This window comes from Microbacterium sp. S1037, from assembly GCF_048381605.1.
Classification (GTDB): Bacteria; Actinomycetota; Actinomycetes; order Actinomycetales; family Microbacteriaceae; genus Microbacterium; species Microbacterium testaceum_B.
Genome location: NZ_JBLWIG010000001.1, coordinates 1,453,415 through 1,563,007 on the forward strand (window position 1 = coordinate 1,453,415; position 109,593 = coordinate 1,563,007).

General features: G+C 69.5%; 115 protein-coding genes (1 of these 115 running past the window's edge). 66 read left to right on the forward strand and 49 right to left on the reverse strand.

The features are described 5' to 3' along the window. Both truA and ACMW4R_RS06460 read left to right on the forward strand, forming a co-directional pair. Positions 1-297: the 3' end of a tRNA pseudouridine(38-40) synthase TruA gene (gene truA / locus ACMW4R_RS06455; protein ID WP_058596234.1), read on the forward strand. 561 nt of this gene lie to the left of the window's left edge; 297 of the gene's 858 nt are visible here — the last part of the coding sequence; its start codon lies beyond the left edge, outside the window; its stop codon occupies positions 295-297. Positions 298-362: 65 nt separating this feature from the next. Further along, the gene (locus ACMW4R_RS06460; protein WP_058614731.1) at positions 363-1,055 is read left to right on the forward strand and encodes an endonuclease/exonuclease/phosphatase family protein; all 693 of its coding nucleotides are present in this window, start codon (positions 363-365) and stop codon (positions 1,053-1,055) included. Between the two features lie 82 nt (positions 1,056-1,137). On the opposite strand, the gene ACMW4R_RS06465 is transcribed toward ACMW4R_RS06460, so the two are convergent. Both ACMW4R_RS06465 and ACMW4R_RS06470 read right to left on the reverse strand, forming a co-directional pair. Further along, positions 1,138-1,704, reverse strand: coding sequence for a hypothetical protein (locus ACMW4R_RS06465; protein WP_418299464.1), 567 nt, complete (start codon positions 1,702-1,704; stop codon positions 1,138-1,140). A 204-nt stretch (positions 1,705-1,908) separates the two neighbouring features. Continuing rightward, positions 1,909-3,675 carry a DUF4012 domain-containing protein gene (locus ACMW4R_RS06470; protein ID WP_418299465.1) on the reverse strand — a complete coding sequence of 589 codons (1,767 nt, stop codon included), beginning with the start codon at positions 3,673-3,675 and terminating at the stop codon, positions 1,909-1,911. A gap of 87 nt (positions 3,676-3,762) precedes the next feature. On the opposite strand from ACMW4R_RS06470, the gene ACMW4R_RS06475 reads away from it, so the two are divergent. Further along, positions 3,763-4,389 (forward strand): hypothetical protein, encoded by a 627-nt coding sequence (locus ACMW4R_RS06475; protein ID WP_081317306.1) that lies wholly within the window; start codon positions 3,763-3,765, stop codon positions 4,387-4,389. A gap of 1 nt (position 4,390) precedes the next feature. Here the strand turns inward: ACMW4R_RS06475 and ACMW4R_RS06480 are convergent, their stop codons facing one another. Both ACMW4R_RS06480 and ACMW4R_RS06485 read right to left on the reverse strand, forming a co-directional pair. Further along, complete coding sequence (locus ACMW4R_RS06480) at positions 4,391-5,509, reverse strand: GGDEF domain-containing protein (RefSeq protein ID WP_058596230.1); 1,119 nt, start codon at positions 5,507-5,509, stop codon at positions 4,391-4,393. Next, positions 5,506-7,173: an ATP-binding protein gene (locus ACMW4R_RS06485; protein WP_081318599.1), complete on the reverse strand. Its 1,668-nt coding sequence runs from the start codon at positions 7,171-7,173 to the stop codon at positions 5,506-5,508. Before ACMW4R_RS06485 ends, ACMW4R_RS06480 begins: the two co-directional genes overlap by 4 nt. A gap of 174 nt (positions 7,174-7,347) precedes the next feature. Between ACMW4R_RS06485 and ACMW4R_RS06490 the strand changes: the two genes are divergently transcribed. Continuing rightward, positions 7,348-8,148 carry a hypothetical protein gene (locus tag ACMW4R_RS06490; RefSeq protein ID WP_058615171.1) on the forward strand — a complete coding sequence of 267 codons (801 nt, stop codon included), beginning with the start codon at positions 7,348-7,350 and terminating at the stop codon, positions 8,146-8,148. A 55-nt stretch (positions 8,149-8,203) separates the two neighbouring features. Here ACMW4R_RS06490 and ACMW4R_RS06495 read toward each other — a convergent pair whose 3' ends face one another. Further along, entirely contained in the window at positions 8,204-9,277 is a 1,074-nt protein-coding gene (locus tag ACMW4R_RS06495; protein WP_058596228.1) for a hypothetical protein, read from the reverse strand. A gap of 149 nt (positions 9,278-9,426) precedes the next feature. On the opposite strand from ACMW4R_RS06495, the gene ACMW4R_RS06500 reads away from it, so the two are divergent. Then, on the forward strand, positions 9,427-10,902 hold the full coding sequence (locus ACMW4R_RS06500) for a glycosyltransferase family 2 protein (protein WP_058596227.1): 1,476 nt from the start codon (positions 9,427-9,429) through the stop codon (positions 10,900-10,902). A gap of 103 nt (positions 10,903-11,005) precedes the next feature. Here ACMW4R_RS06500 and ACMW4R_RS06505 read toward each other — a convergent pair whose 3' ends face one another. Both ACMW4R_RS06505 and ACMW4R_RS06510 read right to left on the reverse strand, forming a co-directional pair. After that, positions 11,006-11,980 carry a response regulator transcription factor gene (locus ACMW4R_RS06505; protein WP_193751214.1) on the reverse strand — a complete coding sequence of 325 codons (975 nt, stop codon included), beginning with the start codon at positions 11,978-11,980 and terminating at the stop codon, positions 11,006-11,008. Between the two features lie 135 nt (positions 11,981-12,115). Further along, positions 12,116-13,141: a glycoside hydrolase family 6 protein gene (locus tag ACMW4R_RS06510; protein ID WP_418299466.1), complete on the reverse strand. Its 1,026-nt coding sequence runs from the start codon at positions 13,139-13,141 to the stop codon at positions 12,116-12,118. 87 nt (positions 13,142-13,228) lie between these two features. On the opposite strand from ACMW4R_RS06510, the gene ACMW4R_RS06515 reads away from it, so the two are divergent. Further along, positions 13,229-13,549: a hypothetical protein gene (locus tag ACMW4R_RS06515; RefSeq protein ID WP_058595178.1), complete on the forward strand. Its 321-nt coding sequence runs from the start codon at positions 13,229-13,231 to the stop codon at positions 13,547-13,549. A gap of 4 nt (positions 13,550-13,553) precedes the next feature. Here ACMW4R_RS06515 and ACMW4R_RS06520 read toward each other — a convergent pair whose 3' ends face one another. Further along, positions 13,554-14,009 carry a MarR family winged helix-turn-helix transcriptional regulator gene (locus tag ACMW4R_RS06520; RefSeq protein WP_081317196.1) on the reverse strand — a complete coding sequence of 152 codons (456 nt, stop codon included), beginning with the start codon at positions 14,007-14,009 and terminating at the stop codon, positions 13,554-13,556. Positions 14,010-14,199: 190 nt separating this feature from the next. Here ACMW4R_RS06520 and ACMW4R_RS06525 point away from each other — a divergent pair, with 190 nt between their 5' ends. Then, positions 14,200-14,523 (forward strand): hypothetical protein, encoded by a 324-nt coding sequence (locus ACMW4R_RS06525; RefSeq protein WP_058626223.1) that lies wholly within the window; start codon positions 14,200-14,202, stop codon positions 14,521-14,523. 7 nt (positions 14,524-14,530) lie between these two features. Here ACMW4R_RS06525 and ACMW4R_RS06530 read toward each other — a convergent pair whose 3' ends face one another. Then, positions 14,531-14,824, reverse strand: coding sequence for a hypothetical protein (locus ACMW4R_RS06530; protein WP_058626222.1), 294 nt, complete (start codon positions 14,822-14,824; stop codon positions 14,531-14,533). A 167-nt stretch (positions 14,825-14,991) separates the two neighbouring features. Here ACMW4R_RS06530 and ACMW4R_RS06535 point away from each other — a divergent pair, with 167 nt between their 5' ends. From ACMW4R_RS06535 to ACMW4R_RS06570, 8 genes are all read left to right on the forward strand, one after another. Continuing rightward, positions 14,992-15,369, forward strand: a complete 378-nt coding sequence (locus tag ACMW4R_RS06535) for a hypothetical protein (protein WP_058626224.1) — start codon at positions 14,992-14,994, stop codon at positions 15,367-15,369. Between the two features lie 19 nt (positions 15,370-15,388). Next, the gene (locus ACMW4R_RS06540) at positions 15,389-15,919 is read left to right on the forward strand and encodes a 2'-5' RNA ligase family protein (RefSeq protein ID WP_241490356.1); all 531 of its coding nucleotides are present in this window, start codon (positions 15,389-15,391) and stop codon (positions 15,917-15,919) included. Further along, positions 15,913-16,290, forward strand: a complete 378-nt coding sequence (locus tag ACMW4R_RS06545) for a PPOX class F420-dependent oxidoreductase (protein WP_418299467.1) — start codon at positions 15,913-15,915, stop codon at positions 16,288-16,290. Before ACMW4R_RS06540 ends, ACMW4R_RS06545 begins: the two co-directional genes overlap by 7 nt. A 273-nt stretch (positions 16,291-16,563) precedes the next feature. Continuing rightward, on the forward strand, positions 16,564-17,055 hold the full coding sequence (locus ACMW4R_RS06550) for an FBP domain-containing protein (RefSeq protein WP_058595138.1): 492 nt from the start codon (positions 16,564-16,566) through the stop codon (positions 17,053-17,055). A gap of 82 nt (positions 17,056-17,137) precedes the next feature. Beyond that, positions 17,138-18,139 carry a hypothetical protein gene (locus ACMW4R_RS06555; RefSeq protein WP_418299468.1) on the forward strand — a complete coding sequence of 334 codons (1,002 nt, stop codon included), beginning with the start codon at positions 17,138-17,140 and terminating at the stop codon, positions 18,137-18,139. 73 nt (positions 18,140-18,212) lie between these two features. Further along, positions 18,213-19,493, forward strand: a complete 1,281-nt coding sequence (locus tag ACMW4R_RS06560) for a glycosyltransferase (protein ID WP_058613309.1) — start codon at positions 18,213-18,215, stop codon at positions 19,491-19,493. Next, positions 19,483-21,615, forward strand: a complete 2,133-nt coding sequence (locus ACMW4R_RS06565; protein WP_418299469.1) for a right-handed parallel beta-helix repeat-containing protein — start codon at positions 19,483-19,485, stop codon at positions 21,613-21,615. Before ACMW4R_RS06560 ends, ACMW4R_RS06565 begins: the two co-directional genes overlap by 11 nt. Then, complete coding sequence (locus tag ACMW4R_RS06570; protein WP_058613308.1) at positions 21,612-22,499, forward strand: helix-turn-helix domain-containing protein; 888 nt, start codon at positions 21,612-21,614, stop codon at positions 22,497-22,499. The genes ACMW4R_RS06565 and ACMW4R_RS06570 overlap by 4 nt, the downstream gene beginning before the upstream one ends. A 24-nt stretch (positions 22,500-22,523) precedes the next feature. On the opposite strand, the gene ACMW4R_RS06575 is transcribed toward ACMW4R_RS06570, so the two are convergent. From ACMW4R_RS06575 to ACMW4R_RS06590, 4 genes are all read right to left on the reverse strand, one after another. After that, positions 22,524-23,489: an LLM class F420-dependent oxidoreductase gene (locus ACMW4R_RS06575; RefSeq protein WP_058626217.1), complete on the reverse strand. Its 966-nt coding sequence runs from the start codon at positions 23,487-23,489 to the stop codon at positions 22,524-22,526. Positions 23,490-23,595: 106 nt separating this feature from the next. After that, complete coding sequence (locus ACMW4R_RS06580) at positions 23,596-24,618, reverse strand: TerC family protein (protein ID WP_058595144.1); 1,023 nt, start codon at positions 24,616-24,618, stop codon at positions 23,596-23,598. A gap of 197 nt (positions 24,619-24,815) precedes the next feature. Continuing rightward, the gene (locus tag ACMW4R_RS06585; protein WP_418299470.1) at positions 24,816-25,451 is read right to left on the reverse strand and encodes a VOC family protein; all 636 of its coding nucleotides are present in this window, start codon (positions 25,449-25,451) and stop codon (positions 24,816-24,818) included. 88 nt (positions 25,452-25,539) lie between these two features. Next, complete coding sequence (locus ACMW4R_RS06590) at positions 25,540-26,112, reverse strand: TetR/AcrR family transcriptional regulator (RefSeq protein WP_418299471.1); 573 nt, start codon at positions 26,110-26,112, stop codon at positions 25,540-25,542. A gap of 115 nt (positions 26,113-26,227) precedes the next feature. Here ACMW4R_RS06590 and ACMW4R_RS06595 point away from each other — a divergent pair, with 115 nt between their 5' ends. Together ACMW4R_RS06595 and ACMW4R_RS06600 are read left to right on the forward strand one after the other, a co-directional pair. After that, a complete protein-coding gene (locus ACMW4R_RS06595; RefSeq protein WP_418299472.1) occupies positions 26,228-28,816 on the forward strand; it encodes an MMPL family transporter in 2,589 nt (862 codons plus the stop codon). 89 nt (positions 28,817-28,905) lie between these two features. After that, positions 28,906-29,094 (forward strand): hypothetical protein, encoded by a 189-nt coding sequence (locus ACMW4R_RS06600; RefSeq protein ID WP_058595148.1) that lies wholly within the window; start codon positions 28,906-28,908, stop codon positions 29,092-29,094. Positions 29,095-29,257: 163 nt separating this feature from the next. On the opposite strand, the gene ACMW4R_RS06605 is transcribed toward ACMW4R_RS06600, so the two are convergent. Beyond that, positions 29,258-30,700 carry a glycosyltransferase gene (locus ACMW4R_RS06605; protein WP_418299473.1) on the reverse strand — a complete coding sequence of 481 codons (1,443 nt, stop codon included), beginning with the start codon at positions 30,698-30,700 and terminating at the stop codon, positions 29,258-29,260. A gap of 141 nt (positions 30,701-30,841) precedes the next feature. Between ACMW4R_RS06605 and ACMW4R_RS06610 the strand changes: the two genes are divergently transcribed. Next, a complete protein-coding gene (locus tag ACMW4R_RS06610) occupies positions 30,842-31,507 on the forward strand; it encodes an esterase/lipase family protein (RefSeq protein WP_058613302.1) in 666 nt (221 codons plus the stop codon). A gap of 2 nt (positions 31,508-31,509) precedes the next feature. Here ACMW4R_RS06610 and ACMW4R_RS06615 read toward each other — a convergent pair whose 3' ends face one another. The 3 genes from ACMW4R_RS06615 to ACMW4R_RS06625 are packed head-to-tail and all read right to left on the reverse strand — an operon-like array spanning position 31,510 to position 34,739. Continuing rightward, on the reverse strand, positions 31,510-33,357 hold the full coding sequence (locus ACMW4R_RS06615) for a DUF2207 family protein (RefSeq protein WP_418299474.1): 1,848 nt from the start codon (positions 33,355-33,357) through the stop codon (positions 31,510-31,512). Between the two features lie 51 nt (positions 33,358-33,408). Beyond that, complete coding sequence (locus ACMW4R_RS06620; RefSeq protein ID WP_418299475.1) at positions 33,409-34,203, reverse strand: transglutaminase-like domain-containing protein; 795 nt, start codon at positions 34,201-34,203, stop codon at positions 33,409-33,411. Continuing rightward, positions 34,200-34,739 (reverse strand): MarR family winged helix-turn-helix transcriptional regulator, encoded by a 540-nt coding sequence (locus ACMW4R_RS06625; protein WP_418299476.1) that lies wholly within the window; start codon positions 34,737-34,739, stop codon positions 34,200-34,202. The genes ACMW4R_RS06620 and ACMW4R_RS06625 overlap by 4 nt, the downstream gene beginning before the upstream one ends. Before the next feature lie 93 nt (positions 34,740-34,832). On the opposite strand from ACMW4R_RS06625, the gene ACMW4R_RS06630 reads away from it, so the two are divergent. Continuing rightward, positions 34,833-35,204 (forward strand): hypothetical protein, encoded by a 372-nt coding sequence (locus ACMW4R_RS06630; RefSeq protein WP_418299477.1) that lies wholly within the window; start codon positions 34,833-34,835, stop codon positions 35,202-35,204. A gap of 12 nt (positions 35,205-35,216) precedes the next feature. Here ACMW4R_RS06630 and ACMW4R_RS06635 read toward each other — a convergent pair whose 3' ends face one another. Continuing rightward, positions 35,217-35,456 carry a hypothetical protein gene (locus ACMW4R_RS06635; protein ID WP_058595155.1) on the reverse strand — a complete coding sequence of 80 codons (240 nt, stop codon included), beginning with the start codon at positions 35,454-35,456 and terminating at the stop codon, positions 35,217-35,219. Positions 35,457-35,547: 91 nt separating this feature from the next. After that, a complete protein-coding gene (locus ACMW4R_RS06640) occupies positions 35,548-36,915 on the reverse strand; it encodes a cell division initiation protein (RefSeq protein WP_418299478.1) in 1,368 nt (455 codons plus the stop codon). 535 nt (positions 36,916-37,450) lie between these two features. On the opposite strand from ACMW4R_RS06640, the gene ACMW4R_RS06645 reads away from it, so the two are divergent. Further along, a complete protein-coding gene (locus ACMW4R_RS06645; protein ID WP_058626206.1) occupies positions 37,451-38,122 on the forward strand; it encodes a DUF998 domain-containing protein in 672 nt (223 codons plus the stop codon). Positions 38,123-38,124: 2 nt separating this feature from the next. Here the strand turns inward: ACMW4R_RS06645 and ACMW4R_RS06650 are convergent, their stop codons facing one another. Further along, positions 38,125-39,579, reverse strand: coding sequence for an ABC transporter permease (locus ACMW4R_RS06650; protein ID WP_058626205.1), 1,455 nt, complete (start codon positions 39,577-39,579; stop codon positions 38,125-38,127). Then, positions 39,576-40,340 carry an ABC transporter ATP-binding protein gene (locus tag ACMW4R_RS06655; protein WP_058626204.1) on the reverse strand — a complete coding sequence of 255 codons (765 nt, stop codon included), beginning with the start codon at positions 40,338-40,340 and terminating at the stop codon, positions 39,576-39,578. The genes ACMW4R_RS06650 and ACMW4R_RS06655 overlap by 4 nt, the downstream gene beginning before the upstream one ends. Before the next feature lie 137 nt (positions 40,341-40,477). Between ACMW4R_RS06655 and ACMW4R_RS06660 the strand changes: the two genes are divergently transcribed. Continuing rightward, on the forward strand, positions 40,478-40,681 hold the full coding sequence (locus tag ACMW4R_RS06660) for a hypothetical protein (RefSeq protein ID WP_058630064.1): 204 nt from the start codon (positions 40,478-40,480) through the stop codon (positions 40,679-40,681). Between the two features lie 33 nt (positions 40,682-40,714). On the opposite strand, the gene ACMW4R_RS06665 is transcribed toward ACMW4R_RS06660, so the two are convergent. Beyond that, a complete protein-coding gene (locus ACMW4R_RS06665; protein WP_058595161.1) occupies positions 40,715-43,186 on the reverse strand; it encodes a LuxR family transcriptional regulator in 2,472 nt (823 codons plus the stop codon). A gap of 336 nt (positions 43,187-43,522) precedes the next feature. Here ACMW4R_RS06665 and ACMW4R_RS06670 point away from each other — a divergent pair, with 336 nt between their 5' ends. Further along, entirely contained in the window at positions 43,523-45,175 is a 1,653-nt protein-coding gene (locus ACMW4R_RS06670) for a polysaccharide biosynthesis tyrosine autokinase (protein WP_058630065.1), read from the forward strand. Positions 45,176-45,241: 66 nt separating this feature from the next. Here the strand turns inward: ACMW4R_RS06670 and ACMW4R_RS06675 are convergent, their stop codons facing one another. Together ACMW4R_RS06675 and ACMW4R_RS06680 are read right to left on the reverse strand one after the other, a co-directional pair. Continuing rightward, positions 45,242-46,873 carry a sugar transferase gene (locus tag ACMW4R_RS06675; RefSeq protein ID WP_418299479.1) on the reverse strand — a complete coding sequence of 544 codons (1,632 nt, stop codon included), beginning with the start codon at positions 46,871-46,873 and terminating at the stop codon, positions 45,242-45,244. 18 nt (positions 46,874-46,891) lie between these two features. Continuing rightward, a complete protein-coding gene (locus ACMW4R_RS06680; RefSeq protein WP_418299480.1) occupies positions 46,892-47,014 on the reverse strand; it encodes a hypothetical protein in 123 nt (40 codons plus the stop codon). Between the two features lie 45 nt (positions 47,015-47,059). Between ACMW4R_RS06680 and ACMW4R_RS06685 the strand changes: the two genes are divergently transcribed. From ACMW4R_RS06685 to ACMW4R_RS06695, 3 genes are all read left to right on the forward strand, one after another. Further along, entirely contained in the window at positions 47,060-47,335 is a 276-nt protein-coding gene (locus ACMW4R_RS06685) for a helix-turn-helix domain-containing protein (RefSeq protein WP_058595163.1), read from the forward strand. Between the two features lie 92 nt (positions 47,336-47,427). Further along, on the forward strand, positions 47,428-47,772 hold the full coding sequence (locus ACMW4R_RS06690) for a hypothetical protein (RefSeq protein ID WP_418299481.1): 345 nt from the start codon (positions 47,428-47,430) through the stop codon (positions 47,770-47,772). A 219-nt stretch (positions 47,773-47,991) separates the two neighbouring features. Continuing rightward, positions 47,992-48,648 carry a hypothetical protein gene (locus ACMW4R_RS06695; RefSeq protein ID WP_193751334.1) on the forward strand — a complete coding sequence of 219 codons (657 nt, stop codon included), beginning with the start codon at positions 47,992-47,994 and terminating at the stop codon, positions 48,646-48,648. A gap of 191 nt (positions 48,649-48,839) precedes the next feature. On the opposite strand, the gene ACMW4R_RS06700 is transcribed toward ACMW4R_RS06695, so the two are convergent. From ACMW4R_RS06700 to ACMW4R_RS06715, 4 genes are all read right to left on the reverse strand, one after another. Beyond that, positions 48,840-48,998 carry a hypothetical protein gene (locus ACMW4R_RS06700; protein WP_193752611.1) on the reverse strand — a complete coding sequence of 53 codons (159 nt, stop codon included), beginning with the start codon at positions 48,996-48,998 and terminating at the stop codon, positions 48,840-48,842. A 114-nt stretch (positions 48,999-49,112) separates the two neighbouring features. Continuing rightward, positions 49,113-51,107 carry an ABC1 kinase family protein gene (locus tag ACMW4R_RS06705; RefSeq protein ID WP_058627047.1) on the reverse strand — a complete coding sequence of 665 codons (1,995 nt, stop codon included), beginning with the start codon at positions 51,105-51,107 and terminating at the stop codon, positions 49,113-49,115. Positions 51,108-51,445: 338 nt separating this feature from the next. Then, positions 51,446-52,771: a UDP-glucose dehydrogenase family protein gene (locus ACMW4R_RS06710; RefSeq protein ID WP_058630068.1), complete on the reverse strand. Its 1,326-nt coding sequence runs from the start codon at positions 52,769-52,771 to the stop codon at positions 51,446-51,448. A 74-nt stretch (positions 52,772-52,845) separates the two neighbouring features. Then, complete coding sequence (locus ACMW4R_RS06715) at positions 52,846-54,405, reverse strand: sugar transferase (RefSeq protein ID WP_418299482.1); 1,560 nt, start codon at positions 54,403-54,405, stop codon at positions 52,846-52,848. A gap of 242 nt (positions 54,406-54,647) precedes the next feature. Here ACMW4R_RS06715 and ACMW4R_RS06720 point away from each other — a divergent pair, with 242 nt between their 5' ends. Next, positions 54,648-55,733 carry a PIG-L family deacetylase gene (locus tag ACMW4R_RS06720; protein WP_418299483.1) on the forward strand — a complete coding sequence of 362 codons (1,086 nt, stop codon included), beginning with the start codon at positions 54,648-54,650 and terminating at the stop codon, positions 55,731-55,733. A 15-nt stretch (positions 55,734-55,748) separates the two neighbouring features. Here ACMW4R_RS06720 and ACMW4R_RS06725 read toward each other — a convergent pair whose 3' ends face one another. Beyond that, positions 55,749-56,030 (reverse strand): hypothetical protein, encoded by a 282-nt coding sequence (locus ACMW4R_RS06725; protein ID WP_058613850.1) that lies wholly within the window; start codon positions 56,028-56,030, stop codon positions 55,749-55,751. Positions 56,031-56,248: 218 nt separating this feature from the next. On the opposite strand from ACMW4R_RS06725, the gene ACMW4R_RS06730 reads away from it, so the two are divergent. Next, positions 56,249-57,313 (forward strand): PIG-L family deacetylase, encoded by a 1,065-nt coding sequence (locus ACMW4R_RS06730; RefSeq protein ID WP_058595170.1) that lies wholly within the window; start codon positions 56,249-56,251, stop codon positions 57,311-57,313. 29 nt (positions 57,314-57,342) lie between these two features. On the opposite strand, the gene ACMW4R_RS06735 is transcribed toward ACMW4R_RS06730, so the two are convergent. From ACMW4R_RS06735 to ACMW4R_RS06755, 5 genes are all read right to left on the reverse strand, one after another. Beyond that, positions 57,343-58,473 (reverse strand): sensor histidine kinase, encoded by a 1,131-nt coding sequence (locus tag ACMW4R_RS06735; protein ID WP_418299484.1) that lies wholly within the window; start codon positions 58,471-58,473, stop codon positions 57,343-57,345. Next, positions 58,470-59,117 carry a response regulator gene (locus ACMW4R_RS06740; protein WP_058595172.1) on the reverse strand — a complete coding sequence of 216 codons (648 nt, stop codon included), beginning with the start codon at positions 59,115-59,117 and terminating at the stop codon, positions 58,470-58,472. Before ACMW4R_RS06740 ends, ACMW4R_RS06735 begins: the two co-directional genes overlap by 4 nt. 84 nt (positions 59,118-59,201) lie before the next feature. After that, positions 59,202-59,621, reverse strand: a complete 420-nt coding sequence (locus ACMW4R_RS06745) for an organic hydroperoxide resistance protein (protein WP_058595173.1) — start codon at positions 59,619-59,621, stop codon at positions 59,202-59,204. A 41-nt stretch (positions 59,622-59,662) separates the two neighbouring features. After that, on the reverse strand, positions 59,663-60,142 hold the full coding sequence (locus ACMW4R_RS06750) for a MarR family winged helix-turn-helix transcriptional regulator (RefSeq protein ID WP_418299485.1): 480 nt from the start codon (positions 60,140-60,142) through the stop codon (positions 59,663-59,665). A 51-nt stretch (positions 60,143-60,193) separates the two neighbouring features. After that, on the reverse strand, positions 60,194-60,682 hold the full coding sequence (locus tag ACMW4R_RS06755) for a hypothetical protein (protein ID WP_418299486.1): 489 nt from the start codon (positions 60,680-60,682) through the stop codon (positions 60,194-60,196). Between the two features lie 157 nt (positions 60,683-60,839). Between ACMW4R_RS06755 and ACMW4R_RS06760 the strand changes: the two genes are divergently transcribed. The 5 genes from ACMW4R_RS06760 to glmM all read left to right on the forward strand — a co-directional run bounded on the left by ACMW4R_RS06760 (position 60,840) and on the right by glmM (position 65,117). Next, the gene (locus ACMW4R_RS06760; protein ID WP_418299487.1) at positions 60,840-61,676 is read left to right on the forward strand and encodes an alpha/beta fold hydrolase; all 837 of its coding nucleotides are present in this window, start codon (positions 60,840-60,842) and stop codon (positions 61,674-61,676) included. A gap of 147 nt (positions 61,677-61,823) precedes the next feature. Beyond that, positions 61,824-62,594: a lysostaphin resistance A-like protein gene (locus tag ACMW4R_RS06765; protein WP_418299488.1), complete on the forward strand. Its 771-nt coding sequence runs from the start codon at positions 61,824-61,826 to the stop codon at positions 62,592-62,594. Between the two features lie 211 nt (positions 62,595-62,805). Continuing rightward, on the forward strand, positions 62,806-63,252 hold the full coding sequence (gene rplM / locus ACMW4R_RS06770) for a 50S ribosomal protein L13 (RefSeq protein ID WP_058597861.1): 447 nt from the start codon (positions 62,806-62,808) through the stop codon (positions 63,250-63,252). Between the two features lie 24 nt (positions 63,253-63,276). Then, the gene (gene rpsI / locus ACMW4R_RS06775) at positions 63,277-63,747 is read left to right on the forward strand and encodes a 30S ribosomal protein S9 (protein ID WP_058597862.1); all 471 of its coding nucleotides are present in this window, start codon (positions 63,277-63,279) and stop codon (positions 63,745-63,747) included. Between the two features lie 14 nt (positions 63,748-63,761). Further along, positions 63,762-65,117, forward strand: a complete 1,356-nt coding sequence (glmM, locus tag ACMW4R_RS06780) for a phosphoglucosamine mutase (protein ID WP_418299489.1) — start codon at positions 63,762-63,764, stop codon at positions 65,115-65,117. Positions 65,118-65,217: 100 nt separating this feature from the next. Here the strand turns inward: glmM and ACMW4R_RS06785 are convergent, their stop codons facing one another. Then, on the reverse strand, positions 65,218-66,147 hold the full coding sequence (locus tag ACMW4R_RS06785; RefSeq protein ID WP_058597864.1) for a Ppx/GppA phosphatase family protein: 930 nt from the start codon (positions 66,145-66,147) through the stop codon (positions 65,218-65,220). Between the two features lie 51 nt (positions 66,148-66,198). Here ACMW4R_RS06785 and coaA point away from each other — a divergent pair, with 51 nt between their 5' ends. From coaA to ACMW4R_RS06835, 10 genes are all read left to right on the forward strand, one after another. Next, a complete protein-coding gene (coaA, locus tag ACMW4R_RS06790) occupies positions 66,199-67,143 on the forward strand; it encodes a type I pantothenate kinase (RefSeq protein ID WP_058597865.1) in 945 nt (314 codons plus the stop codon). A 54-nt stretch (positions 67,144-67,197) separates the two neighbouring features. Next, positions 67,198-69,048 (forward strand): glutamine--fructose-6-phosphate transaminase (isomerizing), encoded by a 1,851-nt coding sequence (gene glmS / locus ACMW4R_RS06795; RefSeq protein WP_058626481.1) that lies wholly within the window; start codon positions 67,198-67,200, stop codon positions 69,046-69,048. 96 nt (positions 69,049-69,144) lie between these two features. Then, positions 69,145-69,525, forward strand: coding sequence for a holo-ACP synthase (locus ACMW4R_RS06800; protein ID WP_058597867.1), 381 nt, complete (start codon positions 69,145-69,147; stop codon positions 69,523-69,525). Then, positions 69,522-70,643 (forward strand): alanine racemase, encoded by a 1,122-nt coding sequence (alr, locus tag ACMW4R_RS06805; protein ID WP_418299490.1) that lies wholly within the window; start codon positions 69,522-69,524, stop codon positions 70,641-70,643. The genes ACMW4R_RS06800 and alr overlap by 4 nt, the downstream gene beginning before the upstream one ends. Then, positions 70,640-71,143: a tRNA (adenosine(37)-N6)-threonylcarbamoyltransferase complex ATPase subunit type 1 TsaE gene (gene tsaE / locus ACMW4R_RS06810; protein WP_418299491.1), complete on the forward strand. Its 504-nt coding sequence runs from the start codon at positions 70,640-70,642 to the stop codon at positions 71,141-71,143. The genes alr and tsaE overlap by 4 nt, the downstream gene beginning before the upstream one ends. A gap of 79 nt (positions 71,144-71,222) precedes the next feature. Beyond that, positions 71,223-72,428, forward strand: coding sequence for an OmpA family protein (locus tag ACMW4R_RS06815; RefSeq protein WP_418299492.1), 1,206 nt, complete (start codon positions 71,223-71,225; stop codon positions 72,426-72,428). Between the two features lies 1 nt (position 72,429). Next, positions 72,430-72,963: a DUF3060 domain-containing protein gene (locus tag ACMW4R_RS06820; RefSeq protein ID WP_418299493.1), complete on the forward strand. Its 534-nt coding sequence runs from the start codon at positions 72,430-72,432 to the stop codon at positions 72,961-72,963. Continuing rightward, positions 72,960-73,241, forward strand: a complete 282-nt coding sequence (locus tag ACMW4R_RS06825) for a DUF4190 domain-containing protein (RefSeq protein ID WP_058597872.1) — start codon at positions 72,960-72,962, stop codon at positions 73,239-73,241. The genes ACMW4R_RS06820 and ACMW4R_RS06825 overlap by 4 nt, the downstream gene beginning before the upstream one ends. Then, the gene (locus ACMW4R_RS06830; protein ID WP_058597897.1) at positions 73,238-73,954 is read left to right on the forward strand and encodes a response regulator transcription factor; all 717 of its coding nucleotides are present in this window, start codon (positions 73,238-73,240) and stop codon (positions 73,952-73,954) included. Before ACMW4R_RS06825 ends, ACMW4R_RS06830 begins: the two co-directional genes overlap by 4 nt. Next, entirely contained in the window at positions 73,951-74,868 is a 918-nt protein-coding gene (locus ACMW4R_RS06835; RefSeq protein WP_058597873.1) for a sensor histidine kinase, read from the forward strand. The genes ACMW4R_RS06830 and ACMW4R_RS06835 overlap by 4 nt, the downstream gene beginning before the upstream one ends. Here the strand turns inward: ACMW4R_RS06835 and ACMW4R_RS06840 are convergent. Beyond that, positions 74,843-75,766 carry an alpha/beta fold hydrolase gene (locus ACMW4R_RS06840; RefSeq protein WP_418299494.1) on the reverse strand — a complete coding sequence of 308 codons (924 nt, stop codon included), beginning with the start codon at positions 75,764-75,766 and terminating at the stop codon, positions 74,843-74,845. The genes ACMW4R_RS06835 and ACMW4R_RS06840 overlap by 26 nt on opposite strands. A 63-nt stretch (positions 75,767-75,829) precedes the next feature. On the opposite strand from ACMW4R_RS06840, the gene tsaB reads away from it, so the two are divergent. From tsaB to ACMW4R_RS06860, 4 genes are read left to right on the forward strand one after another with little or no spacing between them, the layout of a single operon-like run. Beyond that, positions 75,830-76,465 carry a tRNA (adenosine(37)-N6)-threonylcarbamoyltransferase complex dimerization subunit type 1 TsaB gene (gene tsaB, locus ACMW4R_RS06845; RefSeq protein ID WP_058597875.1) on the forward strand — a complete coding sequence of 212 codons (636 nt, stop codon included), beginning with the start codon at positions 75,830-75,832 and terminating at the stop codon, positions 76,463-76,465. Beyond that, positions 76,462-77,058 carry a ribosomal protein S18-alanine N-acetyltransferase gene (gene rimI / locus ACMW4R_RS06850; protein WP_418299495.1) on the forward strand — a complete coding sequence of 199 codons (597 nt, stop codon included), beginning with the start codon at positions 76,462-76,464 and terminating at the stop codon, positions 77,056-77,058. The genes tsaB and rimI overlap by 4 nt, the downstream gene beginning before the upstream one ends. Further along, the gene (gene tsaD / locus ACMW4R_RS06855) at positions 77,058-78,158 is read left to right on the forward strand and encodes a tRNA (adenosine(37)-N6)-threonylcarbamoyltransferase complex transferase subunit TsaD (RefSeq protein WP_418299496.1); all 1,101 of its coding nucleotides are present in this window, start codon (positions 77,058-77,060) and stop codon (positions 78,156-78,158) included. Before rimI ends, tsaD begins: the two co-directional genes overlap by 1 nt. Next, on the forward strand, positions 78,155-78,577 hold the full coding sequence (locus ACMW4R_RS06860; protein WP_418299497.1) for a hypothetical protein: 423 nt from the start codon (positions 78,155-78,157) through the stop codon (positions 78,575-78,577). Before tsaD ends, ACMW4R_RS06860 begins: the two co-directional genes overlap by 4 nt. Before the next feature lie 5 nt (positions 78,578-78,582). Here ACMW4R_RS06860 and ACMW4R_RS06865 read toward each other — a convergent pair whose 3' ends face one another. After that, on the reverse strand, positions 78,583-79,770 hold the full coding sequence (locus tag ACMW4R_RS06865; RefSeq protein ID WP_418299498.1) for a THUMP-like domain-containing protein: 1,188 nt from the start codon (positions 79,768-79,770) through the stop codon (positions 78,583-78,585). A 132-nt stretch (positions 79,771-79,902) separates the two neighbouring features. Between ACMW4R_RS06865 and groES the strand changes: the two genes are divergently transcribed. The 3 genes from groES to ACMW4R_RS06880 all read left to right on the forward strand — a co-directional run bounded on the left by groES (position 79,903) and on the right by ACMW4R_RS06880 (position 82,766). After that, positions 79,903-80,199 (forward strand): co-chaperone GroES, encoded by a 297-nt coding sequence (groES, locus tag ACMW4R_RS06870; RefSeq protein ID WP_013583903.1) that lies wholly within the window; start codon positions 79,903-79,905, stop codon positions 80,197-80,199. A 133-nt stretch (positions 80,200-80,332) separates the two neighbouring features. Next, entirely contained in the window at positions 80,333-81,274 is a 942-nt protein-coding gene (rarD, locus tag ACMW4R_RS06875) for an EamA family transporter RarD (protein ID WP_058597879.1), read from the forward strand. 205 nt (positions 81,275-81,479) lie between these two features. After that, entirely contained in the window at positions 81,480-82,766 is a 1,287-nt protein-coding gene (locus ACMW4R_RS06880; protein ID WP_058597880.1) for an ABC transporter substrate-binding protein, read from the forward strand. 60 nt (positions 82,767-82,826) lie between these two features. On the opposite strand, the gene ACMW4R_RS06885 is transcribed toward ACMW4R_RS06880, so the two are convergent. Genes ACMW4R_RS06885 through ACMW4R_RS06905 form a run of 5 tightly spaced genes read right to left on the reverse strand, consistent with a single transcriptional unit; the run spans position 82,827 to position 87,657 of the window. Then, positions 82,827-83,621, reverse strand: a complete 795-nt coding sequence (locus ACMW4R_RS06885; RefSeq protein ID WP_418299499.1) for a hypothetical protein — start codon at positions 83,619-83,621, stop codon at positions 82,827-82,829. Between the two features lie 38 nt (positions 83,622-83,659). Next, positions 83,660-84,442, reverse strand: a complete 783-nt coding sequence (locus ACMW4R_RS06890; RefSeq protein ID WP_418299500.1) for an ABC transporter ATP-binding protein — start codon at positions 84,440-84,442, stop codon at positions 83,660-83,662. Further along, positions 84,442-85,374 (reverse strand): ABC transporter ATP-binding protein, encoded by a 933-nt coding sequence (locus ACMW4R_RS06895; protein WP_058614272.1) that lies wholly within the window; start codon positions 85,372-85,374, stop codon positions 84,442-84,444. Before ACMW4R_RS06895 ends, ACMW4R_RS06890 begins: the two co-directional genes overlap by 1 nt. Next, positions 85,367-86,347 (reverse strand): branched-chain amino acid ABC transporter permease, encoded by a 981-nt coding sequence (locus tag ACMW4R_RS06900; protein ID WP_058597884.1) that lies wholly within the window; start codon positions 86,345-86,347, stop codon positions 85,367-85,369. Before ACMW4R_RS06900 ends, ACMW4R_RS06895 begins: the two co-directional genes overlap by 8 nt. Before the next feature lie 11 nt (positions 86,348-86,358). Beyond that, complete coding sequence (locus ACMW4R_RS06905) at positions 86,359-87,657, reverse strand: branched-chain amino acid ABC transporter permease (protein ID WP_058597885.1); 1,299 nt, start codon at positions 87,655-87,657, stop codon at positions 86,359-86,361. A gap of 273 nt (positions 87,658-87,930) precedes the next feature. On the opposite strand from ACMW4R_RS06905, the gene guaB reads away from it, so the two are divergent. From guaB to ACMW4R_RS06945, 8 genes are all read left to right on the forward strand, one after another. After that, positions 87,931-89,433 (forward strand): IMP dehydrogenase, encoded by a 1,503-nt coding sequence (gene guaB, locus ACMW4R_RS06910; RefSeq protein ID WP_058597886.1) that lies wholly within the window; start codon positions 87,931-87,933, stop codon positions 89,431-89,433. A 177-nt stretch (positions 89,434-89,610) separates the two neighbouring features. Next, positions 89,611-91,299, forward strand: a complete 1,689-nt coding sequence (locus tag ACMW4R_RS06915; protein ID WP_058614270.1) for an ABC-F family ATP-binding cassette domain-containing protein — start codon at positions 89,611-89,613, stop codon at positions 91,297-91,299. Between the two features lie 37 nt (positions 91,300-91,336). After that, positions 91,337-92,008 (forward strand): TMEM175 family protein, encoded by a 672-nt coding sequence (locus ACMW4R_RS06920; protein ID WP_418299501.1) that lies wholly within the window; start codon positions 91,337-91,339, stop codon positions 92,006-92,008. A gap of 15 nt (positions 92,009-92,023) precedes the next feature. Continuing rightward, entirely contained in the window at positions 92,024-93,139 is a 1,116-nt protein-coding gene (locus ACMW4R_RS06925) for a GuaB3 family IMP dehydrogenase-related protein (RefSeq protein WP_058597889.1), read from the forward strand. Positions 93,140-93,152: 13 nt separating this feature from the next. Next, a complete protein-coding gene (locus ACMW4R_RS06930) occupies positions 93,153-94,022 on the forward strand; it encodes an SURF1 family protein (protein ID WP_418299502.1) in 870 nt (289 codons plus the stop codon). A gap of 9 nt (positions 94,023-94,031) precedes the next feature. Next, positions 94,032-94,553 carry a DUF3817 domain-containing protein gene (locus ACMW4R_RS06935; protein WP_058614267.1) on the forward strand — a complete coding sequence of 174 codons (522 nt, stop codon included), beginning with the start codon at positions 94,032-94,034 and terminating at the stop codon, positions 94,551-94,553. After that, on the forward strand, positions 94,550-96,130 hold the full coding sequence (gene guaA / locus ACMW4R_RS06940; RefSeq protein ID WP_058597892.1) for a glutamine-hydrolyzing GMP synthase: 1,581 nt from the start codon (positions 94,550-94,552) through the stop codon (positions 96,128-96,130). The genes ACMW4R_RS06935 and guaA overlap by 4 nt, the downstream gene beginning before the upstream one ends. Before the next feature lie 193 nt (positions 96,131-96,323). Continuing rightward, on the forward strand, positions 96,324-97,682 hold the full coding sequence (locus tag ACMW4R_RS06945; RefSeq protein ID WP_418299891.1) for a glycosyltransferase: 1,359 nt from the start codon (positions 96,324-96,326) through the stop codon (positions 97,680-97,682). A 2-nt stretch (positions 97,683-97,684) separates the two neighbouring features. Here ACMW4R_RS06945 and ACMW4R_RS06950 read toward each other — a convergent pair whose 3' ends face one another. Beyond that, the gene (locus tag ACMW4R_RS06950) at positions 97,685-98,410 is read right to left on the reverse strand and encodes an MBL fold metallo-hydrolase (RefSeq protein ID WP_418299503.1); all 726 of its coding nucleotides are present in this window, start codon (positions 98,408-98,410) and stop codon (positions 97,685-97,687) included. Positions 98,411-98,483: 73 nt separating this feature from the next. On the opposite strand from ACMW4R_RS06950, the gene ACMW4R_RS06955 reads away from it, so the two are divergent. Next, on the forward strand, positions 98,484-99,041 hold the full coding sequence (locus ACMW4R_RS06955) for a TetR-like C-terminal domain-containing protein (protein WP_058628719.1): 558 nt from the start codon (positions 98,484-98,486) through the stop codon (positions 99,039-99,041). Here the strand turns inward: ACMW4R_RS06955 and ligD are convergent. Together ligD and ACMW4R_RS06965 are read right to left on the reverse strand one after the other, a co-directional pair. Then, on the reverse strand, positions 99,008-100,237 hold the full coding sequence (ligD, locus tag ACMW4R_RS06960) for a non-homologous end-joining DNA ligase (RefSeq protein WP_418299504.1): 1,230 nt from the start codon (positions 100,235-100,237) through the stop codon (positions 99,008-99,010). The genes ACMW4R_RS06955 and ligD overlap by 34 nt on opposite strands. Before the next feature lie 396 nt (positions 100,238-100,633). Further along, positions 100,634-101,518, reverse strand: a complete 885-nt coding sequence (locus tag ACMW4R_RS06965) for a Bax inhibitor-1/YccA family membrane protein (protein ID WP_058598218.1) — start codon at positions 101,516-101,518, stop codon at positions 100,634-100,636. Between the two features lie 143 nt (positions 101,519-101,661). On the opposite strand from ACMW4R_RS06965, the gene ACMW4R_RS06970 reads away from it, so the two are divergent. Genes ACMW4R_RS06970 through ACMW4R_RS06985 form a run of 4 tightly spaced genes read left to right on the forward strand, consistent with a single transcriptional unit; the run spans position 101,662 to position 105,716 of the window. Continuing rightward, positions 101,662-102,651, forward strand: a complete 990-nt coding sequence (locus tag ACMW4R_RS06970; protein ID WP_418299505.1) for a glycerophosphodiester phosphodiesterase family protein — start codon at positions 101,662-101,664, stop codon at positions 102,649-102,651. Positions 102,652-102,703: 52 nt separating this feature from the next. Continuing rightward, positions 102,704-103,633 carry an NAD(P)/FAD-dependent oxidoreductase gene (locus tag ACMW4R_RS06975; protein ID WP_418299506.1) on the forward strand — a complete coding sequence of 310 codons (930 nt, stop codon included), beginning with the start codon at positions 102,704-102,706 and terminating at the stop codon, positions 103,631-103,633. A 47-nt stretch (positions 103,634-103,680) separates the two neighbouring features. Next, complete coding sequence (locus ACMW4R_RS06980; RefSeq protein ID WP_418299507.1) at positions 103,681-104,637, forward strand: ABC transporter ATP-binding protein; 957 nt, start codon at positions 103,681-103,683, stop codon at positions 104,635-104,637. After that, positions 104,634-105,716: an ABC transporter permease gene (locus ACMW4R_RS06985; protein WP_418299508.1), complete on the forward strand. Its 1,083-nt coding sequence runs from the start codon at positions 104,634-104,636 to the stop codon at positions 105,714-105,716. The genes ACMW4R_RS06980 and ACMW4R_RS06985 overlap by 4 nt, the downstream gene beginning before the upstream one ends. A 129-nt stretch (positions 105,717-105,845) precedes the next feature. Here the strand turns inward: ACMW4R_RS06985 and ACMW4R_RS06990 are convergent, their stop codons facing one another. The 3 genes from ACMW4R_RS06990 to ACMW4R_RS07000 form a co-directional block, all read right to left on the reverse strand. Next, on the reverse strand, positions 105,846-106,682 hold the full coding sequence (locus ACMW4R_RS06990) for a DUF72 domain-containing protein (RefSeq protein WP_418299892.1): 837 nt from the start codon (positions 106,680-106,682) through the stop codon (positions 105,846-105,848). Continuing rightward, positions 106,679-106,864 carry a hypothetical protein gene (locus ACMW4R_RS06995; protein ID WP_418299509.1) on the reverse strand — a complete coding sequence of 62 codons (186 nt, stop codon included), beginning with the start codon at positions 106,862-106,864 and terminating at the stop codon, positions 106,679-106,681. Before ACMW4R_RS06995 ends, ACMW4R_RS06990 begins: the two co-directional genes overlap by 4 nt. 212 nt (positions 106,865-107,076) lie before the next feature. Continuing rightward, the gene (locus ACMW4R_RS07000; RefSeq protein ID WP_418299510.1) at positions 107,077-108,072 is read right to left on the reverse strand and encodes a GTP-binding protein; all 996 of its coding nucleotides are present in this window, start codon (positions 108,070-108,072) and stop codon (positions 107,077-107,079) included. A gap of 79 nt (positions 108,073-108,151) precedes the next feature. On the opposite strand from ACMW4R_RS07000, the gene ykgO reads away from it, so the two are divergent. Genes ykgO through ACMW4R_RS07020 form a run of 4 tightly spaced genes read left to right on the forward strand, consistent with a single transcriptional unit; the run spans position 108,152 to position 109,138 of the window. Then, positions 108,152-108,274, forward strand: a complete 123-nt coding sequence (gene ykgO / locus ACMW4R_RS07005; RefSeq protein WP_056226526.1) for a type B 50S ribosomal protein L36 — start codon at positions 108,152-108,154, stop codon at positions 108,272-108,274. 20 nt (positions 108,275-108,294) lie between these two features. Continuing rightward, positions 108,295-108,489: a hypothetical protein gene (locus tag ACMW4R_RS07010; RefSeq protein WP_418299511.1), complete on the forward strand. Its 195-nt coding sequence runs from the start codon at positions 108,295-108,297 to the stop codon at positions 108,487-108,489. A gap of 48 nt (positions 108,490-108,537) precedes the next feature. Next, positions 108,538-108,855, forward strand: a complete 318-nt coding sequence (locus ACMW4R_RS07015) for an ArsR/SmtB family transcription factor (RefSeq protein WP_058597124.1) — start codon at positions 108,538-108,540, stop codon at positions 108,853-108,855. Next, on the forward strand, positions 108,842-109,138 hold the full coding sequence (locus ACMW4R_RS07020) for a hypothetical protein (RefSeq protein WP_418299512.1): 297 nt from the start codon (positions 108,842-108,844) through the stop codon (positions 109,136-109,138). Before ACMW4R_RS07015 ends, ACMW4R_RS07020 begins: the two co-directional genes overlap by 14 nt. Positions 109,139-109,230: 92 nt before the next feature. Here ACMW4R_RS07020 and ACMW4R_RS07025 read toward each other — a convergent pair whose 3' ends face one another. Then, the gene (locus tag ACMW4R_RS07025) at positions 109,231-109,455 is read right to left on the reverse strand and encodes an RNA-binding S4 domain-containing protein (protein WP_418299513.1); all 225 of its coding nucleotides are present in this window, start codon (positions 109,453-109,455) and stop codon (positions 109,231-109,233) included. Positions 109,456-109,593 lie beyond the last annotated feature (138 nt).

Genomic DNA, 109,593 nt, shown 5'->3' on the forward strand with positions numbered 1-109,593 from the left:
GAGTACGACTGGCGGCGCGGGGATGACGGCATCCTGGTCGCGAACGTGCGAGCGGATGCGTTCTGTCACAGCATGGTCCGCGCGCTCGTGGGCGCGTGCGTGGCGGTGGGGGAGGGGCGCCTCGACGTGGAGGACGTGGTCCGCATCCGAGACGACGGGCGCCGGACCCCCGACACCAAGGTGCTGGCAGCACGGGGGCTGGTGCTCGCGCAGGTGGGATACCCTGCCGACGATCTGCTGGCCTCTCGCGCCGAACAGACGCGGAACCGGAGGGATGCCGACGACATCGGCGCATGAATCGTCCAAGAGTGCATCCGCAACCCCCGTTGCGCGAGAGAGCGCGGCTCTAGGCTGGTGCCGTCATGAAGGTCATCTCGTACAACCTCCGCAAGCACCGCGCCGCCGGTGAGCTGTCGAAACTCGTCGACGAGCACGCGGTCGACGTGTTGTGCCTGCAAGAGTGCGACACGCGAGACATTCCCCTCGAAATCTCAGGTCTCCGGCTCGCCGAGGCGACCCAGCGCAATCGCCTCGGCCTGGCCGTCTACTACCGGGAGAACACGTTCCGGGCCGTGGAGGTGCGCGCGATCGCGCTGAAGAAGTCGCTGCACGACTACGTTCTGAAGCCGGCCGAGGAACGAATGCTGGGTGTGCGGCTGCGTGATATCGACGACGGCCGCGAGATCATCGTGGCGTCGTTCCACGCGGCGCCACTGACGGCGCTGAACTCTCTTCGACGGCACCAGATCCGCACGGCCCTCAACGAGCTGCAGAACCTCGGACCGGGGCTTCCCGCTCTCATGGTCGGCGACTACAACTACCCGGTCTTCAAGGAGAACCTGGGACAGAAGGTGCGCGATCAGGGGTACGAGCTCACTTTGAGTGACGCACGGACGTACACCCGGTACCGCTTCTTCCGCGGGCACTACGACTTCGCCACCTCGGTGGGTTTCGACATCGCTCACATCCGCACGTTGCCGCAGGGGCTGAGCGATCACTTACCGATTCTCATCACCGCCGAGGTATCGACGTCGCCCACGTCCGCTGGTTCCTGATCGACGAGCGCCAGCCGTCGGGACGCGAAAGGTGGGATCGCCCGAAGGGGCGATCCCACCTTTTCTCTCTCGCGTGTGAGCGTCAGGCGGCCGTCTGACGACGACGGCGCACGACGGCGCCGATACCTACCGCGGCGCCCGTGGCGACGAGCGCGCCACCGGCGATCCACAGACCCGTGGTGGCGCCGCCGTCGATGCCGGTCTTGGCCAGCCCCGCTGAGGCCGGCGGCGTCGTCGGGGTCGGGCTCGCCTTCACAACGAGCACCTGGGCGTGCAGGACGGTGCCGCTCGTCGCGCCCGTGAAGGTCAGATTGTAGGTTCCGTTGGCGTTCGAGGGGAACGTGATCCGGACGTTGAGCTTGCCGGCGTTCGCGCTCGTGTGCAGGTTGGAGTTGGTCTCGATCGCCGTCTTCACCATGCCGAGGGTTGCGCCCGAGGCGCTTTCTCCGGTGATGGAGATCAGCACGTCTTCGTTACCCGTGAACGGGGTGCCGGGCGTGGTGAAGGTCGAGGACTCGCCCGGAGCGATCGTGCTCGGCGTCGCGGTGATGGCGGACGGATCGACGTAGGCGTTGGCGGCGGTCGGTGCCAACAACACGGCTGCGGCCAGCGAGACCGCAGCAGCAGCGCGGAGGATCGTGTTCTTCATGGTGGGTCCCATCTCGGTGGCACGGTGGCCGGGTGGAAGTCGAAGAGCGACCCGCTCGACCTCTGCCGGTGAGGATCGCCCCAGACGGCAGTCTTTCGAAGGAGTCCGCCGGGGTGCCGTCATATCGCGGCGTATTCACGAGCTGAGGCTGTGGACTTCACCAGGGCCGGGCGGTGTGCCCGTGGTGACCCGTCTGTTCCTCGATCAGTTCCCGCCGCAGCCGGTGGCTCCGCGGCCGATCGCCGGACTCACGATCGTCGGCGTCACAACGGCACCGAGATGCGGCGTCCACGGCGTGGACACGCGCACGTCCAGATGCGCTTGTTCGCCGGGCGCAAGCTGAACGGACCACTTCAACACGGGTCGTCCCTCGAGGGTTCCACCCGCGAAGCCCGGCGGTATGCCGTCCGTCGTCGACGCGTACCCCTCCAACCTCCCTTCGGCGGGGAGGACGACGTACACGCCCGTGAGCGCTTCGCCGACGGGGACTCCGTACTCGCCGCCTCCGGTCACATAAGAGGGCAGGGAGGCCGGATCCGGGGCGTCGTTGCGCAGCGTGACGCCCAACACCGCCGAGTCCTGCCCGCACCACGCGACGTCGACGCTCGGGCGCAGGTAGGAGTCCATTTTCGACCCGGTACCGTCGTTGAGGTAGACCCCGAACGTGGACCGATCCGTGCCGTCATCGGGCAGCGTGCCCTGCAGCGTCGTTCCGTCGAGGATCGCCTGCTCGTCGGCATCCGCGCTCCAGAGCATCAGCCGGCCCTCGGAACCGGCCCTCATGAGGGCGGCGAGAAGGAGCTCGGGATCGGCGCGCCCCTCGGCGAGAGCGGAGAAGACGGCCGCTGTCGCTGCGCGGAAGAACTCGTCCTGACGAGCGGGGTCGGGGTATCGCTGATAGACCTCCTGCAGCAGCAGAGGCACGGCGTTGTCGGGCGTGAGGTGATCGCCGGTCGGCAAGGTGACCGGCCCCGTCGCCTTCAGGACGTAGCCGAGGGTGACGGGGTCAAGGGTGATGACGCCGTCGACGGTCCGCCCGCGGAGGCGCTTCCACATCTCTCGGGCGATCGGTGCACCGAGGGTGAAGTCCGGTACCTGCGTGACGTTCTGGATGTAGCGCGCCGGTCGCGTGTCGAAGAGATCCTGGACCTCGCCGGGGAGATCGACCACCGGCTCGGCTTCGACCGGGAAATCGGACGTCGACGCCTGGTCGACGAGCGCGAATCGCCCGTCCTGCGTGTCGACCTGCGCGACCGCGCCGACGATGCCGCCGAGCGAACGCCATTCCGCATTGTTCTGGAACAGGACGAGGTAGGACCGCTGTCCGTCGGTGCCCAGCATGCGCGGGAGCAGCAGGGTTGCTCGATGGAGAGCGTCCGATGCGGACGCTGCGCCGTCGACGAGCTCTCGCGCGCGCGTGACGCCGTCTCGAAGCGGACCGAGGAGCGGTGCCGTGTCGATGCGGGACAGTTCGTCCGCCGCGGCGCGAAGGTGCGTCGCGGCGGCGTCGGCCTCGGGTTCGAGCGACGCGATGACGGTCGTGTCGAAAGCGCCCTCCCGGGGCCGCAGGACGTCCGTGGAGAGCCCGGATGCCGCGGACGAGAGCGGCCCGAGACCTTCGGAGACGGCGGTGTCCAGCGCCGCGGAGGACACGGCGAGAGCCCGGAGTTGCGGCCCGATCCACGGAAGCGGTTCCGCCCACGACCACACGGGGTCGCTCGTCAGGGAGCGGGCGGCGGAGGTGTCGTCCCGGACGGTCGCGAGCGCCACCGCGATGGTCGGCGGATCGTGCGGGCCGGCCTCTGCGGCCTGGAGCGTCTGGCGTGCGGACGAGAGGTGAGCGACGGCCATGCCCCCGCGCACGCCGATCCACGCGGCCGCGACGAGCCCGACGACGAGAACGGCCCCGAGGCTCCAGGCGAAGACGCGTTCTGCCCGAGCCGCCGGCCGACGATCATGAGTACCGATCACCCACGAACAATAGGACGCCCTCGAGCGGGCGTCAGAGGCCCGGGTGGTGCGCGTCACCCTAGAATTGACCGCGACGGGGGAGGGTGCATGCGGAACCGGGCGCGTGGTGGTCGTGTCGTGCTGGGCGCGGTCGGTGTGGCGATGACGTTCGCCGTCGCCGGGTGCGGAGCGCCGCCGTGGGCGCAGGGCGGCAACGCTGCGCCGGCGTCTCCGTCGCCGACGCAGGTCTCCTCGCCGGCACCCCAGCCGGTGCCCAACGACCTCTCCAGCGGTTCGACGCAGAAGACCGTCACCGCCGGGGCCGTCTCGGCGACAGTGAACTACTGGTCCACGCTGTCGATGGACAAGTGGACTCCCACCGCTCTGAAGCCGGTGAGCCTGTCGATGGTAACGACGGTGACGCCCGACGACGGTCAGAAGGTCTACCTCCAACGCGCGACCATGACCGCGGTCCCGGGGAACGAGACGCAGTCCTTCGCGCCGCTCGCCGCTCAGACCGACCAGTCGAACGCACCCGGTTACCTCGTACTCGCGCCGTACAGCTACTCGCAGACGTTCAACGTCGGCGAAGTCCCCGCCGACGCCACATTTGTCACCCTGCAATTCACCTACGAGTACCTCGTGCAGGCGACGCCCACGTCGGACGAGTACGCCAAGCAGACGGCCAGCGACACGCTCACTGTCGCGATCGCGGGCGGCGGATCCGCCGGCTGATTCAGAGCCGGACGCGTTCCCACCGGTCTCCGCCGAGACGCTGAGCCGTCGACGCCGCCGTGTCCGCCTGCTCGACGAGCGCATCGAAGTCGTAACCTGCGGCTTCCGCGGGTACCCACCCGACGCTGGCCGAGAGCTGGACGGCGATCCACGACGTGGCATCCATCTCGGTGAATCGGCGGAGCACCGTTCGCACGTACTCACGGACCACGGTGTCGGGGCGCGCCACGACGACCACGAGATGACCGCTCGCCTTGCGTCCGATGTCTGCTTCGGCGGGAAACACCTCGGTGATGAGCGACTCGAACGCCGAGATGATGTGCGCCCAGTTGTTGTCGCCCGCCGCGCTGCGCAGGTGAGTCGGATCGTCCACCTGGATCGAGAGCGCCACCCAGCCGGGCTCTGCGGCACGGCCCGCACGTCGCAGACGATCGGATGCCGTGACGGCGAACTGCGGCCACGCGGTCGCCGTGAGCGAGTACCCGGGGGAGACCGACGTGAAGTAGAGCAGGCTGACAGTCGCGCACACGAGGTAGATGAGCATCGCGAGCCCGTTCAGCAGGCGCGGAAGCTGGAGGTCACCGATCGCTGCCGGAGCCACGATCGCCGAGACCACGCTCGCCAGGGCGAGGACGACGAACCCAGCCGAGACGACGAGGAGAGGGAGCATGAGACGCTCCCGTCCGTCGGGGGAGCGCCTCAGCTCGAGGATCGTCAGCCCCGCGAACACGGCGGCGGCGAGGAACGCCAGACGGAACACGAGGCCGTATGCGGCGGCATCCTGTGCGAAAAGGAAAAGCACGGCCGAGCACACTCCCTGCAGCGCACCCACCCACGGCAGGGCCCGCCCGCCCCGCCGCGCCCGGAAGCCCGACCAGATGAGCGCCGGCGCGCCGAGCATCAACCCCAGCCCCACACGGCGGAGTGACTCGTCGCCGACCGCGACGCCGACGACCGATGTCCAGGTGCTGCTCATCGCGAGCAGGAAGGCCAGCGACCAGAGCAAGGCCGCGCGGGAAGGGCGGGGGAGGAAACCCAGGCTGACGATCATGATCGACGCGAGGGTGGTGACCGTCGCCTGCGCGAGGCTGAGATTCGCGAGGGTCTCGACGGCCGTCACTCCTCGCGATCCTTCAGCGGGATCGGGAGGACGACCGTCACCGTGGTGCCGGATCCGAGTTCGCTTTCCAGTGACACGGTGCCCCCGTTCTCTTCGACGATCCCTCGGACGATCCCCATCCCCAGGCCCGTCCCCGGCGTCGAACTGTCTCGGGCCGCGCGTGAGCGGAAATAGGGGTCGAAGATTCGCGGCAGGTCTTCGGCCGGGATGCCGATCCCCGTGTCGGCGAATCGCAGGACGACGCTCTCGTCGCCGACCTCCGCGGAGAGACGCACCGTGCCGCCGCCCGGGGTGTACTTGATCGCGTTGCTCAGGATGTTGTCGAAAGCCTGCCGGAGCCGGAACGCATCGCCGACCACTTCGGCGGTGTCGGGAAGATCGTCGATGATGCTGACTCGGCGCGACGCGGCGGCCGGGCGGAAGGATTCCAGCGACGACGCGATGATTCGCATGGCATCCGCGGTCTTCGGCGTGTCCTTTTCCCGGAAGACACCTCGCGAGTTCGCCAGGATCTCGGAGATCAGCTTCTGCATGCGTTCCCCGGCGCCAGCGATGACCTCGAGCTGCTCCCGCACTTTCGGCGAGAGATCAGGGTCGTCGAGAGCCAGATCGGCGTGACCGATGATCGCGGTCAGCGGGTTGCGCAACTCGTGCGAGACCGTCGCAGCCAGTCGTTCGCGTGCGCGCTCGGCCTCGATGAGAGCGGTGATGTCGTGGACGATCAGTAGCGTGCTCTCCGGCTCGTCGGACGAGACGAGGCGTCGGGTGGAAGCGGACAGGGCGTGCCACGCCCCGTCTGCGTCGAACAGCCACACCCGCTCGTCGTCGAACTGCTCGCCTCGCGCGGCACGGGCGAACGGGCGCTCCGACTCGCTCAGCGGCTCGCCGCGCAGGGTCGCGTACTCCACGGCGCTGCCGGGCCGCTGCGGCTCGTCGCGATCGATGCCATACAGCGACAGGTAGGTGTCGTTGAGGGCGAGGACCTCGCCGTCCGCCGACATGCGCGCGATGCCCGTGTCGAGCCCGTTGAGCACCTGCGAGACGCGCCTCTCCTGACCCGTCACGCGTTGCAGGGTGCCCTGCAACCGACTGGCTTGGCGTCGCAAGAGCTGTTTGAACGCGCGGGTCTGCCTCGACGAGAGATAGGCCGTGATTCCGATGAACGTCAGTGACAGGAGGACGACGATGAGCCGGAGAGCGGTGGCCGGTCCGGACCCGTTCGCGGCGGCGTCGACCACGATGATGACGCCGACGGTCGCGAGAGTCGAGATCAACAGGGTCACGGCGAAATGGGTCGCGATCCACGTGATGGGGAACACCCAGAAGAACCCGAAACGCAGATCCGTGCCGAAGCTCAGCAGCCCGATGCCGATGATGTCGCCGAACGGGATGATGGCCACCGCGCTTCGCGGGAGGCGGTGCCAGGGGACGATGATGGCGACCGCGGTCAGGGCGATGACGACGCCGACGCCCGTCGAGAACGTCCAGACGGCGAAGAGGGACGGCTCCAGCGCCTGAGTGAGCAGCACGGTGATCACCACGCTGGCTCCGAGAACGAGCTGCAGGAGCCAGACGGAACGCGTCCTACTGCTGGGAGTGGACCCCTCGTCGAGCTCCAGCGCCCGGATCGGTGCTGCCGATCCGACGCTCCTTCCCGCTGACATGTCTTCGAGTGTATCGACGGTGGTGTAGTCTTCTGCGCGCCATCCTGTCTCTGCTCGCCGTTTGTGCCCACCGGGGCACGTCGTCCGGTCAGACTCCCCCTGAGGCCTGCATCCCGCAGTGTGATGGTCGTTCATCGACCTTTGCGCGCCAGCGCCCTCCCTCAGGAGACACCCGTGACCTCGACCTCTCGCCGACGCGCTCTGCGCGTGCTCGCGATCACTTCCGCGCTCGTCGTCGGACCGATCACCCTCAGCGGGTGCACTCAGGTCATCGACGCGTTCAACGCCTTCCAGGGCCACTCGTCGACGAATCAGTCGGTGGTCGTGCCGACGACCGCCCCGCAAGCGGCGTCGACCAGCATGCCGTTCGACTCGCGCTTCACCTACGACGGCTCGGTGACCCTGTCGTCCGAGGTTGAAGATGGTCTGGAGCTCCGGCTGGACGTCTGGGCCGTGGACCCCAAGCGCACGATGGAGTGGACACCCACCAACGAGAAGCAGCTCGGCTTCGCGGTCAACGTCTACGATCACCGCGTCGATGAGAAGGCCGTGCTGACGCAGAAGCGCCGGGTCTACCTCTCCTCGGTCTCGATCACGTCGCAGACCGCCCAGACCGGGGGACAGGTGTCGAACCCGTTCCAGTTCAGCGCCGATCCGCGCACCCTCGTGCCGTCGGACACGCTTCGATCCGACCGCGGACTGCTCCTCAACAGCTTCCAGGGCGGGCTGCTGGTGCCCACCACCTCGATCCGCCAACTACCGAACGACACGTACGGGATCACTCTCGAGTTCGCGCTGAGCGTCGCGGTCGAGGGAACGGCCAACACCGACTCGTCGTTCAGCCAGCAGACCGTCTACCAATACCTCCCCATCGCGATCTATCCCGTCGACAGCACCCAGACGACGCCGCAGAGCACCACCACCGACACCAACGGACGCGCGCCCGGATGGGGTCAGACGACCGATCAGGGCTGACCCGGCCTCGACGCTCGTTCGGCACGGCGCCCTCCCTGCCAGGCTCCCACCGATGTCAATGGGGGAGAGGCTGGCGCGGTCGGAGGCGGCGGCTCTCCATGAGCATCGAGACCCCGTCGACATCACCGACCCGGTGATGCTCGAAGAAGAGATCCGGGGTGTCGTCGTACCCGATCAGCGGCATCGCCGTGGCGAACGCGTCGCGGACGGACTGCTCGACCCGAGCGACCTCCGCGCCCGCCGGGAGCAGGAAGAAGACGGTGTCGCGCGCGGGCACCCCCGCGCCGACCGCGGACAGCGTCTCGCGAGCGGCATCCACGAGGGCGGTGAGCATCTGCTCGGCGCGCTCGTTGCTGTGGGCGGCCCGTATGAGGTCGATTTCGGGAATGCGCACGACGACCACGTCGATGGCCGAATGTTCTTCCAACAGATCGTGGGCCTCGCGTCGAAGTGCCCCGCGGTCGTGCGCTCGCGTCCCGGGGGCAGGGTCGTCGTCGAGTTGCCGGCCCATCTGGAGGGTGGCGATGGTGACGGCGCAGATGGTGAGCGCACTCACGACCGAGGTGAGCTCTGCGGAACTGACCTTCTCCCAGAGCGGTGAGTTGATCCCCGTCGCACCGGCGACGACCAGGCGGCTCGCGTTGTACGCGGCGAAGACCGCGAGGGATCCGGCGAGAAGGGATGTCCCGCGGATCGCGCTGACCGGTGCGCGGCGCGCCTCCATCGCGGCCAGAGTACTGAAGGCGGCGATGCCGAAGGTCTTCCAGAGGATGGCGTCGTCGAGGGGCATGACGTACGTCATGCCGAGCATGAGAATGGCGCCGGCGCCCGCGGTGATCGCACCGATCGCCCGTCGCGCGTTGAGGCGCCGAAGCCCCGCCCACGCCAACGCGGGGGCGAAGACGTTCGTGGCGTTGCCGATGGCGGCGGCGAATGTGCCGCCGCCCATCTCTTCGAGGATGTTCAAGAAAGCGCACGCCAGCGCGGCGAGCGCCGCGATCCCGAAGTAGCGGACCAGCTCGGCACGCGGCCCTCCGCGATCGTCACCGTGACGGCCGTGAGCGAGAAAGAGCAGCGTCACGGAGAGAGCGGCGGCGGCGACGGCGGCGATGAGATCGAGGACGGCCATCGGCGGGCGCTTTCTGCTCCTGCTCCCCTGAGCGGATCTTGAGGGAATCTTGCGGGGACGGTGCCGGATCGCGGCGGGCGTCTTGCGGTGAACCTACCAGAGTGGGACATGGCCGACACGCCACCCCTCCGAAAAGGAAAGACACCGCCATGACCGATGCGCGCAGCTTCGCCCCTCACACCAAGGCACTCGCCTACACGTCCGATGACGTGAACGGCGGGGCGGCCTCGGAGCATGGCTTCGCCGACGACTTCGCGGCGGTGCTGGAGAACACCTCGGTCCACCGCTCGACGATCGGCTGTGTCATCCCCGCGTACAACGAGGAGGAGTCGATCGCCGCCGTGATCGAGGCGCTTCTCGGCCAGACCCGCGTGCCCGATGTCATCCACGTCGTGGTGAACAACACGTCCGACAACACCGTCAAGATCGCGTCCGAGTACAGCGGCCCTCACGAGGTCGTCACCGATCTCGGCGAGCAGTTCACCGAAGTCTTCGTCCACGACATCGGCAAGAACCCCGACAAGAAGGTCGGTGCCCTCAACTACGGGTACTCGCTCGTCGAGGGCTACGACTACCTCCTGGGCGTCGACGGCGACACCATCGCCGACAGCAAAGCCGTCGAGTACCTCGAGACCGAGGCCGTCTCCGACTCCCGCATCGGTGGTATCTCGGCGATCTACACGATCGACGACCGCCCCATCAAGGGAGTGGTCGCAAAGTTCCTCACCGCCGGGCAGCGCACGCAGTTCGCGGCCTTCAACCTGCAGAACATGCTCCGTGGACGCAACATGGCCGTGCTCGGCGGGCAGTTCTCGATCTTCTCGACCAACGCGCTCCGCGACGCGATGAAGCAGAACCACCAGGTCACCCCGTGGGTCAAGGACTCGGAGGTCGAGGACTCGCTCCTCTCGCTGCAGATCAAGAGCGCCGGCTACCTGACCAAGATCAGCCCGTACGCCCGCGCCGACGTGGGCGGCATGACGACGCTCTCCGGGTACGACGCCCAGCAGGTGAAGTGGACTTACGGCGCGATCGAGCTGATGTGGCCCGGCCAGCGCGGTGACACCAAGGGGCAGCCCTTCCACCCCAACCTGCGCCTGCGGTGGTTCGAGAACTTCGGCATGCTGACGAACCTCTTCGTCCGCGTGGCGTTCCTCACCCTGCTCGCGGGATCGCTCTCGATCGGTGCGTTCGTCTTCTCGCCGCTGTGGCTCATCCCGCCCGTGATCGCCATGCTGCTGAACCTGCGCATCGCGCGCACGATGAAGGCCGTCAACCGTCGGGACATCCTGTTCGCCGTGCTCTTCTTCCCGGCCGAGATCTTCATGTGGATTCGCATCAGCCACTTCGTCCGCTCGTGGACGCGCTTCCTGTCCCGCAAGAAGGTCGACAACTGGGCGATGCAGGCCAAGGCCGAACGCGGTGGCGGACTCGGCCACTGGGCCCCGATGGTCGTGCTCCTCGCCGTCGCCGTCGCGCTCGCCGTGATCTGGGTCATGGTCGGCCCCATGGTGCAGTCGTCGATCCTGTGGATCGGGTGGCCGATCGTCGGTGTCGTCACCGTTCTGCAGACCCTCCTGATGTTCTCCAAGCTCGTCCGTCGTCACCACGGCTTCAAGGTGTGACGGACACCCGATCTGATCGCGACCCGAACGCGTCAGAAAACACGGATGCCTCGGCCCTGGGGAGGGTCGAGGCATCCGTTGTATCCGCCGGAGGGGCGAAGGATCAGGGAGCGGCCATCAACTCGGACGTGAGGCGATACCCCACCCCGCGGACCGTTTCGATGTAGCGCGGGTTCGCGGGGTTGTCGCCGAGCTTGCGGCGGAGGTTGGTCATGTGTGCCTCGATCGCCCGCTTGTCGGCCTCACCGACGAAGTAGCTGGTCACGTAGGACTCGCCTCGGAGAACCAGCGTGAGGTCGGCCTTGCTCCGCACGCGTCGCTTCGACTCCATGAGCGTCGCCAGGAGGTCGAACTCGGTGCGCGTCAGCTCCAGTTCGTCGCCGCCGACGAGCACGATCCGGCTGTCGGGGTCGAGCTGGAGGTCGCGGTGCACGATCCAGGGGCCGCCGCCAGGGGTGACGGCGTTGTTCGATCGGGCGGCGACGTCGGACGACGGGCGCGTCGCGAGTTCCGCGCCGGCGTGTTCCCGGGGCTCCGGGCCCTGGGATGAGGGAACGACGACGGGGACGCTCGTCGCGGCGGGTGGGGGAGCCGTCGGCGGGACGGCCGCGGGTGCCTGCTGTTCGGCCGGGCGTGCTGCCGGGAAGGACGGGCCCACGCTGTCCTGTCGCGGGGCGGCACCAGCGGTCCCGCCGGCGCGGGGCCGGCGCAGAAGCGCCTCGATGCGCGCGCGCAGCTCGCGCGGTCGGAACGGTTTCACGACGTACTCGTCGGCACCGGCGCCGAGTCCGAGGACGACGTCGGCCTCCTCCTCGAGCCCGGTCAGCATGATGATGTACGTGTCGCTCTGCGCCCGGATCCGTCGCGCGGCTTCGAAGCCGTCGATGCCCGGCATGTTGACGTCGAGAGTGGTGATGAGGGGCTGATAGGCGATGACGGCGCGAACCCCGTCGATGCCGTTGCCGACGGAGACCGTCGAGAAACCGGCCGCTTCCAAGACCTCGACGAGGAGATGACGGATATCCGGATCGTCTTCCACGATCACGGCCGTCTTCAGCATCTCCGTGCTGTCGCTCATCGCACCCACTCTTCTGGTTCGCACGAAAACGTGCCCACGTTCTCCCCCGAGACGCGGCGGCCACACGGACCGAGCCACATCTTTACACACTTTCGCGGGCCCCTGGGTGGCCCGGGGGCCGTTCGATGGGTGGTGTCAGCGGCTCTCACGCGTGAGTTCGACAGCGGCGGCGGGCCACCAGGTGCCCGCTGGAGGTCCTCCGTTGCATTCGCCATCGCTCTCGCCGGGGGGCTTGATCCACAGGGTCGTGTCGACGACTCCGTCGCCGAAGGAGCCGCCCGCCGGCCCGACGAGCCGCCCCGCCGGGTTGCACCACTCGGAACCGGCCGGGCCGGCGCCGTTGCGGGAGGTGTCGATGACCGCGTGGGTTCCCCCGAGGCGCTCGGAGAGGGCATGCGCGTAAGCGAACTCCGCCGCGGTGTCCTGATAGTTCGACACGTTCAGCGCCACCCCGCGTACTTCGCCGATGAGTCCCGTGGCCGAGATCAGCGAGGCCATCTCGTCGACCGGATGCCACGCGGAGTGCCCGCCGTCGAGGTAGATCCAGGTGTTCGTTCCGCGGACGTTCTCCACGGCGGTCCTGAGGTAGCTCGCGCGGTCTCCGGGGGAACCGCACGATGACGACAGAGCGATGCTGTCGGGCTCGAGGATCACGATCTTCTGCACATCGGGTGCGTTGCGAAGCGCATCGCCGATCCGCGCGGTCCAGTCGCGGTAGGAGTCGGGGTCGAGTCCGCCGGCCGAGTGATTGCCGCAGTCGCGGTCCGGCAGTCCGTAGACGGCGACAGAGAGCGCGGCATCCTGATCCCGCGCCTCGGAGGCGAGATGTGCGACGCGGTCCCAGACCTCGTCGACGGGGTCGATCTCGGGGGTCAGCCAGTACGTCGTGGGCTGAGCGGCGAGCCACGTGGCGGCGGCGGATTCCTCGGGCGTGGCCGAGGCATCGCCGGCGGCTTTCGCGGCCTTCGACTCATCCGGGGCGACGATGCGCGTGTCGACGGCGGGTGGACGGGCGGCGAGAGTCTGGAAGAGCGAGGACACGAGGTTCCCGACCACGGCTATCGCGGCGATGAGCGCGACGACGACCACCACGGCACCCACCAGGAAAACGACCCGAGGAATGCGACGGCGCTGCCGGCTCGGACGATGCGCTCTCCCCACGCAGTGGACTCTATCCGAGCATGGGTTCGTCAAGGGCGGCGTTCCATCTCGGGTAATTAATCAACGGTCGACATGTACTCTTTATTCGTGGGAAAACTGGTTTACAACGCGTTGGGTCATTCCTTCGACATCGAGGACCGAACGCTTTCCCACTTGCGCATGGTGTTCATGAACAAGCTGCGCCGCGGGGAGCCTTTCATGTTCCATTTCCCGGTCGGGGACGGAAGCGGGACGCGGACGCTCTGGATTCACCCGTCGATTCCGCTCGTCTTCCACTTCTACGGCAGTCGAGCGCCGCAGCTGAACCGCCGCTGGATCGACGAGCTCATGCATGAAGCGAGCTCGGCGAACGGATTGACGGTGATAGCCGAACCGGAGCCGGATTCGCCCGAGGCTCGCTCGGCCTAACACTTCAGCTGCATTCGGCGTCGACGACCTCGCGCACCTGGTCGAGGAATGTCGCGATGTGGTCGGCCGCGTCCGCCGGGAGAGTGAGAGCGAACTCTCGGATTCGCGCGGTGACGGGATCGATGGCGTCGGCGTCGACGGATCGATCGAAGGGCACGACGAACTTGCTGCGCCGGTCGTCCGGGTTCGCGATGAACCCGATCAGACCGCCGGCGTGGAGCCGGTCGAGCATCCCTGTCACCGATGCGGTCGACACCCCGAGCGCCTGAGCGATCTCCGTCGGCGTCACCGTCTGTCCGTCATCGGCGCGCTCGAGGATCAACCTCATCGCTGCCCGGGCGTTCTCGCTCGGGCCGCAATCGGTCTGGCGTCGACGGGCGAGGCGTGCCTCGGCCAGGCGCAGACGCTCGACGGCGCGGGCGGCAACCGTCGAAGGGTCGTCGTTCTCCACGATTGTCATCGTTCTCCTGTCGCCCAGACCGCCCGATCGCACAGTCTAGTTAGGCAAACGAGAATCACGCATGCCTATGGATCTCGCGGGATAGCGGATAGTTCATTTCGGGACGTGGAAAAGTCACTCTTCGCGCTAGGAGATAGTTAGGGAATCTAGTAAAATTTTTGTTACGACGAACTCCGGAAGGAGGCCCGCGATGGGCTCCTTGTTCTACGGGTCCTCCGCGGACCCCATCCAGATGCCGGACCGCGTGTTGGCGCACGTCAAAGTCGTGATCGCGACGAAGCTCCGACGGGGGGAGAGCTTCACCCTCTCGTGGCGGCATCCCGAAGGCGAGACCGTGGGACGGAGCACGATCTGGCTCCAGCCCTCGATCCCGCTGCGTTTCGTCTTCGGCGAGAGCGAGCCCGAGATGCTCGATCCGTCCCTGCTGCAGATGTACGCCAACTCGGCGAACTCGTCCGGCGGACTGACCGTCGACATCGGCGCGACGGAACGGTCCACCCCACTGCCCGCCTAAGTCCGGCTCAGACCGCGGCGAGGGCGCGACGGCGCGCGATCAGCGACACCCACTCCCACGCCGGGCACCGCGGGACGCCCCGCGCCACGACGTGCTCCCACGCCTCGACGTACACCTCTTCGAGAAGCAGCGCGGACCGTGTCGCATTCCGCGTCAGGACCAGAAGCACGGCATGGATGCGGGGAGCCGTGAGGTCGTAGAACGCGCCGAAGGCGTCACGGTCTCCCGCTGAGGCGCGCGTGAGGAGGGTGTCGGCATCCGCGTCATCGGTCGCCGCCGGCGGCATCTCCGTGATGGTCATGCGCTCCTCCTCCCGCTGGTGGTCACAGTCAAACGCCGTCCTGCGGGCGGAGGCCGGGGGTTGCGCGAACCGACCTCCTCGCGTAGGCGCCGGTGACGGTTCACCCCGCCGCGCGCCCGCCCGTCAAGCCCGCCTTCGACGTGAGCGGCGGAGCCTACGGTGAGGTCATGAAATCGTTCGTACGGTGGACGCTCGCAGCGGCCATGATCTTCGCCGGCGTCTCGCACCTGACGTTCGCGCGTCGCGACTTCCAGGCCCAGGTGCCCGACGCTCTCGTGGAACGGCTTCCCCTCGATCGCGACCTGGTGGTCGTGGCATCCGGAGTCGTCGAAGCGGGCTTCGGTCTCGCCCTGATCGCTCTTCCGCGGGAACGTCGGCGGATCGGCGCGGCTCTTGCGGCCTTCTTCATCGCGATCTTCCCCGGGAACGTCGATCAGTGGCGAAAGCGGCGCTCGGCCTTCGGGCTCGACACGGACCGCAAGCGCTTCACGCGTCTGTTCTTCCAGCCCGCGCTCGTGGCCGCGGCGTGGTGGTCTACGCGCTGACATACGTATGAAGTCCGTCGTGAGCATCGAGCTCACCTTCGACGAATCATCGGATGCCGCGGTGCGACGCGAGTGGGACGCCCTGCTCGCGGCCGGCTTGCCCAGTCAGGCGCAGCACACGGGCGCGAGCAATCGCCCGCACGTGACGATGCTGGTGCGCTCCTCCCTGAACGAGATCGACGGTTCGACGTTCGAGGACGGGCTGCCCCTGGGCCTGACGCTCGGGGCTCCCGTGCTTTTCGGCCTGGGACGGAGCCGAGTGCTCGCCCGTTCGGTCGTTCCGTCGGCGGCCCTGCTGCGCCTGCATGCCGCCGTCCACGCCGAGGCGGGATCGATCGGCGAGGACGATCACACCGCTCCGGGCGCATGGACGCCCCACGTCACTCTCGCGCGCCGCGTTCCTCTCGAGCGTCTCTCCGAGGCGTTGACCGTCGTGGCCGCAGCCGGGGGCGGAGAGCTGTCCGTGCGGGCGACGTGCCTGCGGCGCTGGGATGCCGCTGACCGCACCATCACTCACATAGCCGGACGTGGCACCCTGGAACCGTGCTGACCGACGATGCGCTCTCCTTCCTCCGCGAGTACCACCTCGCGACGCTGTCGACCGTGGGGCGACGGGGGAGGATCCACGCCGTGCCCGTCGGGTTCACCTACGAGGACGGCGTGGTGCGGATCATCGGATCCCGTGGGACGCAGAAGTTCGTCAACGCCGAGCGCAGCGGCCGCGCGGCGGTGTGCTCCGTCGACGGGGCTCGATGGATCAGCTTCGAGGGTCCGACACGCGTCACCGACGACCCCGAGGCGGTCGCACACGCCGTCGAGCTGTACGCGGCGCGTTACCGCCAGCCGCGCGTCAATCCCGAGCGCGTCGTGCTCGAGATGACCGTCGAGCGCGTCCTCGGCTCTCAGCCGTTCCGCGCCTGAGCGGCGTACCCTGGAGACATGTCCCCCGTCTCCTCGTCGATGCCCACCGGGCGTGAGGGGGTCGTCGGCGTGCGAAACGCCGGCGGCAGAGGCGCCGACCGCGCCGTTTCTCTCGCCGGCTGACCGGCGCCGGCGCGGGCCCGACATCTCGGGTCGCGCCCTTCCGCCCACCGCCCCCCTCGGGCGGCCGGGCTCCGCTCGCGCGCAGCACTGCTGCGCGCGGCATTCTGCTGCACGGCCGATGGTCGCGCAGCCCATCGACGGGATTCCTTCATGCACGCTCTCACCCCTGCCTCCGTACGCTCTTCGTTCGTCAATGTCTCGACGCGCGAACGCAGCGCCCTGGTCATCCCCACCGATCTCGACGGGAACGACTGGGACCGCTTGGACTATTTCGGTTGGCGCGACCCCAAGACGCCCCTCCTCGGGTTCGTCGTCGCCGAGATCGACGGAAAGCCGGTCGGTCTGCAGCTGCGCCAGGCCGAGCAGCCCACGCGGTCACGTCCGCAGTGCTCCTGGTGCGCCGACGTGACGCTGCCCAACGACGTCGTCTTCTTCGCCGCTCGGCGCGCGGGCAAGGCGGGCCGCGCGGGAAACACCGTGGGCACCCTGCTCTGCGCGAACTTCGAGTGCTCGCGGAACGTCCGGCGTCTCGATCCTCCGGCGTACCTCGGGCACGATGCCGCGGCCGCACGGGACCGCCGCATCGAGGGTCTGCGCGCGCACGTCGACAGCTTCTTCCGCGACCTGCGCGACGGAGCCTGAGGACACCGATGCCCCTGCCGCCGCACAAGCTCGGCGGCGGGGGCGCGGGCGCATCGACCCGCGGACTGCGATACTCGACGCGATGTCTCGCGCCGTCCCCCGCCCGATCGCGCTCCTCGTCGCGATCGCCGTGGCGGGCGCAGCGGTGACGGCGTGCGCGCCCGCATCGACGGCATCCCTCCCTCCGGCGACCGCCCCCTGCCAGGCCGGGGCCGTCGAGGTCCCTCCGGGAGCAGACGCGCTGCAGAGCGCGCTGGATGCCGCCGTCCCGGGCGATGTGCTCCAGCTGTCGCCCACGACATACTCCGGGCGGTTCGTCGTGTCGAAGGCGGGGACGACGGAGAGTCCGATCGTCCTGTGCGGCTCATCCGGCTCGGTCATCGACGCGGGCGGCACGGAGGACGGGTACGCGCTCCACCTCGACGGCGCGTCGTTCTGGCGCGTGCGGGATCTGAGCGTGCGCGGCGGGCAGAAGGGAGTTGTCCTGGATGCCGCCTCCCACACCGAACTGTCTGGACTGAACATCTCCGACGTCGGACAGGAGGGGCTGCACCTGCGGTCCGCGAGCAGCGACAACCTCGTGCACGACATCGTGGTCGAGCGCACCGGGCTCACCGACCCGAAGTACGGAGAGGGCGTGTACGTCGGCTCGGCGCAGTCGAACTGGTGCCGCTACACCTCGTGCGAGCCTGACCGCAGTGACCGCAACGTGTTCGAGCGGATCGAGGTGCGCGGCACCACCGCGGAGGCGCTCGACGTCAAGGAGGGCACGACCGGGGGAGTCGTCCGCGCCTCCGTCCTGACGGTGGGTCCGGATGCCGTGGTCGACAGCGCGGTCGACCTGAAGGGCAACGGCTGGACGATCGACGACACCACCGTCACGGGGCCGGTGGACGCGGTCTCCGTGCACGTCATCCTTCCGCCGTGGGGCGCGGAGAACACGGTGACGGCGAGCAGCCTGCAGCCGGGAGCGGGCGGATTCGGCGTGCATGTCGTCGGCGACGCCCGGTCGGCGGGCAACATCGTCTCCTGCGACAACAGCGTCACGGCGGGCGCGTCCCTGGCCAACATTCCCTGCCGGTGAGCTTCTCGCGGTACCCTTCAGTGTCTTCCCCCGGACATCCAGTCGCGTTACCCGACGCGCGAGGGGGAGAGTGATGGCCAACGCGTCCTTCGGCGAGCAGCTGATGTGGGTGCTGCCATTCGGCTACCTCGGCATCGTCTCGTGGGGTTTCTGGCTCGTCCGGAAGATCCTCGCCGCGACCGCGCGTCCCGTGAAGAACCTCTACCGGACGACGACCACCGTTGTGGTCCCCTCGTTCCACGAGGATCCCGATGTGCTTCTGCGGTGCCTGCAGACGTGGGTCCGGCAGGGTCCCTCCCGTATCATCATCGTCCTCGACGTGGCCGACGTGGAGGCGCAGACCCGAATCGAGGCACTCGCTCTGCCGACGGTCGATGTCGTGATGTTCCATCACCGGGGGAAGCGTTCGGCGCTGGGGGTCGGCATCCGCATGGTCGACACCGAACTCACCCTCTTCGTCGACTCCGACACCGCGTGGGAGGACGGGATGCTGGATGCCGTCCAGATGCCGTTCATCGACCCCGCGGTCGGAGCGGTGAGCACGCGCCAGAACGTCTACCTGCCGAAGTCCAGCGTATGGCGGCGCGTGGCGGACTGGATCATCGACCTGCGCTACACCGACTACGCCCCCGCGATGGGCCGCTTCGGCGGCATCATCTGCGCGTCCGGTCGGACCGCCGCCTATCGCACCTCGGTGATCCAGCCTCGGGTGGAGGACCTCGAGCACGAGATCTTCTTCGGCAAGGAGTGCGTCGCGGGCGACGACGGTCGCATGACCTGGCTGGTGCTCTCGCAGGGCTTCCGCGTCGCTCACCAGGACAGTGCGCGTGCCCTTTCGATGTTCCCCGGCACGTTCCGCGCGTTCGTCAAGCAACGCGTCCGGTGGAGTCGCAACTCCTTCCGCTGCTATCTCACGGCCATCCGCCACGGCTGGGTCTTCAAGGTGCCGCTGATCTCGCAGATCACGATGATGCAGATCCTGCTGACGCCGTTCACGATGTTCGTCGCTCTGGCGTACGTCGCGCTGGCCGCGCGCGCGGAGCATCCCCTGCTGGGGCTCGGCCTCGCGGTCGTCTGGCTGTTCGTCGGTCGCGGCATCCGCGGGATGTCGCACCTGTGGCGGCGTCCCGAGGACATCGTCCTGCTGCCGCTCGTCACGCTCGTCATCATCTTCATCTCGCTCCCGATCAAGGTCTACGCCCTGTTCACCATGAACAAGCAGGGGTGGCTGACACGATCGGCCGACACCCAGGGTGGCGAGGGGCAGACGGAGGCGAGCCTCGGTGGCGAGGGGCAGTCCGCCGAGAGCCTCGGGCTCGTGCCGCAGACGACGGAGGTGACCCGTGACCGATGAGGGAGGGATCACCGCCCACGAACGCGGGGACAGCCACTTCGCGTTCCGCGGCGTCGCGCGGGTCGTCATGGTGGTCGCCGTGGTCGTCCTCGTGGCGGGGGTCATTCTCGCGGGCAACTTCATCCATACGGGAACGTTCCTGCCCTGGCTGAGCAATGATGCGCGGTCGAGCACCGCCGTGGTGGGACCGGTGCCCGACCCCACCGAGAGCGCCGCGGAAGGTGCCTCCGACGCTGCGGCGCCCCAGACACCGGCTGATCGCGTGGCAGCCGAGGACACGCGTCTGTCCGGCGTCGCCGCGCTCGGGAGTACCGATCCGGCTCTGATCGACACCTGGAACACCGTCGTGCTGGGCGCGAAGAACGGTCAGCCGACGGGATACTCGCTCGCCGACCTCGTCGCCCTCGGCGCGGCACGCCAGGACGACGCGACGACCTTCACCCTGCTACGCAACGTCGTCGTCCGTTCCGGAGCCGAGCTCGACCTCGTCGCCCCGGGCTCGACGCTGCGGATGACGAGCTCCCCGGCGGGCAGTACGAGCATCGTGGGCTGGGGCGGGCATCTGCTGTTCGGCGGTCTCGAAGGATCGCCGTTGCGCATCACGTCGTGGGACGACTCGAACGCCGCCCCCGACACCGACGAGTCGGACGGCCGAGCGTACGTGCGCGTTCGAGACGGCATCCTGGCCTCGTCGTACACCGACTTCTCGGACCTCGGGTATTGGAGCGGGCGCACCGGGGGGCTCGCCATCACGGGCAGCGGGACGGTGGACGCCGGTGCCCGGCTCGAGAACTCGACGATGACCGGACTCCATTACGGTCTGTTCGCATCGGAGAGCACCGGGGTCGGCGTGTTCGACTCCACGATCACCGACTCGACGCTGACGGGCTTGGAATTCACCAACGGCGGTCACGACTTCCGGGTGGACCGCACCACGGTCCGCGATTCCGGTTCGGACGGCATCTCGCTCTCGCGCCAGTCGCGCGCGCTCACCCTGAGCGACGTGACCGTCGAAGGTGCAGCCGGCTGGGGTGTTCGAGTCGATGGGTCCGCCCTCGCGGACGGGCCGACGACGGGTGGCTACGGGCTGACGCCCTCGACCGGATTCACGCTGACCGACTCGCGCGTCCAGGACAACCGCGACGGCGGCGTGCGCGTGATCTCGACGGATGACACCGAGATCCACCAGTCCACCGTCGACGAGACCCGGACCGCCGTCCTCGTCGAAGGACCCTCCACCGGGCTGTCGGTGACGAACGCCGACCTCTCGTCGAGCGAGCTGCGTGGTCTCGACATCAACGGTCGGATCACGGATGCCAAGGTCTCGGACTCGCGCATCGTCGGACGACGGATCGCCACCGAACTTACGGGCGCCTCGGTCGTGATGAGCGGTAACGATCTGAGCGTGACCACCGGCTCCGCGATCGAGCTGGCAGACGGAGCCCGTGCGGACATCACGGGTAACACGTTCCACGGCGTCGGTCAGGACGCCGTCGCGATGTGGTCCGACTCGCGCACGATGCAGGCCGACAACGACGAGAGCGGCTGGACGTTCCAATGGGCGTGGGTCGGCTGGATGAACGAGCACCCGATGATGTGGATGTGGGCGCTCGTCCTCCTCATCCCCGCGATCGGGCTGCCGGTGCTGTGGAGGCGGCGTCGGGAGCACCAGCGGCTGCGCGAGTTGCTCCGCGAAGCGCTGCTCCGGCACGGCGAGGAGCAGGTCGCCGCGTATCGCGCGCTCCCGGCGGCGGAGACCGTCACCGCGCCCGCCGGTGTGCCTGTACCCGTGGCCGCGATGGCCCCCGCCGCGGCCTCCGCGGAATCGGGCGGCGAGAGCGGCGGCCCGATGCGCGATGCCCCGCACGGCGTTCCCCCGCGTCCGCGGGCGCCACGCGCTCCCGCGACGGCGCGACCGCGGTCGTTTGCGGACCTCCGCACGGGGGCCCTCGAGGGACGGACCTTCGCCTCGCTCCGCGAGTTCGCCATCGCTGCCGTGATCGAGGGAGGGTACTCGGTGCCCACCATCTCGCGGCTGTTCCGGATCCAGCAGTGGCGTCTGCAGCAATGGGTGGACGATGCCCTTCTGATGCACGCACCCCCGGTGAAGGAGCAACGATGAGCGATCACCTCGAAGCGGATGACCGGCTCGACGACGTGCTCCGCGCGCTCGCCGATCGAGTCAGGATGCTTCGGCGCGGTCGAGGGATCTCGCTGAGCGACCTGGCGTTCGAGTCGGGCCTGTCGGAGTCGCGTCTTCGCGGAGTGGAGTCCGGTCGGACGGCCCCGTCGTTGGCGACTCTCCTGGCGCTCGCCGAGACCTTCGAGATCGCCCTCGCCGACCTCTTCGCACACGCGACAGAGGTGCGGGATGACGGAGCGGATGCCGAGCCGCTCAGCCCCTACGTCGTGCCGAGCGAGGTCGTCTGGGGAGGGGAGCTTCCTCCGGCCCCCTGGGTGAGCGCCTCGGGTGGCACGGCCGACGACGCCACCGTGCCGGACGTGGAGCACCGCTCTCCCGCGCCGACGGCCGCTCCGACCGCTCCGCCGTTCGCGCCGACCGAGAAAGTCTGGGGCGGTCCGCTTCCGCCGGCGCCGTGGATGACCCAGGCATCCGTGCAGGCCGACGTCGTTGTCCCTCCGGTCGTCGAGCCGGCATCCGAGCCGCTTCCCCCGGAGCCCGTTCCCGCGCCGGCCGTGCTTGCGCACCGAGCGGCCACGTCCGCTGCCACCCGTGCCCACGACTACGCGCTCGCCCACGGCATGCGGGAGAACTCCGCCTACGTCTTCGTGGCTCCCGGCTCCGCGACGAACGCGGCCCCGCGGACCTTCTCGGATCTGCGGACCGGCGCATTGGCCGGACGGGATTTCCGCTCGCTCCAGGAGTTCGCTGTGGCCTCCGTCGTCGAGGGTGGGTACGCGCTCGCCGACGTCGCGCGGGTCTTCCGCATCCCGTCGTGGCGACTGGACCAGTGGGTGCGGGAGACCGGGCACACCCCGCGCTGACGGATGTGCCCGGCGCCGCCGGGCCTAGAGCGCGCGCAGCTTCTCGAGAAGAGGGGCGGCGATCTCGTCGACGAACCGCTGCTGCTGTTCGTCTCCGACCTGCACGATCGCGATATCGGTGAACCCCGCATCGATGAACGGGCGCACGCTCTCCGCGAGCTCGTCGAGGTCGGGACCGCACGCGATCGAGTCGGCGACATCCTCGGGACGCACGAACTGCGAGGCCCCCGCGAAGCCGGCGGGTGTCGGGAGGTCGGCGTTGACAGCCCACCCTCCGGCGAACCAGCGGAACTGGTCGTGAGCGCGGGCGACAGCGGCATCCCGGTCAGGATCCCAGCTGATCGGGATCTGCCCGATCTTGCGGGACTCGCCCTCGTGGTGCTGGTCCCACCCCTTGACGATGTCCCCGTCGGGCTCGGTCGTGATGAGGTGATCGCCCAGCGGCGCGAAGCGCTCGATCGAGTGCTCGCCCGAGACCGCGACCCCGATCGGGACTCCGCCCTCGGGGGCGTCCCACACGCGGGCCGAATCGACGCGGAAGTACTCGCCGTCGTAGGTCACGAGGTCGCCGGTGTGGAGGGCGCGGATGATCTCGATCGCTTCGACGAGCATGTCCTGGCGGGCGTGCACCGCGGGCCAGCCTTCGCCCACGACGTGCTCGTTGAGGTTCTCGCCGGAGCCCAACCCGAGAGTGAACCGCCCCTCCGAGAGCAGCTGCAGCGTCGCCGCCTTCTGTGCCACGACCGCGGGGTGGTATCGCACCGTTGGGCACGTCACGTATGTCATCAGTTCGACGTCCGAGGTGGCATGCGCGACCGCCCCGAGCACCGTCCAGGCGTAGGGCGCGTGACCCTGGCTGGTGAGCCAGGGGGAGTAGTGGTCGCTGGAGACCAGGAAGTCGTAGCCCGCGCGCTCGGCGCCGACGGCGTAATCGACGAGGGCCCGGGGGCCGCTCTGCTCGGTCATGAGGGTGTACCCGAATCGCGTCATGCGGGCCACGGTAGGCCGCACGCGTATCGCGCTCGCCGGGGTTGCGCGTCGGCGTCGGATACGGCAACGGGCCCGCGGCGTAAGCCGCGGGCCCGTTGCCGTAGCGTCAATCCTCCGGCGCGTGGATCACCTTCTCGTCGTCGAATGTCGTTCGATCCGCCTTCTGGGCGTCGTTGCGCGTCTTGCGCAGGCTCAGCCAGGTTGCCACCGCCACCGTCGCGGCGATGAACAGCAGCGAGAACCAGATCGGAATCTCCGGCACCCACAGCAGCGGCTCACCGCCGTTGATGAAGGGCACCTCGTTGACGTGGAGGGCGTGGAAGACGAGCTTGACGCCGATGAACGCGAGGATGACGGCCAGGCCCTGTGCCAGGTAGACCAGACGCTCCAGCAGACCGCCGATCAGGAAGTAGAGCTGACGCAGGCCCATCAAGGCGAAGGCGTTGGCGGTGAAGACGATGTACGCCTCCTTCGTCAGACCGTAGATCGCCGGAATCGAGTCGACGGCGAAGACGAGGTCGATGAAGCCGATGGCGATGATCACCAGCAGCATGGGCGTGACGAACCGCTTGCCGTCCTTGCGCACCGTCATCTTGTCGCCGTTGTACTCCTCGCTGACGGGGAGGATGCGCCGCACGAACTGCATGAACTTGCCGTTGGCGGGGTCGCTGTCGCCGTGGGAGAACGCCTGCTTGTAAGCGAGGAAGAGCAGGAGGGCGCCGAAGAGGTAGAAGATCCACGAGAAGTTCTCGATGAGAGCCGCGCCGACGGCGATGAATCCTCCGCGCATGATGAGCGCGATGACGATGCCGATCATCAGCACCTTCTGCTGGTACTTCTTGGGCACCGCGAACCCGGTCATGATGATCAGGAACACGAAGAGGTTGTCGATCGACAGCGCCTTCTCGGTCAGATACCCGGCAAAGTACTCGCCGCCGTACGTCCAGCCCGAGAACACGCCGATGCCGACGCCGAAGAGCAGGGCGAGGCCGATGTAGAACGCGGACCACCGGGCGGATTCGCCGATCGTCGGCTCGTGCGGCTTACGGACGTGAACGAAGAACTCGAACACGAAGAACGCGATCGTCACGGCGATCGTGATGATCCAGATGAGCGGGGTGACGCCCATGGAGGCCTCCAAGGGAAATAGGTGTACGACAAGACACCAAGGTCTCCTCCACCCGGCGAGATGGGCCGACGTCCCGGGTCCACGATGGTGTGGCCGTATTGACGAGAACGTCGCGGTGGGAGTACTCCCCTTGCTGAGCACGATTCTAGCGGACGCACATGACCGCGCGGGGGCTGGACCCCGATCCGTGCGCTGTGCTAGTCGGTGGAGAGGGTCGCCGCGCGGGTGCCGCGCAGGTCGACATGCAGCGCGGCGGAGCCGGCCGTCGGGTCGAGACCGAGGGCGGTCAACGCGTCGAAGCGCGCGTCACCCGCGGGTGCAGTGACGCGGAGGCCGGTGAGCTCCAGCCGGGGAAGGTCCCCCAGGCCCGGATGAGGGCTGTCCTGCCAGTCGATGAGGAAAGGGAGTCCGTCCCACGCGTTGCCGGCGCGTCGGGTCAAGCGCCACGACAGCTGAACGCCGTCCGGGCGCACGCGCCCGAGCGGCTCCACGTCGCCCGGATCGGCGCCGAGGCTGCGCAGGCGTTCGACGGTGGCATCCAGGTCGTCTGGACGAAGGGCGAAGCCTGCGAGGCGCGGGGCGCTGAGGCTGCTGATCCCGAACGTGGGAATCTCGGATGCCGTGCGGACACCGTCGGGGTCGGGTCCGATGATCTCGAGGTAGCGGCGACCGGGCTGGCCGTCGACGGTGAGCGCGATGAGCGCGTTCGCGGTGCCGGTCGTCGTGTGGCGGCCGCCGGGGGCGCCGCGAACTCCGGTGAGGCGTTCGATCTCGTTGATGGCGTCAGCGAGTGAGGGGCCCGCGAAGACGAGATGGTCGAGGTCGGTCGACATGAGGTGCTCCGATCGGTCGCTTCTTCGACTCTGCCGCTCTCCCACCGCTCGCGCATCCGCGGCGTCATGCGGCGTCACCGTCCTCGCGTCAGAGCGGTGGGTGAGACCCGCCCGTGACGACGTCGACGAGGGCGCGCATGTCGTCGGCGTCGAAGTCTTCGCGGCTGAGCGCTCGGAGGATCACCGCGCCGAGCAGGGCCTCTGCGGCCGCCTCGAGGCGTGCTCCGCTCGTTCCGCCCATCGCCTGCGACAGGCGCTCCATGAGGGGCGCGGCGAGGATGGCCTCGCGCAGGCGTCGCCCGATCTCGGCGTTCTCCGCGGCCGCGGCGACGAACGATCGGAGGAGCCCCTCGCCGTCGGGACTCGCGCGGAGGGCGAACAGGTCGGCCAGCCACGCCGCGAGATCGCCGCGGGCGTCGCCCGTGGCGGGGAGATGGCGCCGACCGTCCAGCAGGTGGCCCTCGAGGATCGCCTCGGCGATGACGTCGCCCTTGCTCGACCACCAGCGGTAGATCGTCTGTTTGCCGACCCCCGCCCGCCGAGCGATCCCTTCGATCGCGAGGTGTTCGTATCCGCCCTCGGCGAAGAGTTCCGCCGCCGCCTCGAGGATCGCCAGACGGGCGGCCTCGCTTCGGACGGGGCCACTGCGCGGAAGAGCCATGACACACATTCTGGACGAGACTCGACAGAAAAGACGAGACGGTCCGTGTTATCTTGGCGTCGACTGGTCGGAGCCGACGGTGCTCTCTCGTGCACCGCACGAGAGGAACCCCTTCATGGCTGAACTCCTGCATCGTCTCGGGACCTTCGCGGCCCGCCGCGCATGGACGATGATCGCCGCGTGGGCCGTCATCCTCGGTCTGGTGGTCGGCGGCTTCCTCATCGGTTTCAGGGGCCTCAGCTCGAGCTTCGACATTCCCGGGACGGCATCCGGAGACGTCGTCGCCCACCTCCAGGACGAGCTGCCGGACTTCAGCGGCGCCTCCGGCACGGTCGTGTTCCGCACCGACGACGGGGCGGCTCTCACCGACGCGCAGAAGGGCGAGATCAGCGCGCTCGTGTCGTCGGCGGGTGACCTTCCCGACGTCGCGCGGGTGACCGATCCCTTCTCGACGCAGCAGCAGCTCGACGATCAGCGGCAGCAGGTCGTCGACGGTCGCCAGCAGCTCGCCGACGCTCGCGCGCAGGCGGAATCGGGACAGCAGCAGCTCGACGCGGGGAAGGCGCAGCTCGACGCCGGACAGGAGCAGCTCGACGCCGGGCGCGCAGAGGTCGAGGCTGCGCCCCTGCCTGCCGTGCAGAAGCAGGCCCAGCTCGACGCTCTGAACGAGCAGCAGGCACAGCTGGACCAGCAGCGCGCTGCCCTCGAACAGCAGCAGACGCAGGTGACCGACGGGCTCACGCAGATCGCGGCGCAGGAGACGCAGCTCGCCGATGGTGCCGAACTTCTGTCTTTCGCGGATGCCATCCGCCTCGTTTCCGACGACGGTTCGACCGCGATCGTCAATGTGTCGTTCGACAAGCCCCGGCTCGAGCTCCCGGAAGCATCGAAGGAAGCGGTCGTCGAGCACTTCTCGACGAGTGTCTCCGGGGTCGACGTCGCCTTCAACACCGAGATCTCGCAGGGCATCCCCGAGATCTTCGGTGTCGGCGAGGTCATCGGCATCGCGGTCGCCGGTGTCGTCCTGCTCGTCGTCCTCGGTTCCCTCCTCGCCGCCTCGTTCCCGATCGTGACGGCGATCGTGGGGGTCGCGATCGGAGCCATGGCCACCCTGTCGTTCTCGGGTGTCGTGCAGATGGCATCCGTCACGCCCTTCCTCGGCGTGATGCTGGGGCTCGCCGTCGGCATCGACTACGCGCTCTTCATCCTCTACCGCCACCGTCGTCAGCTCCTCCAGGGTGCTGACGTCATCGAGTCGATCGGACTGGCCAACGGTACGGCGGGCAATGCCGTCGTGTTCGCCGGATCGACGGTCATCGTCGCCCTCCTGGCTCTCAACATCACCGGCATCCCCTTCCTCGGACTGATGGGTACCGCCGGTGCCGTCAGCGTGCTCGTGGCCGTCCTCATCGCCGTCTCGCTGACCCCGGCTCTGCTCGGGTTGGCGGGAACGCGCATCCTCAGCAGGAGGGCGCGCGCGAAAGCAGCCCTCGCGGGGGAGAACGATCAGCCCCGTCGAATGGCGTCCCTCGATGCCGAGGAACACCCCCGACGCGCCGCCCGCGTCGATACCGCGCCCGTGGCGACAGTCGGGCGCGAGGTGCGGCCGATGTCGACCGTGCGCGCCGTGGTGACCATGGTGGTCGCGACCGCCGCGCTCCTCGTCATCGCCCTTCCCGCGCTGTCGATGCGTCTCGGCCTCCCCGACGGCGGGTCCGAGGCGGAGGACTCCTCCGGCTACAAGGCGTTCACCTGGACCGAGCAGGCCTTCGGCGCGGGATCGAACGCGCCCCTTCTCGTCACGGCCGCCCTCCCGGACGGCACCGCCGAAGCCGACGTGCAAAGCCTGCAGCTCCAGGTCGCCCGGGAGCTGTTCGCGCAGGACGTCGCCGCGGTCGCGCCGGTCGCCGTCTCGGACGATCGCACGCTCGCGGCGTTCCAGGTCATCCCGACGGAGGGGCCGAACGCGGTCTCGACCGAGCAGCTCGTCCGCGACCTGCGCGCGCTGCCGCCGGTGAACGGCGACATCGAGCTCGGCGTCGCGGGCGCCGCCGCCATCAACATCGACATCTCCGAAGGCCTGGCCGACGTCCTGCCGGTCTACTTGATCGTCGTCGTGGGCCTGTCGTTCCTCATCATGGTCATGGTGTTCCGCTCGTTGCTCGTGCCTCTCATCGCCACCGGCGGCTTCGTGCTCTCGCTGTTCGCGACCTTCGGCGCCGTCACCGCGGTGTTCCAGTGGGGATGGCTGGGCGACCTCTTCGGGCTGCACAATCCCGGCCCGATCCTGAGCTTCCTGCCCGTGATCCTCGTCGGCATCCTGTTCGGTCTCGCGATGGACTACCAGCTGTTCCTCACGACCGGCATGCGCGAGGCATGGGCACACGGAGCCAAGCCGCGCCTCGCGGTGGCGCAGGGTTTCCGCGCGGGCCGCACGGTCGTGACCGCGGCGGCGATCATCATGATCGCCGTGTTCTCGGGGTTCATCACCTCCGAGGCGGTCATCATCAAATCGTTCGGTCTCGGCCTCGCGCTCGGGGTCCTGCTCGACGCCTTCCTGGTGCGCATGCTGCTCGTCCCGGCGATCATGCACGTGCTCGGTGGAGCCGCGTGGTGGTTGCCGCGGTGGCTCGACCGTGTGATCCCCAACGTCGACGTGGAGGGGTCCGCGCTTGAGCGTCGTCACCCCGCCCATCACGGCTGAGCAGTCCGTCGTCATCGGCGCAAGCCCCCGACGACCGGGGACGACGGGCGTCAGGATGCCGGTGACCACCGATTCCGAGGAGGACGACGATGACCGATCGCGAAGAGACGCAGGACGCCCCCGTCATGGACGGCGCTACGGACGCGGCGCCCGAGGAGAAGAAGGCCGGCGCACAGGAGCAGCGTTCCGCGGATGCCGCCGTGGAGGACGACGATCTCCCGAGTGAGGACCTGCAGGACGACCTGCGGAGCATTCGCGCTTACGGCGAAGACCGCTGACGACCCGCGTGAAGAGCGGCGGCCCTCGTCCGGAGCCAGGTGGGGGAGAGGCTCGACGGACGAGGGTCGTCGCACGCGCCGGTGAAGGGGCGTCATCCGCGCCGGCGATGCCGGGGCTGGGTGAGAAGAACGCTACGCCGATCCGGAGCGTTTGGGACCGGATTCAGCGAACTCGAAGGCGGCGCCGCAGCACCTCACGGAATCGCCACGTGCGGCGGCGGAGCGCATGCCGACGAGCCGCCCGTCGCAGGGTACGCGCCCACCTGTCGAGGATCGCCCTCTCGTCGTAGAGGCGCGCGCGGGCGATCGCTTCTCGACGCATCCGGGTCAGCGTCGCGTCGTCGAGGTCCGCCGCATGTCGCACGGCGTCGGCAAGTGCGGCCACGTCCCCAGCCGGCACGAGCCAGCCGGTGCGTCCGTCGTCGATCAGCTCGCGGGGGCCGTAGGGCACGTCGTACGCGATGGGCAGACAGCCGGATGCCATCGCCTCGGCCACCACCATCGAGAACGCCTCCGACCTGCTCGTCATCAGCAGCACCGAGGCAGTGGCCAGGGCGGAGACGGCCGCGGGCTGAAAGCCTCGGAAGCGGATGGCGGAGTCGGCGGCGGCGCGCGCCTCCAGGGGCGCGCGGCTCGGACCGTCACCGTAGACGTCGAGCGTGAGACCCGGGTGGTCGCGCCGCGCCACACCCACCGCGTCGACCGCGTCTTCGACCCGCTTGATGGGTGCCAGGCGCGACACGACCACGGCTCCGCGGCGCGGAGAGGCGACGTCGACGTCCGGCGGGATCGTGACGGGATGCGCCACCGCGGACAGGAGGGGGAGGGGTCCCGCATGCCGCCGCGCATCCCGCGCCTGTCGCTCGGTGCAGAACACCACCGCGTCGAACGCACCGAGCCGGCCGAACACCTCGGCGCGGGACGCGCGGATGGCCGTCCCGTCGTCCGTCAGGTGAGAGCCGTGCACGATGTGCAGCACGACGACGTGCGGGCGCCGGTAGTCCGCGGCGAAGCGCGCCATCGCCTTGCTGTCGACGAGGAGGAAAGAGCGCTCGCCGGCGGTCAGGTGGTCCAACCATGAACGGTAGACCTCGCGAACCCCGTTCCACGCGGCCCGCGGCGTGCCGTCCGGGTCGCAGGCGATCACGACGCGTCGCCTCCGGCCCGAAGCGCGGGAGACGTCTCGCCGGTCGCTCACGGCCAGCGTGCCGTCGGCGCGCAGGTGGTCGATCTGCTGCACGGTTCCGTTCGCGTCGACTCGGATGCGACGCCGGGTGAGTCCGCCCGTCGGCTCCTCGACGGCCGACTCCGGCAGGGGATCGAAACCGTCCGCCGCACGAACGCGGCGGCCGGGGAGATCGTTCTCGCGCAACCAGTCCCAAAGATTCGTAACACGAACGCGTTCGGACAGCGCACCGCGACGGGTCAGCTCTGCCGCGGCCTCGGCGGCATCCTCGCGATCATCGCAGGTGAGGACGTGGACGGGGACATCGCCTCGTCGGTCGAACAGGCGCGACCGCTGCAGGAGGGCGGCCGTCAGCCCTCCGAAGTCGCGGGGGATCCCCCATGTGAGCACGAACTGCCGTCCGGTGGGGAGTGCGGTCATGCGTCGTCGGCCTGGATGTCGGGGCTCTCCATGCCCGCGACTCTACGTGCTGACCTCGCGGCTCCGCGCGCCGCCGAGGCTCGTCCGCGGCCGATTCGCAACCCGCCGTCCGGAGCAGCGCCGGTGACGCAGGATGGGCGCATGTCGATGCTGCGCAACGGTCTGTGGTGGGTGCGGGACTACGTCTACGCCATCTCCGCGCAGGCGCGCGCCGTGCGGAGGAGGGGTCTCCCGGAAACGCTCACCGAGGGCGAGGGCGTGCCGATCCTCCTCCTCCCGGGCATCTACGAGACATGGAGGTTCCTGGAGCCCCTCGCTCGCGCCCTCCACGACCGCGGCCACCCTGTCCACGTCGTCACCGAACTCGGCGGCAATCGTCGACCTGTCGCAGAGGCGGCCGAGCGCGTCGCCCGTCTCCTGATCGCCCGCGATCTCCGGGACGTGGTCATCGTCGCCCACAGCAAAGGCGGTCTCATCGGCAAGCACGTCATGGCGTTCGACCCCGCGGGAGAGCGCATCCGCGCGATGGTGGCCGTGGCGACCCCCTTCGGCGGCTCGCGCTACAGCCGACTGATGCCGACGCCGTCGCTGCGCGCCTTCCGATCCGGCGACGCGACCATGCGCGCGCTCGCCGCATCGGCGGACGCGAACACCCGCATCACCTCGATCTACGGCACTTTCGATCCGCACATCCCCGAGGGGAGCGAGCTGGCCGGGGCGAAGAACGTGCGTCTTTCCACGGGAGGTCACTTCCGCGTTCTCGCGGACCCCCGAGTGGTCGCCGAGGTCATCCGCGTCGCCGAGTGAGCTCACCGGCCCCCGACACTGCCTCCACTCATCCCGCCCCCGGAGAAGCCGCCCCCGAAAGATCCGCCCGAGAAGCTCCCGGAGCTGCCGCTCGAGGCGGCGGGAGCGCTCGCCGACTGCAGGGAGCTGAACGTCGAAGCGAAGGCCGCGGTCGAGAAGCCGTGCGACCCGCCGTACCAGCGCAGATCGTCGCCGGTCTCGCGCACGTGCGTGTCCAGCGCCTCCGCCCACTCCTTCTCCACGCCCCAGACCACGGCCCACGGCAGGAGACGCTCGTAGAGGTGCAGCACCTGGGTCGGATCGCCCGCGTCGACCGGTCGACGTTCCGCGCCCTCCGGGCTCTGCAGGACGCGCAGGCGGTCGGCTTCGGCGAGGGCCAGATAGTCGCGCAATCCCCGGAGGTGATCACGGGCAGGTGCTCCGGCATCCGTCACCCGATCCCGGTAGCGGAGGAACACAAAGGTCAGGATGCCGGCCACCACCGTCGCCGGGACGGCGGCGACCTGCCACCAGGCCGGAGAGGTGCCCGCGGCGGCGACGATGAGAGTCGCGATCGCGACGATGAAGGCCCCGATCGAGAGGCCCACGGCGAGCGCCGAGCGGCCGTGCCGTGGTGGTTCCGTCCACCCTCGCCGCCGCAGCTCGGCGGCTGCGGCCTTCGGGAGCGTCTGAAGGGCGATCGCGACGTCCTGGCTCTGAGGGCCGAGTGTCACGCGCGCTCCCGGCTGCGCGTCGGCGCCGAAGACCGCGTTCAGGATGCCACGCCGAAGCGGAGTGGGATCCTCCGCGTCGACGAGTTCGAGGATCAGCTTCTTCGAGTCGACGGGGTCGTCGATGACGCGGAGATGGCCGGCGATCGCGGTGTCGAGGATCGCGGCGGGCACCCCGGCCCGTCCCCGCTGGACGAGTTCGGCGCCCTCGAGGACGTCGACATCGTCCGGAGGGCCGTACTCGGGGACGATCACCCCTCGTCCAGCCGCATCCCGTCCCCGCCGTCGCGCCACGAGAGCCGCAGCGACGCCCGCGGCACCCAGACCGACGGCGCCGAGCGAGACGCCGCCGAGGAGCGGAGCGTTGTCGACCGAGAACTGCTCGAGCGGAGTGCGGTACACCTCGCCGGGGACGAACGTGCCCCGGACGAACCCGACGGCGATGGTCATGTTCTCGCCGGGTCCGAGAGCGGTCGCGCGAGCGGACCAGGTCAGGGGTGCGCCGGCCCCTCCCGAGGCGGCGATGTCGCAGCGCGTCGTGGAGCCCCGCGGGCCCTCGTAGCAGGACGCGGCGCCGTCGAGGGCGGCATCCGCCAGTTCGGCGTCCACCGTCAGCCGTGCGGTGACCTCGCCGAACGGCTGGGCGGCGTCCGTGCCGTTGATCCCGCGGTAGAACTCGTCGGCGTCGGTGTCGGCGAACGCGCGGATGGTGTCTCGCTGCGTGTACGAGATGACGTAGGTCTGCACGCCCCTCACGTAGGTGTCGTCCCCGGTGAGGACTCGCACCTCCCGTCGGCTCTGCTCGACCTCGTACGGGACCGCCGATCCGCTGCCGTCGGTCACGGAGACGACCTCGGTGTGCAGAGGGACCCCGTCGTAGTCGTCGGGGATGACGCGGATGATCCCCTTGTTCTGGTCCTCGTCGGGGAAGCGCGCGAGGATCGTCTCCGTCACCTCCAGCGCCGCGTGTCCGTCCGGACTACGGCTGAGAACCATGTCGGCGTCGAACGAGTCGAAGGTGAAGTCGTCGACATCGGCGCGAGCGAGCGGCGCACCCGCGAACGTCAGGGCGAGGAGCGCGAGGACGAACAGTGCCGAGAGCACGGCGTGGCGGAGTCGAGGGCTCGGAGCGGCATCCATTCTTCGACGGTAGCGAGGCCGAGCCGGCGGGAACTCCACCGCGAGGAGGATTCAGGGCAGCAGCACGCTCTCGCCCGGATCGTCGGGTGACAGATCCCCGCCCGCCACGGCCAGGACCTCGACGTTCTCAAGCGTGGCCGCGCCCGAGAGGGTCGTGAGGAAAGCGGTGTCGGCGGCGTCGCGGCCAGTGGCGATTCGGACGTACTCGGGACGGGGCGCGAGGCGTGTGGCATCCACGACCTCCCATCGGCCGTCGACGAAGGCCTCGACGACGGCGTGGAAGTCCATCGGGCTCAGGCCGGGAGCGTAGACCGACACGAGTCGCGCAGGAACGCCGACCGCTCGCAGCAGTCCCGCCGTGAGGTGCGCGTAGTCCCGGCAGACGCCCTGCCGGAGAAGCAGCGTGTGAATCGCCGTATCGGTCGGGCCGCTCGAGCCGGGGACGTACGACAGGTGCGCGGCGACCCAGTCGGGGATGTTCCGCACGCTCTCGGCAGGGGTGGCGCCGCCGAACCACGACAGGGCGGTGGCGGCGAGCTCGTCCGACGGGATGAATCGGCTCGGCCGAAGATATCTGAGCGGGTCGACGACATCGGATGCCACGGGCTCGGTCGGCCGCTCGACCTCGGCGCGATAACGCACGACGACCTCTCCCTCGGGGAGCGTCGCTCGATGGAGGCGGGTTCCGTGCTCGTCCGCGATCTCTTCCGCGGCGAGGGGACGGCCGTCCACGGTCAACGTGAGTTCTTCGCTCCGCGCCCAGCCTCGCGCGACCGCGAGCGAGAAGACCGCGTCCGTGGCGTGGTCGACGCGCAGGTCGAGGTGGGACTCGACGTGAGTCGTCATGCCGCCACGTCCGGGGTTCCCGACGTGTGAGCGATCGGAGCCGTTCCGACGCCGTCGACGGCGCCACGCATGCGCTCGAGGAACTGGATGACCGCCGCAGCCTCGGTCTCGCTCATGCCGTGGGTCGCGAGCATCATCTGCGCGTGCATGTTCCCCAGCACGTGACGCATGTCGTTCTCGGTGTGCGCTGTCACGGCGATGAGGACTTTCCGTCGGTCGCTCGGGTGCGGCTGTCGTTCGAGATGACCGGATTTCTCGAGGCGATCCAGGAGAGCGGTCATCGACGCCGTCGAGATTCCGAGATAGCGAGCGAGATCGATCGGCGTGACGTCGTGGTGCTGACGGCCGCGCCGGGTGAGGAACCGGAGCACGAGCATCTCGTTCTCGCCCATCGACATCGACGCCTGGGTTCGCCTCCGCATGGACATCTCTGCGGCGCGATATGCGCGCAGGGCCTCCATCACACGCGCTCCGCGCTCGTCATCGGTGCTGTCGCTGTACCAGTAGGAAGGGGGACTCGCATCGATGCCGGTCATGGACGTCCTCCGAAAATTTGCCTGATATCTCGCTTGCCTATTCGCTAGTCTACCTAGTAAGTTCCTAACCAAGCAACGAGGAGAGGAAACATCATGGCGAAGCTGTTCTACGGAACCACCCCCGAGCCGATCCTGGTCGACGACCGGATGCTCGCCCACGTCAAGGTGGTCGCCGCGACCAAGCTCCGCCGCGGCGAGAGCTTCACCCTCTCCTGGACGCACCGCGCCGACGAGCCCGGCGGGCGATCCACCATCTGGCTCCAGCCCGCGATTCCGCTGCGTTTCGTCTTCGACTCCGAGCAACCGGAGTCACTCGACCAGGAGTTGCTCAAGCGCCTCGCGAACGACGCGAACTCCTCTCGTGGCCTCAGCCTCGACGTCACGGTCGACGCCAAGCCGGCCGCCACTCCCGCGAAAGCTCCGGCTCGTTCGTCGGCTCAGCGGTCCTTGGTTCGCGCCGCCTGAGGCCCTCCGGCCCTACGCGGGCGGCGGTGGGGCTCCGTCGAGCGGGCGGTCATCCTTCGGCTCTCGCGTTTCTGCGCCCTCCGCGCGCACGCGGATTACACCGAACGCGAAAAGCGCGGACCCGCCCACGATGAACACCAGCTTCACCGAGGCGTGCGCGTCAGCGGGAAGGAACAGCGTCGGCGTCGCGAAGACAAGCGCGGCGAGCGCGCTGAGGGCAGCGCCCAGCGGGCGCGATCGACGACTGTCCATCCCGATCCCTTCGATTGCCCCCAGCCTAGAGCGGGCGTGATCGCATCCGCGTAGCGGGACCATCCGATCGGCGGATCATGCGGTGCTCGCCTCAGCTGCGCTCGTTCTCCCCATCGGCAGTCGTCTCTTCCCTGCCCGACGGAACGGCCGCATCGTCTGCGGCCTCGCCGATGGACTCTTCACCTCCGAAGTCGGCCCCCGCGGACCCGCCGCGCGGCGCGGCGCGGAGTAGTTCGTTCATCTCGGACATGAAGCTACCGAGCTGCTGCTGCTGCCACCGAAGGTCGCGGGTGCGGTCTTCGGCGTCCCGGAGGACCGATGCCGCGTGCTCGGTGATCTTGTCGGCGATGCGTTGGGCGCGTTCGCGGGAGGTGTCGAGAATCTCTCGGGCCTTCACCTGGGCATCGGCCTCGACCTGCTGCGCCTGAGCGCGGGCGAGGCGTTCGTAATCGTCCGCACGGGCGGAAATCCGACGGGCGTGCTCGAGAGCGGCGGCCACCTGCTCGCTCGCATCGCCGGTGATGCGCTCCGCGTGCGCGACGGCCTGGTTGTGCAGGACGAGGAACTCCTGTTGCGCCTCATCTTGGCGGCGGGTCAGTGACTCCTCGAACTCGAGGACCCGCGCGGTCATCTCGCGCACATCGCGTTCCGCTTTCGCCCGGAGCTCCCCGGTCTCTCGAGACACCATCGAGCGCAGAGCGGCCGCTCCCTTCTCCGCTTCGGTGCGGATCGCGACGGCCTCGCGCTCGGCCTGGGCGACCTTCTCGGCGGCGTGTGCGCCCTCACGCTCGAGACGGGCGGTGTGGGCGGTCGATTCGGTCTCGATACGCAGACGCACCTGATCAGCGTCGTGTTGCGCCTCGGCCCGGAGACGGTCCTGTTCGGCGAGTGCCTCATCGCGAATCGAGGCGGCTTCGTCGTGGGCGCTCGCCAAGAGCCGCTCGGCCTGAGCGACGGCGTTCTGGACGAGGACACCGGCTTGCTCCTCTGCGACACGGAGGATCGCGTCGAAGTGCTCACGGCCCCGTTGCGGATCGTCATCGTCTCGGGACGCGAACTCGTCCGACAGCGCATGCACCTGAGACTCGGCGTCGGCGGCCCGCGCGGAAGCCGCGCGAAGCTGCTCCTGCAGGCTGGCAACCTCTTCCGAGTACCTCCGGGCAGATTCCTCGAGTTCGGCATCGTGCTCGGCACGCTGCTGAGCGAACATCGTTTCGGCGCGGCGCTTGGCGTCCTGCGTGTCCTCCGCGGCTCGGCGGACTCGTTCGGCCAGCTGCCGGATCGCCTCGTCAACGGCCTCGCGGTCGTATCCCCGGAAGCCGACGGGGAAGACCGGGTTGCCCTCGACCTCGCCGCTGGTGGACAGCAGCTCGTCGAGGAGGGCATCGGTCCCGGCGACCTCCGTGTCGTCACGTCGGTCGTCTCGGTGGTCGTTCGCGATCTCGCGGTCGTCGGTCACGGGCTGTCCTCTCGCGGTGTGGCGTCCCGTCGCGGACGTCGCTTCGATTCAACCCCACGCGGGCGATCGCCCAGGAGAGCTCGGAGCAGGTTCCAAGGGGATGCGCGGCCTCGGCGACCGGGTGCCGTGGTGCGGAGACCGCGCATCCGAGGAGAGCGACCGAATGAGAAAGGGTGCTTGGGGGAGAACCATTCCTGATCGCTCCCGAAGAGAATCGCACGTCGAGGTGCTCGTCCGTCGCGGGAAGAGGCATTCCTCACCCGGTGAATCGCCCGTTGGAAGAGTGCAGAGCCTCACCGTCATCGCCGCGTCCTCGGAGCGAAAGACGGGCAGAGCCGCAACCGCGATGCGGCCCCCCGGCACGCAGGCGTTCCGCAGGCTCTGCCCGCCCGACCAGCATCCGGCCTCCGCACGCATCCCTCGGTGGGGCAGAGCGGAAATCACCCGCGATCCGCGGATGAGTCATCCGCGCATCGGTGGTGCGGCTGAGTGCACGGTAATGTTGCGGGGCCACTGACCACGCGCGGAGAGCCGAATGACCCGAACGACGGAGCTGTCCGCGGCGACCGCCGGCGGCGGCCGACTCCGGCGCCCCGCCCTCGTCGCCACGGCGGGTGCGATCGCTGCCTTCGCGAGCGCCGGTCTGATCTGGCTGTGTCGTTCGTGGGATCCGAGTGTCCACTACGTCAGCCAGCTGGGGGCGACCGGGATGTCGACCGCCCCCGTCTTCAACCTGGCGCTTCTGTTGCTGGCGGTCGCCACGGTGCTCGTCGACCGCGCGGTGGTGGGCAGTGCGCGGCCGTACCGGGCGGGGTGGCCCGTCGCCGCGACCCTGGTCGCGTGCGGCCTCTGCTTCGCGCTCGCTTCCGTCGTGACGTGTTCGCCGGGCTGCCCCGTGCCCTTCACCCCCGGCGCGTTGCCGCAGGACCTCGTGCACATCACCTCCGCGGTCACGGGGTTCGTGCTCGCGATCATCGCGATGGCGCAGGTGGCCGCGCTGCGGCGTCGGCCGTGGATGAGAGCCGCGAGCGTGGCCACGCTCGTCGCGGTGGGAGCCACGTCGTTCACCGGCGCCATGATCTCCCTCTTCCGCGGCGACACGGTCCTCGGCGGCAACCTCGAGTTCACCGCCGCCACGCTCGCGATCGCGTGGTTCGGGGTCTTCGGCCTGCAGGTGGCGTCCGACGAGCGCATCTCGGCGTCCTGACCTCAGACCTGGGCCGCGAGGGATCTCACCGGACTCAGCCGGGTCGCGAGGCGCGCAGGCACGATCGAGGCGCTGATCGTGAGAGCCGCCGTCGCTGCCACGATGACGACGATGGTGGATGCCGGGATCGACGGCGCGACGAACACGGGGCCATCGGCGAAACCGGCGGCGTGCGGCATCCATCCGAAAAGGGACTGCGCGCCCGCCCAGCCGTAGACCGTTCCCAAGACGAGGCCGATCACGACCGAGGTGACGACGACGTGCGCGGCTTCCCAGACCACCATCGTTCGGACCTGCCGGACGGACAGCCCGAGAGCGCGAAGGAGGCCGAGCTCACGCTGGCGCTGAAGGATGCCGAGGATCAGCAGGTTCACGACTCCCACCGCGGCGATGACCGCGGACACCCCGACCAGCCCCATCATCACTCCGGTGAAGACGTCGACGGAGAGGGAGAGCTCGGCGGGGATCTCCTCGCCGAGGACGACGTGGAAGAAACGCGTCGAGGTGGCTGACGCGACGGCGAACATGGTCACCAGGGTCACACCCATGACGACGCCGACTGCCATGCGCGCGGACCTCTCCGAATGCCGCAGGGCGTTGCCCGCTGCCATCCGAGCGACCACGCTCCTCCCGAACAGCGCTCCCACCCCACGCAGCGCAGGCGGGAGGAAGAGAGTGGCGCCCAGGATGATCCCGGTGAACGAGAGCGCCCCTCCGACGAAGCTGAACAGGATGCCCGAAGACGACACTCCCCCCACGGCGATACCGACCGCCAGCAGCCCCGTCCCGACGATGGCCAGCGCGGCCGCCGTGACATGACGGCCGCGTCGCGCGACGACCCGCTCACGCGGCGCTTCCACCGCGTTCGAGAGCGCCTGGATGGGGGTGACGACGCCGACCCGCCGCGAACCGACCCATGCGGCTGCCCAGGTGACGAGGATGACGGCGATCGAGGGAGCCGCGAGATCGGCACGGAGAACGGTCCACGGAACGTCCAGCCCCCAGGCATTCGAGGCGAGCCGCAGTCCGACGAGAGAGACGACGAGACCGCCGATCAACCCCGCCGCCGCACCGAGGCACCCCAGAACGAGACCTTGGCGAGCAAGGACCGTCCGCTCACGTCGAGCGGAGGAGCCGAGCAGTCGCAGAAGCGCGATGCGGCGCGTCCGCCCCGCCACCACAGTGGCGAAGGTGTTCGCGGTGACCACCGCGCCGACGTAGATCGACAGGCCCACCAGCACGGTCGTCGCGATGGTGAGCACGCTCTGCACCCCCTCGACCCCTTCCAGTCCGGGCTGTGTCCGGATGAGGGTGGCGACGTACTCCGTGACCGAGAGGAGGACGACACCGAATGCCGTCGAGATCGCGCCGACCAGCACGGTGGCGCCCATGCCGGGCTCGCGCAACCAGGCCGCAGCGCTCCGGCGGGCGGGGGGAGTGGCGACGAGGGCGGTCATGCTGCAGCCCCTTCCGCGCGGAGCATGAACGACGAGATCTCCTCGGCGGTCTGGCCGGGCTTGTCGGCGACGACGCGACCGTCGGCCACGAAGACGACTCGGTCTGCGCGGCTCGCGGCTACGGCGTCGTGCGTGACCATGGCGATCGACTGACCGAACTCCCGCGCCGCTGTCCGAAGCAGCTGCAGCACTTCGCGCCCGGACCTGCTGTCGAGGTTGCCGGTCGGCTCGTCTGCGAAGACGAGATCGGGGGCCGTGGCGAGAGCGCGGGCGATGGCCACGCGCTGCTGCTGCCCGCCGCTCAACTGGTGCGGGCGATGGTTCATCCGCGCCGACAGTCCGAGCGAGTCGACGAGACTCGCGATCCGTGCCTCCTCGGTCGCCGAGGGGCGCCGAGCGTCGAGGTCGAAGGGCAGCCGGATGTTCTCGGCCGCGGTCAGTGTGGGAACGAGATTGAAGGCCTGGAACACGAAGCCGACGCGCCGTCGCCGCAGGACCGTCAGCTCAGCGTCGGACAAGCCCGTGATCTCCTGCTCGCCGAGCCACGCCCGACCGCTCGAGGGCGCATCGAGGCCCGCCATCACGTGCATGAGGGTGGACTTGCCCGAACCGGACGGTCCCATGACGGCGACGAACTCGCCGCGGCGAACGGTGAGCGAGACTCCGTCGAGCGCATGAACGACGTTCGCGCCGTCTCCGAAGGTTTTCGTGAGGTTCTCGACGCGGGCGGCGAAGCCGGCGTCGCTCGGGGAAATGTTCATGCCTCCCACGCTAGAAATCCCCGTGTCGGAGCGCGTCGGCTCGACGGAGGACTTCGTGGTCGGAACGTCATCCTCGAGAGTGACGGGGCGCGACGGCGGGACGCGAGCCGCTACCGGCGGACCGTTAGCGTTGACGTGTGAATCGACGACTGGCTTGGCGCATCCTCGGATGGGTCGCCCCCGCCGCTGCACTCCTCGTCGTGCTCGCCGTGCTCCGCGGCGCGGGTGTGCCGCTCACCTTTCCCGGTGTCGTCCTCACGCTCCTGCTTCTCGTGCTCGTTCGCGTCGTCGTCGTACGCGCCCGTCGTCGCGCTGATCGCCGTCGCACTGATCGCCGCTGACGCACGGGCGTCGGCGGCGATCAGCGAACGCCGTCACCCCTCGTTCTCGCTCTCGATGAGTCCCCAGGCATGGGCGGCCCGGATGGCGCTGGCCCGGTCGGAGACTCCCAGCTTGCGGTAAAGGCTCTGCAGCTGCGTCTTCACGGTGTTCGGCGACACGACGAGGATGCGCGCAATGTCGACGATGGTCGCCTCGGGCGTCAACTGAGCCAGGACTACCTGCTCTCTCTTGGTGAGATGAGGGACGCTGACGGAGGATGCAAAGAATGAATCGCGAGTCAGGACCTTCTCGCGAGCGCCGCTGGACAGAGCGCTGAGAACCATCGCGCGGTCTTCCGGAGCGACCGCACTCCACGGTGTCCAGAGGTCGTTCCTGATGCTGATCGCCTCCGCGCGTTGCACCGTGCTCCGTTGCGCGGCAGACCCGTTCAACCGGATGTCGGCCACGATGCTGACCACCAGGCTCTCGAGCGAAGCCCGCGGCGAGGACTCCTGATGGATGCCCCACTTCACGCTCATGACATACGCCTCGTGGGCGCGACCCGCGTACAGCTGCGACAGGGCGATGGCCGGAGCCGTCGCCGAAGACAGGCCGAACGGACCCTCGAACAGCGCGAGCGCTTTCCGCGCCTGGCGGAGAGCGATGAGCACCTTCGCGCGAGCCGTGAGCATCTGCGTGGATTGGAAGTGCGAGGGCGGGGTGCTGCGGGCACGGACGCCCCATGACCGCAGCATCCCGAGCGCGTCGGGCGCCGCCCCGGAGAGCAGCAACGCGAGGGCTTGAGTGGCGGCGGCGTAGGGCCACAGCTCGCGCGCCGATGCGGTGGCCGGAACGGACTCGAGAATGGTCCGAGCGCCGAGTGCGTCGCCGCGTTCCAGCGACAACCAGGCGGAGGCCAAGCGAAGGGTCTCCCCCCACGGCGTGTCGAACCATCCGTCCGCTCGAGCGGTCTCGATGCGGGACTCCGCCGCACGCACATCGCCTTCCAGCAGCGCGATGACCGCGAGGACCCCACGCGCGCGCGCCCTCTGGGCAGGCGGTGCCGTTCGCTCGACCTGACCGATCGCCAAGGAAGCATCGCGAAGCTTGCCCATCGCGAAGTGCGTCATGCCGACCTGGTACCAGCCCTCCGTCACGATGTCCGCTCCGAGGTCCTGGCGACGACGAAGCGCGTCGACGAGCAGGGCGGCCGATTCGGTGGCGAGCGCGAAGCGGCCCGCGGCCCGCAGCAGGCTCACCCTGAGAAGGAGTGCCTCGATCCGCCCGTGCGCCGCAGCCTTGGCTTCGGGGAGCTTGCTGAGGGCGCTGATCACGGCGACCGGCGTCTCGGATGACGTCACAGTCTCGGGGTCGAGCGTCAGAAGGGTGTCGACGACGATCGGGTCGGAGCCGCCATGCGAGCGCAGGGCAGAGATCAGTGTCCGGAAGCTCTCGGCATCGCGAGCCCACACCTCGGGCCCGGATGAGCGCAGCACGGAGGCGAGGGTCGACCATTGGCCGGCGTCGGCGGCCAGCTGGGCCGCCCGCAGGGGCTCACCCGTCGCGACGAGATGCTCCAGCAGTCGCACGCGCGCTTGTTCGACCTCGGCGGGGCGCCGGGCCTCGATCTCGCGCAGCCACTGCGCTCTCACGGGCTCCGCGAGGACGAGGCGGGTCGAACTCGGCCAGACGAAGCCCGCGTCCTGCAACTCCGACAGCAGCTGCTGGGTCGTCGCGGTGGTGGAGTCGATCCCGATCGCCTCCGCGAGCTCGACGTTGATGAACGGTGCGACGGCGAGCAGGCGCAGGTCGTCGGTGATCGGCGTCGTCAGATGCTGTTCCATGTCACCGGTCAGCGATCGACTCGCATACTCCGCGACGGCTTCCGCCTCGTCCCGGCTACGGAGCGAAAGCCCCTCCAGGCGGAGCCGCGAGCTCACGAGCTGAGCGAGGGCCGGCCACCCGTGTGTGCGTGTCATGACGACGTCGAGAGCCGCATCCGAGATCTCGACGCCGTTGAGCTCGAAGACAAGCCCGAGCTCGGTGCGCGACATCAAGAGATCAGCGGGCGGGAGCACGTGGACATCGAACTCGAGGGTGACCAGGGGGCTCTCGAGACGGGTGACGTGCCGGGTGGCGGCGACGACGCGGAGATCACCGTCGGCGCGGAGGAGATCGAGGATCTGTTCAGACGTCACCCCGTCCTTGTCTGTGAGGTTGTCGACCAGGAGGACGTGCTGCGCAGGCCCCTCCTGGAACGCCACCGAGACCCTTTCGAACCTGTCGGGTGTGATCTGTGCGGCGTCGATCAGCTGGACTCCGATTTCTGGGTCGTCGACGAGAGCGGTGGCGAACTGCCGGAGCAGCGATGTCTTTCCGACCCTGGCGGGGCCGCGAAGAAGCACCACATCGCTGGTCACGGCGTCCTTCAACGTCGTCACCGTGTCGCAACGAGGAGTCCAGAATCGGCTCGCGCGGCGGGAGGCGCGCGTGAGAGAGGGTGAGGTGTCCAGGTCGATCAGCATCGGGTATCTCCAACTCAGTGACCGTCGCCCTCTTCCCTCCGGCCTTGAGGGAGTGGCGGTCCGGTGTTTCGCGTGATGGCGCGCACTGCTGATCATTGGGGGTGATCCGTTCGACTCCCCTCACGCGAGGGGGTCTTTCATCCCCCGCGTCATCCCTTCGTCACCCTCTCCGCATCACACTCTCCGCCCCGTCGGGCGTGGCGCGGCGGTGTTTCGCGGTCCCTCGCCCGGGGCGCTTCCGGTGAGGGGCGTCGAGGGGTGGACCTCGCGTCTGCCTATGCTGCGTCCGGCTCGGCGGACCGTCGCCGGGCGTGCGAAAGGCGGGATCGAGTGGATATGCAGCGGGTGGTTCGCGTTCTGCGGGCCTACTGGAAGGCGATCGTCGCCCTGACCGTCGCCGGCGGCCTAGTCGGTCTGGGCTGGAGCGCGCTGCAGCCCCGTGTGTATACGGCGGATGCCAGCGGCTACGTGGCCGCGGTGACCTCCGACAATTCCACCGGGGCGGCTCTCGCCGGCGACCAGTTGGCGCTGTCGAAGGTCAAGTCGTTCATCGACATGGGGTACTGGCGCAGTGTCGCAGAGTCCGCCCGGGAGGATCTGGGCCTGACGGACAGTCCGGAATCGCTGGTGCAGCGCATCCAGGTGTCCAACCCGGTCGACACGGTCAACGTGAAGGTCCAGGCCAGCGGGCCGACACCGGAGTCTGCGCGGGACCTGGCGGAGGCGTGGATCCGCGGCATGACCAAGGAGGTGAGTGGCCTGCAATCCCCTGGCTCGGGTGAGGGGGCGGTCCAGTTGATCGCGGGGGATTCCGCCCGTCTCCCGACGTCGCCGTCGTCTCCGAACGTTCGACTCGCCGTGGCTCTCGGAGCCATCGGCGGAGCGGTTCTGGGCATCGTCTTCGCGCTCGTGCGGCGCGCGTTCGACCGGCGCCTGCGCTCGGTCCGCGATATCACGGAGGCGGTCGACGCCTCCGTGATCGGCGTGCTGCCGGTCGAGAAGGAACTGGCATCCGGACGCGCCGTGTTCTCGTTCGACGACATCCGGGACGGGCGGGGCTCCTTCGCACACAAGGAGGCGATGCGCGAGCTCCGCACCAACCTCCAGTACGTCGACGTCGACCACCCCGCGCGGGTCATCGTGATCACGAGCCCGCTCCCGGGCGATGGGAAGTCGACCACCGCGGCGAATCTCGCGGTGAGCATCGCGGCGACCGGCCAGTCCGTGATCCTCATCGACGCGGACATGCGCCGCCCCGTGCTGGGCGGGATCTTCGGCTTCTCGGATGACGTCGGCCTCTCGGATGTGCTGGCCGGACGCGCACGCATCGAGCAGGTGGCTCATCAGGTCGATGAGCATGGTCGCCTCTTCGTCGTCGCGGCCGGTCGTACGCCTCCCAACCCCACGGAGATGGTCGGCTCTCAGCGCATGCAGCAGCTCACCCGGAGGCTCGCGGACGACATGATCGTCGTCATCGACTCTCCTCCCACCCTCGCCGTCGCGGATGCCGCGGTGATCGCGAGCTGGGCGGACGGTGCCGTTCTCGTCGTCACCGCCGGACGCACCACGGACGACATGCTCGTTCGCGCTTCGGAGAACATCGAGAAGACGCGGGGTCGACTGCTCGGCGTCGTCTTGAACCGCATGCCACTCCGAGGCGCGGATTCGAGCTATTACGGAGCGCAATACGGGGGGTACTACGGCTATGGCGTGCCCGCGGATCCGCAACGCGCGTGGTGGCGGCGGGGAGGGTTCAGCGGCTCGCGGCGAGCGCGCGATGGCGACATCGAGATCGAGGGCGATCCCGGCCCGCGGCGCCGCTCGGACCTCCCGCCCGACAACGTCAGCGGTCTGCGGACTCTGTCGCAGAAGAGGACCGCTCCCGCGCAGTCAGGTGAACTGGCGGGTGAACAGGGCGCGGCTGTCGCCGCGGCGTCCGGAGCCACACCGGAGGGCGCGGCTGACAATCGTCGCCGTCGTCGCTCGTGATCTCCTCACCGGCATGAAGGAGGGCGCCGATCCCGTATCGGATCGGCGCCCTCCTTCATGCCGTCGTCAGTGCGCCGTCGCCCCGGGAGCGACCACTGCCTTGAGAGTTCGCGCCAGGATGACGATGTCGCCCATCAGCGACCAGTTCTCGACGTAGAACAGATCGAGTCGGATGGCGTCGTCCCACGCGAGTGCCGACCGACCGCTGACTTGCCACAGTCCGCTCATTCCCGGTCGGACGATGAGGCGCCGGCGCGCATCGTCGTCGTAGAACGCGACTTCCGCATCACGCTGTGGGCGGGGCCCGACCAGGCTCATGTGGCCGCGAAGGACGTTGAACAGCTGCGGCAGTTCGTCGAGGGAGTACTTGCGCAGCCACCTTCCGATCGGTGTCACACGCGGGTCGTTCTCGACCTTGAACAGGGGCGTCCCATCTCTTCCCTGTTCGACCAGCAGCTCACGTAGGCGCGCGTCGGCACCGTCGACCATCGAGCGGAACTTGAGCATTCCGAAGTGCGCTCCGCCTTGGCCGACCCGCTGTTGATGGAAGAGGATGCGCCCGGGGCCGGACATCCGCACGAGGGCGGCGACGGTGAGCAGGACGGGCGAGAGGAGCAGGATCAGCGTCGCCGAGCCGACGATGTCGAACGCACGTTTCAGGACTCGTTGCGCGGCGGAGTACTGAGGTGTCTCGATGTGCACGAGAGGAAGACCGGCGACCGGTCGCGTGTGGATGCGCGGTCCCGCCACGTCGACCAGATTGAGGGCGACGATGAGGTGCTCGCGTCCCGGCTCCAGGCCCCATCCGATGCGCCGGATGTCTTGCGGTTCGAGATGTGCGCTGCCGGTGATCAGGACGCTGTCGGCGTCGAGGTCCTCGAGCCGCTCGCGGAGGAGGCGTGCTTGATGCCCGTCCCACCCGCTGCGGAGGGCGTCGTCGCTGAGGGCGTGTACGCCGACGACGACGAAGCCGACCTCTGGTCGACGTCGGAGTTCGGCGGCGACGCGGGAGTTCTCCTGTTGCCCGCCCACCAGGACCACGCGTGTTGTCATCGCGCCATGTCGCCGTCGGCGCACGAGCCATGATCGGCACGCCGTCCGCATGCCGAGCAGGACGGCGGTGCCGACCGGCAGGCTCAGGAGGAAATAGCCGCGCGACAGGTCGACGCCTCCCAAGTAGACCCCGATCGCGATGAGGCCGAACAGCTGTAGCGATGCCCCGATGATCAGTCGATGCTCGGCGATACCGTGTCCGATGACTCGACGATGCCTGCTCCCGCTCAGTGCGAGAGCCACGAGCCACGCTGCGGAGAGCAGAACGGAGACAGCCGTGTAGCTCACGGGCAGTGCGCTGACCTCGATCGGATGAGGTCCCAACCAGAGCAGCTGTGCCCCGAAGACCGCGGCCAGCACGACGACCGTGTCGACGAGGACGAGGAGCCGAGCGTAACGGCGCTCCCACGGCGTTCCCGTAGCACTCCGGGGGAGCGTGAGTGGAGCGGAAGAAGGTGAAGTCAAGGTTGAGGCGGCGAAGTTCATGAATGCTCCACTGACGGTGGCGAGGGCCGGGAAGGCGACCGCCGCGGGGTCGGGAGGAATGCGGCGGGCCTCGGAACTGTGCCATTCGCCGGGGGCGCTCTCGACCCGGCCGATCGAACTCGAGGCCGGGTGAAGTCGCTTGTGTCGAGGAACGAGCATGACCGGCCGTGCGAACCCTCACGGCCTGGCGGCACCGCGGAGGATGTCGACGCTGATCCCCTGAACAATCACCCGGCTCTGGGGATCCTTCACCAGCGCCTCGTCGGCAGACCTGCGGAGGTCGATGATGCGCCCCGGCATGTAAACATGTTCATGTTCGCGTAAACCGCAGATCAAGCTGGGGAGATGAACGATGCGCCGGACCCGTGGAACGACTTCGCCCAGGAGCTGGGAAAGCGACTTCTTCGCGCCCGCGCGACGCGCGGACTCTCCCAAGAGCACGTCGCCCACGCGGCAGGTCTTGCGACCTTCACCTATCGAAAGCTCGAGAAAGGCGAGTCCAACCCGGGGACGCCCGCCAACCCACGTCTGAAGACGCTCGTCGTGCTGGCGGAAGTGCTCGACCTGTCCCTGGACGAGTTGATTCCCGAGAGGCCAGGAGGGGTGGCGCCCGGGCGTTGACCTCGATGTCGGAGGGTCGTGGTTCACTCTCCGTGTGCCCACCGATGATCGGGTCGTCGCGCGGCGACGACTCAGCGAGAGAGGTGTCAGGCATGAACTCAATCCCCGCGAAGCACTCTCCGAAACCGGAGAGGTGTGCTTTCGTGTGGTGCACGACGGAGCACGGTCGGACCGTCCACCCGGACGATGAGACACATCGAAGTGCCGGTGCGGGCTTTCCGGCACGGGTTCGGGAGGGGGTCATCGCCGGCGGTGGCATGGCGACAGACGTCGAAGTGGGTCTGGTCCGTGGCCCCGACGACCGTGAAACCTGGGTCGCCCTCGAGTTCGGTGCTGGACGCATGGTCGCGATCGACACCGAGGCCGCGCGCGTTCTCGGCAGGCTTCTGTGTGAAGATCCTGATATCGCCGCGGCGTTTCGGAACGAGGCTGGGTGAGCGGGGCACGGGGCGGTTGCGTAACGCCTGGAAGCGCGCGGCGTCGCTCTTCCGCGACGCGCGCGCAGATCGTTCGACGTCGGGATGGCCGTGCACTGCTGCGTGCTGATTTCACCCGAGAATTCGTCCTTCCTCAGGAGGGCGACGGCGGCCGCGCGTCGCAAGCGACCTGCGTTTGACTGGGGGAGCGTGGAGCTGCCACGCGGAAGGAGCCCCTCGATGTCCCCGCCCCGTTCCTTGCCCGCGGCCCACGTGATCGTCGTCTGCACGGCGAACGCGATCCGCTCGCCGTTCGTCGAGAACCTCCTACGCCAGCGGCTCGCGGAGAAGGGGGTCGAGAGGGTCGAGCTCGAGAGCGCGGGAACCGCGGCCCGAACGGGGCTCCGCGCTGAGCCGGGTGCACGCAGCCTCGCGCTCGCGATGGGTTTCTCGCTTGAGGAGCATCGGACGCGGCCCTTGGGCGACCGGATGCTCCGCTCGGGGACCGTCGTGCTGTGCGCTGAGCGGGTGCACCGACGGGTGGTTCTGGGGATGCGCCCCGACCTCGTGGCGACGGTCTTCACCGTTCGCGAGTTCGCGCGACTCGCCGGCGCCGCACGCTCGACGAGCGCGGTGGCTACGTGGCCGGCTCTGCTCTCCGCCGTCTCCCGCGCTCGTGTTCTGGATCGTCACGTCGATCGAAGCGAAGACGATATCGTCGACCCGATCGGACAGGGGCATGCGGTGTGGGCCGACTTCGAGAGAAGCGCCACGAGTGCCGTTGATGCGATCGTCGAGGCCACGTCCGACCTGTTCATCCCGAGCGGGACCGGCCACGTTCCCGTTGGACCGATGACGCGCAGAGAGTACCGTGAGTCGACCCGAACCCCACGCTGAACGCCCGCGGATCTGAGAGACCTTCACGCTGCAGGGCTTGTGCTCGCTGCTCCGGTGTCATCGGCGGCGACGAGCCAGCCGGCGGAGGTCGTCATGGCTGTCCGCCGGCAACGAGTGGCCGCACGGCCAACGGGCATGCCCCACGTCGGGCCCGACGCCCGAGCTTCTCCCTCGCGGAGAGGCGGGTGAAGTCAGAGTCGCGCGGCGGGGGTTCGGGTCGGTCCGCCGGCCAGGGACGGTACGCGGCCATCCTCCGTCTCGGCGCGCGCCATCATGCGGCCGAGGCCGATGCCGGCGCCGAGCGAGATGACGATCCACGCGAGCAGGGCGACCAGGAAAATGACGACCATGGGACTTCTCCTTTGGAGTCCGGGTGGTGCAACGACGAGGTGACTACTGCTGCTCACAGTAGTGGCGCCGGGCGTAGAGCAGGCGCATCGGCGCGACGAAAGATCGACGATTCTTCAGCCGCGACCGCCGAATGTCCGTCGCACGATGCGAAGCAGTCCGAGGAAGCCGAACAACCCGATCACCGCACCGAGTACCGCGAAGAGGGTGACGGATCCGCCGAGGACGGGACCCCCGCCGGAGATGATGAGGACGACGGCGATCACCACCGCCGCGATGGAGACGAGAGTCGATGCAGCCTCGGCCGTGACCCGGTTGAGGATGCCGCCGGCATCCTTCCCGTCCTCGGAGCGAAGGGTGACACCGATCGAGCCCTTCTCGATTCCCGTCAGAAGAGCCTCGAGGCGCCGCGGCATCCGCTGGATGCGCGCCATCGAGATCACGGTCGCAGCTTGGAGGTCCGTCGCCAGACGCGTCACGGACAGGGTTCGCCGCAGCAGTGTCGGCATCAACGGCAGTGCGCGCCCCACCATGTCGAAGTCATCGACGATCACGCGCAGGCACCCCTCGAGGGTCGCGAAGCTGCGGAATGCAGACGCGAGCTCACCGGGAAGGGCAATGCGGTGCTGACGGATGACGTCTACCATGCGTGTGAAGATCGACCCCTGGCCGCCGGTCCGCAAGTGCTCGGTCGTGAGGACGATTCCGACATCGTGCCGGAATGCTTCCAGATCGACGTCGTCGGGGGCGTCGACGATGAGGAGAAGCGCGTCGGTGGCCGCCACGTCGTTCTCGCTCAGGGCGGCCAGCAGCAGGGCCGTCATGTGCTCGCGTCGGCTGCGCTCGATGATCCCCACCGCTCCGAAGTCGATGAGTCCCAGGGTGCCGTCGCCCTTCAGAAGGACGTTGCCCGGGTGGAGGTCGGCGTGGAAGACGCCGTACACGAGGATCTGCTCGATGACCGTGGACATGAGCACCTGAGCGAGCCGATCCCGTTGCTCGGGTCCGAGCGCCGCGAGGAGCTCGGCGGAATCGCTCAGTGCGGCGCCGTCGACCAGGTCCATCGTCAGAACCCGCGGTCCGCTCGCGTCGGGAAAGACCCGTGGAACGGAGACGAGGCCTCGGCGATCGGGCTCCGCCCTGTCGATCCGCTCGAGGGTGGAGCGGATCATGTCGGTGTTGCGGGCCTCGATGCGATAGTCGAGCTCCTCCAGGAGCGTCGCGGTGAAGCCCCGCGCGACCGACGCGATGTGAAGGTCTTTCCCCACCCGCGTGCGGGCCTCGGCGCGATGAGCGAGTCTCCCGATGATGTCGGCATCCGCTTCCACCTGCGCACGGGCGGCGGGACGTTGGACTTTCACCACCACTTCGGTCCCGTCGAGCAGCCGTGCTCGGTGGACCTGAGCCACGGAGGCGGCCGCGAGCGGCGCACGATCGACCTCGGCGTAGACCTCGTCGATCGAGGTGCCGAGGTCAGTCTCGATCACCTCGCGCACCGTCTCCCAGGGCAGGGTCGTCGCCTTGGTCTGCAGGGTCGACAGAGCGCTGAGGTATGGCTCGGGGATGAGGTCGCGACGGGTCGAGAGCACCTGGCCGAGCTTGACGAAGCTGACGCCGGCGTCGTTGATGGTCGCGACGATCGCGTTGGCGCGCTCCTCCGCGGTGCTCAGCTCTTGTTCGACCCGTGCGTGACCGCCGTGGAACAGCCACCCCACGCCGTGTCGGGAGGCGATCGCGAGGATCTCGAGGTAGCGGCGGGTGCGCTTGCGTTGCCGCAGTGCGGCCCGAACGAGGTCGACGGGGTTGGGAAGGGGGCGTGTGGGGAAGATCGCCTCGCTCGCCACCAGCGCTGCCACGCCGATCGCGAAGGCCCATGCGATGGCGAGGGCGATCAGGGCGAGCCAGAGTCCCACGTTTCCCGCGGCGTCGGGGGAGGTGCCCGTCTGTCGGAGGGTCCACTCCGCGACGGGGACGCCGACGAAGAAGACCAGCAGCCCGACGACGATGCTGCGGGGCCAGCCGACTGCGGTCCCGAGGATGCGGCGGGCGACGAACCCCACGAGCACCGCCGAAACGATGGCGGCGACGGAGATGAGGAGGCTGACGACCACGGGGTCAGCGTAGCGGCAGCGTCAGGAGATGCGGATATGCCCGCAGCTTCCGCAGGACCAGTGGGCGAACCTGCGGGAAGAGTTCTCGACCAGCATGGTGAGGCACGACGGGCATCGAGGAGCGAATCCCCGGTCACTGTCGTCGTCTGACGATGTCTGCGGTACGGAGAGGTGAAGTGTCGAGAGCATGCGTGTCCTTCGGGTGGGTATGCATTCTTACATGCGCATGCGAAGGATGCGGTGTTGTCCACACGGGCCATCCGTGCCGCGCCACAGGACACGCGGTGAAACGTCGGACGCCTCGGCCCATGCCGAGGCGTCCGACGGGAGCGCTGAGATCAGGGGCGACCCATGCCGTGGTACGTCCAGCCCGCGGCGCGCCACGCGGACGCGTCGAGGCAGTTGCGGCCGTCGATCACGATGTGTCCCCGGGTGAGCGTGGCCGCGTGCGCCGGATCGAGCTGATGACGGTACTCGTCCCATTCGGTGACGACGATGACGGCATCCGCGTCCTGGAGCGCCTCGTCACGGTCGTGCACGTAGGTCAACTGCGGGTGGATGCGCTGCGCGTTCTCGATCGCCGCGGGGTCCGTCAGAGTGACGTCGGCGCCCAGACCGTGCAGGCGAACCGCGACGTCGAGGGCGGGGGAGTCGCGGATGTCGTCGCTGTGCGGCTTGAAGGCCGCGCCGAGCACGGTGACCTTCTTCTGGTAGACCGAGCCGCCCAGGGCCTCGCTCGTCAGGTCGACCGCACGGTCGCGTCGACGGAGGTTGATGGCGTCGATCTCGCGCAGGAAGGCGACGGACTCGCCGCGCCCGAGTTCTTCGGCGCGCGCCGAGAAGGCGCGGATGTCCTTCGGCAGGCACCCGCCACCGAAACCGATACCGGCCCCGAGGAAGCGACGACCGATACGGGCGTCGTGCCCGATCGCGTCGGCCAGGGTCGTCACGTCGGCCCCGGTGACCTCGGCGATCTCGGCGATCGCGTTGATGAAGCTGATCTTCGTCGCCAGGAAGGCGTTGGCCGAGACCTTCACGAGCTCGGCGGTGGCGTAGTCCGTGACGATGAACGGCGTACCCTTCGCGATCGAGGGGTGGTAGACCTCGCGGAGGATCTGAGCGGCTCGCTCACCCTCGGCAGTCGCGACGCCCTCCGAGAACGGGACGCCGGCCACCAGTCGGTCGGGGTCGATCGTGTCCTGGACGGCCCATCCCTCCCGGAGGAACTCCGGGTTCCACACCAGGGTCGCCCCCGTCTCACTCACCCGCGGGGCGAGCGTCGCGGCGGTGCCGACCGGAACGGTCGACTTCCCGGCCACGAGATCGCCCTCGGACAGGTACGGGAGCAGTCCGTCGACGGCGGCGTTCACATAGGTGAGGTCGGCCGCGTACCCACCCGCCTGCTGCGGGGTACCCACGCCGATGAAGTGGACCTTGGCCCCCTGCGCGGCGGACATGTCGGTCGTGAAGGAGAGTCGGCCCGACGCGATGCCCTCGGTCAGGATCTCCTGCAGCCCGGGCTCGAAGAAAGGCGCCTCGCCCTTGCCCAGCGCGGCGATCTTGCGCTCGTCGACATCGATGCCCACGACCTCATGGCCGATGGATGCCATCGCCGCCGCGTGCACCGCACCCAGGTAACCGCACCCCACTACAGACAAACGCACGATGAAAGCCTTTCAGATTCTTGTCGACGCGACGCGGATGCATCCTGTCGCGGACCCGCGGACACGCGGGGATTTCACGCGGCGGTGTCGCCCGGCGCCAGGGCGGCGCGAGCGGTTTTGCCGAGAATGACGAAGTCGCCGAGGAGCGTCCAGTTCTCAACGTAGGACAGGTCGAGTCGGACGGATTCCTCCCACGAGAGCGACGAGCGGCCGCTGACCTGCCAGAGCCCGGTGATTCCGGGCTTGGCGAGGAACCGGCGGTGGACGTGATCCGCGTACTGGGCCACCTCGGACGGCAGCGGAGGTCGGGGACCCACCAACGACATCGAACCGCCGATCACGTTGAAGAGCTGGGGCAGCTCGTCGAGGCTGAACTTGCGCATCACCCGGCCGATCGGCGTCACGCGGGGGTCGTTCTTCATCTTGAACAGGACCTCGTTGCCGGAGTCGCGTTGTTGCGCGGCGAGATCGTGAAGAAGGTCCTCGGCGTTGACGACCATCGAGCGGAACTTGATCATCGTGAACTCGTTGCCGTGATACCCGACGCGCGTCTGGCGGAAGAACACCGGCCCTGTGCTGGAGAGGCGCACGGCAATGGCGAGGAAGGCGAGGACCGGGCTGAGCAGGATGACGCCCGTCACGCTCGCGACGAGGTCGACGGTCCGCTTGAGGAACACCTGCCCGCGCGAGAAGCGCGGGGTCTCCACGTGGATGAGGGGGAGACCCGCGACCGGTCGGGTGTGCAGGCGCGGACCGGCGATGTCGATGATGCTGGGGGCCAGCACGAGGTGCTGACGCCCGGCTTCCAGGCTCCACGAGATCTGCTTCACCTTGTCGGCGGGGAGCTCGTCGGCGCTCGTGACGGCGACGGTATCGGCGCCCGTGACGGACAGAGCCCGTCCGATGTCACCGACGTGACCCATGACGGGGATGGTCGTCCCGGGGATCACGTCGGCGATCTTCCCGTTGGGCACGCACGCCCCGACGACGCGGTAACCGGCACTCGGGGTGCGCGCGAACTCGCGCGCCAGCTGGGTGACGGACGTCAACGATCCGACCAGGAGCACGTTGGCGGAGTACTTGCCCTGCGACCGCTGGACGATGAGCCACTGGCGCCAGAGCCACCGCGTGAAGATGAGGACGGCGATCCCGGCGGGGAGCGAGATGAGCAGGTAACCGCGAGCGACGTCGATCTGCGTCAGGAAGGCGAGGATCGCGACGGCGCCGAACACACGGAAGCTCGAATCGACGATCCGCACGTACTCCTGGGAGCCGGTGCCGATGACGCGGTCGCTGCGCGAGTCGACGAACGACAACGCCCACATCCACGCGACGATCAGGATCGCGGAGAAGATCCAGTACGACAGGTCGGTGATGCGACCGTCCTTGCTGGCGGCGACGGCGACGTTGCCGGTACCGAACCAGACCAGCTGGGTGCCGTAGACGACCCAGACCAGGGCGGCGAGGTCGGTGAGGAAGAGATTGCGGCGATAGCGCAGGCGCCAGCGATCCCGCGGGTGTGCGGCCACGGTCGTCGGCGCCGGGGTAACAGGGATCTGCTCATCGGCGTCGGCGATGCCGCCGTAGCTGTCCTGCGACGCCGATGTCGCGTCGACTCTCAGGTCAGACGTCACAGTGCTTAGGCCTTTCCCCCAGGGTGCCTGAAAATTCACTTTCTCCCCGCTGAACGATAACAGGCGGATCTCACCCAGTGAATCACCCTCGGGTGAATGCGATGTTTCGGGAACACGCGCGATCCGGTCACCTTGCTCCCGTCCGGAAGGCGTCTCGCGGTGACGGAAAGCGGTGTCGTTACACTCGGGCAACGGATGATCGCAGGCCCTCGACGGATGCGCCGCGGCCGAAAGGACCATCGATGACGCGTACGCGAACGCGCTCCGCACGCGCGAGAAAACGCCGCCGCGCCGCCCTCCTCGTCGCGGTCGTCGCGGTCGTCGCCGTCGCGGCCGCCGCCATCGCCGTGCCGATCGTGCTCGATCGCTTCGCCGCTTCCGCCCCCACCGCGGTCTCGACGCCGTCCTCGCGGGGCGAGTCGCCGGGCCCGGCTGATTCCCCGACACCGACACCGACACCGACTGCGACTGCGACTCCGACACCGACTCCGACGTCGCCGGTCGCTCAGCCCTGTGCCGGTGGTGACACCCTTCTCACGATCTGGGCGCACCCGGATGACGACATCATCTTCGCCAACCCGACGATCTCGGAGGCGATCGCGGCGGGTGACTGCGTCCGCACCGTCTTCGTCACCGCGGGCGACGCCGGCCGCGGCATGGATTACACCCGAGCGCGAGAGCTCGGCATCCTGCGCGCCTACAACGTCATGCGAGGAGAAGAGGGGCTCTGGGACGAGACCGAGATCACCCTGGACGCGGGGATGCGCGTCGATCGTCTGACGCCGCAGGGAGACCCCCGGGTGTCCGTCCTCTTCGTCCGTCTCCCCGACGGCAACATCACCGACGGAGGCTTCGCGGCGACCGGGTACGCGACGCTGAGCAAACTGCTCGACGGGTCGATCGCCTCGCTCGCTCCCATCGACGGCGGCCCCGCGCTGAGCAGCGCTCAGCTCACCGCGAGTCTCGCGGAGCTCGCCGAGGCGTTCCACCCCTCCCAGACGCTGACCCACATTCCGCGGGGTAGCGCGTTCGCGCCCGGCGATCATCCTGACCACTCGGTCGTCGGCACCCTCGTGCGTGACGCGATCGGACCGACCGCGGACGCCGGCCCGGGGCTGCGCTACTTCGTGGGTTATCCGTCCGAGAATCTGCCCCGCAACATCGAGGGGGCGGCCCTCGACACCAAGGTGGAGGTCTACCGGGTCTACACCCAACAGGACGACGTCATCCGTTGCGCCGACCGCGATGGGTGTCTCAAGACGCGCAAGTTCGGCGAGTGGCTCCGGCGGTCCTACCCCAAGACCGAGGCTGAACTGCAGATGCCCTGAGTCCGTGGGTACGGCTCAGTCCCGGAGGCGGAGCAGAGACACCGCGACCTCGTGGCATCCGTCCGGCGTGGGCAGGCCGTAGTCGATCTCGATCACCGAACGCAGATCGGCCGCGAGCTCGTCGGCAGTGGGGTCGGATGCCAGGGCCTCGAGGATCGGCACGATGAGGTCGTCGTATTCGTCGTCGGGCCAGCCGTCGCCGATATCGCGGACTCCGATCGGATCCCACTCCCAGAGGACGGCGCGTACGCGCAGAGCAGCGGGCGACAGCGACCGCGGCGGTGAGGACGTCTGCATGGAGGCGAGTGTGGCTGCGCTCCCTCGGTGTGCGCTGAGCGTTGTCGATGGACCGGATGAGTCGCCGTGGATGCCGGACCCCGCCGACCGGGGGGACTCTCGGGCAGTGACAGGGATACCCGGGGTCGCCGCGATAGCGTCGAGACGGAAGACGAAGAACCGAACCGGAGGTCTCGCGACCCGACCGGCGCGGTGCAGCAGAAGAGGATGGAACCGCCGTGCGCACTGACGACGATCCCTCGCCCGACACGGCACCCGACGCCCCCGCTGTCGATCGCGCGCGCCGCGCTCGACTGACCCGGCGCGGACTGCTCATCGGCGGGCTGGCAGTCGTCGGACTCGGGGCGGGTGCGCTGGTCTACCGCAACGTCCGCCGGAGCTCCGGCCCCGTCGGCACCTGGGTCTCGCTCGCGCCGATCCTGCCGGCATCCCTTCCCTCCCCGTTGCCGCCCTCTCCGGCTGTGCAGGCTGCCGGCACCGACACCGCGATGGCGATCTGGGCCCACGCCGACGACGACATCATCTTCGCCAATCCGGCGCTGTCGGAGGAGATCGCCGCGGGACGTACAGTTCGTGCCGTGTTCGTCACGGCGGGCGACGCGGGCAAGGGCCTCGAGTACGCGGAGCAGCGAGAAGCCGGCATCCGTGCCGCATACGACGAGATGCGCGGCAGCACAGCGCCCTGGCAGGAGGAGAAGCTGACGCTCCTCTCGGGCGCACAGGTCACGCGGTTCACCCCCTCGGACGAGCCGCGTCTTTCGCTCACGATGATGCGGCTTCCGGATGGAGGTCTGGATGCCGAGGGCTTCGTCGCGACGGGCAACGTGTGCCTGACGCGGCTCATCAACGGGTCGGCGGCGACGCTGACATCGGTGGACGGCTCGACCGTCTACGACCGTGCGCGCCTGTCGGCGACGATCGTCGAGCTCCTGGGGGCTGCCCAGCCGAGCCACGTGACCACGAACATCCCGCACGAGAGCGCCTTCGCGCGCGGCGATCACCCCGACCACTCGGCCGTGGGTTCGCTCGTGCGAGCCCTCGCTCCGGAAGCGGGCATCGGGCCGGAAGCGATGTCGTACTACGTGGGGTACCCCTCGCAGAACGAGCCCACCAACGTCGACGGCGCGGTTCTCGACACGAAGGTGCGGATCTACGAGACGTACGCCGCGGACGACCCTGTCGTGACCTGCGCCGATGCTGCCGCGTGCCTCTCTCAGCCGGGGTTCGGGGCGTGGTTGCGCCGGTCGTACCCGAAGGGCGAGTCCGAGCTCCGCTTGAGCTGAGGGCCCGGCCGTCGTCGGCGGCAGCGGCGTCAGTGCTCGCTGTCGCGCCGCGGAATCGTGACGCGCAGTCGGTAGCCTCCGCCGCTGCGCGCCGCGGCGTCGAGGTGGCCTCCGAGCAGCTCGGCGCGCTCGCGGAGACCGAGCAGGCCCGTCCCGCTCGAGGGGAGGTGTATGCCGCGCTCGGTCGCGGCGTCGTTCTCGATGACGATGTCGATCGCGGCGGTGTCGGCGGTCGCCGTGACCTGGACGCGCGCTCCGGGCGCGTGCTTGCGGGCGTTCGTCAGGCCTTCCTGGACGGTGCGGTAGACCGCGCGTTGGAGGGGAGGCGCGAGATCGGTGGGGAGGGAGATGTCCAGCTCCGCCTCGAGACCGCTCTCGCGCACGAGTCGGGGGAGATCGTCGACCGTGGGCTGCGGTTCGGCGGAGTCGGTGCGCGCCCCGTCGGCGCGGAGTACTCCCACCATCTGCCGGAGCTCATCGAGCGTCCGCACCGCGAGGGAGCGGATGACCCCGGCGATCCGTCGTGACTCGGGGTCGGGAGAAGAGACCTGAAGGGCTCCGGCCTGGACGGCGACGAGGCTGACCTGATGAGAGACGACGTCGTGCATCTCGCGTGAGATGCGGACGCGCTCGCGCCGCAGGACGTCCTGTCTCTCCCGCGCGCGCTCCGTTTCGCGCGCGAGCGACAACTCCGCGACGCGGTCGGAGAGCTCGCGGTGCGTGCGGACGAGTGCGCCGAGGGCGATGGGCGTCGCGGCATACATCAGGGCGTAGAGCAACGCCGGTGCGAGGAAGTCCATCGCGGGCAGCTGCCAGTCGGGCAGGAGGAAGCAGCCGAAGGTCACCGCTCCCGCAACGACCAGCAGAGGGATGCGACGGGTCCGCACCGCGACCGAGTACAGGGCGATCGGGGCGGCGATCGTCATGGAATCCACGACGAGGCCCGGAAGCACGAGTGCGAACGACACCCAGGGCAGGCGGCGGCGCACGAGGAGCCCGGCCACCGCGATGAGAGCGAGAGCGGTCTCGATCGTCGACCACGAGGGGATCGAGACGGCGACGTCGATGAAGGCCGCCGCAGCGAGTGTGAGGTCGACGACGACGGCGAAGCCGCGCGTTCCGCTGAGTCGTTCGACGGCCCGCGGGACGAGGCGCGTCATGCGCGGCGCCGACGGGGGCGTGCCCGCTCCGAGATGAGAGCCGCTTCGAGCCGCGTCGACACGGACAGCTTCGACAGGATCGCGCTGACGTGGTCCTTGACGGTCGCACCGCTGAGGTGCAGTCTTCGGCCGATCTCGGCGTTGGATTCGCCCGTGGGGAGGCAGGCCAGGACGTCGCGCTCGCGATCCGTCAGGAGGGCGATCCGCCGCACGGCGTCGTGGTCGGGCGCGCCGGTGTAGCCGTCGACCAGGGTGCGCGAGACCTGCGGCGACAGCACCACTCCGCCGGCGGCGAGCGTGCGCACCATGGCCGCGAGGTTCTCCGGCGCGGTGTCTTTGACGAGGAATCCCGCAGCGCCGTCGTGCAGCGCGCGAGCGATGTACTCGTCCGTGTCGAAGGTGGTGAGGATGCCGATGACCGGGCGGTGGGTGTCGTGTCGCAGGTCGCCGAGGATGTCGAGGCCGCTGCGCTCCGGCATCCGGATGTCCAGCAGGACGACGTCCGGGCGTTCGCGGCGGATGGTGTCGACCGCGACTCCTCCGTCCACGGCGGCGACGACCTGGATGTCGGGTGCGGCGCCCAGGATCAGCTCGAAACCGGAGCGGACGAGGGCTTCATCATCGACGACTACGACCCGGATCACGACTCACACCCTACGACGACCGCAGGGCGACGCGAAGGGCGGGGGAAGGGCGGGGGTGGCGGTGACGCGCCCCCGCCCTGGTCATCAGTCGTCCGAGACGGTGACGGTGACGTCGATGTTGCCGCGCGTGGCGTTGGAGTAGGGGCACACCTGGTGTGCCGCGTCGGCGAGCTGCTGGGCGAGCTCGTGCTCGATGCCCGGAAGGACGACCTCGAGGAGGACGGCGAGCTGGTAGCCGCCCTGGCCGTTGGGTCCGATCTGCACGCGGCCACCGACCGAGGAGTCCTCGATCTTGACCTTCTGTGCGCGCGCGACGGAGTGCAGGGCGCTGTGGAAGCAGGCCGCGTATCCCGCGGCGAAGAGCTGCTCGGGGTTGGTGCCCTGGCCGGATCCGCCGAGCTCCTTGGGCGGCGCGACCTCGAGGTCGATGTACTCGCCGGCCGAGACGTGGCCGAGACGGCCCTGACCGGTGGACAGCGCTTCCGCGGTGTAGAGAACGTCCATGAATGTGTTCCTTTCTGGGGACGAGGGGGTTGTCGAGCGGATCAGGAGGCGGCGCGCGTCGCGCGTTCGGCGGCGACAGCGTCATCCGGGTGGTCGCGCAGCTCACGCATCGCGGCCGTCAGCTGGTGGAGCGCATCGATGAGGTCTCGTGCGCTGTCGGCGTCGGGAAGTCCCGAGCCCTGCGCGATGCACCGCGGCACGTGCGCGAGTTCGGTGCGCAGCTCGTAACCTCTCGGCGTGAGGGAGACGGTGACCACGCGCTCGTCGCGTCCGTCACGGGTTCTTGTCACGTACCCGGCCGCCTGCAGGCGCGCGAGCATCGGCGACAGCGTTCCCGAGTCGAGCTGAAGCGCCTCGCCCAGGCTGCCGACGGTCTGGTCGCCGTCGTTCCAGAGCGTCACGAGCGCGATGTACTGCGGGTACGTCAGGTTCCAGGGCTCGAGCAAAGCCCGGTAGGCCTGGGTCGTCGTGCGGTTCGCGGCGTACAGCGCGAAGCAGACGAGGGCATCGACAGCGGGCATGAGAAAAGGATTGCACACAATTGAGTTGTGCACAACCAAACCCCTCGACCCTCACTCGGTCGAAGGCACGACGCTCCCGTCCGCGAGCGAGATGGTGATGTCCGCACCCGCGTCGAAGGACACCTTCCACACCGGCTCGCCGCTGGTGCGGTCGATCTCGACCTCGTCGATGCCGCCGCCGCGATGGGCCGCCACGGCGGTTCGTACGGCATCCGCCATCGTCGTCCCCGCGTTCTCGAGCGCGTCCCGATCCTCGGTGTCGACGGTGTCCGCGTCCCTCCGCGAAAGGACCTCGCCTCCGTCGGCGCTGATCCGCAGATCCGCGGCTCGACCGTTCGTGACGACCTGGACCTCCCACGTGCCGTCGTCCTCGCGGTCGAGATCGAAGGCGCGTCCGCCCGCTTCTGATTCGGCGCGGACGACGGCCGAGACGACCGTCTCCGAGCTGCCGGAGCTCGTCGCGGGGGAGGTGCAGCTCGTCAGGCCGAGAGCGAGAGGCGCGGCCGCGAGGATCGCGAACGGGAGACGAAGAGATGCCATGCCGGGAGGTTAGTGACGGACTCTCCGCACACGTTCGCCGTTGCGCTCGCGGGCAAGTTCGTGTTCGTGTGCTTCGTGTTCATGTGCGGAAGTACCAACTCGTCGGCATCACGTCAACCGTCCCCTTCCGTCCAGATTCGGATCGAACGATGTGGTCATGAGCGAGATCACTGCACACCACGGACTCTTGACCGATATCGACCTTCACGTCGACGACACCGGTGGCGCGGGTCGCCCCGTCGTCCTCATCCACGGCTGGCCCCTGTCGGGGGAGTCCTGGGCGCACCAGGTTCCGGCGCTCGAGGAGGCCGGCTACCGCGTCGTGTCCTACGACCGTCGCGGCTTCGGTCGCAGCGACAAGCCCCGCACGGGGTACGACTACGACACCTTCTCGGACGACCTCGAGGCGGTTCTGGCCGCGCTGGATCTGCGCGACGCGACTCTCGTCGGTTTCTCGATGGGAGGCGGCGAGGTCGCCCGCTATCTCACCCGGCACGGTTCCGACCGCGTGCACAGCGTCGTCTTCGCCGCGGCGGTACCGCCGTACCTCGCGAAGACCGACGACAACCCGGAGGGCCCGCTCGACGAGGAGACCGCCGACGGCATGAAGCAGGGGCTGAAGGACGATGAGAAGGCGTTCTACCACCAGTTCACCACCGACTTCTTCTCTGTCGACGGCACGCTCGCCGTGTCCGAGGCGGACCGCGCCGAGGCGGAGCGGCTCGCGAATCAGGCCGACCACCACGCAGCGCTCAAGGCGATGGAGGCGTTCGCCACCACGGACTTCCGCGACGACCTGCCCAACGTCACCATGCCCACGCTCGTCATCCATGGCGACAGCGATTCCACCGTGCCCTTCGAGGGCTCGGGTGCGCGTACGCACGCGGCCATCCCGGGTAGCGAGCTCCACGTCGTGGCCGGCGCTCCGCACGGCGTCAATGTCAGCCACGTCGAAGAGTTCAACCGGGTTCTCCTGGACTTTCTGCAGCGCTGATCCTCGCGCGGCCGGGTGCGAGCCCGGCCGCGCGGGTGAGTCCCGCGGTTCGGTCGGGTGAAGCGATAGACGGGCGCCACGCGTGACGCCCCGTCACCGTCGGACGCCCCCGGGATGCCGTGGGATCACACCTCTACGGTGACGCTCATGAGCGTCCGCGATGCCCCACCCGGCGACGTCACCCCGATGCGGCGACGACGACGCCGTCGTCCCCACCGCCCGTGGCGCGAGGGCGGGGCGACGACGGCGCCGTGGGGGCTGGGCCTGCTGGGGTGGGCGACGGCCACCGGGGGTGCCGGCGCCCTCGTCGCAAGGGAGCTCTCCCTCGTCCTGCCCGCTCCGATCGCCGCGACCGCCGCGCAAGCGATCATCTGGCTCGGATTCGCGGTACCGGTGGTCTGGGCGTGGAGCCGGTCCCGCCCTCGCGGTCTCCTGGACTTCCGCGTCGTCGATCTCCTGTACGGCGTCGTCCTCGGTGTCGTCGTGCGATTCGTCCAGGGCGCCCTGGCGCAAGCCGGGGGCGGCCCGCTGCCGTGGCCCTCCACGACGACGGTCGACGGGGCGCTCCCGGACGGCTTCGTCGTCGACGCGATCTCCGGTGTCGCGGTCGCGCCCGTCCTCGAGGAATCCTTCTTCCGGGGCGTCGTGCTGGTGTGCGCGTACACGGTCGTCCGCCGGTGGTCGGGGCGCCTCGCGGGAGCGGTGGCCGCGACGGCCATGTCGACCGTGCTCTTCGTCGCCGCGCACCTCCTCGTCGCGTCGTCGTCCGTGTCGGATGTGTGGGCACTCGCGCTCCTGGGGGTCGTCACGGCTGCCCTCGTGCTCGGGACGGGCCGGCTGTGGGCGGCGGTCGCCACGCACGTCGTGTTCAATGCCACGGGGATCGCCCTCGTCGCGGTGGGCACTCTCTGGCGATGACTCCCTCGTCCCTCGCGGGCTGACGGTGCGCGCTCCGTTTGGCGTCGGCATCCGAATGTCGTAGTCTTGATCTTTGGTGCCTGCCTCTCTGCGAGCAGGTTGCCCGAACGTGAGCCCTCCACCGGCCCTGTTCCCCGGTCTTCGACACGGGAACGGACCACCGGAGCGGGATTCACGAACTCCTCCGTTCGATCAAGAAAGCAGCACTACTGTGACGCGCACTTTCACCCCCAAGGCCGCTGAGGTCACGCGCGAGTGGGTCGTTATCGACGCCACCGACGTCGTTCTCGGCCGCCTGGCCTCGCACGCGGCGGTCCTCCTCCGCGGCAAGCACAAGCCGACCTTCGCCAACCACATCGACTCCGGCGACTTCGTCATCGTGATCAACGCCGAGAAGGTGGCGCTCACGGGTCAGAAGCTCCAGAACAAGAAGGCGTACCGCCACTCGGGCTACCCGGGCGGTCTGAAGTCCGTCACCTACGACGAACTCCTCGAGAAGAACCCCGTCCGCGCGGTCGAGAAGGCCATCCGCGGCATGCTGCCCAAGAACAGCCTCGGCGCGGCGCAGCTCAAGAAGCTCAAGGTCTACCGCGGCGCGGAGCACCCCCACGGTGCCCAGCAGCCCACGGCATACACCTTCGACCAGGTCGCCCAGTAAGCGCCGCCGGATAAGGACGAAACAGTGTCGAACATCGACTCCAGCAACTACAGCACCGAGACGCCGGCCGAGCAGTCCGTCGTCGCCGCCGAGCGCCCCGTGCTCTCGGTTCCCGGCGCAGCCGTGGGCCGCCGCAAGCAGGCCATCGCCCGCGTGCGTCTGGTTCCCGGCTCGGGCACGATCACGGTCAACGGCCGCACGATCGAGGACTACTTCCCGAACAAGCTGCACCAGCAGCTGATCAACGACCCGTTCACGGTGCTCGAGCTCGCGGGCTCGTACGACGTGATCGCGCGCATCTCCGGTGGCGGCCCCTCGGGCCAGGCCGGCGCGCTGCGCCTGGGCATCGCCCGTGCGCTCAACGAGATCGACGCCGAGAACAACCGCCCGACCCTGAAGAAGGCCGGCTTCCTCTCGCGCGACGCTCGCGTCAAGGAGCGCAAGAAGGCCGGTCTCAAGAAGGCCCGCAAGGCGCCTCAGTACTCCAAGCGCTGAGTTCGAAACTCCGTATGCCTCTTTTTGGCACGGACGGGGTGCGGGGGCTGGCCAACGGCCTCCTCACCGCCGAGCTCGCGTTGCACCTGGCCCAGGCGACTGCCGTCGTCCTGGGCCAGGGCCGTTCTGCGGAGGCGCGCAAGGCCGAGGGGCGTCGCCTCACGGCCGTCGTCGCCCGCGATCCTCGCGTCTCGGGGGAGTTCCTCGCGGCCGCCGTCTCCGCGGGCCTGGCTTCCTCCGGTGTCGACGTCCTCGACGCCGGCGTGATCCCGACCCCCGCCACCGCGTTCCTCATCGCCGACCGTGACGCCGATTTCGGCGTGATGGTCTCGGCCTCGCACAACCCCGCTCCCGACAACGGGATCAAGATCTTCGCCCGCGGCGGCACGAAGCTCCCCGACATCGTGGAGCAGCGGATCGAGCGCGCCCTCGAAGGGCAGCGACTCCAGCCCACCGGTGCCGACGTCGGCCGTATCCGGCGTTTCGCCGACGCGGAAGACCGCTACGTGCTGCATCTTCTCGGTTCTCTGCCGCACCGGCTCGACGGCATCCACGTCGTTCTCGACTGCGCGCACGGCGCCGCCGCCGGTGTGTCGCCCGAGACGTTCAAAGACGCGGGCGCCACGGTCACCGTGATCGGTGCCGACCCCGACGGGCTGAACATCAACGACGGCGTGGGCTCGACGCACCTGGACGTGCTCGCCGAGACGGTCGTGCGCCTCGGAGCCGACGTCGGCATCGCCCACGACGGAGATGCCGATCGGTGCCTCGCCGTGGACGCGCAGGGCAACGTCGTCGACGGCGACCAGATCATGGCGATCCTCGCCGTCGCGATGAAGGAGCGCGGGACGCTCGTCGACGACACGCTCGTCGCCACCGTCATGAGCAACCTCGGTCTGCACCGAGCGATGGAAGCCCATGGCATCCGGGTCCTCCAGACCGGCGTCGGAGACCGCTACGTGCTCGAGGCCATGAACGAGGGCGGATACTCCCTCGGCGGCGAGCAGTCGGGGCACGTCATCATGAGCGACTTCGCCACGACCGGCGACGGTCTGCTGACGGGTCTGCACGTCGTCGCCGAGATGGCGCGGCAGGGCAAGACCCTGGCCGAGCTGGCGTCGCTGATGACCGTGTACCCGCAGGTGCTCGTGAACGTCCGCGGGGTCGATCGCGACGGTGTCGACGATGAGGGCGTGCAAGCGGCGGTCGCCGCATCGACGGCCGAGCTCAGCGACTCCGGGCGCGTGCTGCTGCGCGCCTCCGGCACCGAACCGCTCGTCCGCGTGATGGTGGAGGCGGCGTCGGAGGATGTCGCGCGGGCCCACGCCGACCGGCTCGCCGATGTCGTGCGGGAGCGACTCGCGCTGTAGCCGCTCGTCCCCTCGACGAGTTCGAGAACGTCCGCGGGCGTTCGGTCCCTTCGACAGGCTCGGGGACCTCGATTCATCTGAGTCCCCGAGCCTTCGTCGTTCAGTACTCCAGCGACTCGATGTAGCGCAGCAGCACACCCTCGCGCAGAGCCCAGGGGGAGACCTCGAGCTCTTCGACGTCCATGGCCTTCATCGCGCGCTCGACCACGATCGCGGCGGCGACGATCTGGAACGTCCGATCCGCGGTGATGCCGGGCAGTGCCTCGCGCGCGTCGGCGGGGATCTGCGCGAGACGCGGGATCCAATCCTTCAGCTGCCGCCGGGGCAGGACCATGCGGTCGATCCCCGACCAGCCCGGCACCGGGTACCCCGCGAGCTTCGCGAGAGAGCGGATCGCCTTCGACGACCCCACCACGTGGTCGGGGCGGGGGAGGGCGGCGAAGCGCTCGGCCACCGGCGCCAGGACGGACATGGCGTGCTGGCGCAGCGCGTCGATCTCGTCGGCGCTGGGCGGGTCGTGAGGGAGGAACTGCACGGTCGAGCGTCCCGCGCCGAGCGGGACCGATTCCGCGAGATCGGGTAGCTCGTCGGCACCGCCGGCGATCTCGAGCGATCCGCCGCCGATGTCGAACAGCAGGATCTGTCCCGCCGACCAGCCGAACCACCGCCGCACCGCGAGATAGGTGAAGCGCGCCTCGGTCTCCCCGCCGAGCACCTGCAGCGGCTGGCCGAGGGCTTCCTCGATCCGCGCGATCACGGCGTCGCCGTTCGTCGCCTCGCGGACCGCCGACGTCGCCGTCGCGAGGAGTTCGTCGACCCCTTCGGCCTCGGCCGTCGCGCGGGCCGCGGTGACGGCATCCACGAGTCCCTTCACTCCCTCGGGCGAGATCGACCCGTCGGGCTGGAGGTAGCGCATGAGGCGCAGCACCGAGCGGTGGGACGTGGTGGCTGTGGGGCGGCCCCCGGCTCGCGCGTTGGCGACGAGCAGGTGGACCGTGTTCGAGCCGATGTCGAGGACTCCGAGACGCACGGTCCGAGCGTAGTGGGAAGGCGCCGATCGGCCCGCGAGTAGCATTGCCGCGTGTCCGAGACCGCCGCCGCACCGTCGCTGAGCCCCTATCGACAGATCGATCGAGCCGAGTGGGCCCGCATGGCCGGGGGGATCGAACAGCCGCTCACCGAGACCGAGGTCGTGCAGTTGCGCGGCATCGGCGACCGGCTCGACCAGCGCGAGGTCGCCGAGGTCTATCTGCCGTTGAGTCGCCTGCTGAGCCTCTACGCGCGCGCCACGCGGCGACTGGGGGCCGACACGAGCGCCTTCCTGGGAGAACCGGATGCCACGACCCCCTTCGTCATCGGGGTCGCCGGATCCGTGGCGGTGGGCAAGTCCACCATCGCGCGCCTGCTGCGCGAGCTGATGAGTCGCTGGCCCGACACCCCGCGCGTCGAGTTGGTGACCACGGACGGTTTCCTCTATCCGAACGCCGAGCTCGAGCGGCGGGGCCTCATGGACCGGAAGGGCTTCCCGGAGTCCTACGACCGGCGAGCTCTCGTCGAGTTCCTCAGCGAGGTGAAGTCGGGGGCCGAGGAGGCGCGCGCTCCGTTCTACTCCCACGTGCGGTACGACATCATGCCCGACGCGCACGTCACCGTGCACCGGCCGGACGTGGTGATCGTGGAGGGGCTGAACGTGCTGCAGCCGCCGCCCTCGCCGAACGAGGTCGCGGTCAGCGACCTGTTCGACTTCTCGATCTACGTGGATGCCGATGCTGCCCACATCGAGCGCTGGTACGTCGATCGCTTCCTGGCGCTGCGCGACAACGCCTTCACGAACCCGTCGTCGTTCTTCCGCGTCTTCGCGGACATCAGCGACGAGGAGGCGGTCGAGCGGGCACTGGGCTTCTGGCGTGAGATCAACCTCCCCAACCTCGAGGAGAACGTTCTGCCCACGCGGCACCGCGCGAAGCTCGTGCTGCAGAAGGGCGCCGATCACACCGTCGAATCGGTGCTGCTGCGCAAGCTCTGAGCCCTCGCATCCAACGGGAGTTCGTTCAGGCGCGGCCCCGTAGACTCGGAAGCTATGTGCGGAATCATCGGTTACGTGGGTCCTCGGCAGAGCCAGGACATCCTTCTCGCGGGCCTGTCGCGGCTGGAGTACCGGGGTTACGACTCCGCGGGCATCGCCGTGATCGACGGTGACGGCGGGCTGGGCATGCGCAAGCGCGCCGGCAAGCTGGCGGTCCTTCGCGAGGACCTCGAGTCGTCGCCGATGCCCAACGGGACGACCGGCATCGGGCACACCCGCTGGGCCACGCACGGCGGCCCCACCGACGCCAACGCGCACCCGCACCTGGCCGACGACGACAAGCTCGCCGTCATCCACAACGGCATCATCGAGAACTTCGCCGAGCTCAAGAGCGAGCTCGTGGGCGACGGCTTCGCCTTCCGCAGCGAGACCGACACCGAGGTCGCCGCGGTCATGATCGGTCGGGAATACGCCCGCACCAAGGACCTCGTGCAGGCTTTCCGCTCCGTCGTGTCGCGCCTCGAGGGCGCCTACACGCTGCTCGCGATGCACGAGGACCACCCCGGCCTCGTCGTCGGCGCGCGCCGCAACTCGCCGCTCGTGATCGGCCTGGGCGAGGGCGAGAACTTCCTCGGCTCCGACGTCGCCGCTTTCGTCGAACACACCCGCAACGCGCTCGCCATCGGGCAGGACGAGATCGTGGCCATCACCCCGGACGGCGTCGAGGTGACCGACTTCTCGGGCGCTCCCGTCGAGGTCGAGGCCTTCGAGGTCACCTGGGACGCGTCCGCGGCGGAGAAGGGCGGCTGGTCGTCGTTCATGGCCAAGGAAGTCTCGGAGGAGCCCGAGGCCGTCGCCAACACGCTGCGCGGCCGGATCCACGAGGGCCGGGTGGAGATTCCCGAGCTGGAGGGGCTGGACGAGTTCCTCGCCGACATCGACCGCATCCTCGTCATCGCCTGCGGAACCGCCGCGTACGCCGGCATGGTCGGCAAGTACGCGCTCGAGACCTGGACGCGCGTCCCCGTCGACGTCGAGCTCGCGCATGAGTTCCGCTATCGCGACCCGGTGCTCTCCCCTCGCACCCTCGTCGTCTCGATCAGTCAGTCCGGCGAGACGATGGACACGCTCATGGCCGTCAAGTACGCCCGCTCGCGCGGCGCGAAGACCCTGTCGATCTGCAACACGCAGGGCGCCACCATCCCGCGCGAATCGGATGCCATCGTCTACACGCACGCGGGCCCCGAGGTCGCCGTGGCCTCGACGAAGGCGTTCGTCGCGCAGATCACCGCGCTCTACCTCCTCGCCCTGCACGTGGGTCGTGTCCGCGGCGCCGTCGACGCGATGGCAGCCGTCGAGGCGGTCACCGAGCTCGAGGCGGTCCCCGGCAAGATCGCCCGCGTGCTCGAGAGCGAGCAATCGCGCATCGAGCAGCTCGCGCACTGGATGGCCGACACCCGCTCGGTGCTGTTCCTCGGCCGCAACGTCGGGTACCCGATCGCGCTCGAAGGCGCGCTCAAGCTCAAGGAACTGGCGTACATCCACGCCGAGGGTTTCGCCGCCGGTGAGCTCAAGCACGGCCCCATCGCCCTGATCGAGCCCGGCCAGCCGGTGTTCGTCGTGGTGCCCTCGCCGCGCGGTTCGGGAGAGATGCACAAGAAGGTCGTCTCGAACATCGAGGAGATCCGCGCCCGCGGTGCCCGCGTCATCGCGATCGCCGAGGAGGGCGACGTCGCCGTTCTCCCCGCGGCGGACGAGGTGCTGCGCATCCCGCTCGCGGCTCCTCTCTTCGAGCCGCTGCTGGCCGTGGTGCCCCTCCACATCTTCGCCATGGGTCTGGCCGAGGCCAAGGGCCTCGATGTCGACCAGCCGCGAAACCTCGCGAAGTCGGTCACGGTCGAGTAAGCCAGACCGAGGAAGGGGCCGGATGCCGTGGCATCCGGCCCCTTCCTCGTCCCGGCGACCGGGCAGAATGGACAGGATGCCAGGAGGGGAGGGTGCATGATCGTCGGAATCGGCGTCGACCTGGTCGACGTGCCCCGTTTCGAGGAGCAGCTCGCGCGGACCCCGCGGCTGCTGCCCCGCCTCTTCGCGCCCGCGGAGCGCGTGCTCAAACCCCGCTCCCTCGCCGCACGATATGCCGCGAAAGAAGCGCTCATCAAGGCCCTCGGCGGCTCGGACGGCGTGTACTGGACCGACATCGAGGTCGCGTCCGAGCCCTCGGGCCGCCCGGTCTTCGCCCTGAGCGGTGAGACCGCCGACACGATCGCGGCCCGCGGCATCACGGTGTTGCACCTGTCGATGTCGCACGACGCGGGGCTCGCCACCGCGTACGTGATCGCCGAAGCCGGAACGCCGACCCCTCCAGGAGACACCGCATGAGAATGGCACCGGGAGTGCTCCGCGAAGCCCTCGTCGACGTGGATGCGATCGCGGAGAACGTCCGACACCTCCGACGCCTCACGGGGGTCGAGGTCATCGCGGTCGTCAAAGCCGCGGGGTACGGTCACGGCGCGCATCGCGCGGCGGTGGCCGCCCTGCGCGGAGGGGCGACCCGGATCGGCGTGTCCGACATCGACGAAGCTCTCGCGCTGCGCCGGTCGGGCATCCATGCGCCGCTGTTCGCGTGGTTGCACGCGCCCGGGGCGTCGTTCGTCGAGGCGGTGCGCCACGACATCGAGCTCGGAATCTCCGACATCGACCAGTTGCTGCGCGCGGCGGACTCGGCTCAGGGCGATCGCCCCGCGGCGGTGCACCTCAAGATCGAGACGGGCCTCTCGCGTAACGGTGTCGCGCCCGCCGACTGGCGAACCGTGTTCGCTGAGGCTGCGCGCCTCGAGCGCATCGGACGGCTGCGCGTGGTCGGACTGTTCTCGCACCTGTCGAACACGAGCGAGGCGGACGACCTCGCTGCGCTCGCTCGCTTCGAGGAGGGCGTCGTTCTCGCGGCATCCGCGGGTCTTCATCCGCCGCTTCGGCACATCGCCGCGACGCACGCGGCCATCGCGCTCCCGCAGACGCGTCTGAACGCCGTGCGCATCGGCATCGGCATCTACGGCATCTCCCCGTTCCACGATCGGACGTCGGCGGATCTGGGCCTGCGCCCGGCCATGACCCTGCGCGGCGCGGTGTCGGCCGTTCGCCGCGTGCCGGCGGGAACAGGGGTGTCGTACGGCTACGCCTACCGCACCGAGCGCGACACGACCCTCGCGCTCGTGCCCCTCGGGTATGCGGACGGCGTGCCCCGACAGGCCTCGGACCGTGGGCCCGTCGTGATCGGAGGGCGCCGGTTCACGGTCGCCGGGCGCATCGCGATGGACCAGTTCGTCGTCGATGTCGGCGACCACCCCGTGTCGGTCGGCGACGAGGTCGTGCTGTTCGGTGATCCGACCCTCGGGGTCCCCGCGGCGCGCGACTGGGCCGACGCCGCCGACACGATCGACTACGAGATCGTCACGCGCATCGGCGCCCGGGTGCCGCGTCGGGAGGTCGGCGCATGAGCGTGCCCGAAGAGCTGCTCGGTGAACGCCGTGTCGACGGTCCGGGCGACATGGAGGAGCTCGGCCGCGCTCTCGGGCGCGCGCTGGAGCCGGGCGACGTCGTCGTGCTGACCGGCCCGCTCGGCGCCGGCAAGACGACCCTGACCCGCGGGATCGGCGAGGGGCTCGGCATCCGGGGTCCCGTCCAGAGCCCGACCTTCGTGATCGCGCGCACGCACCCCTCGCTGGTCGGGGGGACGCCTCTCGTGCACGTCGACGCCTATCGTCTGGGGGCTGCCGTCGAGCTCGACGATCTCGACATCGATGTGGCGGGATCTGCGGTGATCGTCGAGTGGGGGCGCGGGGTCGCCGAGTACCTCGCCGACTCCTGGTGGGAGATCGAGATCGACCGTGAGGTGGGCGGTCGCGGTGTCGACAACGCCTGTGGCGAGATCGCTCCGCACACGCTCGACCTCGATGCGGACGCTCCGCGGACGGTGACGATCTCGCGTCGACCGTGACCTGTGCGCGCCACGGTTGTCGCGAAACAGCGACATCGCGGCGACACGGGTGCGACATCGGGTCAATACGGTGGATGCCATGAGTCGATCCCCCCGCTCTCCCTCGGTCCGCCGGACCCTCGGTGTCTCCGCCGCTCTCGCCGCCCTGGTTCTCGTCGGGTGCAGCGCGGAGCCGGTGGCATCCGTCTCCGCCCCTTCGCCGTCCATCGATCCGGGGACGTCGACGCCGGAGCCGGACGTCGCCCGGGTCGCCGGATACGACGTGGGCGAGTTCCCGCCGGTGCCCCTGTTCACCCTGCCCGACCTGGCGGTGCTGGACGACTCGGCCTCGGCCTTCACGATCGAGGCGTCGTCGTCGCTCGCCTCGCTGCCGGGGGTGACGGTCAGCTCCGCGCCGTGCGACGCCGGGCAGAGCGTGAGCGCCGGAGCCGGTACGGCGGTGCTGTACGGCGACGGCTCGGGTAGCTATACCGGGCCCGACGGCGCCGTCCGCAACTTCGGTGACGGGTCGGGGTCGACGACGATCGGCGGCGTCGAGATCCAGAACTTCGGCGACGGATCGGGGTCGTACACCTCGGGCGACGTGTCGATCCAGAACTTCGGTGACGGCTCGGGAACGTACCGCGATGCGACCCGCGACGTGCAGATCTTCGGCGACGGGTCGGGCACGAGCACCCGCGGCGACGAGAGCATCCAGAACTTCGGCGACGGTTCGGGGACCTACCGCGCCGGAGCGGTCGAGATTCAGAACTCCGGCGACGGTTCCGGGTCGTACCGCGACGGCACCGTCGAGATCCAGAACTTCGGCGACGGCACCGGCCGCGTCGACGGGGTGACCGTATCCGTCGCCCCGCTGGCGCCCGTGCCGCGGCTCGGCGTGTTCCCACCGCTGACGGCGCTGGCCCCCGTGACGAGTTGCGGCACCACCCTGACCCTGTCCGACGCGGTGCTGTTCGACTTCGACTCGGCGGAGATCCGCCCGGATGCGGTATCCGTGCTCGACGCGCTCGCGACCGTCCTCACCCAGGCGGCCGTCCCGGCGGCGACCGTTTCCGGACACACGGATGCCATCGGCACCGATGCCGAGAACCAGGTGCTGTCGGAGCGCCGGGCGCAGGCCGTCGTCGAGGCGCTCCGCCAACGGGGGACACCCACCGACTGGACGGCGGAAGGGTACGGAGAATCCCGGCCCGTCGCCGCGAACGAGATCGACGGGGCCGACAACCCCGCGGGTCGCCAACTCAACCGCCGGGTCGAGATCCTCGTCCCCACTTTCGGAGGCTGACATGCGCAGAATCACCGCATCCGCCCTGGCCCTGGGGCTCGGCCTCGCCGCTCTCACCGGCTGCGCCGTGAGCATCACGGACGAGAAGGATGCCGCCGGCCCCCTGCCCTCGCCGACCGACGCCACGAGTGTCGAGGCGGTCACGGACGATCCGCGGCCCGAGGTGATCGCGCCGCCCGCCCCCGACGCCTCCGATGCGGCCGAGGCCCCGTCGAACCTCCGTACCCGCGACGAGGCGATCTCGCTCGCGGACACCACCGTCGCCTGCACTCCCGGTCTCGTCATCGCCGACGACGGCAAGGTCGTCCGGGTCGAGGGGGCGTGCGACGACGTCACCGTCTCGGGCTTCGCGACGGTGGTGGTGCTCGACGACGTCTCGAGGCTCACCGTGAAGGGGGACGGGATCGTCGTGTACGCCCAGCAGGTGGGCGATCTCGCCGTCAGCGGCGACGTGAACACGATCCTCTGGCGGGGGAGCGCCCCACGCCTCGACGACACGGGCGTCGCGACGACGTCCGTCCGGGACGAGCGATGAGCGCGCCGGTCCCCGTCTGGGCCCCGGCTCCGCCGCGGACGAACGGTCTCGCGATCGCCGCCTTCGTGCTGGGGCTGTGCGGATTCGGCATCCTGCCCGTCGTCTTCGGGCACGTCGCTCTCGGACAGATCCGTCGCACCGGCGACCGCGGGGCGACCCTCGCCATCGTCGGTCTCGTCCTCGGGTATCTCGTCCTGGCCGCCACGATCATCGGGGTCGGCGTGCTCATCGCCGTCGCGGTCGGTGTTCCCGTGTTCGCCACGTGGGTGTCGTCGTGAGCGACGAACGCCCAGGCATCCTGCTCGTCGACGACGACGAGACGATCCGCGCCGGTCTCGGGGCTTTCCTCGAGCGCAGCGGCTACCGCGTCGTGGTCGCAGCCGACGGGCAGGAGGCGCTCGACGTGCTCCCCACCGGCGACATCGCGCTCGCCGTGTGCGACGTCATCATGCCGCGTGTCGACGGGCGCGAGTTCGTCCGCCGCGTGCGCGCGGAGGGGCGCTGGCTGCCCATCATCCTGCTGACCCAGGTGGGCGAGTCGTACGAGCGCAGCGCCGCCCTCGACGAGGGCGCCGACGACTACCTCAACAAACCGTTCGACCCGCAGGAGCTGCTCTCGCGCGTCCGGGCGGTGCTGCGGCGCAGCGTGCCGGGGGAGCGCCCGTTGAGCGCGGCACCGCGACTGAGGGCGGGAGCCCTCGAGCTCGACCGGTCCGCGCGGCGCGTCTGGCGCGACGGCGCCGAGGTGACCCTGACGCCCAAGGCCGTGATGCTGCTGGACTACCTCATGGCGCACCCCGGGGAGGTGCACACGCGCGACCGTCTACTGACCGCGCTGTGGGGCTTCGACTTTGTCACCTCGACCCGCGCCATCGACCACCGCATCGCCGAGCTGCGGCGCGTGATCGGCGACGACCCCGGCGCCCCGCGCTACATCGAGACCGTGCAGAGTGCGGGATACCGCTTCGTGCACCCGGTCGGTGCCGCATGAGCCGGCGGGCGGCGGTTCTCGCGATCGTGCTGCCCGTGGCGGTCGGCGCGATCGTGGCTCTCTCGCTGTTCGTCGCCGGGGAGCGGAGGGCGCTCACCGTGAGCACGGCCCTGCCTCTCGTCGCGGTGTACATCGGCGTGGTTCTCTCGATCATCGCTGCCGTCATCGTGACCGTCGTGGCACGGCGGGGCCGGGCAGAAGCAGCGCGCGCCGTCGCGCGGGACGAGGGATACCGCGCGGGGCGCGGTGAAGAGCGCGAGGCGCATCGACGCTTCCTCGCGCGGCTCGACCACGAGCTGAAGAATCCGATCACGGCCATCCGGGCGACCCTGGCGGGAATCGATCCTGCCGCGGCTCCCGCTCACGTCGAGGTGATCGACGCGCAGGCGCGACGACTCGCAGCGCTCGTGGGAGACCTCCGCAAACTGTCCGAGATCGAGACGAGGCCGCTCGAGACCGAGCCGGTCGACCTCGAGGCGCTCGCTCGCGACGCGGTGCACGCGCTCGAACAGCAGCGCCCCGAGGCGAGGGGGCGCATCAGCGTCATCGCCGAGCGGGTGCCGTGGTCGGTCCCGGTGCTCCCGGCAGACCCCGATCTACTCGCCCTGGCCCTCGACAACGTCCTCGCCAACGCGGTCAAGTTCTCGGCATCCGGTCCGATCGAGGTCCGCCTGCGGGAGGACGGCGGCGGGGCCGTCATCGAGGTCGCCGACACGGGACGCGGGGTCCCGGCCGACGCCCAGGCCGTCGTGTTCGACGACCTTGCGCGCGCGGCGAACGCCCGTGATGTGCCCGGCTCGGGTATTGGCCTCTCTCTCGTGCGGACGATCCTCCACCGTCACGGCGGGGACGTCGAACTGCGCTCGCGCGAGGGCGCGGGAACCGTCGTCACGCTGCGGTTGCCGACCGCCTGACCGGAGCCGGCACGCGGTCGGCCGCCCAGACCTCGCGGAGCGCGAGAAGCGTGGGGACCGGCTGCTCGACGTGTGCGAAATGACCGCTGTCGTCGAGGACGATCTCGTCGAGATCGCGGATCAGCCGCCCCCACCGCTGACCATCGCGCGCCGCGACGAACACGTCGTGGCGCCCCCGGACCACGCGGACCGGGCACGCGACACGCCGCCAGACGGCGTCGTCGTGGGTGCGCGCCGCGCGAGCGGCGGCGAGGAACGAGGCGGGTCGGATCTCGTACGCGAGGGCGTCGCTGACCGTACGGTCGACGCGCGCGGGATGCCGGAACAGCGGCCGTGCCAGCAGGCGCAGCAGGCCCGTTCGCGCCAGCAGGGAGAGCAGCGGTCGTGACAGGGGCCCGAGGCCGCGCAGCAGGCGCATCGCCAGGACCATGCCGCTGAGTCCGGGCAGGGTCAGGATGCCGCGGACCGGGTGCTGTGCCACCATCCGCGCTCCCCGTCCGCTCGGCGAGACCACGCCGACGGCGACCGTCGCGCCGGGGAAGCGCGCGGCGACATCCAGCGCGACCACCGCCCCGAGCGAGTGCCCGACCACGCGCCAGCGCGGATACCCGAGTGCGCGCGCGACGGCCGCCACAGCCACGGCGAGGTCTCCCGCGTCGGGAACGGGGCCGGCCGACTCGCCCCAACCGGGCAGGTCGATCGCGATGATGTCCGACAGGGGCCGCCGCATCCCGTCCGACGCCGCGATCAGCGGAATCCACGTCCGCCACGATCCGGCTGCGCCGTGCAGCAGCACGGTGGCGACCGGACTCCCCGACGCTCGGCCCGCGTGGACGACGATCGTCCCCACCGTGGTGGGAACGGCGAGCCGTCGCAGGCCGAGGTCGGTGGCATCCATGATCCTTCTTCGGAACACGGACCCCGATCGGATGCCACGACCCGCGGCGGATAACCTGGAACGGTGATCCTCGGCATCGACACCTCGCTCGGCACCGCCGTCGCGGCGATCACGCGCGACGGTGAAGTGCTCGCGGACGAACAGAGCGCGAACCCCCTCGGTCACGCGGAGGTCATCGGCGATCTGTTGCGGCGCGCGACGTCCGCGGCCCCGGCGCCGACGCACGTGGCGATCGGGATGGGACCGGGCCCCTTCACGGGACTGCGGGTCGGGATCGCGACCGCTCGGGTGTACGCGCTGGGGCGCGGTGTCCCGGTCGTGCCCGTGCCCAGCCACGACGGCATCGCGCTGGGAATCCTGCTCGCCGATGCGCTGATCGACGTCGAGACCCCGCGCTTCGCGGTCGTGACCGACGCACGCCGACGGGAGTTCGCCTACAGCGTCTACGACGGTATCGACGACGACGGCCTTCCCGTCCGCGTCTCGGATGCCGCGCTCAGCCCGCGCGACGACCTCGATGGCCGCCTGGCCGAGCTCGGCGCGGCCCGCGTCGACGCGACGAGCGTGTCGGCCGCGATGATCTCCCTCGCCGCAGCCCGCGCCCTCGACGCCGGGCGCACCCTCGCGGGTCCCGAACCGCTCTACCTGCGCAGCCCCGATGTCGTCGCCGCACACGCCCCGAAGAGGGTGAGCGGATGACGACGCGCGGCGCCACCCTCGACGACCTCGACGCGATCATGGCACTCGAGCACGCCTCGTTCCCGACCGACGCCTGGAGCGCGGCGATGATGCGCGAGGAGCTCGCCTCGCCCCACTGCTGGTACGTCGTCGTCGAAGAAGCGGGCCGTGTGATCGGGTACGCGGGTCTGCGCGCGGTGCGCGGGGCTCGGGATGCCGACGTCCAGACCATCACCATCTCCGAGGCCGCGCGCGGTCGAGGGCGGGGGCGAGCGCTGCTCACGACCCTGCTCGAGGAGGCGGGCCGTCGGGGCGTCCACGACGTGTTCCTCGAAGTCCGCGCCGACAACCCCGTCGCTCAGACGCTGTACGCCTCGGAGGGGTTCGTCGAGGTGGGGCGCCGCCCGCGGTACTACCAGCCCGACGACGTCGACGCGATCGTGATGCAGCTCGACCTGCGCGGTTGGGCGGCGCGCCGCGCCGAGGGCGTGGCATCCGCGTTCGCAGAATCGGAAAAAGGCACCGGATCCGGAGCAGAACCGCAACGGGATCCGGATCCGGCGCCATCTTCCGGATCCGTGAACGCCCCGACGACCGGAAAGGGTTGGTGCTGATGCACGCCCCCCTCGTACTCGGCATCGAGACCAGCTGCGACGAGACCGGGATCGGGATCGTCCGCGGTCGACAGCTCCTGAGCAACACGATCGCCTCGAGCATGGACGAGCACGCGCGCTATGGCGGCGTCGTCCCCGAGGTCGCCGCCCGCGCGCACCTGGAGGCCCTCCAGCCCTCGATCGATGCCGCGCTCGCCGAAGCGGGCGTGACCCTCGCCGACCTCGACGCCGTCGCCGTCACGAGCGGCCCCGGGCTCGCCGGTGCCCTGATGGTCGGTGTCGGCGCGGCCAAGGGGCTCGCGGTGGCCCTCGACAAGCCGCTGTACGCCGTGAACCATCTCGTCGGTCACATCGCCGCCGACATCCTCGACGTCGACGCCGGCGAGCTGGAGTACCCCACGGTCGCCCTCCTCGTGAGCGGCGGGCACACGTCTCTCCTCCTCGTGCGCGATCTGACCAGCGACGTCGAGCTGCTGGGCGAGACCATGGATGACGCCGCGGGCGAGGCCTTCGACAAGGTCGCGCGACTGTTGAAGCTGCCGTACCCCGGCGGTCCCGAGATCGATCGCGCTGCGGCTTCCGGCGATCCGACCGCGATCCGCTTCCCGCGGGGGCTGTCGCGCGCCTCCGACATGGCATCCCACCGCTACGACTTCTCGTTCTCGGGCCTCAAGACCGCCGTCGCCCGGTGGGTCGAGCAGCACGAGGCGGCGGGCGAGCCCGTCCCGGTCGCCGACGTGGCGGCGTCGTTCCGCGAAGCCGTGGTCGACGTGCTCGTCACCAAGGCCCTCGACGCGTGCGAGCGCTACGGCGTGCCGCGTCTGCTCCTCGGCGGCGGCGTCATCGCCAACAAGCGCCTGCGCGATGTCGCCCTCGAACGGGCCGCCGCCGCGGGCGTGGCCGTCCGCATCCCGCCGCTGCGGCTCTGCACCGACAACGGTGCGATGATCGCGGCGCTCGCGGCCGAGCTCATCGCCTCGGGTCGTCGTCCGTCGACCCTCGCCTTCGGCGCCGACTCGACGCTCCCCGTCACCGAGATCCAGGTGGCGGAGGATCAGGATGCCGAGCCTCCTGCGCCGCAGCCCGGAGCCGCCGCGTGAGCGAGGCGTCCCCGCCGACTCGGCGCGCGCGCAAAGAGGTCGAGGGCCAGACCGTCCTCCCCGAGCCCGCGAAGACCGACCCCGTCGATTCGGGCGCGGAGGAGGGCCGCCTCGCGACAGCGCAACTCGAGATGGCGGCCTTCGGCGACCACGTCATCCCCTACGTCCCCCCGGCACCGAAGCCGCCGCCCTCGCTCGCGCCGTGGGCCCTGCTGCTCGCGATCGCCTCGTTGGCGTCGTCGTTCTTCTGGGGGTGGCTGCTCCCGCTCAGCGCGGTGGCCGCGATCATCGCGACGATGTCGTTGCGTCGCGCGCACGACGGTCGACGCGCGGCGACATGGGCGCTCGTGCTGGCGCTGCTGTCCGCCGTCTTCAGCGCCGGGTGGCTGATCTGGGGCTTCTCGCAGCTCGCCGCGTGACGGGCTCAGACGCGATCGGCCAGGAGGGCGAGCCGCTTCGAGCCGATACGCGTGAGGATGAGCGTCGCCGCCTCGTCGCCGCGTAGGAACAGCTTCTTGCGCAGCATCGCGGGATCGACGTCGACGCCGCGCTTCTTGATCTCGAGCGTCCCGATGCCGCGAGCACGCAGCGCCTGCGCGAGTTTCTTCGGGTCCGCCGGGAGCTGCTCGCGCACCCGGAACGATGACACGAACGGGCTCGTGAGCGCCGCGTCCGAGGTCAGGTAGGCGATACCCGGGGCCAGCATCCCCGCGTCGAGCGCGCGAGCGACCTCGCCGATGAGCCGCGCGCGGATGACCGCTCCGTCCGGCTCGTGCACGAACGCCCCGAGCTCGCGCGGCTCGACGTCGGGGGAGTCGGCCGAAGCCGTGAGCTCCCATGCCTCGTCGCCGCGCACGACAAGGGCGGCGCGACGCACGTCGTCGCGGGCGAGTGCTCCCGACCAGAGGACGAGCTCGATGGTCGAGCCGTCCGCGCTGATCCACTGCGCCTCGAGGTCGTCGGGGATCTGGTCGCGATCGAAGCCCGGTCCGAGCTTCACTCCGCCGGGCCGTTCCTTCAGCAGCGCGAAGACCCAGTCCAGGGAGGGCGACCACTCGGCCGACGACACCTGTCGCGTCTCGGAATGCCCGGCGGTCCGTCGCGCGGGATCGAGCCACACGGCATCCGTTCCCTCGAGGTCGACGTCTTCGGCGCGCGCATGTGTCACGGTCACGGCGTCGTCGAAGGGAGCGAGGTTGTACGCGGCGATCGCTGCCGTCACCTCATCGGCGTCGACGGCCCGGACCCGGATGCCGAGACCCGCCATCCCGAGGGCATCGCCGCCGATGCCGCAACCGAGGTCGGCGACGTGCGTGATCCCCGCGGCACGGAACCGCCCGGCATGCCGCGCGGCGATCGACAGGCGCGTGGCTTGTTCGAGGCCCGCTCGGGTGAAGAGCATCCGCTCGGCGAAGGGGCCGAACTTCGTCGTCGCGCGGACCCTCAACCGCGCCTGACCGACGACCGCCGAGACGAGGTCGGGGGAGTGGCCGGCGGCACGCAGTCGCGACACCGTCCGCGCCGCGTCGTCGGTGGACTCGATCCGGCCCACCTCGTCGAGCAGGCGCAGGCCGTCGGGCGTGAGGAGGGCGGTCAGCTCGCGGGTATCCACCGATTCAGCCTAGGTGCGCGATTGTGTTGGCACTCGCGTTGCGTGAGTGCCAGCGCTTCTCTACACTCGGATTAGCACTCTCCCCGCGTGAGTGCTGACAAGTCTTCTGTAACGAGAAAGAAGAGGTAGACCGTGTCGGTTTCCATCAAGCCGCTCGAGGACCGCATCGTCATCAAGCAGGTCGAGGCTGAGCAGACCACCGCGAGTGGTCTCGTCATCCCCGACACCGCCAAGGAGAAGCCGCAGGAGGGCGAAGTCGTCGCCGTCGGCCCCGGCCGCATCGACGACAACGGCAACCGCGTCCCCCTCGACGTCGCCGTCGGCGACCGCGTGCTCTACAGCAAGTACGGCGGCACCGAGGTCAAGTTCGGCGCTGAGGAGTACCTCGTGCTCTCGGCTCGCGACGTGCTGGCGGTCGTCGTCCGCTGATCCCGAGCGAGATCGTACGAAGGTCCCGGATGCCATGGCATCCGGGGCCTTCGTCGTTCCCGGTCGCGTGATCTGGCAGGAAAGAGAGCACCGACGACGCTCCGATGCGCGACCGCCCGCGTAGGCTGGATCGGTGACTGCCGCTCCTTCCGCCCCGACCGGGGGGAGCACCCGCGGTGCCGTGTACGCCCTGAGTGCCTACCTGCTCTGGGGCGTCCTCCCGATCTACTTCCTGCAGCTCAAGCCCACCGGCCCGTTCGAGGTCGTCGCTTGGCGGATCATCCTCGCCTTCCTCTTCTGCCTGATCCTGCTGACCGTCCTCCGCGCGTGGCGACCGTTCCTCGCGATCGTCCGGCAGCCTCGCCTGATGGGCCTCACCGCTGTCGCGGGCGTCCTCATCTACATCAACTGGCAGACGTACCTCTACGGCGCCCTGACGAACCACGTCATCGAGACGAGCCTCGGGTACTTCATCAACCCGATCGTGACGGTGTTGCTCGGGGTCATCGTGCTCCGCGAGCGCCTGCGGATCGTGCCGTGGATCGCCATCGGCCTCGCGGTCGTCGCCGTCGCGGTGATCGTCATCGGGTACGGAGCGTTCCCCTGGATCGCCCTGACGCTCGCCTTCTCCTTCGGCTTCTACGGGCTCGTGAAGAAGCAGATCGGCCCGGCCGTTGATGCCGTGAGCGGTCTGACCCTCGAGTCGCTCTGGCTCCTCCCGGTCGCGGCGGTCCAGCTGGTGTTCGTCGCGAACCTGACCGGCATCACGCTCGGTACGGCCGGCGCGCTGCACACCGTCCTCCTGCTGCTCGCGGGAGCGGTCACCGCCGTCCCCCTGCTGCTCTTCGCGTCGGGCGCGCGGCGCGTCCCGCTCACGGTGATCGGCCTGCTGCAATTCGTGGCACCCATCATCCAGTTCGCGATCGGCGTGTGGGTGCTGGGGGAGCCGATGACGCTCGAGCGGTGGATCGGCTTCGGTCTCGTCTGGGTCGCCCTCATCGTGCTGAGCGTGGACTCGATCGTGATGTCGCGTCGCCACCGTCGCTCGGTTTCCGACGTCGCAGAACCGGTCTGACCGGCCACTTTCTGCGCTATCCGGCCCGACCGGACGAGGCACCTACGCCATCGCGGACGAGAGCGCCAGGGTCGTTATGGGGCTGTGACCACGACGACGCACATCGTTAACGAACGGCAACACGACGAAAACGTGCGCCCGGTTAGGTTTAGGTCACCAGGCGACCTCACGTGTCGCCCAACGTTCATTCACAGCAAGGAGCACTATGAACGTCTTCACGCGTAGCCGCGCGGGCAAGGTCCTGGGCGGTATCGCCCTGGTCGGTGCCAGCGCGCTCGTCCTCGCCGGTTGTTCGGGTGGCGGCGGCAACGACGCCGCGGCGCCCAGTGCGTCCTCCGGCGGCGGCGCCGTGTCCACGGCCGACGGCACGTTCCACGTCGGAACCATCCTCCCCGCCACGGGTAACCTCGCGTTCCTCGGCCCGCCCGAGGTCGCGGGTGTCAAGCTCGCGATCAAGGACATCGAGGCCACGGGCTCCGAGTTCCCCTTCAAGGTCGAGCTCACCGAGCGCGACTCGGGCGACACCACGACCGACATCGCGACCCAGTCCGCCACCGAGCTCGTCGACGCCGGTGCGGACGTGGTGATCGGTGCCGCGTCCTCGGGTGTGTCGTTCACCTTCATCGACCAGCTGGTCAACGCCGGCATCGTGCAGATCTCGCCGGCGAACACCTCGCCCGACTTCACCACGTACGCCGACGACGGGTACTACTGGCGTACCGCTCCCTCCGACGTGCTGCAGGGCCGCGTGCTCGGCAACCTGATGGTCGGCGACGGCGCAGCCAACGTCGGCATCATCTACATCAACGACCCCTACGGCATCGGCCTCAAGGACAACGCGACCAAGGCCATCGAGGCCGCCGGTGGCGAGGTCTCGGTCGCGGTCCCCTACAACCCGGGTGACACGGTCTTCACCTCGCAGGTCGACCAGCTGCTGCAGGCCAAGCCCGACGCTGTCGCGGTCATCGCGTTCGAAGAGACGTCGTCGATCATCCCGCAGCTCGTCAGCACCCAGGGCTACCCGGCCTCGAAGGTCTACTTCGTCGACGGCAACCTGTCGAACTCGTACGAGTTCCCGGCGGGCACGCTGCAGGGCGCCAAGGGAACCCTCCCGGGCAACCCGGCCGACACCGACTTCCAGGCTCGCCTGAAGGAGGTCGACCCCGCCCTCACCGACTTCAGCTACGCGCCGGAGTCCTACGACGCCGTCATCGTCGCGGCTCTCGCCGCGGCGCAGGCCAAGGACGACTCGGGCACGGCGATCCGTGACAACCTGCAGTCGGTCTCCGAGGACGGCGAGAAGTGCACGACCTTCGCCGACTGCCTGAAGCTCATCAACGAGGGCAAGGACATCGACTACGACGGTGTCTCCGGCCCGATCACCTTCGATGCGAACGGTGACCCGACCGAGGCGTACATCGGCATCTACCAGTACGGTGCCGACAACAAGTACACCCTGCTGAACACGGAGTTCGGTTCGCTCAACGAGTGACCTGACACCACGTGAGGGGCTCGGATCCGAGAGGATCCGGGCCCCTTTCGCATGTCGTCGCTACGGCGTGAGGCCGCAGACGGCGGCCGTGGCCGACAGGATCGCGGCGGCGACCGACGGCGACCGCTCGAGCGGGATGACCACGTCGCGATCCTCGACCCGGACCACGAGGTCGAACAGGGTGCCGACCTTGTCTTCGGCGATCGCGTGCGCATCGCACCGCTGCGGCGTCAGGGCGACCGTCATGGTCGAGGGAGGGTCGTCCGCGCGCACGGTCACGTCCAGCGGCGTCTCGCTGCCGGCGGGGAAGCGCAGCAGGGGAGTGCCTCGCAGGGCGCGGAGTTCGGCCGTCCCCGCCCCGGCATCGCCCGTCGGCTCGATCGAGACCTCGAGATCGATGGTTCCGCCTTCACCCACCGCCGCCGACGCGACCGAGATCCGGGCGACGGATGCCACGGCCTCCCGACCGCACTCGGTCTCGGCCAAACGAGCGAGCACGCCGAGCTCGTCGGTGACGTCCAGCGTCGCGTCACGGCGGCCCCCGTCTTCTTCGAGGCGCAGTACCGCCCGGGCCGACGGATCCTCCGTGACGCACCGCAGCGCGGGCAGCGTCACCGGGAGGTCCGCCGTCCGGCCCGGGGACAGCGTCACGGGTCGCTTCGTCTCGCCGCCGCCCGGCTCCGCGAGCACGGGAGAGGTGAGCGTTGCAGACGTCACGACGACGGCGGAGTCGCCGTCGTTCGTCACCCGGAGCTGCACGCGGCCCGGAGCGATGTCGCCGCGTTGCTGCACCAGCGCGACCGAGACCGTCGGCGGCGGGGTACTGCTCGCGCATGACGAGAGCGCGACGCCCACGATGGTGAGCGCCGCGCTCGCGGCATATCGGCGTCGGATCAGGCGGGTGACTCCCGGTTGTCGCGCTTCGCGTCCTCGTCGGCCGCGAGGGTACCGAGGTACAGCTCGATGACGCGGGGGTCGGTGAGCAGCTCGCGGCCGGTGCCGGCGTACGCGTCCTTACCCTGGTCGAGCACGTAGGCGCGGTGGCAGATCTGCAGGCAGCGGCGGGCGTTCTGCTCGACCATGATGATCGTCACCCCGGCGCGGTTGATCTCGGCGACCCGGAGGAACGTCTCGTCCTGACGCACGGGCGACAGACCCGCGGACGGCTCGTCGAGCAGGAGCACCGACGGGTCCATCATGAGCGCTCGACCCATGGCGACCATCTGGCGCTCACCGCCCGAGAGCGAGCCCGCGCGCTGACGGCGTCGCTTGGCCAGTTCGGGGAACAGTCCGCTGACGAACTCGAACCGCTCGGCGAAGACCTTGGGCCGCTGGAAGAGACCCATCTGCAGGTTCTCTTCGATCGACAGGCTCGGGAACACGTTGTTGTTCTGCGGGACCATGCCGACGCCCTTGCCGACGAGCTTGTCGGCCTTGAGCGAGGTGATGTCCTCGCCGTTGAGCAGCACGGCGCCGCCGCGGATCTTCACCTGACCGAAGATGGCCTTCAGCAGCGTCGACTTGCCGGCGCCGTTCGGGCCGATGATCCCGATGAGGTCGCCCTGGTACGCGTCGACCGTGCAGCCGTTCAGGATGTTCACGCCCGGCAGGTAGCCGGCCACGAGGTCATCGGTGCGCAGCACCGCGGTGCGGGTGGTGGTGGCGGTGTCTGTCATCAGAGCTTCCCGTCCTTCTCGTCGGCGATGAGCTCCGCTTCCGCCTCGGCGGCGGCCTCGGCCTGGATGGTCTCGAGCTGCGACGTGGTCATGTCGCCGAGATCGGTGTCGTGGTGGGCGCCGAGGTAGGCGTCGATGACGGCCTGGTCGCTCATGACGGTCTCCGGCGGCCCTTCCGCCACGACGCGACCCTCGGCCATGACGACGACCCAGTCCGAGATGTGACGGACCATGTGCATGTCGTGCTCGACGAACAGCACGCTCATCCCCTCCTTCTTGAGGTCGAGGATGTGCCCGAGCAGGCTCTGCGTGAGCGCCGGGTTCACGCCGGCCATGGGCTCGTCGAGCATGACGAGCTTGGGGTCGCTCATGAGCGCGCGCGCCATCTCGAGGAGCTTGCGCTGGCCGCCCGAGAGCGACGCGGCGAAGTCCTCGCGTTTGGCGTCGAGCTTGAACCGCCGCAGCAGGTCGTCGGCTCGCGTGGTGTTCTCGGACTCCTGCGAACGCCAGATCGCCGGGATCAGGGCGCGGAAGATGTTCTCGCCCTTCTGCCCACGGGCTCCGAGCAGCATGTTCTGCAGCACCGAGAGACGCCCGAGCGACTTGGTGAGCTGGAACGTGCGGACCATGCCCTTGCGCGACACCTTGAACGCGGGGACGCCGGCGAGGTTCGACCCCTCGAAGCTCCAACTGCCCGTGTTGGGCTTGTCGAAGCCCGTGAGCAGGTTGAACAGGGTGGTCTTCCCGGCACCGTTGGGGCCGATGAGAGCGGTGATCTGCCCGCGCGGGATCTCGAGGTGGTCGACGTCGACGGCCTTGAGGCCGCCGAACTGGCGCGTGACGTTGTCGGCGACGACGATCGGGTCGACCTTGGCGCAGCCGGGTCCGACCTCGCCCTTGACGAGCGGGTGGGTGACGGTCGTGTCAGACATTGAACGACAGCTCCTTCTTGTTGCCGAAGATGCCCTGTGGTCGGAAGATCACGAGGAGCATCAGTCCGATGCCGACGAGGATGAAACGCACCTGCCCTGTCTGGGTGCTGGACATGAAGCCCAGGATGCCGACATCCCGCAGTCCCACGATGATGCCGTTGGACAGCGACAGGAGCACCCAGAACAGCATCGCGCCGACGATCGGCCCGAGCAGGGTGGCCGCGCCTCCGAGGAGGAGCGCCGTCCAGATGAAGAACGTCAGCGCCGTGCCGTAGTTACCGGGCTGCACCGCGCGGGGGAGGATGAACACCACTCCCGCGAGGCCGCCCATGACGCCGCCGAGCACGAGCGCCTGCATCTTGTAGGCGTAGACGTTCTTGCCGAGGCTGCGCACGGCATCCTCGTCTTCACGGATGCCCTTCACGACGCGACCCCACGGGCTGCGCATGAGGAGGAAGACGAGGAGCGTCGCGATGATGACGAGGGCCCACCCGAACAGGCGCACCCACCAGTCGTTCGCCGAGTAGGTCCACGGGCCGATGCCGTAGGTGCCGCCCGGCAGGGGGTTCAGTGCTTGGAACTCGCGGTTGTAGCCGTTCAGACCCTGCGAGCCGCCCGTGATGTCGGTCAGACCGACCGTCGAGACGACGTAGCGCACGATCTCGGCCGCCGCGATCGTGACGATCGCGAGGTAGTCGGCGCGCAGGCGCAGGGTCGGGATGCCGAGGATGAAAGCGAACAGCACGGAAGCGGCGATCGCGATGAGGATCGCGAGCCACACGGGAGCCGAGAGCGAGAGGGTCGCGATGGCGAAGGCGTAGGCGCCGACGGCCATGAAGCCCGCCTGACCGAAGTTGAGCAGTCCGGCGTAGCCGAAGTGCACGCTGAGGCCGATGGCGGCGAGGGCGTAGGCCGCGGTGGTCGGGCTGATGAGCTCGCCCGCGGCGTTGTTGAAGATCGAAAGCCAGTCCATGTCGTCTTTCCTCAGCCGATCCGCTCTTTACGACCGAGCACACCTTGCGGCCGGAACAGCAGCACGCCGATGAGCACGATCAGGGCCACCGCGTACCGAAGGTCGGGTGGGATGACGATGGTGGACAGTTCCGTGATGATGCCGATGATCAGCGATCCCACGAGGGCACCGAAGGCGCTGCCGAGACCGCCGAGGGTCACGGCGGCGAACAGAAGGAGCAGGATCGCGAAGCCCATGTCCCACGTGACACCGCGGTAGAGGCCGTAGAGCACGCCCGACAGGCCCGTGAGAGCACCCGCCATGACCCACACGATGCGGATCACGCGGTCGACGTTGATGCCGGAGGCTGCGGCGAGCGAGGCGTTGTCGCTCACGGCGCGCGTGGCCTTTCCGATCCGCGTGCGGGTGAGGAAGTAGCCCACGGCTGCGAGCATCACGATGCTCACGCCCATGCTGATGATCGAGGTGAGGGTCACCGTGACGGGGCCGATGGTGACGTTGTCGGTGATCCCCGTCGTGATGTTCCGCGTGCCACCGTCGAAGAAGTAGAGGTAGAGGTACCGCAGGACGATCGACAGACCGATCGTCACGATGAGCACCTGGACCAGTCCGACCCCGCGTTTGCGGAGGGGTTTGAAGAGCACGGCATCCTGTGTCCAGCCGAGCGCGGCCGAGAGGGCGACCGTCAGCACCACCGCCAACAGGAGGTTCCACCCCATGGCGGTGAAGACGTAGAAGATGATCGCGCCGAAGGTGAGCATCTCGCCGTGGGCGAAGTTGTTGACGCCGGTCGTCCCGAAGATCAGCGAGATGCCGATCGCGGCCAGGGCCAGCAGGAGGCCGAAGTTGAGGCCGTAGAAGAAGCGCGAGAACAGCGTGTCCCAGATCGATCCGGAGGCCGCGGTTCCTTCTCCCGTGGGGAAGAGGACGTTGACCGTGTTGGTGGTCCCGATCGTCACGTCGCGGGTGATGTTGTCGGGGTCACGCGGGACGACGCCGTCCGGGAGCGTGTCGACCTTGAGCTCGGCGGTGTACTCGCCGGGCCCGGGAACCGAGACGGCCCAGCGACCGTCGGCGCCGGTGGTGCCCACCTCGGAGAAACCAGACCCCTCGACCGCGATCTCGACGCCCTCGACGGGGTCGTCGCCGGCGCGGATGATGCCGCCGATCGTGTACTGGGTGGAGACGTCGCCGGTTCCGGCCGAAGCGGCCGGGGTGGGGGCGGTCGTCGTCTGGGCGCTCGCGGGTGACGCGAGGAACAGGCTCAGGACGGCGACGGCGCTCGCGAGGAACGCCACGAGGATGGCCATGCGGGATAGGGTGCGCGATCGTATCGCGGTGGGGGAGGGATAACCCACGGAGTCTCCAGTTCGGCAGCGCTGACGAAGTCGTCCCGTCAGCTTCGACGGTCGACGCTACGAGCGTAATGTGTCGCGGGTGTTTCACCGACTGGCTTGTTAGCGAACCGTGTCATCACGAGTGCGTACGGCGGCCGGACCTCTCGGGAACAATTCCCAGGCTCTCGACGCTTAGAATTCCATCGGACGTCCCTTTCACACAGGCGCTACGGCGCAGGAGGATCCATGGAGCAGCACGACCCCTTCGGTTTCATCGGACTGACGTATGACGACGTGTTGCTCCTTCCCGGGCACACCGACGTCATCCCGAGCGAAGCGGACACGTCGTCGCGCCTCACCCGTCGCATCACCGTTGCCACCCCTCTTCTTTCGTCCGCTATGGACACCGTGACCGAGGCACGCATGGCGATCGCGATCGCGCGTCAGGGTGGCATCGGAATCGTGCACCGCAACCTCTCGATCGAAGACCAGGCGGCGATCGTCGACCAGGTCAAGCGCAGCGAGTCGGGCATGGTGTCGAACCCCATCACGACGACTCCGGATGCCACCGTCGCCGAGGTCGACGCGATGTGCGCCCAGTACCGCATCTCGGGTCTTCCCGTCGTCGACCCCGACGGTGTGCTGGTGGGCATCATCACCAACCGCGACATGCGCTTCGTCTCGGGCTTCGAGCGTCAGACGACCCTCGTCAAAGACGTGATGACGAAAGAGGGACTGATCACCGGGCACGTCGGCATCCACGCCAACGACGTCATCGCGACGTTCGCCAAGCACCGCGTCGAGAAGCTGCCCCTCGTCGACGACGAGGGCAAGCTCGCCGGCCTGATCACCATCAAGGACTTCGACAAGAGCGAGAAGTACCCCCTCGCGACCAAGGACGACCAGGGCCGCCTGCGCGTCGGTGCCGCCATCGGCTTCTTCGGCGACGCGTGGCAGCGCGCCGAGGCGCTGCGTGACGCGGGCGTCGACGTCCTCGTGGTCGACACCGCCAACGGGCAGTCCGCGGGGGTCATCGACATCGTGACGCGCCTCAAGGCCGACGAGTCGTTCGCCCACATCGACGTCATCGGCGGCAACGTCGCCACCCGCGAGGGCGCTCAGGCGCTCATCGACGCGGGAGTGGATGCCGTCAAGGTCGGCGTCGGACCCGGCTCGATCTGCACCACCCGCGTCGTGGCCGGTGTCGGCGTGCCGCAGGTCACCGCCATTTACGAGGCCGCGCAGGCCGCGATCCCCGCGGGCGTGCCGGTCATCGCCGACGGCGGTCTGCAGTACTCGGGCGACATCGCCAAGGCGCTCGTCGCGGGCGCCGACACCGTGATGCTCGGCTCGCTGCTCGCGGGGACCGACGAGTCGCCGGGCGAGATCGTCTTCCAGGGCGGCAAGCAGTTCAAGCAGTACCGCGGCATGGGTTCGCTCGGTGCGCTGCAGACCCGCGGCAAGAAGACGTCGTACTCGAAGGACCGCTACTTCCAGGCCGACGTCCCCAGCGACGACAAGCTCATCCCCGAGGGCATCGAGGGCCAGGTGCCGTACCGCGGCCCCGTATCGGCGGTCGCCTACCAGCTCATCGGTGGGCTGCGTCAGTCGATGTTCTACGTCGGCGCGCGCACCGTCGAAGAGTTGAAGACCAAGGGCAAGTTCGTCCGCATCACCTCGGCGGGCCTGAAGGAATCGCACCCGCACGACGTGCAGATCGTCGTCGAGGCGCCGAACTACAAGAAGTAACGCGTCATTCGAGTGGGGCCGGGCAGGTGACTGCCCGGCCCTCTCTCGTGCGCGATCGTGGGGCGGACGAGGGTCCGCTAAGCTGGTGGGCTCGCTTCCCGGCGGGCCGACCGGCGAACGGCGCACGCGCGTTCGAGGTCGACGCCACCGCCACGAGCGGTCGACCGGAATCTCCCCATGGGCTACCTCGACCTCACCGCCATCTCGTTCACCCTGCCCGACGGGCGGCCCCTCCTCGACGAGGTGACGTTCCGCGTGGGGGAGGGCGTGACGACCGCGCTCGTCGGTCCGAACGGGGCGGGCAAGTCGACGCTGCTTCGCATCGTGCGCGGCGAGGAGAAGGCCCACGGCGGTGCGATCGCGATCGGCGGCTCCCTCGGGGTGATGGATCAGTTCATCGGCCACGGGAAATCCGGCGAGACCGTCCACGACCTCCTCGTCGCGGTGTCGCCCGCGCGCATCCGTCGCGCGGCGCTCGAGCTCGAGGCATCCGAGAACGCCCTCATCGAACACGACGACCTCGACACCCAGATGCGGTACGCCGCGGCGCTCGCCGACTACGCCGACGCGGGCGGGTACGAGCACGAGACGGTCTGGGACACGTGCGCGATCGCCGCTCTCGGAGTGCCGTACGAGCGAGCGCGGTTCCGGGAGCTGGGCACCCTGTCGGGAGGGGAGCAGAAGAGGCTGGCCCTCGAGGCGCTGCTGCGCGGCCCCGACGACGTTCTCCTGCTCGACGAGCCCGACAACTACCTCGACGTCCCCGGCAAGCGCTGGCTCGAGGACCAGTTGCGCGCCACCGCGAAGACCGTTCTCCTCGTCTCTCACGATCGCGAGCTCCTCGCTCGCGCGGCCGACCGCATCGTGACCCTCGAGACGGGCAGCGCCGGCAGCACCGCGTGGGTGCACGGTGGCAGCTTCGCGACGTACGCGGAGGCCCGCGAGGACCGCATGGCGCGGCTCGACGAGCTGCGCCGCCGCTGGGACGAGGAGCATGAGAAGCTCCGGGCCCTCGTCGCGCGTATGAAGGTCGCCGCCGCCGCCAACGACGGTTTCGCCTCGCGCTATCAGGCCGCGGTGACCCGACTGACGAAGTTCGAGGCGGCAGGTCCGCCCCAGGAGCGCCCGCCCGAGCAGGATCTGCAGCTGCGCCTGCGGGGCGCCCGCACGGGCAAGCGCGCGGTCATCGCCGAGAAGCTCGAGCTGACCGGGCTCATGAAGCCGTTCGACCTGGAGGTCTGGTTCGGCGACCGTGTCGCGGTCCTCGGATCCAACGGCTCGGGCAAGTCGCACTTCCTGCGGCTGTTGGCCGCGGGGGGCACTGATCCCGACGCACGTCTGGGACACGTGACCACCGTCGGCTCCGGACTCGACCGGGTCGCCCACACCGGCAGAGCGATCCTCGGGGCGCGCGTCGTACCCGGGTGGTTCGCCCAGACGCATCGGCATCCGGAGTTCGTCGGGCGAACGCTCCTCGATCTGCTTCACCGCGGTGACGACAACAGAAGGGGGATGCCACGGGATGCCGCGAGCTCGGCCCTCGACCGCTACGGTCTCGTCGCCCAGGCGGAGCAGGACTTCGACACGCTGAGCGGTGGGCAGCAGGCGCGGTTCCAGGTGCTCCTCCTCGAGCTGTCGGGGACGACCCTGCTGCTGCTCGACGAACCCACGGACAACCTCGACCTCGCGTCGGCCGAGGCTCTCGAAGACGCCCTCGCGCGATTCGAGGGGACGGTGCTCGCAGTGACGCACGACCGGTGGTTCGCGCGGTCCTTCGACCGGTTCCTCGTGTTCGGGTCGGACGGCGAGGTGTACGAGTCATCCGAGCCGGTCTGGGACGAGCAGCGCGTCGTGCGGGCGCGGTGACCGTTGCGCCGGTGATCGTCGCGGCTACGCTGTGCGCATGATCCGGCGGAGGATTCACCCCGAGGCATCCGTCTCGGCCCGGCGCACCGAGGCGTTCACCGACGGGGTGTTCGCCATCGCGGCGACGCTCCTCGTCCTGGGTCTCACCGACCAGTCCCTCGGTACGGTGCGCACGAACGACGACCTCGCTCAGGGTCTTCTCGCGCTGGCGCACCCGGTGTTCTCGTTCGTCATCAGCTTCCTCATCCTGTGCGTGATGTGGATGACGCACGTGAAGCAGTTCGAGTGGATCGTTCGGATCGACGACACGGGGATGTGGCTGAACAACATCCGTCTGCTCCTGGTCGTGCTGGTGCCCTTCACATCCTCGCTGAACACGTCGTACGACGGCCTGCTGCTCGGGCGGATTCTGCTGCCGATCAACTTCTTCCTCGCGATCGTGGTCGGCTGGGTGCAGTGGGCCTGGGCCGTGCGATCGGGGGCTGTCGCCGATCTGTCGGAGGACGACGCGCGGCGACTGGGCAGGGCCGGCCTCAGCGCGGTGATCATCAGTGCCGCGGCCGTGGCGCTCAGCCCCTGGATCGGATCGCTCGCCTTCCTCCTCTTCGCCGTCGACGGACTGTTGACGCGCCTCCTGCGCGGAGCCGATGCCCCGCTTTCGGCCGACGGTCCACCGGCGACCGGCGGCGGGGTCGGAGGTCGCGGGTAGGCTGGGCGGGTGACCATGGAGATCGACCTCGGCCGCGCCAAGCGCGCCCGCCGCGCCTACACCTTCGACGACATCGCCGTCGTGCCGTCGCGACGGACGCGCAACCCCGAAGACGTGTCCACGGCGTGGACGATCGACGCCTTCTCGTTCGAGATCCCGGTGCTCGGCGCCCCCATGGACTCGGTCGTCAGCCCCCGCACAGCCATCGAGCTCGGTCGTCTGGGCGGTCTGGGCGTGCTCGACCTCGAGGGTCTCTGGACGCGGTACGACGACCCCGAGCCGCTCCTCGCCGAGATCGCCGGGCTGCCGGATGCCGATGCCACCCGCCGCATGCAGCAGCTCTACTCCGAGCCGATCAAACCCGAACTCGTGCGCGATCGTCTCGCCGAGATCCGCGCCGCGGGCGTGACCGTGGCCGGAGCCCTGACGCCGCAGCGTACCCACGACCTGTACGAGACGGTCGTGGCCGCGGGGGTCGACCTCTTCGTCATCCGCGGGACGACGGTGTCGGCCGAGCACGTGTCGAGCGTGGCCGAGCCGCTCAACCTCAAGAAGTTCATCTACGACCTCGACGTCCCCGTCATCGTCGGCGGCGCCGCCACCTACACCGCGGCCCTGCACCTCATGCGCACGGGAGCCGCCGGCGTACTCGTCGGCTTCGGTGGGGGAGCCGCGTCCACGACGCGCGCCACGCTCGGACTGCACGCGCCGATGGCGACCGCTGTCGCCGACGTCGCCGGCGCTCGCCGCGACTACCTCGACGAGTCGGGCGGACGCTACGTGCACGTCATCGCCGACGGCGGTGTCGGCACCTCCGGTGACATCGTGAAGGCCCTCGCCATGGGCGCGGATGCCGTCATGCTCGGCGTCGCGCTCGCACGCGCCACCGACGCTCCCGGTCGCGGTTTCCACTGGGGACCGGAGGCCCACCACGCCAAGCTGCCCCGCGGGCGTCGCGTCGCGGTCGACCGTGTCGGTCCGCTCGAGCAGGTGCTCTACGGGCCTGCGCCCGTCGCAGACGGCACCGCGAACCTGATCGGCGCCCTGAAGAAGTCGATGGCCACGACCGGCTACTCCGACCTCAAGGAGTTCCAGCGCGTCGAGGTCGTCGTGGCCCCCTACGGACACTGATGCCGGAGTCCGCGTGACCTCGTCGCCCGCCATCGCTCCGGAGATCCCCGAGGTCTTCCCGCCGACGCTGCGCGAGGTGATGCTGCGTCCGCGATGGCTCGCGCTGCTGGCGTTCTCGCTGGTGGTCGCCGGGGTCCTCGCGTGGCTCGGACAGTGGCAGTTGGGGCGCGCGGTCGACACCGCGCCCTCCGAACCCGGGATGACCGAGATGGTGCGCCCCCTCGACGAGGTCGTGCAGCCGGGCGCCTATCTCGCCGAGCCCCTCGTCGGCCAACGCGTCGAGACGAGCGGGCGGTGGATCCCCTCGGACTTCATCGTCGTCTCGTCGCGCTTCAACGACGACGTCGAGGGCTACTGGGTCACGGGTCAGCTGCGGATCGATGACGGCGGAAAGCCGGCATCGATCGCGGTCGCGCTCGGCTGGGCGCCCACCCTCGACGCCGCAGACGCCGCCGCCGACGATCTCCGCGCTGCCGCCGAAGCCGATCCCACCGCACGAGTCGACGTCACGGGGCGCCTGATCTCCGACGAGGGGCCGGCGCGTCCGGCTTCCGGCGTCGACCCGCAGACGCTGACGCGCATGTCGCCCGCGATGCTGCTCGGTCGGTGGCACGACGTCGACGGCGTCGCGGTGTACCGCCAGTACGTGGCGTCGCAGACGGCGATCGGGCCGCTCGAGGCGATCTCGTCGCCGGCTCCGGACGAGCGTTCCCGCGTCAACTGGTTGAACATCTTCTACGCGGCGGAGTGGGCGATCTTCGCCGGCTTCGCGCTGTACCTCTGGTACCGCCTGGCCCGCGACGCGTGGGAGAAAGAGGTCGAAGACCTCGAAGACGCCCAGGAAGAGGCGCAGGCGGCGGGGCCGCCGGTTCCTCGCGACTAGACTTGGCGCATGCCGCGTCCCCCGAAACTCGCCTCTTTCCCGGCGATCCGCGGAGCCCTGACCTTCTACCAGATCTGCTCGATCATCACCGGTATCGGCCTTCTGCTGCTGGTCACCGAGATGATCCTGAAGTACACGCCCATCCACGTGGAGCTGTTCCTGGGCGGATCCGGCGGGTTCCTGTGGTTCGCGGATGCCATCGCCGGCCCCGGATGCCAGTGGTTCTCGCTCTTCATCCCCGGCGGTGACGGGTGCGAGATGATCTCCACGGGTGATGGCGTCAACATCTCGTTGGCGATCCTGGTGGTGCACGGCTGGTTCTACGTCGTGTACCTCATCTCGTGCTTCCGCGTGTGGAGCCTGATGCGCTGGCCGTTCCGTCGGTTCGTCTTCCTGGCCCTCGGCGGCGTCGTCCCGTTCCTCTCCTTCATCCTCGAGGTGCGTACCGCCCGCGGCGTGCGCGCCTACCTCGCCGAGCGCGAAGCCGCCCTGGCATCCGCTCCCGTTCCCGCCCCGGAAGGCAACCGGTGACCGAACAGACCGAAACGTCCCAGCGCCCCGTCCTCGTCGTCGACTTCGGCGCCCAGTACGCGCAGCTGATCGCCCGCCGCGTCCGCGAAGCGGGCGTCTACAGCGAGATCGTGCCGCACACCGCCTCGGCAGAAGAGATCGCGGCCAAGAACCCCGTGGGCATCATCCTCTCCGGCGGGCCCTCGTCGGTGTATGAAGAGGGCGCCCCGAGCCTCGATGCCGGAGTCTTCGATCTCGACGTGCCGACGCTCGGCATCTGCTACGGCTTCCAGGTCATGGCCAAGGCCCTCGGCGGCGAGGTCGCGAACACCGGCCTGCGCGAGTACGGGGCGACGGATGCCACGATCGTGACCGAGGGCACGCTGCTCGAGGGGCAGCCGGTCGAACAGAACGTGTGGATGAGCCACGGTGACCAGGTGTCGCGGGCTCCCGAGGGCTTCGAGGTGCTCGCCCGCACCGCACACACGCCCGTCGCCGCCTTCGCGAGCGACGCACGTCGCATGTACGGCGTGCAGTGGCATCCCGAGGTCAAGCACTCCGACCACGGCCAGCACGTGCTCGAGAACTTCCTGCACAAGGCGGCGGGTCTCCCCGCCGACTGGAACAGCGGCAACGTGATCGCCGAGCAGGTCGAGCGCATCCGCCAGCAGGTCGGGACGTCGCGCGTCATCTCGGCGCTGTCGGGCGGCGTCGACTCCGCCGTGTCGACCGCCCTCGTGCACGAGGCCGTCGGCGACCAGCTGATCGCGGTGTTCGTCGACCACGGGCTGCTCCGCCAGGGCGAGCGCGAACAGGTCGAGAACGACTACGTCGCCTCGACCGGGGTGAAGCTCATCACCGTCGACGCGCGTGAGACCTTCCTGAACGCCCTCGCCGGCGTCAGCGACCCCGAGCAGAAGCGCAAGATCATCGGCCGCGAGTTCATCCGCGCTTTCGAGAAGGTGCAGGCCGACCTCGTCGCCGAGGCCAAGGCCGAGGGCGAGCAGGTGCGCTTCCTCGTGCAGGGCACGCTCTACCCCGACGTGGTCGAGTCCGGGGGCGGAACCGGTACGGCCAACATCAAGAGCCACCACAACGTGGGCGGGCTCCCCGAGGATCTGCAGTTCGAGCTCGTCGAACCGCTGCGCACCCTCTTCAAAGACGAGGTCCGCGCGATCGGTCGCGAGCTGGGTCTGCCCGAGGCGATCGTCGGCCGCCAGCCCTTTCCGGGGCCCGGTCTTGGCATCCGCATCGTGGGCGAGGTCACCGCTGACCGTCTCGAGATCCTGCGTGCGGCCGACGCCATCGCCCGCGCCGAGCTGACCAAGGCCGGCCTCGACGACGAGATCTGGCAGTGCCCGGTCGTACTCCTCGCCGATGTGCGCTCCGTCGGCGTGCAGGGCGACGGTCGCACCTACGGTCACCCCATCGTGCTGCGCCCGGTGTCGTCCGAGGACGCCATGACCGCGGACTGGACCCGCCTGCCCTACGACGTGCTGTCCAAGATCTCGAACCGCATCACCAACGAGGTGAAGGACGTCAACCGCGTGGTGCTCGACGTGACGTCGAAGCCGCCGGGGACGATCGAATGGGAGTGAGCCCTCGGCCACTCGCGCGGCAAGACGCCGTCGTCCTCCGGGCGGCGGCGTTTTTACTGCGCGCGTTGGTCGTGGTGCCCGGTTTGGGGCGCGAATCGGCGGTCGGGGCGGGGAATGGCGCGCCCCGAACGGATGAACACGCCCCAAGCGTGGGTACGCGGGTACCGGGATGCCAGGGGAGGATGGAGGCGTGATGCCGTTCCCCGACGCCTGGTACCTGATCCTTTCGAGCAGGCTCATCCCCGACCTCGACGGCGGGTACACGATCTCGACGCTCGCCCGCGCGCGTCAGATGGCGGATGCCGGCACTCAACCGCTTCTCCTCACCGTCGATCCGGGGACGCCCGACGCCCATGCCCAGCACCGCGCGACGTTCGTGGAGCGCGGGGCGGCGGCGGCATCCGAGGTCTTCCGTAATCTCTTCGATGAAGCGGTGGACGTCGAGGGAGGGGCCGCGGAGTGGCTGCGAGCGGCGGCCACGCCCGGCGAAGCCGATCCCACCCTGGAGTACCGCGACGTCTCGGGCGGCGCCGTCTCCCTGCCCAACGTCGTCGACCCCGATTGGCACCTGACGACGGCGCCGATCGTGATTCGGGATGCCGCGGGCGAGCCTGTCGGCGTCGTCGCCGGGTTCGGTGCGCTCTACCGCGCGTGGCTCACGCACCTCACCGGACAGCTCCGCGCGGAGAATCCGCGTCCCGTCGTCGTCATCTGCGAGTCGCGGCAGCTCGGGGAGCTGATCGTCGGGTGGGGAGACGATGACGTCCGGATCGTGCACACGGTCCACACGATCCACCTCGAAGCCCCTTATCGTGCTGACTCCGACCTCAACGCGCTCTGGACGCGATGGTTCGAGATCGCTCCGCGCTTCGACGCGGTGCTGTGGCCCACCGCACAGCAGCGTGACGATGTGCGCGAACGTTTCGGGACCGCGGCGAACGACCTCGTCGCGCCGCACGCCGTCCGCGCGCCGGAGAGGGTCGTCCCCGCGGCGGACCGCGACGCCGGTCGTGTCGTGGTGCTCGGTCGCCTCGCTCCCGGCAAACGTCTTCCCGCGGCCGTCCGCGCATTCGCCCGGGTCGTCGCCGAGGTCCCCACGGCGCGGCTGGAGCTGTGGGGAGCCGGCGCCCAGCGAGAGGCGCTCGAAGCCCTGGTCGCCGAGCTCGGCCTGGCGGGAAGTATCTCGCTGCCCGGGCTCACGAACGACCCCGGTGCCGTCCTCGACGGCGCGGCCGTGTACCTCACCACCTCGGCTTTCGAGGGGCAGGGGCTCGCCCTCGCCGAAGCCCTCGCGCACGGTACCCCCGTGGTGGCCTACGACATCCGCTACGGCCCGCGCGACATGCTCGCCGGGGGAGGTGGCATCCTGGTTCCGGATGGCGACGAGGGCGCCCTCGTCGCGGCCCTCGTTCGTGTGCTGACGGATGCCGAGGTGCGCGAGCGTCTGTCGACCGAGGCCGTGGACGCGGCGGCGACCCTGAGTCCGGCGCGCGCGATGCAGACGCTGGCCGCGGCGTGCGGGGAAGCCCTGTCACGCCCCCGGCGGCGCTGACCTCAGGCGCGGTCGGCGGCGCGGGCGGCTGACCGGACGGCGCTGACCGCGGCAGACGGAGAGCCGCGGAAAGCGGGCCCGTGGCCGGGGAGAACCCAGTCGGCGTCGAGGTCAGCGATGCGAGCCAGGGACGCCAGAGCCTCGGTCGGGTCGTCGGTGAAGGGGGCGGGACCCGGTCCCGTACGCCCTGTGAGGACGTGGCGGGTCGTGAGCGCATCGCCGACGAAGACGGCGCGGACTTCGGGGGAGAACACGGCGACGCTTCCCGGCGAGTGTCCGGGCATCGAGATCACGCGGGGCGCTCCGGGGAGGTCGAGAGTGGTGTCGCCGTCGATGCTCACCACCTCGGTCAGCCACTGCGGACGCATGCCCTTCCGGATGCCGAACGCGGCGAAGCTCAACAGCGGCCCGATGCGCATCGGCCCGACCGGGGCCTTCGGCTTGTCTCCACCCCGCGCGCGATCGGCGTCGGCGGCGTGGACGAAGACCGGGATGCCGTGGTCGCGACGCAGGCGCTCGGCGAAACCGACGTGGTCGCTGTCGCCGTGCGTCAGGACCACCCCGCGGATGTCGTCGATCGGACGGCCGATGGTGTCCAGCTCCCGCCGGAGATCGGCGTACATGCCGGGGAGGCCGGCATCGATCAGGGTGATGCCGGCGGGCGTGGTGATCAGGTAGGAGGCGACGATGTCGTTGCCGAGGCGGTGAAGGGAGGGGGCGAATCGCATGGGGTGACCTTTCGCGGGATGGCTACGAGCAATAGCCATGATAGCTTATATACGTAGCCATGAGGAGCGCTGAATGCCGACACCCGAACGAACATCTCTCGCCGAGATCGTCGCGCAGGCCGCCCGACTGCTGGAGAGCGGCGGTCCGACCGCCGTCACGATGCAGGCGGTGGCGGCGGCCGTCGGGGTCAAGGCCCCCTCGCTGTACAAGCGCGTGCGCGACCGGGAAGCGCTTCTCGGTCTGGTCGGGATCGCGACCGCGGACGACCTGACACGCCGACTGACGGATGCCGGGGGCGACCTCGCTGAGCTGCTCACCGTCTTTCGCCGCTTCGGTCAAGAGCGACCGGAAGCGTTCCGTCTGCTGTTCGCTTCGTCGATCGACCCCGAGAGGCTCGCGGCGACCAGCGAACCCGTGCTCCGCGCGACCGCGGCCGTCGTCGGTCCCGACCGTGCGCTCGATGCAGCGCGGTTGCTGACCTCGTGGGCGCTCGGATTCATCACGATGGAGCTGACGGGCGCCTTCCGTCTCGGGGGCGACCTCGACGAAGCCTTCGCGTACGGGATGCGTCACATCGTGGGCTCACTGACCTCGGGTCAGGACGCGGTGCGACCGGCCCAGGGGTCGTAGTCGGCGATCAGGTCCTCTTGCGCGGGACGTTCGGCATCCGGGACATGCTGCAGGTTCACCCGCACGCGGTACCAGAGCGAGCTCGAACCGCGCATGCCGTCGACGAGGATGTCGGCCGGGTGGAGGGCGTCCGCGGCTTCCGGATGCCGTGACTTCCACGTCTCGAGGGCATCGAGAGCTTCGGGCTTGGTCTTCGTGCGCGCGACCTCGATGAGAGGCATGGTCGAGGGGCGGCGACCGGAGCCGTCGGAGCCGCGCGGAGGCTTCTCGGCGGGCCCCAGCTCTTTCGCGAGAGCCAGGAGGGCGTCGAGGGATCCGGCCGCGTCGTCGATCCCGGCGTGCGGATCGCCGATCGCGCGGAAGCGCTCGGGCACGGTGAGGACGGTGAACTCTTCGGGGCGGCGGTCGCGGACCTCGTCCCACGTCAGCGGAGTCGACACGCGCGCGTCGGGGAGCGCCCGGATCGAGTACGCCGAGGCGACCGTGCGGTCCTTCGCGTTCTGGTTGAAGTCGACGAAGACGCTTTCGCCGCGTTCCTCCTTCCACCAGCGAGCGGTCGCGAGCCCGGGCGCGCGGTTCTCGACCTCGCGGGCGAGCGTCTCGGCGGCGAGGCGTACGTCGGCGTAGTCCCACTCGGGACGGATGCGCACGAGGATGTGGAGCCCCCGCGAGCCCGAGGTCTTCGGCCATCCGACGAGCCCGTGGTCTTCGAGGACCTCGCGGGCGATGAAGGCGACATCGACGATCTGTGCCCAGTCGACCCCGGGCATGGGGTCCAGATCGACGCGGAGCTCGTCGGGGTGGTCGAGGTCCTCAGCCCGAACGGGGTGAGGGTTGAGGTCGAGGCAGCCGAGGTTGACGACCCACGCCAGGCCCGCGGCATCCCGGATCACCGTCTCCTCGGCGGAGGTGCCGGAGGCGTAGTGGAGGGTTGCGGTGTCGATGAAGGCGGGGTGCTTGTCGGGCACACGCTTCTGGAAGAACGGCTCCTGGTCGAGGCCCTTCGAGAAACGCTTGAGCACCATCGGTCGGCCTCCTGCTCCCCGCAGGGCGCCCTCGGCGACGTCGAGGTAGTAGCGCACGAGGTCGAGCTTCGTCAGGCCGGGTTGCGGGAAGACGACGCGGTCGGGACTCGTGACACGCACCTCGTGGCCGTCGATGTCGAGGATCTCGGGGGGAGTCTTCGCGGGGCTCATGGCGCGAGGCTAGCGCCGACACCCACGCGTCGCGCACCCCTTGCGGCGCGCGCAGGCGGTGCGGCGCAGGTGCGGGATGCGCGAGCGTGCGGGGTGTGCGCGCCCGGCCGCAGGCGGTGCGGCGCAGGTGCGGGATGCGCGAGCGTGCGGGGTGTGCGCGCCCGGCCGCAGGCGGTGCGGCGCAGGTGCGGGATGCGCGAGCGTGCGGGGTGTGCGCGCCCGGCCGCAGGCGTTGAGTGTCCAAAACACCCGGACGATTCTCGGAAACCTCCGGGTGTTTTGGACACTCAACCGGGGGCGGGGTGGGGGTGCGAGCGGCGTGTCGAGGCGCGGGAGCGCGCGCCGGGAACGACGAAGGGCCGCCCCGGCACGGGACGGCCCTTCGTGCGAGGGTGCTTAGTTGTTGCCGCGCAGGATGGCGATGAGGCGCAGGATCTCGACGTACAGCCACACGACGGTGACCATGATGCCGAAGGCGCCGACCCAGCCGTAGACGCGAGCCGCGCCGTTACGCACGCCGCGCTGGATCTGGTCGAAGTCGAGCACGAGCGAGTACGCGGCCATGATGACCACGACGACACCGATGATCACGCCGAGCGGGATGCCGAGGATCTTGATGGTGCTGTACATGCCGAACGCGCCACCGGCGATCGGGGCGTTGAACAGCATCAGGACGATGTTGAGGAGGCCGAACACCATGTAGCCGACCATGGCGATCAGGAAGATCTTCGTGGCGCGGGCCGAGGCGCGCACCTTTCCGCTCGCGAAGAGCGCGAGGGTCACGCCGACGACGGAGAGCGTCGCGAGCGTCGCCTGGATGACGATGCCCGGGTAGATGAACTCGAAGAACGCCGAGATGCCACCGACGAACAGGCCCTCGAACGCCGCGTAGGCGAGGAACACGGGGACGGAGGGCTTCTTCTTGAAGATCGCGACCATCGCGAGCACGAAGCCGACGAGGCCACCGACGATCATCGGGGCGGCGCTGGGGCTGGGGTTCGCGACGCTGACGCCGGCCATCGACCAGATCCAGCCGACGACGGCGCCGACGACGAGCACGCCGAACAGCGCGAGCGTCTTGAAGACGGTGTCTTCGATCGTCATGCGATCGGTTTCGACGGCACCCGCCGCGGGGGCGGTGTACATGCCCTCGAGGTTGGCCGCCTCAGCAGCGGCCGCCGCGCTCGCGGCGGGAGCCGCGGGAGGGCTGTAACGGGTCTGGGCGCCGGCACGAGGGTCCTGGAACGCCGGGGTATTGAATGCCGGGTTGTTGAGGGCCACGGGGACTCACACTCCAAATGATGGTCATCACAGCACCGTGCTGTCACACAACACTAGCCGAGCAGGGTGCGAGATTCCTTGTGTTGACTGGGATTCCGCTATGAGCAAAGGAGCCGTTCACCCGCCCTCGCTACCGTGGGCGGGTGCCGCTCGAACGCCCGCTCATCATCGGCCACCGAGGCGCTCCCGGATACCGCCCCGAGCACTCGCCGAGCTCGTACGCGGTGGCGATCGCCGCGGGAGTGGATGCCGTCGAACCCGACGTCGTCCCCTCGAAGGACGGCGTGCTGGTCGTTCGCCACGAGAATGAGATCAGCGCGACCACCGACGTCGCGACGCGGCCGGAGTTCGCCGAACGTCGCACGTCGAAGGTCGTGGACGGGGAGCGGCTGACCGGGTGGTTCGTGGAGGACTTCACCTGGAACGAGCTGCGCACGCTCCGGTGCCGCGAGCGGATCCCCGCCCTGCGACCGGGCAGCGCGGCTTTCGACGACACCGAGTCCGTGCTGTGTCTGCGGGACGTCCTCGACCTCGCCCGGAAGGGCGGCGTGGGGGTCGTCCTCGAGATCAAGCACGCGGCGGCGTTCGCCGCGCAGGGTTTCGACATGGCGGCGCTCGTTCGCGACGAGTTGCGCGAGGCGGACTGGCTGGACGACCCGACGCTGGTCATCGAGTCGTTCGAGCCCCTCGTTCTGGCGCGGCTGCGGGAGCTCGGCATCCAGGCGCCCCTCGTCCAACTCATCGAGGCGGGCGGAGCACCGTGGGACCTGCGCGAGCGCGATGGAGCCGCTGCCGTGACGTACGCGTCGATGCTGACGCCCGCAGGCCTGGACGCTCTCGCTCGCGAGGTCGACGGCATCAGTCCTGACAAACGGCTCATTCTGGACCCCGGGCGGCTCGGACGCGCTCGCGGCCCCGCGCGGTTCGTCGCCGAGGCTCAGGACCGTGGTCTGCGAGTCTTCACCTGGACATGCCGCCCGGAGAATATGTTCCTCCTGCCGGGGTATCGCCGGCACGGCGGTCAGGCTGCGTTCGGTGATTTCCGGTCGGAGTGGGCTCATCTCCGCGACGCGCGGCTCGACGGGGTGTTCGTCGATCATCCCGACCTGGGCGTTGAGGTCTTCGGCGGCTGACGGGGAGCGCAACCCCTGCCGATCGGGAGGTCGGCCGCGTGAGGATGGCCGCATGACGGTTGACGTGACGGTGGTCGGCGGTGGCATCTCGGGCCTCGCGTGCGCGCGGGTGGTTCAGGATGCCGGGAAGACGGCGCGCGTGCTCGATCGCGGGCGCCGCGTCGGCGGGCGTCTGTCGAGCCGCACGTTCGAGGGGCGTCCGGTCGACCTCGGAGCGTCGTACTTCGTCGTCGGCGAGGCGGACCGATTCGGGCACGTCGTCGCGGACTGGGAGGAGCGTGACCTCGCGCGCCCCTGGACCGACACGTTCGTCGTCGTCGACGCGGACGGGAACCAGACGCCGAAGCCGGGGCCGATGCGATGGGCTGCTCCGCTCGGACTCCGCTCGCTCGCTCTCGACCTCGCCCAGGGGCTCGACGTGGTGTCTGAGCGGACGGTCGAGCGTGTGGAGCCCTACCGCATCGACGGGGAGCCCTCGGGCGAGGTCGTGCTCGCGATGCCGGGGCCACAGGCGGCGCGCCTCACCGATGCCCGTCTCGGCTCGGGGGCCGCGTGGGAGCCCGTCATCGCCGTTGTGCTGCGGTGGGACGAGCGACAGTGGCCGGCCGACCTGCACGGCGCCTTCGTCGACGGCGATCCGGACGTGTCGTTCATCGCCGACGACGGGGATCGGCGCGGCGATGGGGCTCCCGTCCTGGTCGTGCACACGACCGCGGACCGCGCCCGGCGGCACCTCGACGATCCGGACGCGGCGATCGAGCCCGTCCTCGCTGCCACCCGCCGCCTCCTGGGGATCGGCGCTGGCCCCGTCTCGGCCTTCGCGCACCGGTGGACATTCGCGCGCCCCGCCGCGACGACCGGTCAGCCCTTCTTCCACTCGCCCGGCCTGTCCGCGTGCGGGGACGCATGGGGCGAGAGCGCTGCGGTGCGCACCGCGTGGTCGTCGGGTGATGCTCTCGGTCGCGCGCTCGCGGCATCCTGAATCCGTCTTCCCGAGGCGATGTCGGAAGGCCCCTCTAGGGTGGGGCCATGGATGTGGGGATCGACGCAACGGGGGTGCGGCGCTCGTTCGGGACCGTTCAGGCGGTGCAGGACGTGACGTTCGCGGCGTTGCCGGGCCGGGTGACGGGGCTCGTCGGTCCCAACGGCTCGGGCAAGACGACGCTCATGCTGATGTTCGCCTCGTTGCTCCAGCCCGACGCCGGTGAGATGCGGATCGGCGGCGTCGATCCGATCGCCGACCCCACGGGTGCGCGCCGTCTTCTGGGCTGGATGCCGGACTCTCTGGGCGCGTGGCCGAGCCTGACGGCGCGCGAGGTCCTCGTTGCGACGGCGCAGCTCTACGACATTCCGCGAACGGCGGCCCGCGCGCGCGCCGACGAGCTGCTCGAGCTCGTCGACCTCGCCCCGCTCGCGACGTCCGCGGCGCGGGTGCTCTCGCGCGGACAGAAGCAGCGTCTCGCGCTCGCGCGGGCGCTCGTGCACGACCCGAAGGTGCTGCTGCTCGACGAGCCGGCGTCGGGCCTCGACCCGCAGGCGCGCATCGCGCTGCGCGTGCTGCTGCGGCGCCTGGCGGGCGAGGGGCGCACGATCCTCATCTCGAGCCACGTCTTGTCCGAGCTCGAGGAGGTCGTCGACGGCGCGGTCTTCATGATGGACGGCCGCACGGTCGGGACCGATCGGGTCGCCGCGGCGGCGACGCGCACGCGGTCATGGCGGGTCCGGCTGCTCACCGATCCGTCGCGCGGGTCGCAGGCGGGTCGCGCCGAGGTCGCGGCGGCGCTCGGGCGTGCCCCCGACGAGATCGGGGTCGATCGCCGAGACCTGCTCGTGCCGTTCGCCGACGAGGCGGGGGCCGTCGCCGGGCTTCGCGCGCTGGTCGGTGCCGGCGTTCCGGTGGTCGAGTTCGCTCCGGCGGTGGGAGATCTCGAGCACGCGTTCCTCGACCTCAGAGTCGGCCCCGGCGGCGAGGGGAGCCCCGCATGAACCTCCACCGCCTCGGAACCGTCATCGGCATCGAGCTGCGTCAGCGCGTGCGCTCGGTCGGGTGGTACGTGCTGCTCGGGGTGTTCTTCGTCATCCTGATGGCCGTCCTCGCGCTGTCGTTCGCGTCGTTCGCGCTCGCCAGCGGGGGCAATGAGTGGTTCTTCTCCCTCGTCATCATGCTCGTGCTCCTGCTCGTGCTGCTCGTGTCTCCGACTCTCAGCGGCAGCGCCCTGAACGGGGATCGGGATGCCGCGACCCTCGCGCCCGTTCAGGTGACGCTCGTCACGACGGCCGAGATCGTCATCGGGAAGTTCCTCGCCGCGTGGATATCGGGGCTCGCCTTCCTCGTCGTGGCCTTGCCGTTCCTCGCGGTCGCCACCGCGGCAGGCGGCCTGAACCCGGGAGTGATCCTCGCCTCCCTCGGCATCCTGGTCCTCGAGGTCGGGGTGGTGGCCGCGGTCGGTGTCGGCTTCAGTGCCGTGGTCGCGCGGCCCATCTTCTCGGTCGCGAGCACGTATCTCGTCATCGCCGCGCTGTCGATCGGAACGCTGATCGCCTTCGGTCTCGGCGGACTCGCGGTGCGGAGCGAGCAGGTGTCGATCACGCGTGACTTCGACTGGAATGCATTGCCCGAGGGATGCGCCCCCGGCGCCCTCGACGGGTCCAGCCAGTGCCCCACATACGACGAGCTGCCCTGCATCGAGAACCGGTACACCTCGGAGGTGCCGCGCTTCGATCGCGTGTGGTGGGTACTCGCCGCGAATCCGTTCGTGATCCTGGCGGATGCCACGCCCCCGACCTACGTCGACGGCTATCCGCGTGACCTGTTCTCGCAGATCGCCTATAGCGTCCGCCTCGCTCAGAAGGCGCCCGAAACCGAGACGCGGTTCGACGGGTGTGTGGCACCCGAGGATTCGTGGTCGAACGAGACGCCGGAGGACCAGCTCGAGGGCACGGTTCCCAGCTGGTTCGTGGGGCTGATCGTGCAACTGCTGATCGCGGCCGGGTTGCTGACCTGGGGAATCGGTCGGACCCGTACACCGGCGAAGCGCCTGCCGCCGGGGACGCGTATCGCCTGAGGTCGCGGCCGACGTCGGGGCGGAGTGCCCGTGCTGACGACTCGGGATCGAGGGTCTCGGGACTTGGGGGCCGGGGGAGGGTGGCGTCAGCGCTCGAGGCTGGAGGGGTGGAGTCGGTGTGCGTCGCCCTCAGCGCAGACGCGCGGCCAGTGCCACGGCATCGTGAGGGGCGCGGCCGCGCGCATCGTTGTCGAAGTAGGCATAGACATCGCGCGACAGCCCGTCGGCGGAAGCGGTGCCGTCGAGCCAGCCGCGGATGCGGTCTGCCCACGCATCGAGCTCCGGCCCGGCGTACCCGCTCGCGTAGAGCTCTGTGGAGCCGTGGAGTCGCACGTAGACGTGGTCCGCGGTGAGGGCGTCGAACACGGGCCAGCGGCCCGCGGTGTCGGCGAGGACGAGGGCGACATCGTGTGCGCGAAGGATCTCGGCCGCACGCGGGTCGGAGAAAGAGGCCGAGCGCGGTTCGAGCGCGTGGCGGAGGGGCACATCGGCCTCGACCTCGAGCCAGTCGCGGCCGTCCAATCGCTGATCGTGCTGCCGGGCGAGTTCGAGGGCGGCACCGGTCGTCCGCGGGAGCTGCGAAAGGAAGCCGTCGAGCACGTCGGGATCGAAATCCACCCGATCGGGCAACTGCCAGAGGAACGGGCCGAGGGTCGGGCCGAGCGCGAGCACACCGGACGCGAAGAAGTTGGCGAGCGCTGTGTGCACGCCGACCAGGCGCAGCATGTGCGTGACATACCGCGAACCTTTGACCGCGAAGACGAAGTCCGCGGGCACCTCTTCGCGCCAGCGCCGGTAGCTGGCGGGACGCTGCAGCGAGTAGAAGGAGCCGTTGAGCTCGAGGCTGCGGAGGTGCTCGCCCACGTACGCGAGCTCGCGCCGCTGTGCGAGCCCGCGCGGATAGAAGTCTCCGCGCCAGCGCGGATAGCGCCAGCCCGAGATCCCGACGAAGGCGGTCGCGCTCAGGCGTGGCCCTCGGCGGCGGGGAAGCCGGGGTCCGCGGCGTCGCCCGTGTCGTCGGCGAGATCGACGTGCTCTTCGGCCTCGGCGGCGTCTTCGCGTACCTCGTCGGTCACGGCGTCGGTGGGGGCGGCCGAGTCGGCGTGGGCGTCGTCGGCGTGGCGGGAGGGGATGTCAGGAGTGCTCATTCGTCCACGGTGCGCCCTCGACCTGTCGTGGTCGACAGGCTTGCGCTCGAGGGCGAGAGGTGCGAGGGGCCGGGGGAGGACAGGGGGCGAAGGGAGGACCGATTCGCCCGGATCGTCCTCCGCCCGTCCCTCCTCCTCCCGCCGTCACGGTGCCGCGCCGTCGGTCAGCGCGCGCCGTCGGGGAACCGCCGCCCATGCCGGCGGAGCGCGCGTCAGTCCGTGGCATCCGGGATCGACGACTCGACCGCGGGCCAGGCGGGGAGCGGGTCGTCGAACGAGGTCCACGCCGCGGGGCCGGCGGCGAGCTCGGCGTCGGTCAACGCGGCGTCGTCGAGGATGTGCGCGAGCCGCGGAGCGGAGAGATCGAGTCCCGTGAACGCGATCTCCTGACCGAGGCCCATGCGGCCGTCGTCGGCTCCGATCGGTTCGATCCACATCGCCGAGCCCACGTGCTCCCACCGGGCCAGGATGCCGGGACGGCTGGCGAGACGGCAGAATCCCGCCGAGCGGACGAGGCGTCCCGCGGCCCCGTCGTCGAGCCGGTCGAGGGCGGCGGAGAGGCGCGCGGGGTGGAACGGGCGAACGTGCTCGTAGCGCAGCGTCATGACGCGGTTGTCGCGCATGTACGGGTCGTGCTCGTCGTTCAGGGCGTGGACCCACCCGGCGCGCTCGAGGATCTCGCCCTCGTGCGACGCCTCGGACGCGAGGTCGTTGAGCGGGTCGCGCGTCAGCCGGACCACCGCGCCCGGGTTCAGGTGCGACGCCAGAGCCATCTGCACGGCGAGGGCGGGTGTCGGCACCTGCTCCCAGTTGATCCAGACGATGCGGGTCGCGAGCTCGAGAGCGAGAGCGGCCTGGCGCGCGCGAGCACCGACGTCTCCACGCGTGTCGCCGGGGGCGGCGGATGTCACGAGCGCGGTGTCGTCGAGGAGGTCGCCGATCATGTGTCGGGCGTCCACGACGCAGACGGCTTCGACCTCAGCACCCCCACGTGCGGTGATCGAGTGGATGAGGTCGATGTCGGCGGCCATGTCGACGACCACGCGCTCGTCGTCGGTCCGCGGCCGAGGGAGGGGCAGCGCGTGCGCGGCGCGGAGGTCGGCGAAGCGCAGCAGATGGAGCGGCCGCGCCAAGGCGATGGCGGTTCGTTCGGCGTAGGACCGGCGTTCGGGGGCGCAGACGCCCATGATGGCGATCGTTCGGCGCATGGCATCCACCTCTCGTTTGTCAGGGAGCTCTCGACACCCTACCTTGTTAATGAGAATGGTTATCAACAAGGAGAACGCCATGAAGGTTCGTGCCTCGATCAAGTCCCTGAAGAAGCAGCCCGGCGCGCAGGTCGTGCGTCGGCGCGGCAAAGTCTTCGTGATCAACAAGCTCAATCCGCGCTTCAAGGGGCGGCAGGGGTGAGTCGTTCGTAGACTCGCGACGTGGAGTGGTGGGGTCTGACCGCCGGTGTCGCGATCGGCCTCGCGCTCGCGGGCCTCATGGCGTGGCGGGGTCGCGCGGTGCTGCGGCGACGTCAGGCGGAGGAGATCCAGGATGCCGCGACGTTCGGCTGGATGAAGCTCGAGGCCCCGTGCGGCGACGACCCCGGCGATAACGCGAACGAGAACCGTTCTTGATTGCCTAAACATATTGCAAAGCGTTTATGTGTGTGGTCTTCTTGCGGTGTGGACAAGATCGCGGGGCTCGCTGACGCCGCGGAGCTGTTCAAGGTCCTCGGCAACGACTCGCGGCTCGCGCTCGTGTGGTTGCTGAGCCGCGAACCGCTCACGGTCGGCGCGCTCGCCGATCAGGCCGGCCTGTCGCAACCGTTGGTGTCGCAACACCTGCGCACGCTGCGGCAAGCGGGACTGGTCGAATCCGAGCGTGAGGGCAAAGAGATCCGATACGCCCTCGCCGATCAGCACGTCGCGCATGTCGTGCTCGATGCGATCGCCCACGTCCAGGAAACGACCGACCAGGGGAACGAACATGAGCACCACTGAGACCCACGCTGAGCACACCGTCGACGAGCACGCGCACGGCGACAACTGTGGACACGAGGCCGTCGAGCACGGCGACCACGTCGACTACGTGCACGGCACCCACCACCACGCGCTGCACGGCGATCACTACGACGAGCACGAGGCCCAGGCTGAGCACACCGTGGCCGAGCACGCGCACGGCGACGACTGCGGACACGAGAGCGTGCAGCACGACGACCACGTCGACTACGTGCACGACGGTCACCGTCACGCGGCGCACGCCGACCACTACGACGAGCACTGAGGTGTGAGGGTATCCCGCGGCGACAAGCGCGGGATGCCGAGTCGAGGGCCCGTTTCCCCGATGGGGGAGGCGGGCCTTCGGCGTTGCCGGGGTCAGGCCTGCACGCGGAAGGCGCGTCCTTCGAAGCCCACCACGTCGCCGAGCTGCAACTGCCGCCCGCGGCGCCGTTCGACCTCGTCGTTGACCGTCACGTAGCCGTCGATGATCGCCTCTTTGGCGTCTCCGCCGGAGTCCAGGATGCCGGCGAACTTCAGGAACGCGCTGAGGCGGATGCTCTCGCTGCCGACGGGGACGTCCTGGGGTACGGGGCGGGTCATGGTTTCAGCATGGCAGGGTCTGCGCGCGGTCCCCTCGGTGAGTGTCCAAAACACCCGGACGATTTTTCGACGCGTCCGGGTGTGTTGGACACTCGAGAGGCAGAGCCGCGGCCGGGAGGTCGAAGTGAAGAGCTCGGG

Bases quoted from the DNA above. Each gene is read 5' to 3' on its own strand.
- ACMW4R_RS06820 (WP_418299493.1), top strand. From the start codon at position 72,430: ATGCGCAGAATCACCGCATCCGCCCTGGCCCTGGGGCTCGGCCTCGCC.
- ACMW4R_RS06955 (WP_058628719.1), top strand. From the start codon at position 98,484: ATGCCGACACCCGAACGAACATCTCTCGCCGAGATCGTCGCGCAGGCC.
- ACMW4R_RS06555 (WP_418299468.1), top strand. From the start codon at position 17,138: ATGTCTCGCGCCGTCCCCCGCCCGATCGCGCTCCTCGTCGCGATCGCC.
- ACMW4R_RS06675 (WP_418299479.1), bottom strand. From the start codon at position 46,873: ATGCTCGTTCCTCGACACAAGCGACTTCACCCGGCCTCGAGTTCGATC.
- guaB (WP_058597886.1), top strand. From the start codon at position 87,931: ATGGAGCAGCACGACCCCTTCGGTTTCATCGGACTGACGTATGACGAC.
- glmM (WP_418299489.1), top strand. From the start codon at position 63,762: ATGCCTCTTTTTGGCACGGACGGGGTGCGGGGGCTGGCCAACGGCCTC.
- ACMW4R_RS06635 (WP_058595155.1), bottom strand. From the start codon at position 35,456: ATGGACAGTCGTCGATCGCGCCCGCTGGGCGCTGCCCTCAGCGCGCTC.
- ACMW4R_RS06655 (WP_058626204.1), bottom strand. From the start codon at position 40,340: ATGAACATTTCCCCGAGCGACGCCGGCTTCGCCGCCCGCGTCGAGAAC.
- ACMW4R_RS06580 (WP_058595144.1), bottom strand. From the start codon at position 24,618: ATGGGCGTCACCCCGCTCATCTGGATCATCACGATCGCCGTGACGATC.
- ACMW4R_RS06615 (WP_418299474.1), bottom strand. From the start codon at position 33,357: ATGGATGCCGCTCCGAGCCCTCGACTCCGCCACGCCGTGCTCTCGGCA.
- ACMW4R_RS07020 (WP_418299512.1), top strand. From the start codon at position 108,842: ATGAGCACCACTGAGACCCACGCTGAGCACACCGTCGACGAGCACGCG.
- ACMW4R_RS06495 (WP_058596228.1), bottom strand. From the start codon at position 9,277: ATGGCCGTCCTCGATCTCATCGCCGCCGTCGCCGCCGCCGCTCTCTCC.
- ACMW4R_RS06520 (WP_081317196.1), bottom strand. From the start codon at position 14,009: ATGACAATCGTGGAGAACGACGACCCTTCGACGGTTGCCGCCCGCGCC.
- ACMW4R_RS06595 (WP_418299472.1), top strand. From the start codon at position 26,228: ATGGCTGAACTCCTGCATCGTCTCGGGACCTTCGCGGCCCGCCGCGCA.
- ACMW4R_RS06815 (WP_418299492.1), top strand. From the start codon at position 71,223: ATGAGTCGATCCCCCCGCTCTCCCTCGGTCCGCCGGACCCTCGGTGTC.
- ACMW4R_RS06905 (WP_058597885.1), bottom strand. From the start codon at position 87,657: ATGGCCATCCTCGTGGCGTTCCTCGCGAGCGCCGTCGCCGTCCTGAGC.
- ACMW4R_RS06590 (WP_418299471.1), bottom strand. From the start codon at position 26,112: ATGGCTCTTCCGCGCAGTGGCCCCGTCCGAAGCGAGGCCGCCCGTCTG.
- ACMW4R_RS06630 (WP_418299477.1), top strand. From the start codon at position 34,833: ATGGCGAAGCTGTTCTACGGAACCACCCCCGAGCCGATCCTGGTCGAC.
- ACMW4R_RS06620 (WP_418299475.1), bottom strand. From the start codon at position 34,203: ATGACGACTCACGTCGAGTCCCACCTCGACCTGCGCGTCGACCACGCC.
- ACMW4R_RS06765 (WP_418299488.1), top strand. From the start codon at position 61,824: ATGAGCGTCCGCGATGCCCCACCCGGCGACGTCACCCCGATGCGGCGA.
- ACMW4R_RS06920 (WP_418299501.1), top strand. From the start codon at position 91,337: ATGATCCGGCGGAGGATTCACCCCGAGGCATCCGTCTCGGCCCGGCGC.
- ACMW4R_RS06485 (WP_081318599.1), bottom strand. From the start codon at position 7,173: ATGTCAGCGGGAAGGAGCGTCGGATCGGCAGCACCGATCCGGGCGCTG.
- ACMW4R_RS06840 (WP_418299494.1), bottom strand. From the start codon at position 75,766: ATGGATGCCACCGACCTCGGCCTGCGACGGCTCGCCGTTCCCACCACG.
- ykgO (WP_056226526.1), top strand. From the start codon at position 108,152: ATGAAGGTTCGTGCCTCGATCAAGTCCCTGAAGAAGCAGCCCGGCGCG.
- ACMW4R_RS06500 (WP_058596227.1), top strand. From the start codon at position 9,427: ATGACCGATGCGCGCAGCTTCGCCCCTCACACCAAGGCACTCGCCTAC.
- ACMW4R_RS06700 (WP_193752611.1), bottom strand. From the start codon at position 48,998: ATGGTCGTCATTTTCCTGGTCGCCCTGCTCGCGTGGATCGTCATCTCG.
- ACMW4R_RS06645 (WP_058626206.1), top strand. From the start codon at position 37,451: ATGACCCGAACGACGGAGCTGTCCGCGGCGACCGCCGGCGGCGGCCGA.
- ACMW4R_RS06570 (WP_058613308.1), top strand. From the start codon at position 21,612: ATGAGCGATCACCTCGAAGCGGATGACCGGCTCGACGACGTGCTCCGC.
- ACMW4R_RS06690 (WP_418299481.1), top strand. From the start codon at position 47,428: ATGAACTCAATCCCCGCGAAGCACTCTCCGAAACCGGAGAGGTGTGCT.
- ACMW4R_RS06925 (WP_058597889.1), top strand. From the start codon at position 92,024: ATGGAGATCGACCTCGGCCGCGCCAAGCGCGCCCGCCGCGCCTACACC.
- ACMW4R_RS07000 (WP_418299510.1), bottom strand. From the start codon at position 108,072: ATGCGCCGAACGATCGCCATCATGGGCGTCTGCGCCCCCGAACGCCGG.
- ACMW4R_RS06900 (WP_058597884.1), bottom strand. From the start codon at position 86,347: ATGGACTGGCTTTCGATCTTCAACAACGCCGCGGGCGAGCTCATCAGC.
- tsaE (WP_418299491.1), top strand. From the start codon at position 70,640: ATGAGCGTGCCCGAAGAGCTGCTCGGTGAACGCCGTGTCGACGGTCCG.
- ACMW4R_RS06605 (WP_418299473.1), bottom strand. From the start codon at position 30,700: ATGACCGCACTCCCCACCGGACGGCAGTTCGTGCTCACATGGGGGATC.
- glmS (WP_058626481.1), top strand. From the start codon at position 67,198: ATGTGCGGAATCATCGGTTACGTGGGTCCTCGGCAGAGCCAGGACATC.
- ACMW4R_RS06585 (WP_418299470.1), bottom strand. From the start codon at position 25,451: ATGTCGACCGACCTCGACCATCTCGTCTTCGCGGGCCCCTCACTCGCT.
- ACMW4R_RS06935 (WP_058614267.1), top strand. From the start codon at position 94,032: ATGCCGCGTCCCCCGAAACTCGCCTCTTTCCCGGCGATCCGCGGAGCC.
- ACMW4R_RS06680 (WP_418299480.1), bottom strand. From the start codon at position 47,014: ATGCCGGGGCGCATCATCGACCTCCGCAGGTCTGCCGACGAGGCGCTG.
- tsaD (WP_418299496.1), top strand. From the start codon at position 77,058: ATGCACGCCCCCCTCGTACTCGGCATCGAGACCAGCTGCGACGAGACC.
- ACMW4R_RS06460 (WP_058614731.1), top strand. From the start codon at position 363: ATGAAGGTCATCTCGTACAACCTCCGCAAGCACCGCGCCGCCGGTGAG.
- ACMW4R_RS06465 (WP_418299464.1), bottom strand. From the start codon at position 1,704: ATGAAGAACACGATCCTCCGCGCTGCTGCTGCGGTCTCGCTGGCCGCA.
- ACMW4R_RS06895 (WP_058614272.1), bottom strand. From the start codon at position 85,374: ATGTCTGACACGACCGTCACCCACCCGCTCGTCAAGGGCGAGGTCGGA.
- ACMW4R_RS06505 (WP_193751214.1), bottom strand. From the start codon at position 11,980: ATGAGCGACAGCACGGAGATGCTGAAGACGGCCGTGATCGTGGAAGAC.
- ACMW4R_RS06600 (WP_058595148.1), top strand. From the start codon at position 28,906: ATGACCGATCGCGAAGAGACGCAGGACGCCCCCGTCATGGACGGCGCT.
- ACMW4R_RS06750 (WP_418299485.1), bottom strand. From the start codon at position 60,142: ATGCCCGCTGTCGATGCCCTCGTCTGCTTCGCGCTGTACGCCGCGAAC.
- ACMW4R_RS06525 (WP_058626223.1), top strand. From the start codon at position 14,200: ATGGGCTCCTTGTTCTACGGGTCCTCCGCGGACCCCATCCAGATGCCG.
- ACMW4R_RS06610 (WP_058613302.1), top strand. From the start codon at position 30,842: ATGTCGATGCTGCGCAACGGTCTGTGGTGGGTGCGGGACTACGTCTAC.
- ACMW4R_RS06800 (WP_058597867.1), top strand. From the start codon at position 69,145: ATGATCGTCGGAATCGGCGTCGACCTGGTCGACGTGCCCCGTTTCGAG.
- ACMW4R_RS06985 (WP_418299508.1), top strand. From the start codon at position 104,634: ATGAACCTCCACCGCCTCGGAACCGTCATCGGCATCGAGCTGCGTCAG.
- ACMW4R_RS06825 (WP_058597872.1), top strand. From the start codon at position 72,960: ATGAGCGCGCCGGTCCCCGTCTGGGCCCCGGCTCCGCCGCGGACGAAC.
- ACMW4R_RS06945 (WP_418299891.1), top strand. From the start codon at position 96,324: ATGCCGTTCCCCGACGCCTGGTACCTGATCCTTTCGAGCAGGCTCATC.
- ACMW4R_RS06995 (WP_418299509.1), bottom strand. From the start codon at position 106,864: ATGAGCACTCCTGACATCCCCTCCCGCCACGCCGACGACGCCCACGCC.
- ACMW4R_RS06720 (WP_418299483.1), top strand. From the start codon at position 54,648: ATGACGCGTACGCGAACGCGCTCCGCACGCGCGAGAAAACGCCGCCGC.
- ACMW4R_RS06650 (WP_058626205.1), bottom strand. From the start codon at position 39,579: ATGACCGCCCTCGTCGCCACTCCCCCCGCCCGCCGGAGCGCTGCGGCC.
- ACMW4R_RS06575 (WP_058626217.1), bottom strand. From the start codon at position 23,489: ATGACGCGATTCGGGTACACCCTCATGACCGAGCAGAGCGGCCCCCGG.
- ACMW4R_RS06915 (WP_058614270.1), top strand. From the start codon at position 89,611: ATGGGCTACCTCGACCTCACCGCCATCTCGTTCACCCTGCCCGACGGG.
- ACMW4R_RS06685 (WP_058595163.1), top strand. From the start codon at position 47,060: ATGAACGATGCGCCGGACCCGTGGAACGACTTCGCCCAGGAGCTGGGA.
- ACMW4R_RS06475 (WP_081317306.1), top strand. From the start codon at position 3,763: ATGCGGAACCGGGCGCGTGGTGGTCGTGTCGTGCTGGGCGCGGTCGGT.
- ACMW4R_RS06760 (WP_418299487.1), top strand. From the start codon at position 60,840: ATGAGCGAGATCACTGCACACCACGGACTCTTGACCGATATCGACCTT.
- ACMW4R_RS06735 (WP_418299484.1), bottom strand. From the start codon at position 58,473: ATGACGCGCCTCGTCCCGCGGGCCGTCGAACGACTCAGCGGAACGCGC.
- rimI (WP_418299495.1), top strand. From the start codon at position 76,462: ATGACGACGCGCGGCGCCACCCTCGACGACCTCGACGCGATCATGGCA.
- ACMW4R_RS06665 (WP_058595161.1), bottom strand. From the start codon at position 43,186: ATGCTGATCGACCTGGACACCTCACCCTCTCTCACGCGCGCCTCCCGC.
- ACMW4R_RS06625 (WP_418299476.1), bottom strand. From the start codon at position 34,739: ATGACCGGCATCGATGCGAGTCCCCCTTCCTACTGGTACAGCGACAGC.
- ACMW4R_RS06745 (WP_058595173.1), bottom strand. From the start codon at position 59,621: ATGGACGTTCTCTACACCGCGGAAGCGCTGTCCACCGGTCAGGGCCGT.
- ACMW4R_RS06695 (WP_193751334.1), top strand. From the start codon at position 47,992: ATGTCCCCGCCCCGTTCCTTGCCCGCGGCCCACGTGATCGTCGTCTGC.
- alr (WP_418299490.1), top strand. From the start codon at position 69,522: ATGAGAATGGCACCGGGAGTGCTCCGCGAAGCCCTCGTCGACGTGGAT.
- ACMW4R_RS07025 (WP_418299513.1), bottom strand. From the start codon at position 109,455: ATGACCCGCCCCGTACCCCAGGACGTCCCCGTCGGCAGCGAGAGCATC.
- ACMW4R_RS06755 (WP_418299486.1), bottom strand. From the start codon at position 60,682: ATGGCATCTCTTCGTCTCCCGTTCGCGATCCTCGCGGCCGCGCCTCTC.
- ACMW4R_RS06670 (WP_058630065.1), top strand. From the start codon at position 43,523: ATGCAGCGGGTGGTTCGCGTTCTGCGGGCCTACTGGAAGGCGATCGTC.
- ACMW4R_RS06975 (WP_418299506.1), top strand. From the start codon at position 102,704: ATGACGGTTGACGTGACGGTGGTCGGCGGTGGCATCTCGGGCCTCGCG.
- ligD (WP_418299504.1), bottom strand. From the start codon at position 100,237: ATGAGCCCCGCGAAGACTCCCCCCGAGATCCTCGACATCGACGGCCAC.
- ACMW4R_RS06890 (WP_418299500.1), bottom strand. From the start codon at position 84,442: ATGACAGACACCGCCACCACCACCCGCACCGCGGTGCTGCGCACCGAT.
- ACMW4R_RS06950 (WP_418299503.1), bottom strand. From the start codon at position 98,410: ATGCGATTCGCCCCCTCCCTTCACCGCCTCGGCAACGACATCGTCGCC.
- ACMW4R_RS06550 (WP_058595138.1), top strand. From the start codon at position 16,564: ATGCACGCTCTCACCCCTGCCTCCGTACGCTCTTCGTTCGTCAATGTC.
- ACMW4R_RS06535 (WP_058626224.1), top strand. From the start codon at position 14,992: ATGAAATCGTTCGTACGGTGGACGCTCGCAGCGGCCATGATCTTCGCC.
- ACMW4R_RS06835 (WP_058597873.1), top strand. From the start codon at position 73,951: ATGAGCCGGCGGGCGGCGGTTCTCGCGATCGTGCTGCCCGTGGCGGTC.
- ACMW4R_RS06980 (WP_418299507.1), top strand. From the start codon at position 103,681: ATGGATGTGGGGATCGACGCAACGGGGGTGCGGCGCTCGTTCGGGACC.
- ACMW4R_RS06725 (WP_058613850.1), bottom strand. From the start codon at position 56,030: ATGCAGACGTCCTCACCGCCGCGGTCGCTGTCGCCCGCTGCTCTGCGC.
- ACMW4R_RS06880 (WP_058597880.1), top strand. From the start codon at position 81,480: ATGAACGTCTTCACGCGTAGCCGCGCGGGCAAGGTCCTGGGCGGTATC.
- ACMW4R_RS06560 (WP_058613309.1), top strand. From the start codon at position 18,213: ATGGCCAACGCGTCCTTCGGCGAGCAGCTGATGTGGGTGCTGCCATTC.
- ACMW4R_RS06530 (WP_058626222.1), bottom strand. From the start codon at position 14,824: ATGACCATCACGGAGATGCCGCCGGCGGCGACCGATGACGCGGATGCC.